General features: G+C 54.4%; 104 protein-coding genes, 7 tRNA genes and 1 other RNA gene (2 of these 112 only partly in view). 36 read left to right on the top strand and 76 right to left on the bottom strand.

Going from position 1 to position 115,343, the window contains the following annotated elements; translation table 11 throughout:
- Window positions 1-870 carry the 5' end (the start) of an LTA synthase family protein gene (locus tag EJ361_RS17415; protein WP_126246915.1) on the bottom strand. 1,152 nt of this gene lie to the left of the window's left edge, so 870 of the gene's 2,022 nt are visible here — the first part of the coding sequence; it begins with the start codon at window positions 868-870; its stop codon lies beyond the left edge, outside the window.
- Between the two features lie 170 nt (window positions 871-1,040).
- Here EJ361_RS17415 and glmM point away from each other — a divergent pair, with 170 nt between their 5' ends.
- Both glmM and EJ361_RS17405 read left to right on the top strand, forming a co-directional pair.
- On the top strand, window positions 1,041-2,423 hold the full coding sequence (gene glmM / locus EJ361_RS17410) for a phosphoglucosamine mutase (protein ID WP_126246914.1): 1,383 nt from the start codon (window positions 1,041-1,043) through the stop codon (window positions 2,421-2,423).
- Between the two features lie 122 nt (window positions 2,424-2,545).
- A complete protein-coding gene (locus EJ361_RS17405) occupies window positions 2,546-3,673 on the top strand; it encodes a cysteine desulfurase family protein (protein ID WP_126246913.1) in 1,128 nt (375 codons plus the stop codon).
- 489 nt (window positions 3,674-4,162) lie between these two features.
- Here the strand turns inward: EJ361_RS17405 and EJ361_RS17400 are convergent, their stop codons facing one another.
- The 5 genes from EJ361_RS17400 to EJ361_RS17380 form a co-directional block, all read right to left on the bottom strand.
- Window positions 4,163-4,855, bottom strand: coding sequence for a DUF3800 domain-containing protein (locus EJ361_RS17400; protein ID WP_126246912.1), 693 nt, complete (start codon window positions 4,853-4,855; stop codon window positions 4,163-4,165).
- 99 nt (window positions 4,856-4,954) lie between these two features.
- Window positions 4,955-5,647 carry a LytR/AlgR family response regulator transcription factor gene (locus tag EJ361_RS17395; protein ID WP_126246911.1) on the bottom strand — a complete coding sequence of 231 codons (693 nt, stop codon included), beginning with the start codon at window positions 5,645-5,647 and terminating at the stop codon, window positions 4,955-4,957.
- A complete protein-coding gene (locus EJ361_RS17390) occupies window positions 5,622-6,893 on the bottom strand; it encodes a sensor histidine kinase (protein WP_126246910.1) in 1,272 nt (423 codons plus the stop codon). Before EJ361_RS17390 ends, EJ361_RS17395 begins: the two co-directional genes overlap by 26 nt.
- A gap of 85 nt (window positions 6,894-6,978) precedes the next feature.
- Window positions 6,979-7,281 (bottom strand): DUF4907 domain-containing protein, encoded by a 303-nt coding sequence (locus EJ361_RS17385; protein WP_126246909.1) that lies wholly within the window; start codon window positions 7,279-7,281, stop codon window positions 6,979-6,981.
- Complete coding sequence (locus EJ361_RS17380) at window positions 7,274-8,296, bottom strand: Kelch repeat-containing protein (protein WP_126246908.1); 1,023 nt, start codon at window positions 8,294-8,296, stop codon at window positions 7,274-7,276. The genes EJ361_RS17385 and EJ361_RS17380 overlap by 8 nt, the downstream gene beginning before the upstream one ends.
- Window positions 8,297-8,555: 259 nt before the next feature.
- Here EJ361_RS17380 and EJ361_RS17375 point away from each other — a divergent pair, with 259 nt between their 5' ends.
- On the top strand, window positions 8,556-9,854 hold the full coding sequence (locus tag EJ361_RS17375; RefSeq protein ID WP_126246907.1) for a DUF4270 family protein: 1,299 nt from the start codon (window positions 8,556-8,558) through the stop codon (window positions 9,852-9,854).
- Window positions 9,851-11,077 (top strand): hypothetical protein, encoded by a 1,227-nt coding sequence (locus EJ361_RS17370; RefSeq protein ID WP_126246906.1) that lies wholly within the window; start codon window positions 9,851-9,853, stop codon window positions 11,075-11,077. The genes EJ361_RS17375 and EJ361_RS17370 overlap by 4 nt, the downstream gene beginning before the upstream one ends.
- A gap of 70 nt (window positions 11,078-11,147) precedes the next feature.
- Here EJ361_RS17370 and EJ361_RS17365 read toward each other — a convergent pair whose 3' ends face one another.
- Window positions 11,148-12,512 (bottom strand): GH1 family beta-glucosidase, encoded by a 1,365-nt coding sequence (locus EJ361_RS17365; protein WP_126246905.1) that lies wholly within the window; start codon window positions 12,510-12,512, stop codon window positions 11,148-11,150.
- A 92-nt stretch (window positions 12,513-12,604) separates the two neighbouring features.
- Between EJ361_RS17365 and EJ361_RS17360 the strand changes: the two genes are divergently transcribed.
- Complete coding sequence (locus tag EJ361_RS17360; RefSeq protein WP_126246904.1) at window positions 12,605-13,651, top strand: formylglycine-generating enzyme family protein; 1,047 nt, start codon at window positions 12,605-12,607, stop codon at window positions 13,649-13,651.
- 85 nt (window positions 13,652-13,736) lie between these two features.
- Here EJ361_RS17360 and EJ361_RS17355 read toward each other — a convergent pair whose 3' ends face one another.
- The 21 genes from EJ361_RS17355 to EJ361_RS17255 form a co-directional block, all read right to left on the bottom strand.
- The gene (locus tag EJ361_RS17355) at window positions 13,737-15,815 is read right to left on the bottom strand and encodes a T9SS type A sorting domain-containing protein (RefSeq protein WP_126246903.1); all 2,079 of its coding nucleotides are present in this window, start codon (window positions 15,813-15,815) and stop codon (window positions 13,737-13,739) included.
- A 24-nt stretch (window positions 15,816-15,839) separates the two neighbouring features.
- Window positions 15,840-16,196 carry a BlaI/MecI/CopY family transcriptional regulator gene (locus EJ361_RS17350; protein WP_126246902.1) on the bottom strand — a complete coding sequence of 119 codons (357 nt, stop codon included), beginning with the start codon at window positions 16,194-16,196 and terminating at the stop codon, window positions 15,840-15,842.
- A gap of 61 nt (window positions 16,197-16,257) precedes the next feature.
- Window positions 16,258-17,397 carry a carboxypeptidase-like regulatory domain-containing protein gene (locus EJ361_RS17345; protein ID WP_126246901.1) on the bottom strand — a complete coding sequence of 380 codons (1,140 nt, stop codon included), beginning with the start codon at window positions 17,395-17,397 and terminating at the stop codon, window positions 16,258-16,260.
- A gap of 120 nt (window positions 17,398-17,517) precedes the next feature.
- Window positions 17,518-18,669, bottom strand: a complete 1,152-nt coding sequence (locus tag EJ361_RS17340) for a TlpA disulfide reductase family protein (protein ID WP_126246900.1) — start codon at window positions 18,667-18,669, stop codon at window positions 17,518-17,520.
- Between the two features lie 73 nt (window positions 18,670-18,742).
- On the bottom strand, window positions 18,743-19,828 hold the full coding sequence (locus EJ361_RS17335) for a TlpA disulfide reductase family protein (protein WP_126246899.1): 1,086 nt from the start codon (window positions 19,826-19,828) through the stop codon (window positions 18,743-18,745).
- Window positions 19,825-20,424, bottom strand: a complete 600-nt coding sequence (gene hisIE, locus EJ361_RS17330; RefSeq protein WP_126246898.1) for a bifunctional phosphoribosyl-AMP cyclohydrolase/phosphoribosyl-ATP diphosphatase HisIE — start codon at window positions 20,422-20,424, stop codon at window positions 19,825-19,827. Before hisIE ends, EJ361_RS17335 begins: the two co-directional genes overlap by 4 nt.
- A 38-nt stretch (window positions 20,425-20,462) precedes the next feature.
- Window positions 20,463-21,218, bottom strand: a complete 756-nt coding sequence (gene hisF, locus EJ361_RS17325; RefSeq protein WP_126246897.1) for an imidazole glycerol phosphate synthase subunit HisF — start codon at window positions 21,216-21,218, stop codon at window positions 20,463-20,465.
- A gap of 2 nt (window positions 21,219-21,220) precedes the next feature.
- Entirely contained in the window at window positions 21,221-22,366 is a 1,146-nt protein-coding gene (gene hisA, locus EJ361_RS17320; protein ID WP_240646657.1) for a 1-(5-phosphoribosyl)-5-[(5-phosphoribosylamino)methylideneamino]imidazole-4-carboxamide isomerase, read from the bottom strand.
- Window positions 22,363-22,956, bottom strand: coding sequence for an imidazole glycerol phosphate synthase subunit HisH (gene hisH / locus EJ361_RS17315; RefSeq protein ID WP_126246896.1), 594 nt, complete (start codon window positions 22,954-22,956; stop codon window positions 22,363-22,365). Before hisH ends, hisA begins: the two co-directional genes overlap by 4 nt.
- 2 nt (window positions 22,957-22,958) lie before the next feature.
- Window positions 22,959-23,729: a tryptophan synthase subunit alpha gene (gene trpA, locus EJ361_RS17310; RefSeq protein ID WP_126246895.1), complete on the bottom strand. Its 771-nt coding sequence runs from the start codon at window positions 23,727-23,729 to the stop codon at window positions 22,959-22,961.
- A 7-nt stretch (window positions 23,730-23,736) separates the two neighbouring features.
- Complete coding sequence (gene trpB / locus EJ361_RS17305) at window positions 23,737-24,942, bottom strand: tryptophan synthase subunit beta (protein ID WP_126246894.1); 1,206 nt, start codon at window positions 24,940-24,942, stop codon at window positions 23,737-23,739.
- Window positions 24,943-24,950: 8 nt separating this feature from the next.
- On the bottom strand, window positions 24,951-25,571 hold the full coding sequence (locus tag EJ361_RS17300) for a phosphoribosylanthranilate isomerase (RefSeq protein WP_126246893.1): 621 nt from the start codon (window positions 25,569-25,571) through the stop codon (window positions 24,951-24,953).
- Entirely contained in the window at window positions 25,568-26,359 is a 792-nt protein-coding gene (gene trpC, locus EJ361_RS17295) for an indole-3-glycerol phosphate synthase TrpC (RefSeq protein ID WP_126246892.1), read from the bottom strand. The genes EJ361_RS17300 and trpC overlap by 4 nt, the downstream gene beginning before the upstream one ends.
- Window positions 26,356-27,345, bottom strand: coding sequence for an anthranilate phosphoribosyltransferase (gene trpD / locus EJ361_RS17290; protein ID WP_126246891.1), 990 nt, complete (start codon window positions 27,343-27,345; stop codon window positions 26,356-26,358). The genes trpC and trpD overlap by 4 nt, the downstream gene beginning before the upstream one ends.
- A 42-nt stretch (window positions 27,346-27,387) precedes the next feature.
- Entirely contained in the window at window positions 27,388-27,957 is a 570-nt protein-coding gene (locus EJ361_RS17285; protein ID WP_126246890.1) for an anthranilate synthase component II, read from the bottom strand.
- A 1-nt stretch (window position 27,958) separates the two neighbouring features.
- The gene (locus EJ361_RS17280) at window positions 27,959-29,371 is read right to left on the bottom strand and encodes an anthranilate synthase component I family protein (protein WP_126246889.1); all 1,413 of its coding nucleotides are present in this window, start codon (window positions 29,369-29,371) and stop codon (window positions 27,959-27,961) included.
- Window positions 29,372-29,583: 212 nt separating this feature from the next.
- Window positions 29,584-30,714: a bifunctional histidinol-phosphatase/imidazoleglycerol-phosphate dehydratase HisB gene (gene hisB / locus EJ361_RS17275; protein WP_126246888.1), complete on the bottom strand. Its 1,131-nt coding sequence runs from the start codon at window positions 30,712-30,714 to the stop codon at window positions 29,584-29,586.
- The gene (gene hisC / locus EJ361_RS17270) at window positions 30,715-31,764 is read right to left on the bottom strand and encodes a histidinol-phosphate transaminase (protein ID WP_126246887.1); all 1,050 of its coding nucleotides are present in this window, start codon (window positions 31,762-31,764) and stop codon (window positions 30,715-30,717) included.
- A 7-nt stretch (window positions 31,765-31,771) separates the two neighbouring features.
- Window positions 31,772-33,073: a histidinol dehydrogenase gene (gene hisD / locus EJ361_RS17265; RefSeq protein ID WP_126246886.1), complete on the bottom strand. Its 1,302-nt coding sequence runs from the start codon at window positions 33,071-33,073 to the stop codon at window positions 31,772-31,774.
- An 11-nt stretch (window positions 33,074-33,084) separates the two neighbouring features.
- Complete coding sequence (hisG, locus tag EJ361_RS17260) at window positions 33,085-33,939, bottom strand: ATP phosphoribosyltransferase (RefSeq protein WP_205687034.1); 855 nt, start codon at window positions 33,937-33,939, stop codon at window positions 33,085-33,087.
- Between the two features lie 267 nt (window positions 33,940-34,206).
- Window positions 34,207-35,436: an FAD-dependent monooxygenase gene (locus EJ361_RS17255; protein WP_126246885.1), complete on the bottom strand. Its 1,230-nt coding sequence runs from the start codon at window positions 35,434-35,436 to the stop codon at window positions 34,207-34,209.
- 368 nt (window positions 35,437-35,804) lie between these two features.
- On the opposite strand from EJ361_RS17255, the gene EJ361_RS17250 reads away from it, so the two are divergent.
- Entirely contained in the window at window positions 35,805-36,836 is a 1,032-nt protein-coding gene (locus tag EJ361_RS17250) for a sensor histidine kinase (RefSeq protein WP_126246884.1), read from the top strand.
- Window positions 36,805-37,494: a LytR/AlgR family response regulator transcription factor gene (locus tag EJ361_RS17245; protein WP_126246883.1), complete on the top strand. Its 690-nt coding sequence runs from the start codon at window positions 36,805-36,807 to the stop codon at window positions 37,492-37,494. The genes EJ361_RS17250 and EJ361_RS17245 overlap by 32 nt, the downstream gene beginning before the upstream one ends.
- Here EJ361_RS17245 and EJ361_RS17240 read toward each other — a convergent pair whose 3' ends face one another.
- The 5 genes from EJ361_RS17240 to EJ361_RS17220 all read right to left on the bottom strand — a co-directional run bounded on the left by EJ361_RS17240 (window position 37,495) and on the right by EJ361_RS17220 (window position 42,731).
- Window positions 37,495-37,971, bottom strand: a complete 477-nt coding sequence (locus EJ361_RS17240; RefSeq protein ID WP_126246882.1) for a lipocalin-like domain-containing protein — start codon at window positions 37,969-37,971, stop codon at window positions 37,495-37,497.
- A 202-nt stretch (window positions 37,972-38,173) separates the two neighbouring features.
- Window positions 38,174-39,037: an alpha/beta hydrolase family protein gene (locus tag EJ361_RS17235; protein WP_126246881.1), complete on the bottom strand. Its 864-nt coding sequence runs from the start codon at window positions 39,035-39,037 to the stop codon at window positions 38,174-38,176.
- A 41-nt stretch (window positions 39,038-39,078) separates the two neighbouring features.
- Window positions 39,079-39,597: a hypothetical protein gene (locus EJ361_RS17230; RefSeq protein ID WP_164714302.1), complete on the bottom strand. Its 519-nt coding sequence runs from the start codon at window positions 39,595-39,597 to the stop codon at window positions 39,079-39,081.
- A gap of 596 nt (window positions 39,598-40,193) precedes the next feature.
- Window positions 40,194-40,859 carry a GDSL-type esterase/lipase family protein gene (locus EJ361_RS17225; RefSeq protein WP_126246879.1) on the bottom strand — a complete coding sequence of 222 codons (666 nt, stop codon included), beginning with the start codon at window positions 40,857-40,859 and terminating at the stop codon, window positions 40,194-40,196.
- A 9-nt stretch (window positions 40,860-40,868) separates the two neighbouring features.
- Window positions 40,869-42,731 (bottom strand): FAD-dependent oxidoreductase, encoded by a 1,863-nt coding sequence (locus EJ361_RS17220; protein ID WP_240646656.1) that lies wholly within the window; start codon window positions 42,729-42,731, stop codon window positions 40,869-40,871.
- A gap of 176 nt (window positions 42,732-42,907) precedes the next feature.
- Here EJ361_RS17220 and EJ361_RS17215 point away from each other — a divergent pair, with 176 nt between their 5' ends.
- From EJ361_RS17215 to EJ361_RS17180, 8 genes are all read left to right on the top strand, one after another.
- Window positions 42,908-44,137, top strand: coding sequence for an ROK family transcriptional regulator (locus EJ361_RS17215; RefSeq protein WP_126246878.1), 1,230 nt, complete (start codon window positions 42,908-42,910; stop codon window positions 44,135-44,137).
- Window positions 44,138-44,217: 80 nt separating this feature from the next.
- Entirely contained in the window at window positions 44,218-45,111 is an 894-nt protein-coding gene (locus tag EJ361_RS17210; RefSeq protein ID WP_126246877.1) for a PhzF family phenazine biosynthesis protein, read from the top strand.
- A 27-nt stretch (window positions 45,112-45,138) separates the two neighbouring features.
- Window positions 45,139-45,816, top strand: a complete 678-nt coding sequence (locus tag EJ361_RS17205; protein WP_126246876.1) for a response regulator transcription factor — start codon at window positions 45,139-45,141, stop codon at window positions 45,814-45,816.
- A 36-nt stretch (window positions 45,817-45,852) separates the two neighbouring features.
- The gene (locus EJ361_RS17200; RefSeq protein ID WP_126246875.1) at window positions 45,853-47,166 is read left to right on the top strand and encodes a GntP family permease; all 1,314 of its coding nucleotides are present in this window, start codon (window positions 45,853-45,855) and stop codon (window positions 47,164-47,166) included.
- Window positions 47,167-47,212: 46 nt separating this feature from the next.
- Complete coding sequence (locus tag EJ361_RS17195) at window positions 47,213-47,908, top strand: HAD family hydrolase (RefSeq protein ID WP_126246874.1); 696 nt, start codon at window positions 47,213-47,215, stop codon at window positions 47,906-47,908.
- Window positions 47,905-48,528 carry a CatA-like O-acetyltransferase gene (locus EJ361_RS17190; RefSeq protein WP_126246873.1) on the top strand — a complete coding sequence of 208 codons (624 nt, stop codon included), beginning with the start codon at window positions 47,905-47,907 and terminating at the stop codon, window positions 48,526-48,528. The genes EJ361_RS17195 and EJ361_RS17190 overlap by 4 nt, the downstream gene beginning before the upstream one ends.
- A 258-nt stretch (window positions 48,529-48,786) precedes the next feature.
- Entirely contained in the window at window positions 48,787-49,644 is an 858-nt protein-coding gene (locus EJ361_RS17185) for a helix-turn-helix domain-containing protein (RefSeq protein ID WP_126246872.1), read from the top strand.
- Between the two features lie 64 nt (window positions 49,645-49,708).
- Window positions 49,709-50,284, top strand: a complete 576-nt coding sequence (locus EJ361_RS17180; protein ID WP_126246871.1) for a DUF417 family protein — start codon at window positions 49,709-49,711, stop codon at window positions 50,282-50,284.
- A 222-nt stretch (window positions 50,285-50,506) separates the two neighbouring features.
- On the opposite strand, the gene EJ361_RS17175 is transcribed toward EJ361_RS17180, so the two are convergent.
- Window positions 50,507-50,577 (bottom strand) — tRNA-Gln (locus EJ361_RS17175).
- A 124-nt stretch (window positions 50,578-50,701) separates the two neighbouring features.
- On the opposite strand from EJ361_RS17175, the gene EJ361_RS17170 reads away from it, so the two are divergent.
- The 3 genes from EJ361_RS17170 to EJ361_RS17160 all read left to right on the top strand — a co-directional run bounded on the left by EJ361_RS17170 (window position 50,702) and on the right by EJ361_RS17160 (window position 54,408).
- Entirely contained in the window at window positions 50,702-51,805 is a 1,104-nt protein-coding gene (locus EJ361_RS17170; RefSeq protein ID WP_164714301.1) for an AI-2E family transporter, read from the top strand.
- Between the two features lie 58 nt (window positions 51,806-51,863).
- Complete coding sequence (locus tag EJ361_RS17165) at window positions 51,864-53,243, top strand: phosphatase PAP2 family protein (RefSeq protein ID WP_126246869.1); 1,380 nt, start codon at window positions 51,864-51,866, stop codon at window positions 53,241-53,243.
- A 166-nt stretch (window positions 53,244-53,409) separates the two neighbouring features.
- The gene (locus EJ361_RS17160; protein ID WP_126246868.1) at window positions 53,410-54,408 is read left to right on the top strand and encodes a carboxypeptidase-like regulatory domain-containing protein; all 999 of its coding nucleotides are present in this window, start codon (window positions 53,410-53,412) and stop codon (window positions 54,406-54,408) included.
- A gap of 91 nt (window positions 54,409-54,499) precedes the next feature.
- On the opposite strand, the gene EJ361_RS17155 is transcribed toward EJ361_RS17160, so the two are convergent.
- On the bottom strand, window positions 54,500-55,768 hold the full coding sequence (locus EJ361_RS17155) for a DEAD/DEAH box helicase (RefSeq protein WP_126246867.1): 1,269 nt from the start codon (window positions 55,766-55,768) through the stop codon (window positions 54,500-54,502).
- A gap of 246 nt (window positions 55,769-56,014) precedes the next feature.
- On the opposite strand from EJ361_RS17155, the gene EJ361_RS17150 reads away from it, so the two are divergent.
- Both EJ361_RS17150 and EJ361_RS17145 read left to right on the top strand, forming a co-directional pair.
- Window positions 56,015-56,875, top strand: coding sequence for a hypothetical protein (locus EJ361_RS17150; protein ID WP_126246866.1), 861 nt, complete (start codon window positions 56,015-56,017; stop codon window positions 56,873-56,875).
- Window positions 56,876-57,396: 521 nt separating this feature from the next.
- Complete coding sequence (locus EJ361_RS17145) at window positions 57,397-57,942, top strand: CAP domain-containing protein (RefSeq protein ID WP_164714300.1); 546 nt, start codon at window positions 57,397-57,399, stop codon at window positions 57,940-57,942.
- A gap of 62 nt (window positions 57,943-58,004) precedes the next feature.
- Here EJ361_RS17145 and EJ361_RS17140 read toward each other — a convergent pair whose 3' ends face one another.
- The gene (locus EJ361_RS17140) at window positions 58,005-58,523 is read right to left on the bottom strand and encodes a hypothetical protein (protein WP_126246864.1); all 519 of its coding nucleotides are present in this window, start codon (window positions 58,521-58,523) and stop codon (window positions 58,005-58,007) included.
- A gap of 363 nt (window positions 58,524-58,886) precedes the next feature.
- Here EJ361_RS17140 and EJ361_RS17135 point away from each other — a divergent pair, with 363 nt between their 5' ends.
- Window positions 58,887-59,585, top strand: coding sequence for an endonuclease/exonuclease/phosphatase family protein (locus EJ361_RS17135; RefSeq protein WP_164714299.1), 699 nt, complete (start codon window positions 58,887-58,889; stop codon window positions 59,583-59,585).
- 12 nt (window positions 59,586-59,597) lie between these two features.
- On the opposite strand, the gene EJ361_RS17130 is transcribed toward EJ361_RS17135, so the two are convergent.
- From EJ361_RS17130 to rplK, 14 genes are all read right to left on the bottom strand, one after another.
- Window positions 59,598-60,773, bottom strand: a complete 1,176-nt coding sequence (locus EJ361_RS17130; protein WP_126246862.1) for a hypothetical protein — start codon at window positions 60,771-60,773, stop codon at window positions 59,598-59,600.
- A 16-nt stretch (window positions 60,774-60,789) separates the two neighbouring features.
- Window positions 60,790-61,218 (bottom strand): hypothetical protein, encoded by a 429-nt coding sequence (locus tag EJ361_RS17125; RefSeq protein WP_126246861.1) that lies wholly within the window; start codon window positions 61,216-61,218, stop codon window positions 60,790-60,792.
- A gap of 357 nt (window positions 61,219-61,575) precedes the next feature.
- Window positions 61,576-61,646 (bottom strand) — tRNA-Gln (locus tag EJ361_RS17120).
- A 106-nt stretch (window positions 61,647-61,752) separates the two neighbouring features.
- Window positions 61,753-62,769: a glycosyltransferase family 9 protein gene (locus tag EJ361_RS17115; RefSeq protein ID WP_126246860.1), complete on the bottom strand. Its 1,017-nt coding sequence runs from the start codon at window positions 62,767-62,769 to the stop codon at window positions 61,753-61,755.
- On the bottom strand, window positions 62,747-63,358 hold the full coding sequence (locus EJ361_RS17110) for a DUF4254 domain-containing protein (protein ID WP_126246859.1): 612 nt from the start codon (window positions 63,356-63,358) through the stop codon (window positions 62,747-62,749). The genes EJ361_RS17115 and EJ361_RS17110 overlap by 23 nt, the downstream gene beginning before the upstream one ends.
- A 491-nt stretch (window positions 63,359-63,849) precedes the next feature.
- Window positions 63,850-65,280 (bottom strand): APC family permease, encoded by a 1,431-nt coding sequence (locus EJ361_RS17105; RefSeq protein WP_126246858.1) that lies wholly within the window; start codon window positions 65,278-65,280, stop codon window positions 63,850-63,852.
- Between the two features lie 72 nt (window positions 65,281-65,352).
- Window positions 65,353-65,949 (bottom strand): OmpH family outer membrane protein, encoded by a 597-nt coding sequence (locus EJ361_RS17100; RefSeq protein ID WP_126246857.1) that lies wholly within the window; start codon window positions 65,947-65,949, stop codon window positions 65,353-65,355.
- Window positions 65,950-66,130: 181 nt separating this feature from the next.
- The gene (locus tag EJ361_RS17095; protein ID WP_126246856.1) at window positions 66,131-67,153 is read right to left on the bottom strand and encodes a glycerophosphodiester phosphodiesterase; all 1,023 of its coding nucleotides are present in this window, start codon (window positions 67,151-67,153) and stop codon (window positions 66,131-66,133) included.
- A gap of 213 nt (window positions 67,154-67,366) precedes the next feature.
- Window positions 67,367-71,665: a DNA-directed RNA polymerase subunit beta' gene (gene rpoC, locus EJ361_RS17090; protein ID WP_126246855.1), complete on the bottom strand. Its 4,299-nt coding sequence runs from the start codon at window positions 71,663-71,665 to the stop codon at window positions 67,367-67,369.
- A gap of 169 nt (window positions 71,666-71,834) precedes the next feature.
- Complete coding sequence (gene rpoB, locus EJ361_RS17085) at window positions 71,835-75,644, bottom strand: DNA-directed RNA polymerase subunit beta (protein ID WP_126246854.1); 3,810 nt, start codon at window positions 75,642-75,644, stop codon at window positions 71,835-71,837.
- 211 nt (window positions 75,645-75,855) lie between these two features.
- On the bottom strand, window positions 75,856-76,230 hold the full coding sequence (gene rplL / locus EJ361_RS17080) for a 50S ribosomal protein L7/L12 (protein WP_126246853.1): 375 nt from the start codon (window positions 76,228-76,230) through the stop codon (window positions 75,856-75,858).
- 76 nt (window positions 76,231-76,306) lie between these two features.
- Window positions 76,307-76,849: a 50S ribosomal protein L10 gene (rplJ, locus tag EJ361_RS17075; protein WP_126246852.1), complete on the bottom strand. Its 543-nt coding sequence runs from the start codon at window positions 76,847-76,849 to the stop codon at window positions 76,307-76,309.
- A 69-nt stretch (window positions 76,850-76,918) separates the two neighbouring features.
- Window positions 76,919-77,608 (bottom strand): 50S ribosomal protein L1, encoded by a 690-nt coding sequence (gene rplA / locus EJ361_RS17070; protein WP_205687033.1) that lies wholly within the window; start codon window positions 77,606-77,608, stop codon window positions 76,919-76,921.
- A 45-nt stretch (window positions 77,609-77,653) separates the two neighbouring features.
- Window positions 77,654-78,097, bottom strand: coding sequence for a 50S ribosomal protein L11 (rplK, locus tag EJ361_RS17065; protein ID WP_126246850.1), 444 nt, complete (start codon window positions 78,095-78,097; stop codon window positions 77,654-77,656).
- A gap of 410 nt (window positions 78,098-78,507) precedes the next feature.
- Here rplK and EJ361_RS17060 point away from each other — a divergent pair, with 410 nt between their 5' ends.
- Window positions 78,508-79,575 carry a lactonase family protein gene (locus EJ361_RS17060; RefSeq protein WP_164714298.1) on the top strand — a complete coding sequence of 356 codons (1,068 nt, stop codon included), beginning with the start codon at window positions 78,508-78,510 and terminating at the stop codon, window positions 79,573-79,575.
- Between the two features lie 75 nt (window positions 79,576-79,650).
- Window positions 79,651-80,211, top strand: coding sequence for a DUF1579 domain-containing protein (locus EJ361_RS17055; protein WP_126246848.1), 561 nt, complete (start codon window positions 79,651-79,653; stop codon window positions 80,209-80,211).
- 267 nt (window positions 80,212-80,478) lie between these two features.
- Here the strand turns inward: EJ361_RS17055 and nusG are convergent, their stop codons facing one another.
- The 11 genes from nusG to rpsU form a co-directional block, all read right to left on the bottom strand.
- Window positions 80,479-81,054 carry a transcription termination/antitermination protein NusG gene (gene nusG / locus EJ361_RS17050; protein ID WP_126246847.1) on the bottom strand — a complete coding sequence of 192 codons (576 nt, stop codon included), beginning with the start codon at window positions 81,052-81,054 and terminating at the stop codon, window positions 80,479-80,481.
- Window positions 81,054-81,248, bottom strand: coding sequence for a preprotein translocase subunit SecE (gene secE / locus EJ361_RS17045; RefSeq protein ID WP_126246846.1), 195 nt, complete (start codon window positions 81,246-81,248; stop codon window positions 81,054-81,056). Before secE ends, nusG begins: the two co-directional genes overlap by 1 nt.
- A 130-nt stretch (window positions 81,249-81,378) precedes the next feature.
- Window positions 81,379-81,449: transfer RNA gene (locus tag EJ361_RS17040), tRNA-Trp, on the bottom strand.
- Window positions 81,450-81,560: 111 nt separating this feature from the next.
- Window positions 81,561-82,748: an elongation factor Tu gene (tuf, locus tag EJ361_RS17035; RefSeq protein WP_126246845.1), complete on the bottom strand. Its 1,188-nt coding sequence runs from the start codon at window positions 82,746-82,748 to the stop codon at window positions 81,561-81,563.
- Window positions 82,749-82,974: 226 nt separating this feature from the next.
- Window positions 82,975-83,046 (bottom strand) — tRNA-Thr (locus EJ361_RS17030).
- Between the two features lie 16 nt (window positions 83,047-83,062).
- A tRNA-Gly gene (locus EJ361_RS17025) sits at window positions 83,063-83,135 on the bottom strand.
- A 58-nt stretch (window positions 83,136-83,193) separates the two neighbouring features.
- A tRNA-Tyr gene (locus tag EJ361_RS17020) sits at window positions 83,194-83,279 on the bottom strand.
- A 21-nt stretch (window positions 83,280-83,300) separates the two neighbouring features.
- A tRNA-Thr gene (locus EJ361_RS17015) sits at window positions 83,301-83,374 on the bottom strand.
- A 232-nt stretch (window positions 83,375-83,606) separates the two neighbouring features.
- Window positions 83,607-83,906: an HPF/RaiA family ribosome-associated protein gene (locus tag EJ361_RS17010; RefSeq protein WP_126246844.1), complete on the bottom strand. Its 300-nt coding sequence runs from the start codon at window positions 83,904-83,906 to the stop codon at window positions 83,607-83,609.
- A gap of 252 nt (window positions 83,907-84,158) precedes the next feature.
- Window positions 84,159-85,124, bottom strand: a complete 966-nt coding sequence (locus tag EJ361_RS17005; protein WP_240646654.1) for a tyrosine-type recombinase/integrase — start codon at window positions 85,122-85,124, stop codon at window positions 84,159-84,161.
- Between the two features lie 78 nt (window positions 85,125-85,202).
- Window positions 85,203-85,400, bottom strand: coding sequence for a 30S ribosomal protein S21 (rpsU, locus tag EJ361_RS17000; protein WP_126246843.1), 198 nt, complete (start codon window positions 85,398-85,400; stop codon window positions 85,203-85,205).
- Between the two features lie 123 nt (window positions 85,401-85,523).
- Here rpsU and EJ361_RS16995 point away from each other — a divergent pair, with 123 nt between their 5' ends.
- Genes EJ361_RS16995 through truB form a run of 4 tightly spaced genes read left to right on the top strand, consistent with a single transcriptional unit; the run spans window position 85,524 to window position 88,978 of the window.
- The gene (locus EJ361_RS16995; RefSeq protein ID WP_126246842.1) at window positions 85,524-86,132 is read left to right on the top strand and encodes a riboflavin synthase; all 609 of its coding nucleotides are present in this window, start codon (window positions 85,524-85,526) and stop codon (window positions 86,130-86,132) included.
- Entirely contained in the window at window positions 86,129-87,118 is a 990-nt protein-coding gene (locus tag EJ361_RS16990) for an NAD(P)H-dependent flavin oxidoreductase (protein ID WP_126246841.1), read from the top strand. Before EJ361_RS16995 ends, EJ361_RS16990 begins: the two co-directional genes overlap by 4 nt.
- Window positions 87,115-88,266 (top strand): MFS transporter, encoded by a 1,152-nt coding sequence (locus tag EJ361_RS16985; RefSeq protein WP_126246840.1) that lies wholly within the window; start codon window positions 87,115-87,117, stop codon window positions 88,264-88,266. The genes EJ361_RS16990 and EJ361_RS16985 overlap by 4 nt, the downstream gene beginning before the upstream one ends.
- 19 nt (window positions 88,267-88,285) lie before the next feature.
- Window positions 88,286-88,978, top strand: a complete 693-nt coding sequence (gene truB / locus EJ361_RS16980) for a tRNA pseudouridine(55) synthase TruB (protein WP_126246839.1) — start codon at window positions 88,286-88,288, stop codon at window positions 88,976-88,978.
- Here truB and tamL read toward each other — a convergent pair.
- Window positions 88,966-91,398 carry a translocation and assembly module lipoprotein TamL gene (gene tamL / locus EJ361_RS16975; protein ID WP_126246838.1) on the bottom strand — a complete coding sequence of 811 codons (2,433 nt, stop codon included), beginning with the start codon at window positions 91,396-91,398 and terminating at the stop codon, window positions 88,966-88,968. The genes truB and tamL overlap by 13 nt on opposite strands.
- Window positions 91,399-91,484: 86 nt before the next feature.
- Here tamL and EJ361_RS16970 point away from each other — a divergent pair, with 86 nt between their 5' ends.
- Window positions 91,485-92,222, top strand: coding sequence for a TrmH family RNA methyltransferase (locus tag EJ361_RS16970; RefSeq protein ID WP_126246837.1), 738 nt, complete (start codon window positions 91,485-91,487; stop codon window positions 92,220-92,222).
- Here the strand turns inward: EJ361_RS16970 and EJ361_RS16965 are convergent.
- A complete protein-coding gene (locus EJ361_RS16965) occupies window positions 92,215-93,438 on the bottom strand; it encodes an ABC transporter permease (protein WP_126246836.1) in 1,224 nt (407 codons plus the stop codon). The two genes, EJ361_RS16970 and EJ361_RS16965, sit on opposite strands and share 8 nt — an antisense overlap.
- A gap of 45 nt (window positions 93,439-93,483) precedes the next feature.
- Here EJ361_RS16965 and EJ361_RS16960 point away from each other — a divergent pair, with 45 nt between their 5' ends.
- Entirely contained in the window at window positions 93,484-94,776 is a 1,293-nt protein-coding gene (locus tag EJ361_RS16960) for a type IX secretion system plug protein (RefSeq protein ID WP_126246835.1), read from the top strand.
- Here the strand turns inward: EJ361_RS16960 and EJ361_RS16955 are convergent.
- The 6 genes from EJ361_RS16955 to EJ361_RS16930 all read right to left on the bottom strand — a co-directional run bounded on the left by EJ361_RS16955 (window position 94,773) and on the right by EJ361_RS16930 (window position 100,617).
- Window positions 94,773-96,122, bottom strand: coding sequence for an NAD(P)/FAD-dependent oxidoreductase (locus tag EJ361_RS16955; protein ID WP_126246834.1), 1,350 nt, complete (start codon window positions 96,120-96,122; stop codon window positions 94,773-94,775). The two genes, EJ361_RS16960 and EJ361_RS16955, sit on opposite strands and share 4 nt — an antisense overlap.
- Before the next feature lie 393 nt (window positions 96,123-96,515).
- Window positions 96,516-97,223, bottom strand: a complete 708-nt coding sequence (locus EJ361_RS16950; RefSeq protein ID WP_126246833.1) for an MIP/aquaporin family protein — start codon at window positions 97,221-97,223, stop codon at window positions 96,516-96,518.
- Window positions 97,224-97,261: 38 nt separating this feature from the next.
- Entirely contained in the window at window positions 97,262-98,758 is a 1,497-nt protein-coding gene (gene glpK / locus EJ361_RS16945; RefSeq protein ID WP_126246832.1) for a glycerol kinase GlpK, read from the bottom strand.
- A gap of 177 nt (window positions 98,759-98,935) precedes the next feature.
- Window positions 98,936-99,586 (bottom strand): fructose-6-phosphate aldolase, encoded by a 651-nt coding sequence (gene fsa, locus EJ361_RS16940; protein WP_126246831.1) that lies wholly within the window; start codon window positions 99,584-99,586, stop codon window positions 98,936-98,938.
- A 105-nt stretch (window positions 99,587-99,691) separates the two neighbouring features.
- Window positions 99,692-99,791: signal recognition particle sRNA small type (ffs, locus tag EJ361_RS16935), an RNA gene on the bottom strand.
- A gap of 121 nt (window positions 99,792-99,912) precedes the next feature.
- Entirely contained in the window at window positions 99,913-100,617 is a 705-nt protein-coding gene (locus EJ361_RS16930) for a hypothetical protein (protein ID WP_126246830.1), read from the bottom strand.
- Window positions 100,618-100,724: 107 nt separating this feature from the next.
- Here EJ361_RS16930 and EJ361_RS16925 point away from each other — a divergent pair, with 107 nt between their 5' ends.
- Window positions 100,725-101,525, top strand: coding sequence for a class I SAM-dependent methyltransferase (locus EJ361_RS16925; RefSeq protein WP_126246829.1), 801 nt, complete (start codon window positions 100,725-100,727; stop codon window positions 101,523-101,525).
- On the opposite strand, the gene EJ361_RS16920 is transcribed toward EJ361_RS16925, so the two are convergent.
- Window positions 101,526-102,476: a nitrilase family protein gene (locus tag EJ361_RS16920; protein ID WP_126246828.1), complete on the bottom strand. Its 951-nt coding sequence runs from the start codon at window positions 102,474-102,476 to the stop codon at window positions 101,526-101,528. It abuts the gene before it with no gap.
- Window positions 102,477-102,630: 154 nt separating this feature from the next.
- Between EJ361_RS16920 and EJ361_RS16915 the strand changes: the two genes are divergently transcribed.
- Both EJ361_RS16915 and EJ361_RS16910 read left to right on the top strand, forming a co-directional pair.
- Window positions 102,631-103,002, top strand: a complete 372-nt coding sequence (locus EJ361_RS16915; RefSeq protein WP_205687032.1) for a DUF4406 domain-containing protein — start codon at window positions 102,631-102,633, stop codon at window positions 103,000-103,002.
- A gap of 74 nt (window positions 103,003-103,076) precedes the next feature.
- Window positions 103,077-103,610 (top strand): TlpA family protein disulfide reductase, encoded by a 534-nt coding sequence (locus EJ361_RS16910; RefSeq protein WP_240646653.1) that lies wholly within the window; start codon window positions 103,077-103,079, stop codon window positions 103,608-103,610.
- Here EJ361_RS16910 and EJ361_RS16905 read toward each other — a convergent pair.
- The 3 genes from EJ361_RS16905 to EJ361_RS16895 all read right to left on the bottom strand — a co-directional run bounded on the left by EJ361_RS16905 (window position 103,607) and on the right by EJ361_RS16895 (window position 106,730).
- Window positions 103,607-104,329, bottom strand: coding sequence for a shikimate dehydrogenase family protein (locus EJ361_RS16905; RefSeq protein ID WP_126246826.1), 723 nt, complete (start codon window positions 104,327-104,329; stop codon window positions 103,607-103,609). The two genes, EJ361_RS16910 and EJ361_RS16905, sit on opposite strands and share 4 nt — an antisense overlap.
- Before the next feature lie 68 nt (window positions 104,330-104,397).
- Window positions 104,398-105,162, bottom strand: coding sequence for a phosphosulfolactate synthase (locus tag EJ361_RS16900; protein WP_126246825.1), 765 nt, complete (start codon window positions 105,160-105,162; stop codon window positions 104,398-104,400).
- Between the two features lie 197 nt (window positions 105,163-105,359).
- The gene (locus EJ361_RS16895; protein WP_240646652.1) at window positions 105,360-106,730 is read right to left on the bottom strand and encodes a tetratricopeptide repeat protein; all 1,371 of its coding nucleotides are present in this window, start codon (window positions 106,728-106,730) and stop codon (window positions 105,360-105,362) included.
- A gap of 228 nt (window positions 106,731-106,958) precedes the next feature.
- Here EJ361_RS16895 and EJ361_RS16890 point away from each other — a divergent pair, with 228 nt between their 5' ends.
- Window positions 106,959-107,351, top strand: coding sequence for a hypothetical protein (locus tag EJ361_RS16890; protein WP_126246823.1), 393 nt, complete (start codon window positions 106,959-106,961; stop codon window positions 107,349-107,351).
- 158 nt (window positions 107,352-107,509) lie between these two features.
- On the opposite strand, the gene EJ361_RS16885 is transcribed toward EJ361_RS16890, so the two are convergent.
- From EJ361_RS16885 to pafA, 3 genes are all read right to left on the bottom strand, one after another.
- A complete protein-coding gene (locus tag EJ361_RS16885; protein WP_126246822.1) occupies window positions 107,510-108,172 on the bottom strand; it encodes a hypothetical protein in 663 nt (220 codons plus the stop codon).
- 57 nt (window positions 108,173-108,229) lie between these two features.
- Window positions 108,230-109,003, bottom strand: a complete 774-nt coding sequence (locus tag EJ361_RS16880; RefSeq protein WP_126246821.1) for an enoyl-CoA hydratase/isomerase family protein — start codon at window positions 109,001-109,003, stop codon at window positions 108,230-108,232.
- A 115-nt stretch (window positions 109,004-109,118) separates the two neighbouring features.
- The gene (gene pafA, locus EJ361_RS16875; protein ID WP_126247051.1) at window positions 109,119-110,780 is read right to left on the bottom strand and encodes an alkaline phosphatase PafA; all 1,662 of its coding nucleotides are present in this window, start codon (window positions 110,778-110,780) and stop codon (window positions 109,119-109,121) included.
- Window positions 110,781-110,935: 155 nt separating this feature from the next.
- Here pafA and EJ361_RS16870 point away from each other — a divergent pair, with 155 nt between their 5' ends.
- From EJ361_RS16870 to EJ361_RS16860, 3 genes are all read left to right on the top strand, one after another.
- Entirely contained in the window at window positions 110,936-112,177 is a 1,242-nt protein-coding gene (locus tag EJ361_RS16870) for an aminotransferase class I/II-fold pyridoxal phosphate-dependent enzyme (RefSeq protein ID WP_126246820.1), read from the top strand.
- Window positions 112,178-112,815: 638 nt separating this feature from the next.
- A complete protein-coding gene (locus EJ361_RS16865) occupies window positions 112,816-115,158 on the top strand; it encodes a TonB-dependent receptor (RefSeq protein WP_164714296.1) in 2,343 nt (780 codons plus the stop codon).
- Window positions 115,158-115,343, top strand: partial view of a PepSY-associated TM helix domain-containing protein gene (locus tag EJ361_RS16860; RefSeq protein WP_126246818.1) — the 5' portion only. It continues 906 nt past the right edge of the window; 186 of the gene's 1,092 nt are visible here — the first part of the coding sequence; the start codon lies at window positions 115,158-115,160; the stop codon falls past the right edge of the window. The genes EJ361_RS16865 and EJ361_RS16860 overlap by 1 nt, the downstream gene beginning before the upstream one ends.

Genomic DNA, 115,343 nt, shown 5'->3' with positions numbered 1-115,343 from the left:
CATCACGATGACGACGTTGGGCCGGCCGGCCAGGGAATCGCCTTTCACGAAGCGGGCGTAGTTCAGCGCCGACGCGTCGGGCTTGTCGACCCCGAGATATTCCGCCACGGGCGTGTAATATTTGCGGGTGAGCCCGATATCGTAGGTATCGTCTTTCACCGAAAAGTTCGACACGAAATAGAGGACGGGGTTGAGCCCGAGGGACGTGATCCCGTTGTCGCGCGTGAACATGGCCTGGCTCCACCTGAGCGGGAAATAGGCGACGTTGCCGTAAATCCCCGCGCCGAACAGCAGTACGAGAGCAACCACCCAGGCTGCGAAGCCTTTGGGGCGTACGGGAACGCCTTCCTGGTTGGCGAAGTGGCGGAAGATGGAGCGGTACGACCAGATCACGAAGGCCATCAACAGCAGCAGGCCGGTAGCTCCTTTGATGACGGGGTAGCTTTCCCAGAGCATCCGGGCGTTGGTGCCGCGTTCGCCGGTGGCGAGGAATCGGGTGACGGAGGGTTCTATGCGGATACCGAGGTAGCTGTAATGCCCCAGGTCGGTCACGTAAAATAAAGTAAGGAATGCGTACAGGATGAAAAGCCAGGCGAAATGCAGCCTGCGGAGCCACCCGGGGCCGAAGAGCCGGTCGCGCGTGAGCAACGCCAGCAGGGCGACGGGGGCCATGCAGATGAGGGCCAGGCGCATGTCGAACTTCAGGCCGAGATGCCAGGCTTTGGCGATGGTACCGCTATCCTGAATGGTGGTGGTGAAGAAGAAGAAATAGAAGATCAGGCGCCACGCTACCAGGAAACCGAACAGGTACAAGGTTTGGGTGAAAATATACCGGATGTATCTGGGTATCCGCGACCAAAGCTGAATCATCTTAATAATTGGTTATTCGCTAAACTTATATTCCCGTAAAATTTTATACGTAGCGGCAAATATACACTAATTGCGCCAACATACCGGTCCGCGATCGGTGACATGACAAAATAGCGGGGCCGATAAATACGGAATCGATTATCTTTGCCATCCTAAAAAAATCCAATAAAGTGGCACTGATTAAATCAATTTCGGGAATTCGCGGCACCATCGGCGGCAAGCCCGGCGAAGGACTTTCCCCCCTCGATGTGGTGAAGTTCACCGCGGCTTACGGCACCTGGCTGCTGAAGCAGAACGCGGAGAACAGGAAAGTGGTGATCGGAAGAGATGGCCGGATTTCCGGGGAAATGGTCAAGCAACTGGTCGTTTCCACCCTCAACGGCCTGGGCATTGACGTAGTGGACCTGGACCTCAGCACCACGCCTACCGTGGAAATCGCCGTTCCCCTCGAACAGGCAGCGGGCGGCATCATCCTGACCGCCAGCCACAACCCCCGCGAATGGAACGCCCTGAAGCTCCTGAATTCGAAAGGAGAGTTCATCTCCGGCGCAGACGGCGCCGAAGTGCTCGATATCGCCGAGCGGGAAGACTTCAACTTCGCAGACGTGAACAAACTCGGATCGTACCGGAAAGACGATTCCTACCTCCAGAAGCACATCGACCTGGTGTTGAATTACCCCCTTGTAGATAAGGCAGCCATCGAAGCCGCCGGATTTAAAGTGGTGGTAGACGCCGTAAACTCCACCGGCGCCATCTTCGTACCCGCCCTGCTGAGGGCGCTGGGCGTAAAGGAAGTGACCACCCTGTTCGACGATGTTTCCGGTAAATTCGCCCACAATCCCGAGCCCCTGCCCGAAAACCTCACCGCGCTCAGCAACGAGGTAGATAAGAGCCAGGCCGATTTCGGTATCGCCGTAGACCCGGACGTAGACCGCCTTTGCTTCGTTTGTGAAGACGGCAGCATGTTCGGCGAGGAATATACCCTGGTAGCGGTGTCCGACTACGTGCTGAAGCACAGGAAAGGCAATTCCGTGTCCAACATGAGCTCCACCCAGGCGCTGAAAGATATCACCATCAAAAATGGCGGGGAATACCATCCTTCCGCCGTAGGCGAAGTGAACGTCGTGAACAAGATGAAAGCCGTTAACGCCGTGATCGGCGGCGAAGGGAACGGCGGTATCATCGTTCCGGACTTCCATTACGGCCGCGACGCCCTCATCGGCATCGGCCTCTTCCTGAGCCACCTGGCGCAGAGCAAAAAGACGATGAAAGCCCTCCGGAACTCGTACCCGGACTATTTCATCAGCAAAAACAAGATCGAGCTGGATAAAGGCATCGACGTGAAGGAAATCTTCGAAAAAATCAAAGGGAAGTACAAAAACCAGCCCTTGAACACCGACGACGGGCTGAAAATCGAGTTCGACAAGGACTGGGTACACCTGCGGACGTCCAACACGGAGCCCATTATCCGGATCTATGCGGAGAGCCAGAATGAGACCACGGCAGACAATATCGCCCGTAAAATCATGCAGGATATCAAGGAATTCATATAATTCCTATAGACTTATAGATGGATGAACGGATGGCGGAATTAACTGCCATCCGTTTTTCTTTGTCGGCAATTCCTTAATTTTGTGGCACTTTTTTAATCAAAAACCACCAAACCCGCACGACCTTGGAAAGAATTTATTTCGACAATGCCGCAACCACGGCACTCGACCCGGCAGTTCTTGACACCATGCTGCCGTATATGACAGAAAAGTTCGGCAATCCGTCCTCCATTTATTCATACGGCCGCGAATCGCGGCTAGGCATCGAAAATGCGCGGAAATCCGTCGCAAAGATCCTCAACGCCCACCCCGGCGAGATCTTCTTTACCTCGGGCGGTACCGAAAGCACCAACACGGCCGTGAATGCGGCCATCCGCGACCTGGGGTGCCGTCATATCATCAGCTCTCCCATCGAGCACCACGCCACCCTCCACACCGTTGAGCATGTCTATTGCCGCGACGAGGTGCGGCTTTCCTGGGTGAAACTGCTGCCGAACGGGCATGTGGACCTCGAAGACCTGCGCCGCCTCCTGGCCGAAAGCAAGGAACGGACGCTGGTAAGCCTCATGCATGCCAACAACGAGATCGGCAACCTGCTCGATATCCATGCCGTGGGCAACCTCTGCAAGGAGTTCGACGCCATTTTCCATTCCGATACGGTGCAGACCGTGGGCCATTATCCCTTCGACCTGCGCAATACGCCGGTACATTTCATCAATGGCGCCGGCCATAAGTTCCATGGCCCCAAAGGCGTGGGCATCCTCTACATCAACGAGAACGTGAAGATCCAGCCCTACCTCATGGGCGGATCGCAGGAGCGCAACATGCGCGCCGGCACCGAGAACCTGTACGGCATCGTAGGCTTCGCCAAAGCACTGGAATTGGCGACCGCCAACCACGAAGCACACAGCGCCTACATCAACGACCTCCGCATGTACATGGCCCAACAGCTGGAACAGCACATCCCGGCCGTGAGCTTCAACGGCGATTTGCATGGCCGCAGCCTCTACACCGTACTGAACGTTTCCTTCCCGAAAACGGAAAAAAGCGAGATGCTCCTCTTCAACCTGGACATCAACGGCATCTGCGCCTCCGGCGGCAGCGCCTGCACTTCCGGTGCCGACGCGGGCTCGCACGTGATCCGCTCGCTCAGCAGCGATCCCAACCGCATCGCCGTACGCTTCTCCTTCGCGCACACCAACACGAAAGCAGAAGTAGACGCTGTGGTGGCGAAACTGAAAGAACTCATTTAAGACTTCGTCATTTGGATATCGTGAAAAAATCCGGCGGAAATTCCCGCCGGATTTTTTTTGCGCATCTCCGTGAGAATTTTCGTTTCAATATTTTCGGCGATGTAATGTTGATGTAGAATATTGATTTACTTTTGAATAAACCGGGGGAAGTGGCTCATCTTGCATAACTCGCATCTTGTGGGGGTTGCTGGAAACGGCACGGGGGGTGAGAAACTTCCCAGGTTTTCGATTTGAGAAATGAACGTGCCAATGCTGTTCATTATTGGTTAAAAGCTTCGTCAGCTTGCATACCTCTTCCCATGAAGGGGGGTTACTTGAAAAATAGTACGGGAGCTGAATTGATCTTTTAATGTCGCTTTCCAAAAAAGCAAGGTACTTAGATGACCTTACCTTTTAAGGCTAAAAATTTTTCAACTTGCATATCTCCGCTCAAGTGGGGTGCTGCCTGAAAGGCACGGGGGTTGAAGAAATTTTTAGCCTTTTTTCATTTCATAATTCCACGATAACTCCAAACTTTCCCCTAAGGGCTTCGAAAAATCTTGATTCGCCCTTTAATAGTTTCCGCTGGAACATCCAAAGCATGTAATCAACAATACTCAGCTCCGACATTTTATTACTTGCGGCAATATTCAATCTAAAATGCACACCGCACTCTTCAAAAGGCCGAACTACCTCTTTCAATATGGCCAATTGATTTTTGCCATATTGAGAAAGGTGTATACTATGATAATTCCTCTTGTCAAAATTCTTTTGATGCAGCAATCGTCGAAGCACATCCAAATAAAATGCTGAAGCCTTACCATTGTATTTCTCCTTAAATACTTTTAAACCCTTTTTAACAATAATGACATGAATTTTAAATCCACGGATTTTACGCAATAGTTCTATAAAGTTTATTCTCACCTCAGGATGATCCTTCCTCGCATGAACAAACCAATCTTCGTTCTCAGCTATCGAAGGAATTCCACTATACAAAATATCCCTTCTTATCCAATCCTTAAAATTCAATACCGCATCCCGCAGATACTTTCTATTGTTGGTTTCCAGTATCCCCATTATAAAATATGGCTGATATCCATTGGTACCTTCTAACGGATGGCCAAGTTTATCAAAAAAACTGGTATCCCCTGTTTCATCAATGAAATAATATTTCTTTCGCAGTTTTACTCCTTCTATTTCCATGGTTGGTTTTCCAATTAGGAAAAAAATGTAGGAATTAAACTGACACAAAAATTTTACTCCGCCGGTTATTTTTGAAAATGGTATTAATACCTTTTGACGTCAGGAATGCCGTGTAATGACGTCATAAAATTTGTCGCGGTAGCCTTCGCTGATGGGGATGGACTGATTGGCGATCATCACCGTGTTGCGCTCCACGGAATTGATTTTGTTCATCGCCACGAGGTAGGAACGGTGTACGCGCATGAATTTGTCTTTCGGCAAACGCGACTCGAAAGATTTCAGGCTTTTCAATGTGAGGATGGGCTGGCTGCCCGTGTATATTTTGATGTAGTCTTTCAGGGCTTCGATGTAGAGGATGTCTTCGAGGTTCACCTTGATGATGCGGTACTCTGTTTTCACGAATATATAATCCGTTTCGGGCGGGCGGGGAGATGCGATGGAACGGTATTCCTGCGCCTTGGTGACCGCTTTGATAAATCGCTCGAAGGCAATGGGCTTGAGGAGGTAATCCACCACATCCAGGTTGTACCCGTCCAGCGCATATTCCTCGTATGCGGTGGTAAAAATAACCATAGGCGGCCGTTTCAGCGATTTAATGAACTGGATCCCCGTGATGTCGGGCATCTTGATGTCCAGGAAAATCAGGTCTACCGGCTCCTGCTGCAGGAACCCCAGCGCCCGGGAGGCATTCGTAAACGCCGTCAACTCCATCTGGAAAGGCGCCTTGGCCGCGAAATCCGCGATGATCTCCAAAGCCAGCGGCTCGTCATCCAACGCAATGCACTTCATCATGTTTCAAAGCGATTTTTAAGTCTGCAATAAATTCGTCTCCCTGCTCTCTGATTGTGATCTCGTGTGCATCTTTGTACATCAGTTCGAGTCGCTTGAGGGTATTCCCCAATCCCACGCCCCCTTTCTCCGCTATCCGCCGCTCCAGCAACCGGTTCCGCACCGTCAGCCGCAACTGCCCCCCTTCCGAAATTTCCAGCCCCACACTGATCCATGCGGGTTCTTCATAACTCACGCCGTGCTTGAATGCATTCTCCACGAACGGGATCAGCAACATCGGCGCAATGCGCAGCCCTGCCGGATCGCCGGAAACATGGACTTCGACCGGAATACTTTTCGCCAGGCGAAGGCGTTGCATGTCGATAAAATCTTCCAGGTAGCGGATTTCGTTGGCCAGGAGCACCTGGTCTTCGTTACTCTGGTAAATCATGTAACGCAATATGTTCGACAGCTTCACCAGCGCATGCTCCGTTTCCGGGCTTTGCCGGTGAGCGAGGGAATATACCGTATTCAGACTATTGAACAGAAAATGCGGATTGATCTGCGATCGCAGGAAACGCAATTCTGCATTGAGGTTCGCCACTTTCAGGGCTTCCTTCTGCTGCTCGCTTTTGAACCATTGCATCGCCACTTTGATGAACCCGCCGATGAACAGCACCAGCAAAGTAAACGTGGCCGATTTGCGGAATATATCGGAAAAAAGGAACATTCCGAAAATCCCCCGCTCGCGCATCCCCGGACGGAAAACAGGCGGCAGCACCGTATTATCGCCCACGATCTCGGTTTTCGTAAACGCAATGGCCGAATCATGCGCGAAATGCATGGTCTGCCCCGGCCCGACGGCATCCGCCCAGGCCATTGCAGTCCGCGCCCGCACGGCAAACACGCCTCCGCCGCCAATCCTTCCGGATATGACGAACGGCCGCCCATCCCGCACACCCAGCTGCCGGAGGAACGTGTATTCCACCAACACCTGCTGCAACCCGATCCCCGCCAGCGCCAGCAACACCAGTCCGATGTAAATGCCGATACGCCTGCGCGTGAAGAAACGGGGGATCAATACGTAATAATTCAGATAAAACAGTCCAACGATGAACAGCGTGTTCACCCCTTCCTTCCAATAAAACAAATGATCATCTACACGAATCCGGTATACAAAAAACGGGAAGAGGAACAGCAACACCCAAACCGCGATATGCAAACTAATTACGACGAGCCGGTTACCGAATATTTTCCTCCAGAATATCATAGGTGTGATGCGGCATAAACTTACGCCACAATAGTCTTAACCAAGTGTTAAAACAGGTTCCCGGGTTCTTAACCAAGTGTTAAAATTACCTAGTGATCTGTAAACTATCGATCTCCTCCAGGCTGAGCGCAGGCATGCTTCCGCTTTCAAGTTTCCGCAGCACGAGGGTGCCTGTCCGGCTCGCGTCTGACTGCGAGCGGAACGGGTGAAAACCCGGCACCGCGGGGATATGCGCCTGGTAGATCATGGGGCGGCCGCGATAGGTAATGCGGTACGCCCACCCTTCTTTCCATGGCTCCGTCACCAACCGGTACGGCCGCTCCCTGCACGAAATCAGGGAGCCGGCCGCGGCCAGTGTGAGCAGTATTGCGATGGACTGCCTAGTCATTTTCGTTGTAGGTCGTATTCGGTTCAAAAAGATAGATATCGTCGAGCTGGAGGCTGCCCGTTCTTCCGGAAGCCACGTGGCCCTTGCCTCCCAGCACGAAAGACACGGCACCGTACCTTGCGGCGCCTTCGAAATCGCGCACCTGCGTCCACCGGTCGGCAACACCGTCGTATTCCCAGGTAGCTTTGCTGATACCGTTGCCTGTCCCGGTCACCACATAAGCTTTGTTGTTGACCGTGAAGGCCACCGCCTGGGTGGTCACGATGTTGTAATCATCGTCGAACGAGTCGTCAGACACGTTGGCGATTTTATGCTTCTGTGTCCAGTTGTCGGCATCGGCGTCGTATATCCACATGTCGTTTTTAAGTTCGCTGTTGTTGGTGCCGGTTACGATGTAGGCGTTTTTGCCGAGCACGAAAGCCACGGCTTCGGTGCGTTTGCTGCCGCCGAAACTTTGCCGCGCGATCCATTTATCGGCCAGCGGATCGTACATCCAGACGTCTTTGGTACCGCTGCCGTCGCTCCCTGTGGCCACGTACCCTTTTCCGTTGACGGTGAAACTAACGGCATCGCGGCGGGCGAGGCTGATGGAGGGGTCTGGCCCTACGAGCGGCGCCTTCTTTTCCCAGTAGCCCTTGCCGGGATTGTAGCTCCAGAAATCGTTGAGGCGCACTTTACCGTCGAACCCCGTTCCCACATACGCGTTCTTATCTATGACGAAAGCGGTGGCGCTGCTGCGTGCGGCCGCGCCTGCCGGGAGGCTCGCCGACTGGCTCCAGCCGTTGGCGGGATTGTATTTCCAGAAATCACGCAATTGCTTTTCGCCGTCGAACCCCGTGCCCACGTACGCCGTATCGCCGATAACGAATGCTACGGCTTCGGAACGGGGCGAGGCCGACATCTCCGGCAGCTCCTTCCAGTTACCGTTGTTCTCGTCTTCCGTATCGTCGCTTTTTTTACATGCCGACAAAAGTACCGCCGCCAGCATCCATCCTAATAATTTTCCTTTCTGCATAGAAATAGTGTTTTAACCCGGTCAAAATTATCCGGCGAACTGTTACAGGTACTTTAAAATAGACGGAACAGCCGTGTGGCATGACCAATCCCGTGTTTTCATCTGCCAGTCAGCCGCTTTTGTCGTTCAGCCCCAAAAAGCCCTTTCCCGGCTGGTTTCAGGCGTTGGACGGATAATTCCGGGGAATGATCGACAAAAAACCCCGGGCCGCATATTCCCGTCTTCCGCGTGCGCCTCCGTCTTTTATCATTGCGGCGATATGAAATGGAAACTTCTGGCGATGGCCGCGATCACCGGTCTCGCGGCTTGTGACAAAAGCGGGTTCGAATACGAAGACGTAGCCCCCGGAGGCAATGTCCACTACTCACTCATAGATACGATCGGCATCGGGATGCGCACCATCCAGCTCGATTCCGTTCCCTCTTCCGGCACGGGCTACCTCGTGACAGGTGGATATTCCGATCCCGAAACGGGCCGTATCGATGTGGCAGCCAACTTCCGCGTGGCCCGGCCCCATTCATTTCCGGACCTCGACGATCGTATGGTATATGATTCCATCGAAATCATTTTCCGGCCCGACACCTATTCCTATGGCGATACCCTACGCGACCAGGAATGGAGCGTTTATCAATTGGCGCGGCCGCTGGAGCTGGACGATGATCAGACAAGATTCTACACGCATCAGGTATTCCCTCATGCAGCCACGCCGCTCGCACGGGAAAGTTTCCCCATCCTTCCCCGCCGTGGCGATTCCATCCGGTTGCGCCTGCGCGATGCATTCGGGCGGGAGTTGATGGAAAAGATCCGCACCAAATCGGAAGACGTGTCTACCGACGTGCTTTTCCTCGATTACATGAAAGGCCTGCAATTGCGCGCTACGCGCGGCTCCGCGGTGTTCCGCGTTCCCGCTGCAGACAGTGCGGTGGTGATGCGGCTGCATTATCACATCTCCACGACAGAAATTGAAAAGTATACGATCGAATTTCCGATCGGCAATCCGGAACTGCAATACAACGAAGTGCATGTTGACAGGAGCAATACCCCGCTGGCCAGTTTGATTCCCGGGCCGGCGGGCATCCTGAGCAGCGACGCCGGTAACCGCACCTGGGTGCAATCGCTGTCGGGCATGGTGACGCGCCTCGATTTTCCTTCGCTCACAGGGCTGCCGTTGCTAGGCAAATATGGAAAGGTGATGCAGGCCACGCTGGAGCTGCGGCCCGTCAGCGGCACTTATCCGCAGTACGCCCTTCCCCCGCGGATCACGTTGTGCACCGCCACCAAAGACCAGGTGGTGACCGATACCCTGTCGACCGTTTCCGGCTATCAATACGGCAACCTGGTGACCGACCTGCTGTATCCCGAAAACACGAAATACACCTACGATGTTACCACGTATTGCACGGCCATTGCAACGGGCGGCGACGCCAATTACCAGGGGCTCCTGGCGATCCCCGCTTCCGGGGATTACTACTCGCAGCTGAACCGCCTGGTGCTGGGAGACGCCAAACATGAAGGATACCGGGCATATTTGAAGATCTATTACCTCTTGTACAAATGATGCGTTTTTATATTACCGCCGGTTTTGTGTTGTTTTTCACGGGAAGCGCCGTTGCACAGAAAGGCGTCAACTCGCTGTATTCCGCGTTCGGGATCGGCGACCTGGACGAGCGCGATTACAGCCGTAACTTCGGCGTGGGAAGCGCCGGCACCGCGCGGCCGTCGGGGCAGTTCCTCAATGAACAGAATCCCGCTTCGTACAGCGCTTTGCCCATGCAGATGTTTTATTTCGAAGCGAGCATGGCCGGTAAATCCGTCAGCTATCAAACCGCCAGCAACACGCAATCAGCCGGCGACATCGCATTCAGGCGTTTCGCGATCGGATTCAAGGCGCACGAACGCTGGGGGATCAGCGTCGGACTGATGCCTTACAGCCGGATCGATTACAAACTGCTCAATACCACGCCCGTCGAGGGCACTTCCGAAAACGTGCGCAACGCGATCGACGGCAGCGGGGGTTTGAACCGGTTTTATATCAGTAACTCCGTTCGGCTCACCAAAAACTTCAGCGCGGGGGTTTCTTCCGCCGTCATATTCGGGCCCGTCAAGACCATAGACAGTCTGGCCAATGACGAAGTGCATACTTCGCAGGACGTTTACTATCGCAACCTCAATTTCACCGCTGGATTGCAATACCAGGGCCGCATCGGAGAATGGACGATCGGTGCGGGCGCCACCTATCGATTCGGGACCACGCTCAACGGCAGCGGCACGCTTTCTATCCGCGCGGCAGATGAAACCATCCTGTATCAGGACAAAAGCGTGGCAGCCTCCTACAAACTGCCCGAACAGATTGGGCTCGGGCTCACGGCCACCAGCGGGAACATCACGTGGCTGGCGGATTACAAGCGGCAAAACTGGGAAGGGTTGAATAAAAGCAACACCAATTTTCAATACAAAAATTCGGAGCGATACGCCGGCGGAATGGAGTATACCTTCAAACGGCTGGATTTTTACGGGCGGGAAGCGGAAGGCGCCGTGATCCAGCTCGGAGCGGCATTCCATAAAAACTATATTTCCGTGAAGAATCAGCCGCTGGAGGATTTCAGCGTTTCCGCAGGGCTTTCGCTGCCCAGCAGAACAGGGCACCTGCGATATTACCTGGGCCTGGAAGGCGGACAACGCGGCGTTTCGACCAAAGGGCTGGTACAGGAAAATTATCTGAACGTTGTGCTGCATCTTTCCCTGCGCGACAACTGGTTCTATAAACGAAAAGAAATGTAATCGGCTCCGGCGGGCAATCAGTCAAACCACGCTTTAAACCTTTATACGGCGACCCCAAAAAACCGGTTTGCTATTGCCCGCCGGGGAACCGTTCCCCACTACCCAACAGCTCCGCGAACCACCGGCCGGAAGATTTGATCGTCCGCCGCTGGGTTTCGAAATCCACATGAACGAGCCCGAACCGGGCGTTGTATCCTTCCGCCCACTCGAAATTATCGGTCAGCGTCCACGCGAAATACCCTGTGAGCGGTACGCCCGACTGTTTGGCCAGCAGCGCCGCGCGAAGATATTCATCGTAATAAGCGATGCGTTCCGGATCGTGTACTTTTCCATTTTCAGCGACGTCGGCGAATGCCGCGCCCCCTTCCGTGATCATGATCTCTTTTACACCCGGATAGGCAGCGAACTGTTGCAGGATGCTGTACAGTCCGTTTCCGCTGATTTCCCATCCCAGCGCCGTGGTCGGCACCTTCCGGTAGCGGGCTTTTACTTCCGATGCGTTGAGGTAGGGCATGAAGGGGTTGTAGCGAACTACGAGCGGGAAATAGTTTTGTATGCCGATGAAATCGAAATCGAAGGGCAGCTGGTCCCAATCGCGCCAGAGCGCGTAGCGCCTTGCGATGCGGGCCAACAGCGGAAAATCGCCGTCCGGATACCCCATTCCCAGCGCGGGTTCTATAAAAAGCCGGTTGAAGAGCGCGTTGATGCGGGAGGCGGCGGCGCGATCGTTTTCATTATCGGTGAAGGGGATGATCTGCGAGCAGGAATAGGCGACGCCGATGCGCGCTCCGGGCACCTCCGCGCGGAGGGCCCTTCCACCTACCGCCTGGGCCATCGCGACATGGTGAACGGCCGGCAGGAAATACGACAGCCCGAACTTCCCCGGCGCATGCACGCCCAGCATATACCCCAGCGAGGTGAAGCCGAAGGGCTCGTTCAGCACGATCCAGTTGCGCACCTTGCTCCCGAACTCCCTGCCGCAGGCGGAGGCGTATGATTCGAACGCGTGGACCGTTCCCCGGTGGCACCATCCGCCTTTTTTCTCGAGGGCGAGGGGCAAATCCCAATGGTAGAGCGTTACGTAGGGTTCCATGCCGGCAGCCAGCACGGCGTCGATGACACGATGGTAAAACGCGATGCCCGCGGGATTGAGAGCGCCGGTGCCTTCGGGCATGATGCGGGGCCAGGAAAGGGAAAAGCGGAAAACCCCGAAGCCAATGCTCCGGGCCAGCAGGATATCGTCGAGATAGCGGTTGTAAAAGTCGGTCGTAGTGCGGGCGTGGCTGCGGTCTTTGATCTTGCCGCGCCTTTCCGTAAAAGCGTCCCAGATGCTGGGGCCTTTGCCGTCGGCATCATGTGCACCCTCGTTCTGGAAGGCCGAGATCACGACGCCCCACCGGAAGTCCGGTCCGAAATCAGCGCGCGTAATAGCCATATCGGTTACAAGTTACGGATAAACACCCTACGGATCGGCCGACAAAGGAAATTAACAATTTAACAATGCAGATGCCTAATTTTGTGTCCATTATGATCCGGAATCAAACATCAGCCATCGTTGTTCTCTGCGCCATGCTGGCCGCCTGCCAGCAGCCCGCGGCCAAACAGCCGGGCCGGCCCGCAGTACCGCCCTCCGTAGACAAACTCAATCCCATGGTACTGATCCCCGGTGGAACGTTCCGGATGGGAGCCGACGACGATAGCGGAATGCCCGACGAATATCCTGCGCACACCGTAAAACTCGATTCCTTTTACCTGGACGCCCACGAGGTCACCAATGCGGAATTCGCGGAATTCGTGGCAGCTACCGGGTATGTGACCATTGCCGAACGCCCCATCTCCAAAGAGGAGCTCATGGCTTCGCTGCCTCCCGGCGCCGAAGAGCCGGACAGCACCATGCTGCTCCCCGGCTCGCTAGTTTTCGTGCCCACGAAAGGGCCTGTAGACCTCCGCGACGTGACGCAGTGGTGGAGTTTCGAGCATTATGCCGATTGGAAGCATCCCAAAGGCCCGGGCAGTGATATCAAGGGATTGGAGAACCATCCGGTGGTGCATGTGTCGTGGGAAGACGCGCAGGCTTACGCCAAGTGGGCGGGGAAGCGCCTCCCGACCGAAGCGGAATGGGAATACGCGGCACGCGGCGGCAAGAGCGGGGTCCCTTATCCCTGGGGTACGGAAGCTCCCCAGACCGGCAAACCCAAAGCCAACATCTGGAACGGTCATTTTCCATATGAGAACACCAAAACCGACGGGTTCTACGGTACTTCCCCCGTGAAGTCCTTTCCGGCCAATGGTTTTCAGTTGTTTGACATGTCCGGCAACGTGTGGGAATGGACGGCCGACTGGTACGATGCGCGCCATTACGCAGCCGAGCCTGCCGAAACGCACAATCCTACGGGCGCCAATGCTCCCAATGACCCGGACGATCCTGCCAACCCGAAGCGTGTGATCCGCGGGGGGTCTTTCATGTGCAGCGATGAGTATTGCCGCGGCTACCGGGTTACCGCCCGTATGAAAACCACGCCGTCGTCGGGACTTGAGAATTTGGGTTTCCGTTGTGCGCGGAGTATCCGGTGAGGTAGCATTCAAAAAAAGCAGCCCGCAGGCTGCCTTCTGTCAGATATGCAAAAGCAGGCTTCCGCTAACCGGAAGCTTGCTTTTTTTATTGTTTCACGATACGGGATGTCATGGTAGCGTGATCGTGTGTCAGCGTTACGATATAGCTGCCGGCGGGCTTACCTGAAAGGTTGATCTGTTCTTTCTGGCTACCGGTCAAGCCATCGATGGATTTGCGGAAGATTTCGCGGCCGTTGATATCGGTAACCCGAATGTTTCCTTTGCCGGGCTTGCTCAGGCTGTAGGCGAACGTTACCACGCCGTTTGTCGGGTTCGGGTAATGTTCGGTCTGGATGGAAGCAGCGGGAGGTACAGTGCTGGCCATCTTTCTTGAATAAGCGTCTACGACCACTCTATAAACAGTGTCTTTGGAGTTACCTGTACGGAGCCGATACTGCGGTTCCTGTTTTAGTTCCATCGACCGGACGCCGGATATGGTCCTCGCGCGACGGGCGCTGCTGTCGGGAGAGGCGACGGGCGAAAACCTGGAAACATCTACGCGCGGCGCTTCTCTCACCGTTTGCGCCGCTCCTGAGCGGGCTTGCGGGCGGGGGGTACCGGTTACAGTGATGACGGTGTTCCGTTTTCCGGTTACGGAATCAACCCACACTCTTTCTTCGCGCACTTCATCATATTCATTTTTTACGACGGTGGTAGCCAATGGTCTGCCTTTATAGCTTCCGGGCTTCTTGGTGGTGATGAGAATCACGCCGTCTTTGCCGGAGGGGCCATATATAGACGTTGCGGCGTCATCCTTGAGCACTGAAACGGATTCGATGTTATTGGGATCCATGTTTTTCAAAGGGGTCCCGGTACCATCGGATTTTTGAGGGATGCCGTCCACCACGATGAGCGGCTCTGCTTTTCTGCCCGAAGGTCCTATCATGAGTATTTCACTCACGTTCTTTTTAGGTACAGGCTTCCCTTCCACTACGGTGGGCTTCATTTGTTCGCCAGATACCTTGCCGGCAAGTTTCGGCTGCTCTACCACCTGTCCGGAACGGGGCGTAACCGTATCTGGGGTTGGTTCTCCTTGATAGGTAACGGCATTGCCGAAGGCCGTCACCGGTTTGCCTTCACCAGTCATGAGATTATCCGTAGCCCCAAACTTTCCCTCAATCGTAATGAAACTATCTGCCGACGGAATCGTGCCCTTAACTGTTACAAAGGTATCACCACCATTTGCGGACGATGACACGGAATCTTTCTCCGCCGCGCCTGGAACGAGTGCCGTTTTTACTTCCTGGAGGGCATCATGCACTACGGCGCCGGCTTTGGTATAATTAAGCGTCAGCAGCACTCCGCACACGATGCAGCCCAACACGCCGTAGCGGTAAAGCTGAATGCGGGAGGTCCGGGATTTATTCATCATAAAAATGCGGTTTTTAATGTGGGATAAATTGAAGCTGTTGGTGATACCGGCCGCGTACTGCGACGCGTTCACCTGTATAAGACTGTACTGGTACTCTTTCCGGTTGATGCCGCTGCGGAGAATGGCCCTGTCTGCCAGGAACTCCAGGTTCTCGCGGATGGCGCTCTTCATCAGCCAGGCGCCCGGATTGAACCAGTAAAAAACATTATTAATCTCTCCCATCATGATATCGGCTGTATGCCACTCCTTCACATGCACCTGCTCATGCTTCACGATCGAGAACAGTTCTGTTTCCGTATGCAATTCAGGATTCACGTAGATCTTGCGGAAGAAGGAAAACGGTGTCACCGAACCCTTCATCCTGCGGACCTCCTGGCCGAACAGCCGGTCCGGCTCCGTGCGAAGGTGCAGCACCAGTAACGACACCATCTGCACCAGGAACCTGGAAGCCATCACGGCCACACCCGCCCAGAAAGTATATTCCAGCAAAGTCCACACCGTGAAGGATTCCACCTTTTGCAAGGTAGTCCAGTCGGGAACATAATAGGTCACCTGCGCCGCAAGTGTCACATTCCGCGAAAAGAAATCGTTGACGTCTACCAGCGGGAACATCGACGAAAAGGCGATACCCCCCAGGAGGAAAAAGCGGTTCAGCGTGTAAAACGTCATCCTCCGCAACCCCAGCCGGTACGCCAGGTAGAACAAACAAAGCGCGATATTGGCTTTGAGCAGATAAATAAATAGAGCCGACATGCTAGCGGTTTATAGGTACTGCAATTATTTCGATTCGATCATGCGGATGATCTCCTTCAGATCGTCCGGACTGATCTTTTTATCTTTCGCGAAAAACGTCACGAGGTCTTTGTAAGAATTCTCGAAATAGTCTTTCACGAAGCTGTTCATAAACTTCTTCGCGTATTCGTCTTCCGCGATGGCGGGAGCATACTCATACACGTTACCGATCTTCTTTGCCTCCACGAACCCTTTTTTTTCCAGGTTCTTGATCGTGGAAGCCAGGGTGGTATAGGGCGGAATGGGATCCGCATGCGATTCCAGGAAATCCTTCACGAAACCCTTCCCTGCTTTCCAGATCGCCTGCATCGCGGCTTCTTCCTGTTTAGTCAGTTTATCCATACATTTTCCATTTGGCGCGACGCTAATTTTTCTTTGACTTCGGCGTCGCTATGATGAGATATCAGAGCCGGTAATCCAGTGGCAGCATCACCGCCAGTTTTTCCCAGGCCCAGTAATTTTCGAATATTACGTCCATGGGCGCTTCCAGGTTGCCGTTGCCGTCCATCCGCACTTCCGGCGACAACAATTTCATAATGGACACCTGCGGCCCGGGCTTATCGTTACTGCGGAGGTACTTTTCGATATACAGCCTTTCTTCCTTTTCCTTCCCGTAAACAACATACAAATGATCGCTGAAACGCAGCACATAATCCCGTCCGCTTTTCCGCAACACACTGTCTACCGGCAACTCCTTCCGCCCCAGGTAACTCACAGACCGCGAGAACACCGGGCTTCGCATGATCCCCATCGCCGAATCCGGTGGCGCATGGATCACCTGCCCCTGCTCCTTCTGCCTGCGCACCAGCTTCCGCATCGTAAAACCCTCGCCCCGGTAACTCCCCGCAATCAGGCTACGGCAAAAATGCAGCGCCGACCCCCGGTATGCCTTCTCCCGGTTCTTCTCCCACCGCCGCTGCTGCGCCTTGCTGCGCGGCTTCATCGGCTCGAACAACGGATTACCGTAATACATCGAATAACCCGTACGCGGACTGTGCTCAAAATGGATTAACAAAAAACGGATGTTATATCCTAACGACGGGTTCGATACTTCCAGGAAATCATCGGCCTTCGCCTTCAGTTCCATCGTACCCCGGTCATATTCAAACTCCACCCTGTCCGGGTTGAGCAGTTTACATTGTTGCGCTACCGCCCCTTCACCGATGAATACTTTTTTGAATAGCTGCATGTAGTACTCCCGGTCCCTGTCCGGCCGCACCACCAACTCCTTCAACACTCCCGGCTTCTCTTTCAGCACGATGTCCAGCGTTTTATTCTCCACCAGCTCCAGGGGTAAGATCTGCGGCTCATATCCCAAATACGATGCGATCACTTCATATCGCCCCGATGGAACACTACCGATCTCGTAACGCCCGGACTCCGTCGTTCTCGCTCCCATCGTTGTCTGGTTCAGGAACACACTGGCGAATGGAAGTGGTTTCCCCCCGGCATCTTTCACCGTTCCCCGCAACGTCACCACCGTTTGCGCATACACATTGGCGATCAGCAAGGAAAAGGCCATCAGCAGGAAATAAAACTTCATAACTACGACACTATCGTAAATCTACGAATTATTCGTAGAACGCCAAATTTATTTTGAGGAAAGGCATAAAAAAAGGTGACCGGCCTACCGGTCACCTTTCCATATCTTTTAACATCTGTTTTATTCCTTAGGCAGCAACTCTTCCAGCTTTCTGCCCAGTTCTTCCGCCCGGAGGTTCCGCGCAATGATCTTGCCCTGCGGGTCGATCAGCAGGTTCTGCGGAATCGCGCGGATGCCATACAGCTTACCCACTTCGTTCTTCCAGCCCTTAAGGTCGGAAACATGCGTCCAGGTCAGGTTATCGGTACGGATGGCCTGCTTCCAGCGGTCCTGCTTTTCGTCGAACGAAACACCGAGGATCGTAAAACCCTTATCCTTATACTGCTGAAAAGCCTTCACCACATTGGGATTCTCCGCCCGGCAAGGCCCGCACCAGCTGGCCCAGAAGTCCACCAGCACGTATTTCCCCCGGAAAGACGCCAGGGATACCGGCGCACCGGTAGTATCATTCTGCGTAAATTCAATCGCCGGCTGACCGATCGCGATTTTCTTCGCCAATTCTATCCGGTAGGCAAATTCCTTTGCGGACGGGTAACGGCGAACGGTTTTGGAGAGCGATTTGAACAACGGCTCCGCCACGTCCACATCCAGCTCATACCCCACCACCTGGTTGAGGACGAACATCCCGATCGGACTGGAAGGATTGTCTTTCAAATATTTCTGCATGATAGCCGTTTTCGATGCGTCGATCTGCTCCATGCGCGTTTCGGCCTTTTGCTTCCGGGCGTCGTTTTTCGATTCCCAGGCTTTGCGGTATTCTTTCTCAGCCGCTTCCATGTCTTTATCCATGGCGCGGGTAAGGTCGTTGAGCTGGTTGAACGCATCCTGGACGGCCGTCCCATCTGCCGACGCCTTCTGGTCCGGAGCAGGTACATGCACGCGGGTGGTGCCTTTCCCGATGAATAGCAATGCAACTTCCTTCCGGCCGCCCGGCGCTTCCTTCGAAACGGGGATCACGGAAAAAAGCTGTGCCTGCTGTGGCTCGGGAACCTTTCCCCTGAAGGAAAATTTGCCACCATTGGCCACGGCGCTGTCGATCACGAACTGACCGCCAATGCGCATCCGGAGGTAGAATTTGGTGGGGGAAGACTGCTCTCCCACTGTGCCTGAAACGGTAAACGGAATGTGTTTGATCTTTTCGTCTGGCTTATCCTGTGCAAACAACATTGCAGCCGGGCTGAAAAGCATGGCTGCAAGTATCCAATTCTTCATGTTGTGACTGTTTAGATTCTACCGCAAATTTCTCCAATCCGGGCCCGAAAAGCAAGCCCAATTTGATAAGCGGTCACTTGAGGACTTCCGCCAGCTTTTGTTCCAAAGCCGGTCCGCGCAGGTTGGCGGCGATGATGTTGCCCTGCGGGTCGAGGAGGAAGTTCTGGGGGATGCCGCGAACACCGTACATGGCGGCCGCTTCGTTACCCCAGCCTTTCAGGTCGGAAACCTGCGTCCAGCTGAGGTTATCCTGCTTGATCGCACGCAGCCAGTCGGATTTATCCTTGTCGAGGCTCACACCGAAAACGGTGAAATTCCTGTTCCTGAATTTGTTATATGCCGCTACCACGTTCGGGTTCTCCTGGCGGCAGGGCCCGCACCAGCTGGCCCAGAAATCGATCAGCACATATTTCCCGCGGAAGGAAGAAAGGCTGACCATTTTCCCATCCGGATCGGCCTGCGAAAAATCGGGCGCCGCCACCGGACTGGACGTTTTCCCTTCGGAAGCGAGGCTCATGGCCACGGTTTTGCCCAGTTTGGACATTTTCACTTTCGGATCGAGCGATTCGAAAATGCCGGCGAAATCCGATTGCGGGATGCGGCTGCGCAGATCGCCGTACAGCAGGAACAGGCTGGCCATCGCCTGGGGGCGTTCCCGGATGAACTGCCGGGCCGTATTTTGCAGTTTCTTATCGAAAGCATCTGCCTTCGTACGGAAAGCAGCCTGTTTTTCGGATTCATCCTGCCCGATGGAACGGGCTTCGTTGTTCAGGGCGATCGCCTCGTTCTGAAGAGGCCGCATGATTTTATGGTATTCCTGCATCCAGCGGGTTTGCTGGCCGGCTTTGACGGACTGTGCAACGGGGAATTCCTTCGCGTCCAGATCGATCGTAATTTCCGGCTGATCGCTCACGAGGAGCGACGGAAAGTCGACCCCGGCGAGGAACAGCGCGTACATGGCGTCTGCAGCGGGTTTTACGTTCGTCACGAAAGCGAATTTGCCGTCTGCTTTCAGTACGGTAGAATCGGCCCAGTTACCATCTTCGCTGACGAAGTAGAGCTTCTGTCCCGGCGCGCCCTTCAGCGTCCCGTTCACTTTCATTTGCGCCTGTGCTGCCGTTGCCGCCGTTATCGCCAGCAGGAATACGATCTTTTTCATTTTTTATGTCTTTCTTTCAGAATCGAAGTTACGTCTTCGAGGGTAAAACCCTTGGCCTGCAGCAGGATCATGTAGTGGAAAAGCAGGTCGGCCGCTTCGCCGAGGAACAGGTCGCGGTTATCGTCTTTCGCCTCGATCACCAGTTCCACCGCTTCTTCCCCTACTTTCTGCGCTACTTTGTTGATGCCTTTGGCGAACAGCGAAGCCGTATAGGATTTCTCCGTGGGATTTTCCTTCCGGTCGCGGATCACCTGTTCCAGCCGGTTGAGGAAATGGCCGTCGTCTTCATTCGCTTCGTTCCAGCAGGTATCGGCGCCGGTGTGGCAAACGGGCCCAACGGGATTGGCTTTGACAAGGATCGTGTCCCGGTCGCAATCCACCGCCGCGCTCACAAGATGCAGGAAATTCCCGCTTTCCTCGCCTTTCGTCCACAGCCTGTTTTTGGAACGGCTGAAAAAGGTCACTTTCTTGCCGGCCAGCGTTTTATCCAGCGCTTCGCGGTTCATGTACCCGAGCATCAACACCTTCCGGGTGATGGCATCCTGCACGATGGCGGGTATCAGTCCGTCGGGAGATTTCGAAAAATTCACCTCCATGGGTAAATCGTGTTTAAAAATAATAAAAATTTATAATACTAAAACCGGATCTGCACGCCTCTTTGGTAGAGGTAGTTTTTCAGATCGGGGATTTCCATTTCCTTGTAATGGAAGATGCTGGCGGCGAGCGCAGCGTCGGCCCCGGCTTTTTCGAACACATCGGCGAAATGCTCCATGGTCCCCGCGCCGCCGGAAGCGATCACGGGCACGTTGAGGCTCCGGGAGAGGCGGCCGGTAATGTCCAGCGCAAATCCCTGTTTGGTGCCGTCGTTGTTCATGGACGTGAGCAGGATCTCCCCTGCTCCGCGCTCCACGGCTTCGCGCGCCCAATCTTCGGTGCGCGTGTTGGTCTTTACGCGGCCGCCGTTGAGGTACACGAACCAGTCGCCGTCTTCGAAACGGGTGTCGATGGCCAATACCACGCATTGGGAACCGAATTCCTTCGACAGGTCGTTGAGCAGTTGCGGATTGCGGAAAGCCGCAGTGTTGACGGACACTTTGTCTGCCCCGGCGCCCAGCAGCACGCTCACATCGTCTACGGCAGCGATGCCGCCGCCCACGGTGAACGGGATGTTGATGTGCCGCGCGATGTCGGTCACGAGGGCGTGGAGGGTTTTGCGGCGCTCGTTGGTGGCGGTGATGTCGAGGAACACGAGCTCATCGGCGCCCTGGGCGGCGTAGAGGGCCCCCAGTTCAACGGGGTCGCCCGCGTCGCGGATGTTTTCGAAGTTAACGCCCTTCACGGTGCGCCCGTCCTTGATGTCGAGACAGGGTATGATTCTTTTCGTGAGCATAGCTACAGCAGTTTCTTCAGTTCAGACATTTGAATGCGGCCTTCGTAAATGGCCTTGCCGATGATGACGCCGGCGAGCCCCGCGGCGCGGAGCGCTTCCACGTCGCCCATATGGCTCACACCGCCGCTGGCCGTGAGGCGGATGCCCGGCAGCCCGGCGATGATCTTTTTGTACAGTTCGGTACTGGGGCCTTGCAGCAGCCCGTCTTTCGCGATATCGGTACAGAAAATTTCCTTCACGCCTTTTTCCATGTTGCCGCGGAGGAAGTCGAATACGCTGACGCCGGTGGTTTCCAGCCATCCGCCCACAGCGATCTTCTCATCCTTCACATCGGCCCCGAGAAAAATTTGCTCCGCACCGTATTGTTCCACCCAACCGAAAAACAGTTCAGGCTGCTTCACGGCCACGCTGCCGATGGTCGCCAGTTTCGCGCCGGCTTCGAACACCACGCGGATATCTTCGTCACGCTTGATGCCACCTCCGAAATCCACGACCAGCCCCGTTTTCCCGGCAACGGCTTCCAATACTTTCCAATTCACGACCTGGCCTTTTTTGGCCCCATCGAGATCCACCAGGTGCAGGCGCTTCACGCCCGCGTCCTCGAATTCCTTCGCTACTTCGAGCGGATTTTCGTTGTAGATTTTCTTTTGATCGTAATCGCCCTGTGTCAGCCTTACGCATTTCCCGTCGATGATATCGATAGCGGGAATGATGGTAAAAGTGTCTACGGATGCGGTTTTCAGTTCTATTTCCATTTTATAGAATGCGATATTGTCTTTGTAAAACAGTCCACTGGTGATTTGGTACCCCAATGCTTCGTAAAACCCGGTGGCGGATGCGCGGGCGTTGCACCAGAGGCGGGAAACGCCATGATCGCGGCACACTTTTTCGAGATGCGCCATCATGATCTTTCCGAATCCTTTCCCTTGCTGGTCACTGGCGGTGGCGAGCTTGCGGAACTGCGCGCTGCGGCCGTCGATGAAAAGGGAAACGACGGTTACCTGCCGGGCGCCATCGTACAAGCCGAAATGCAGGCCGTCCGCGTCGTGCGGAAGCGTCACCCGGTCCAGCGGCCAATCCGGGTACATCACATCGCGCCGCAACTGCAGCGTGTCTTGCGTGGTGATATTCCTTATCGTTACGCTCACAGTTTCAGGAAGCTTTCGATGAGGCTTTGGCCTGCGTCGGCAGACTTTTCCGGGTGAAACTGCACGGCGTAGAAATTATCTTTCTGCAACGCGGCGCTGTAATTGATCACGTAATTGGCGATGGCGGTCGTATCCGGCCCCAGTTCCACGAAGTAACTGTGCACGAAATACATATAAGCATTCTGCGGCACATGTTCGAAAATCACGGAGTGCAGGCCGGTGATATTGTTCCAGCCGATCTGGGGGATTTTCAGGAGGTTGCCCGCCGGCGATTCGAATTTCTTCACATTAAGGTCGAACACCCCGATGCAATCCGTATCGTTTTCTTCTGAATGGCGGCACAGCAGCTGCATGCCCAGGCAAATGCCCAGCACGGGCTGCTGCAGGTCTTTGAGCACCTGGTCCAGCTTCCGGTCGCGCAGGTATTTCATGGCGGTGCTGGCTTCGCCCACGCCGGGGAAGATCACTTTATCGGCCGAACGGAGCGTTTCCGGATCGTCTGTCACCACGGCTTCCGCGCCCAGCCTTTCGAGGGCGAAGAGGACGGACTGCGTATTGCCGGCGTTATATTTCAGGATGGCAGTTTTCATGGCTATTGTTTGATGTTGCGGACGAACGTCTGAACGGTTTCCTGCAAGTTAGCACTGTTTTCGATGGCTTTTACGAATGCGCTGCCGATAATGGCGCCGTTGCTGAATTGGCAAGCCGTTTGGAAAGTGGCTTTGTCGCGGATGCCGAAGCCCACCAGCACGGGGTTTTGCAGTTTCATCGCCTGTAATTTCCGGAAGTACGATTCCTGCAGTCGCATGTCTTTGTCTTTCCCGGTGGTGGAGGAAGACGACACGGCGTACACGAACCCCCGGCTCAGGGAGTCGATCTTGCGGATGCGGGATTCACTGGTTTCGGGGGTGACGAGGAAAATGAGGTGTTGACCGTATTTTTCGAAGAGCGGTTTGTATTCGGTTTCGTATTCGTCCATGGGCAGATCGGGAAGGATAAGCCCGTCCACGCCCACTTCCTGGCAACTGCGCAGGAAATTTTCCACGCCGTACTGCAACACGGGATTGATGTATCCCATGAGCACCACGGGTATCCGGATTTTGTCGCGGAAACCGTTGAGCTGATCGAACAGCACGGCGATTTTCATCCCGTTCGCGATGGCGCGGGTGCTGCTATCCTGGATAACGGGCCCGTCTGCCAGGGGGTCGGAGAAGGGCATGCCGATCTCCGCCATGTCTGCCCCGCCATCCTGCAGCGCCTGCAGCACGGTGAGCGTATCGCCGATCTGCGGGAAACCGGCGGTGAAATATATGTTGAGCACTTCTTTGGGCTTTTGCTGGAAGAGCTGGTCGATGCGGTTCATGTTGCCGTTATTTCAGGTGTTTGATATAGGTTTCGAGGTCTTTGTCGCCGCGGCCGCTGAGGCATACCACGGTTACATCGTCCGGCTGAAGGTCCAGATCTTTCAGCTTGGCGAGGGCGTGGGCTGATTCGAGGGCGGGGATGATGCCTTCGAGGAGACTCAGCTCATAGGCGGCTGCCAGGGCTTCGTCGTCGGTGGCGTTGAGGAATTTCCCCCGGCCGGAGGTGTACAGGTGCGCATGCAGGGGGCCAACGCCCGGGTAGTCGAGCCCGGCGGAGATGGAATGCGGTTCCACGATCTGGCCATCGTCTGTCTGCATGAGCAATGTTTTGCTGGCGTGGATAACACCGGGCTTGCCCAGTTGGGAAGTAGCGGCGGAAAATCCGCTGTTCACGCCTTTCCCGGCCGCTTCCACGGCTACCAGTTGCACGCTTTCATCGTCGGTGAAGTGGAAGAAAGCCCCTGCCGCGTTGGAACCTCCGCCCACGCAGGCGATCACGTAATCGGGGAGCGCTTTGCCGGTTTTTTCGAGGAGCTGCTTTTTGATCTCTTCGCTGATGACCGACTGGAAGCGCGCTACCATATCCGGGTACGGGTGCGGCCCTACTACCGAACCGATGATATAATGGGTGTCTACCGGATTGTTGATCCAGTCGCGGATGGCTTCGTTCGTAGCGTCTTTGAGGGTTTTGGAGCCGCTGGTGGCGGGCACTACCGTGGCGCCGAGCATTTTCATGCGGGCCACGTTGGGGGCCTGGCGCTGGATGTCCACACTGCCCATGTACACGATGCACTCCAGGCCCATGAGGGCGCACACGGTGGCGGTGGCCACGCCGTGCTGACCGGCGCCTGTTTCGGCGATGATGCGCTTTTTGCCGAGGCGCCTGGCCAGTAATATCTGGCCGATGGTATTGTTGACCTTATGGGCGCCCGTGTGGTTGAGGTCTTCCCGTTTCAGGTAAATCTTCGTATTGTATTTTTCGGAAAGCCGGCTGGCGAAATATAGCGGCGAAGGCCGGCCTACATAATCTCTCAGCAGTTGTTCGAATTCCTGCTGAAAGGCTGGCTCGCGCATGATCTTCAGATAGTTTTCCCGCAGCTCCTCCACGTTGGGATAGAGCATTTCAGGAATATATGCGCCCCCGAATTCGCCATAGTAGCCTTTTTCGTTGACGTGATACCTGGATTGCGACGTATTGATGGCGATATCCATGATGCTGATTATTTTTTGATCTGTTTGATGAATGCCTCCACGAGGCGCATATCTTTCACTCCGGGAGCGGTTTCAAATTTACTGTTCACATCCGCAGCAAACAAGTGCGGCTCCCGCCATCGGAGCAGTGTTTCCGCATCGCCCGGCCCGATCCCTCCGGCCAGGAAGTACGGCTGCTCTGATGCGTACCCTTCGAAAAGGCTCCAGTCGAATTGTTTTCCCGTGCCGCCATGCCCTTTCCCCGCGGTGTCGAACAACAGGAAATCGAACGCTTCGGTTCCGGCAACCGGCAATTCCATCGCGTTTTCAGGAATGGGAACGGCTTTCATCACTTTGACGGACTTTTTCACTTCCCCGATGAATTCAACCGGAAAATCCCCGTACAACTGTACCATATCCAGCCCATAATCCGCGATCGTCCGTTGCAGCGTGGGCAGATCGGGTTGAACGAACACGCCCACTTTCTCCAGCTTCCCGTTCCCCGTTTCCCGCACCGTTTTGCCGGAAAGTTTGTCGCCGGCGAAGCGGGGTGATTTGGGATAGAAGATCAAACCCGCGTAATCCGCTCCGATTTCGGCCAGCGCCGCGAGGTCTTCCGCCCGGGTGATGCCGCATACTTTTACTTTCATAGCGCCGCGAGTTGACGGGTGAAGTTTTCGAACGCCTGCGCGGGGTTTTCCGCTTTCATGAAATGCTCCCCGATGAGGAACCCGCTGAAGCCCGCGTTGCGCAGTTCTACAATGGTTTTCGGATCGTCCATCCCGCTTTCGGCCACTTTCGGATAGCTCCCGGGTATCTGTTTGAGGAGCTCCATCGAGCGGTAAATATCCACCTGGAAGGTTTTCAGGTCGCGGTTGTTGATGCCCACGAGGTGGGTATGCGGTGTGATCTTTTCCAGTTGGTCTGCGGTATGTACTTCCAGCAATACTTCCAGGCCCAGGTTGTGGGCGAATGCCGCGAGGTGCTTCACTTCATCTTTCGTGAGGCATTCGGCGATGAGCAGGATCACATCCGCCCCAATTGCCTTTGCTTCCACGATCTGGTATTCACCGATCACGAAATCTTTCCGCAGGATGGGGATATTGTTGGCGGCGCGCGCCTGCTGCAGATCGTCCATCGAACCGCCGAAAAACTCGGTATCGGTAAGCACGCTCAGTCCGGACGCGCCGTTTCTTGCATACGCCGTGGTCACGTCCGCCACGGTAGCGCCGGCATTGATCACGCCCTTCGAAGGCGATTTCCGCTTGAACTCGGCGATGATCCCGTTGCGGCCGGGCTGCGTGAGGAAACTTTTCAGGGAAAGCGCCTCCCGCCCGAACATCGGCGATCGTTCCAGTTCCTGCACGCTCCTGCCCTTCTCGCGTTCCGCTACTTCTCCGTGCTTGTGCGCAATGATCTTGTCGAGGATATTTTTCATTGGAGGGAAACGAGTTTTTGGAATGATTTGTAAGCTGCACCCGATTCCAGCGACTCCACCGCCGCCAGGAAACATTCGTCGTACGTCGGGTACTTTTCGAGGCAGAACAGGCCCATGGCGGCGTTGGCCATCACCACGGAATGTTGCGCCCAGCTGCCTTCGCCTTTCAGTATCTTCACGAACAGCTTCGCCGCTTCTTCGGTGGAATTGCCGCCGTAAATATCGGCCGCGCTCACTTTCCGCTTGCCCAGCGCCTCCGGCGTCCAGTCCTGTTCGCCGTTGTTGGTGATGATCCGGGTATCGCCCGTCAACGATATTTCGTCGTAACCGTCCATACTGTGGAGGATGGCGAATTTCTTGTCGGTTTGCTGGAACAGGTAGTTGTATACCCGCGCCATTTCCAGGCTATACACGCCGATCAGCTGGTGCTGCGCGAACGCGGGGTTCACCAGCGGCCCGAGCATGTTGAAGAAGGTCCGCACGCCAAGCTGCCTTCTCACGCCTGCCACGTTTTTCAGGGCCGGGTGGAACAGCGGCGCATGCAGGAAGCAAATCCCCGCTTCGTCTACCTCCTGTTTCAGCTTCGAAGCGTCGCTCTTGAATTTGTACCCGAGATTCTCCATTACGTTGGAGGCCCCGCTGATGGAAGACACGCCATAGTTGCCGTGCTTGGCCACTTTCCCGCCCGCGCCGGCTACGATGAAGCAGCTGAGGGTGGAAATGTTGAAGGTATTTTTACCATCGCCGCCGGTGCCCACGATGTCGAGCACGTCGTGCTCCAGCTGAACGGGCACGCACATCTCGAGCAATGCGTCGCGGAAACCGAGCAGCTCATCGATGGTGATGCTGCGCATGAGGAACACGGTCATGAAGGCCGCCAGTTCGCTTTCGTTGTACACGCCCTTGCCGATGCTGGTGAGAATCTCGCGGGCGCCTTCGCGGGTGAAGGTTTTATGTTCGAATAAGTAGTTGAGTATTTTTTTCATCGGGATGATTTTTAATCGTTGAGCAATGCGGCCGGGTGTGGATCAAAGCCCCAGCCAGTTCCGCAAAATCTGCTCCCCTTGCGGCGTGAGCACGCTTTCGGGGTGGAATTGCACACCGCTGACGTCGAACTTTTTATGTTGCAATGCCATGATGTACCCATGTTCGTCGCGGGCGGTGACCTCCAGTTCGGCCGGCAACGTTTTTTCATCCACCACCCAGGAATGATAACGGCCTACTTCCAGCTCGTCGGGCAGGTTTTGAAAGAGGCGCCCGCTGCGCGAAGTCACCGTCACCGGCGTAGCCACGCCATGATAAACTTCCGTCAGATTGGTGAGCTTTGCGCCGAAAGCCTCGCCGATGGCCTGCTGGCCAAGACAAACACCGAAGATGGATTTGGTGGGCGCGTACTGGCGGATGAGCGGCAGCAGCAATCCCGCTTCTTCGGGGATTCCCGGGCCGGGCGACAAAATAATACGGTCGAAGTCGTTCACCTTTTCCAGCGCGATCTCGTCGTTGCGGACAACGGTCACTTTGCCGCCGATGATCTTTTCGACGAGGTGGACGAGGTTGTAGGTGAAAGAATCGTAATTATCGAAAACCAGGATGTTCATGTCAAATATTTTGCGCCTTGATGATGGCCTGTTTTAATGCGTTGAGTTTGTTGTTCACTTCCTGCAGTTCGGAGCTGGCGACGGATTTCGCCACTACGCCGGCGCCTGCCTGGTAGTAGAGGGTGTTATTCCGGCTGAGCATGGAGCGGATCATGATGGCGTGGTTGAAATCGCCGTTGAAACCTACGAACCCTACGCAGCCGCCGTAGAAGCCCCGCGCCGTGGGCTCGTAACTGTCGATCAGTTCCATGGCCTTGTATTTGGGCGCGCCAGACAATGTGCCTGCCGGGAACGTGGCGGCCAGGATATCGAAGGGCACGGCATCTTCGGGCAACTGGCCCGTCACTTCGCTCACGAGGTGGATGACGTGGGAGTAATATTTGATCTGCCGGTAGGTTTCCACTTCCACATCTGTGGCGTGGCGGCTCAGGTCGTTGCGGGCCAGGTCTACCAGCATCACGTGCTCGGCGTTTTCCTTGGGGTCTTCGAGCAGCTCGGCAGCCAGCTTGGCGTCTTGCTCGTCGTTGCCCGTGCGGCGGAAAGTGCCGGCGATGGGGTGGATCACCGCTTTGCGGTCTTTGATGATGAGCTGCGCCTCGGGAGAGGAGCCCATCAGTTTATAATCGCCGTAATCGAAGTAAAAGAGGTAGGGGGAAGGATTGATGGAACGGAGCGCACGGTACACGTTGAACTCGTCTCCGGTAAAGCTCCGCTGGAACCCGCGCGACAGCACGATCTGGAAAACGTCTCCGCGGAAGCAGTGCTGGCGGCCTTTTTCGACCATTTCCATATACTGCTCGTCTGTCTGGTTCGACGTTTCCTCGCCCTTGGGCGCAAAAGAATAGGCGGGCACATCTTTATTGCGGATGATGGATTCCACGAAATCGATCTCGGAATCCTGACCGTCTACCAGGTTTTCGATCAGCGTCATTTCGTCTTTGAAATGGTTGATGGCGATCACATACTGGTAGAAGCGGTACCGCATGAGGGGAATGGTGTTGCCGGCGGCGGGGCGTTTTTTGAAGGCGATCTTCTCGAAAAACTGGACGGAATCGTATGTACTGTAGCCGTACAGCCCTTTTCCGAAGGCTACCCCGTTGGCATCTTCCGGGAACTCGAAGCTTTTCAGGAACGCATCCATTTCGCGCAGCACTTCGCTGCGGCCGCTGAGCTTCTTCCGCTCTACGGGCTGGCCGGGGTATTTGAACTCGAACACGTCGGTAGACGTTACTTCAATACCCGCAATGGGCTTGATGCCGATAAAGGAATAGCTGTTGTCTCCGGCGTTGGAATCGGTGCTCTCAAGGAGGATGGAGCCGGGGAACTTGTCGCGGATGCGGAGGTAAATGCCGACGGGGGTGAATACGTCTGCCAGCATTTGCCTGGATTGTGTTTTTACCTGGATTTTTTTCATTCGAGTTTATTTATTCGGATGCGGCCAAAAACGAAGAAGGCCCGCTGTGTACAGCGAGCCTTCTTTAAAGTATTTGAAATACAAACATGGCACTGCTACACAGCGGAGATATCCATTGCGTGCCACCAAAGTTTGTATGCGTTGTTCATTTTCATGATGAAAGCAAAGATGGAACGTTTTCCCGAAAAATGCAAATTTTATTTTGGCCATTTTTAAAGGACGCCTTTTGTGCTGGGCAACTGCATATTATCCGGGTTCCGCTTTACCGCCATCTTGATGGCCTTGGCGAACGCCTTGAAGATCGCCTCGATCTTGTGGTGCTCGTTTTCCCCTTCCGCCTTGATGTTCAGGTTGGCGCGCGCTCCGTCTGTAAAGGATTTGAAGAAGTGGAAGAACATCTCCGTGGGCATCTCCCCTATCTTCTCCCGCTTGAATTCAGCATCCCACACGAGCCAGTTGCGGCCCCCGAAGTCGATGGCGGCCTGGGCCAGGCAATCGTCCATCGGCAGGCAGAAACCATATCTTTCCATGCCTTTCTTGTCGGCCAACGCCATGGCGAAAGCCTCTCCCAGCGCGATGCCGGTATCTTCGATGGTATGGTGCTCGTCGATATGCAGATCCCCTTTCGCGTGCACCTTCATGTCGATACTGCCGTGCCGCGCGATCTGGTCGAGCATATGGTCGAAAAAGCCAAGCCCCGTCAGGATATCGGCCTTCCCGGTGCCGTCGAGGTTCAGCTCGATGCGGATGTCGGTTTCCTTGGTGGCGCGCACATGGCTCACCGTCCGCAGCCCGATCTTCAGGAATTCGTAAATCTTCGCCCAGTCGGTGGTTTCGAGGGCTATCACGTCTTTCAGGTCGGCCCCGTCCACTTCCGCGGCGCCGAGGCTGGCGTCCTGCTTCAGCCAGATAGCCTTCGCACCGAGGTTCTGCGCCAGTTTCACGTCGGTAATGCGGTCGCCGATCACAAACGAGTTGGTGAGGTCGTATTCCCCGTTGAAATACTGCTGCAGCATCCCGATGCCCGGCTTGCGGGTGGGGAGGTTATCGGCCGGAAAGCTCCTATCGATATGTTCCCGCACAAACACGATGCCTTCGCCGGCGAAGGTTTGCATGATATGGTTGTGCGCGGGATGGAAGGTTTCCTCCGGGAAACTCACCGTCCCCATCCCGTCCTGGTTAGACACGAGCACCAGCTCATAATCCAGCTCGGCGGCGATCTTGCCCAAATATTTGAACACTTTCGGGTAGAACACCACTTTCTCCAGGCTGTCGATCTGGTAGGTGGGCGGCTGCTCCAGGATCATGGTGCCGTCGCGGTCGATAAAAAGTACGCGTTTCATTTAACTGGCGATATTTTGAAGGGCCTGCAATAAGGTTACGTTTTCTTCGGGCGTGCCGATGGTGATGCGGAGGCATCCGGCGCACAGTTCTACTTTGGAACGGTCGCGGACGATGATGCCCTGGTTGGTGAGGATGCTGTAAATCCCCTTGGCGTCGATCGTTTTCACGAGCAGGAAATTCGCATCGCTGGGGTAAACTTTCTCAACGATAGATAATTTCGCCAGTTCGCCCGTCAGCTTTTCCCTTTCTTCCACCGTTTCCTTAATCCATGCATTTACCTGCTCCACGTTGCCGAGCGCCTCCAGCGCCAGCTCCTGCGATGCCTGGTTAATGTTATACGGCGGTTTGATTTTGTTGAAGATACTGATGATATCCTCGCTGGCAAACGCCATCCCCATGCGCAGCGCAGCCAGGCCCCAGGCCTTCGACAGCGTTTGCAGCACCACCAGGTTCGGATATTCGGTCAGTTCCTGGATGAAGGATTTGTGCCGGCTGAAGTTGATGTACGCCTCATCCACCACCACGATCCCTTCGAAATTATTCAGGATCATTTCGATCGCTTCCTTATCGATCGCATTGGCCGTGGGGTTGTTGGGCGAACAGATGAAAATGAGCCTGGTATTTTCGTCGATAGCCGATTCGATCGCCTGCAGGTCCAGCTGAAAATCTTCCGTGAGCGAGGCTTTGCGGATTTCGATATCGTTGATGTTGGCAGACACTTCGTACATGCCGTACGTGGGCGGGCACAGCACCACGTTGTCTACACCCGGCCGGCAGAACGCGCGGTACAGGATATCGATCGCTTCGTCGGAGCCGTTGCCGAGGAAAATATTCTGCGGCGGCACGCCTTTGATATCGGCGAGGCGGTATTTCACTTTCCATTGCAGCGGATCGGGATAGCGGTGGTAATTGGTGGCAAGCGGGGACCCGAAACTGTTCTCGTTGGCGTCGAGATACACGGAAGCTTCGCCTTTGAACTCGTCGCGGGCGGAGGAGTACGGTGTGAGCCGTTTGATATTGTCTCTTAAAAGTGAATTCAGGTCGAACATGGTCGTATTACTTGAGAGATGAATCGTTTTGAATATACCGCACCCGGATGGAAACGGCCTGTTTGTGCGCATCGAGCCCTTCCGCTTCGGCCATGGCTTCGATGGCCGGGGCGATGGTTTGTAAACCTGCTGCGGTTAGCCGCTGGAAGGTGATCTTTTTCACGAAGCTGTCTACGCTTACGCCGCTGTACGCCGTGGCATAGCCGTTGGTGGGCAGGGTGTGATTGGTGCCCGAGGCATAATCGCCCGCGGATTCGGGGGAATAGTTGCCCAGGAACACGGAGCCGGCGTTCACGACCCTCGTGGCGAAGGCTTCGTCGTTTTCACAGGCCATGATCAGGTGCTCGGGCGCATAATCGTTCAGCATGTCCATGGCTTCGTCGCGGTCTCTCACCAGCACCAGCTTGCTGTTTTCCAGCGCTTTCGCGGCGAGATCGCGGCGCGGGAGCTTTTCCAGCTGCGATTTCACTTCCGCTTCCACGGCGGTGATCACCGCTTCGGATGTGGTCACCAACAGCACCTGGCTGTCTGCCCCGTGTTCTGCCTGCGACAGCAGATCCGCCGCCACAAAGGCCGGCACGCAGGTATCGTCGGCAAAAACCGCCACTTCCGACGGACCGGCCGGCATATCGATGGCCGTGCCTGCGGCGTTGACGAGCTGTTTGGCGCAGGTCACGTACTGGTTGCCCGGCCCGAAGATTTTGTAGACTTTCGGAACGGTTTCCGTGCCGTACGCCATGGCGCCGATGGCTTGTACGCCGCCTACGGAAAATACCTGTTTGATGCCCGTAAACCTTGCGGCCCAGAGCACTGCGGGGTGAATAACGCCGTCTTTTCCAGGAGGCGTGCAAAGCACGATTTCGCTGCAACCCGCCAGCCGCGCCGGAATGGCGAGCATGAGGATGGTGGAAAACAACGGTGCGGTGCCGCCGGGAATATACAGCCCTACCTTCTCGATGCCGACCGGTTTGCGCCAGCATTGTACGCCGGGCATGGTTTCGATGACGGTTACGTCTTCGATCTGCGCGCGGTGGAATGCTTCGATGTTGGCGGCGGCGGTGCGGATGGCGTTTTTCAGGTCGTCGCCAAGAAGTTTGTCGGCGGTCTCGAACGCTTCTGCCGGCACGGCGATGCCGGTGAGGGGCACTTTATCGAATTGAAGGGTGTACCGGCGAAGGGCTTCGTCGCCATACTTCTTTACGTCTGCCAGCACGGCGGAAACGGTGGCTTCCAGCCGGGAGTTGTCGAACACGGGCCTTTGCAGGAGCGTGTTCCAGGTATTTTTTTCCGGGTAGCGGATGATTTGCATGACAGGCGTTTTTAGATGACCATTTTCTCGATGGGAACAACGAGGATGCCCTGTGCGCCGGCGGCTTTGAGGCTTTCGATGATATCCCAGAAATCGTTTTCGTTCAGTACGGAGTGAACGCTGCTCCATCCGGCTTCGGCGAGCGGCAGCACGGTGGGGCTCTTCATGCCCGGGAGCAGGCCGATGATCTCGGGCAGCTTGTCGTTAGGCGCGTTCAACAGTACATATTTGGTATTCTTGGCCTTCTTTACCGCCTGGATGCGGAATACCAGCTTGGCGAGCAGCATTTTCTGCTCGGCGGTGAGCTTGCTGTTGGCAACCAGCACAGCTTCCGAGCGGAGCACGGTTTCCACTTCCTTGAGGCCGTTCATGAACAGGGTGGAGCCGCTGCTCACGAGGTCGCAGATGGCTTCGGCCAGCCCGATGCCCGGGGCGATTTCCACGGAGCCGCTGATCTCGTGGATCTCGGCCTGGATGCCCGCTTTTTTCAGAAAATCATTCACGATCACGGGGTAGCTGGTGGCGATGCGCTTGCCATGCAGATCCTGCACGGTCGCATATTCCATCGATTTGGGCACGGCCATCGCCAGCCGGCACTTCCCGAAACCGAGTTTCTCTACGGTTTCGAGGGGATAACCCTTTTCCAGCACCACATTCTCTCCCACGATCCCCAGGTCGGCCACGCCGTCTTCCACGTACTGCGGAATATCGTCGTCGCGCAGGAAGAACACTTCCAGCGGGAAATTCGTAGCCTCTGTCTTGAGTTTGTTCACGCCGTTATTGATGTCTATCCCGCATTCTTTCAGCAGTTTGATAGAGTCTTCGTGGAGGCGTCCTGATTTCTGAATGGCAATTCGCAGTTTCATGATGATTCCTGTTTGAAACAAAAAAGGCTTACCGGGAACCGGTAAGCCTTTCATGGTGAATATCTGTTTGCGTACAATTACAGCATCCCCTGCTTACCGGTATGGCAAGTATGATGATGATGCGTATGTACGTTAATGTTCATGAGTGTTTCTAAGTCGAGTGCAAAGGTAGGAAGTAATTCCAGATTTCAAACCATTCCGCCATTTTTTTGATAAAATCCCGTTCACATACTTGTTTGATGGAAATTTTCTAACAACCGGGCTGTATTACGACAGATCTACGGAATAGAGGATTTTGAGCTGCCGGCGGAAAACGGCTGTCGGCGTGCACCTGAAAACGGCGTTCCGCAGCCCGATCAGCACCGGGTTTTGCAGCTGGGCCATATTGCCGAGGGCCCGTGAGCGGCGGATGATCATGCGCGTCCGTTCCTGGCGCCTGTTATCAAACGCCCTGAACGCGTCTTGCGGATCGGTGTTCCGGGAAAGTTCCGCCGCCAGGATCACCGCGTCTTCGATCGCCTGGCAGGCGCCCTGCCCCATATTGGGCGTGGTGGCGTGGGCGGCGTCTCCGATGAGGACGATAGGGCCGTGGTGGAAACGGTGCGTGGTAGGCAGATCGGCGATATCGCCCCAAATGAGCGGCAGGCCTTCACTGGCTTTCAGGAGCGCTTGCACCCGTTCCGGGTATCCGGCGAAAATTTTGCTCAACTCCGCCGTGGTCATGACTTTCATGCGGGCATCCTGTGCGGGGGCGTTGATGCAGGCGAACCAGTATACCCGTTTGCCGGGCAATGGAATGATGCCGAAACGGCCCGCCCGGCCCAGGATCTCCTCCACTTCCCGGGCGATGGCCGTTCCCTCCGGCACCACGCAACGCCAGCAGGTATAACCGGCGTAACGGGGCTGAACATCCGGCAGGATGGCGCGGCGCACGGCCGAGTGGATACCGTCGGCCGCAATGAGGTAATCGGTTTCGTGCTGGCTGCCGTCGTGAAATGTAAGGTGGATGGGGGATTGGAAGGCATGGGATGATTCGCCGGGCCCGGGAATATTGCCGGTAACGCCCGGCGACGAAATCGGTCGGCGCGGATTGGTGGCATCGGCTATTGTGAGGGAATGCAGCATCTTGCCGGTGAAAATCCGGGATGGATCGAGATGGGACAGCAGTTGTTCGTGTAGGTCGGCCCGGTGGATAACGAAATTGTCTTGGCCGAAAGCCCTGCTGACGCGGGCGGTATCTGCATGCGTAAGCAGGGAATCCTTTTCGGTACGGAACGACAGTCCATCGAGAAACTGCCCTTTCGCCACAATCCCCTTTTCGATCCCCAATAGGGCTAAAGCACGGATGGCGTTGGCGCCCAGCCCGATCCCCGCGCCCACGGGCTTCAGTTCCGGCGCGGCTTCGAAGATGAGGGGGTCTATCCCCCGCTGCCGCAGGGCGATGGCGGCCGTAAGCCCGGCGATGCCGCCGCCTATGATCGTGAATCGTTTTTTCATGTTGTGCAGGACAGGATTTCATGAAGGCCGTCTGGTGCCGATCCCATCTTTCCCGTTGCCCGGGAAGCACCGGCCTCCGGCCCGTGAAGATCATTCATTTCCGATTTCCGCGACATGATCGATATCAGCCCCACGAAAAAACAGGGCCGGCGTGGCCGCTTCTTCAGCTGCCGGGCCGGCCCGTTTATGTTACGATCAACAAACAAATAGTCAGGTTTACATGGCGGAAACAATGACGATGCAAAGGTGCGGCAAGGCCAGGACACGGGCAAGCGCCGATTGATCAACCCTGCTGGGGAAATGACGAACGCCGGATATCAGAAAACCGGTGCGGAATACCGCAGGTTCGTCTTAAATTGCCCCCTGTTATGGCATTCAGAAATTTTTTCCAGAACGGGCTTGTGGTGAACCTGTTGTTCCTCATCGTGTTAATGGTGGTGAATACGCTGGTGAACTTGCAGAACCCTGGGAATAACATGCAACTGTTCATCTACCAGAACGTTTCGCTGGCGTTCATTTACATCATGTGCGTGGTGCACAACAAGTTCATTCTGCGGTTGCTGATCCTGAAAAACCAGTATTGGCAGTATATCTGGACGGTGGTGGGATGGCTGGCGCTGGTGACGGCGGTGACCTACACCCTGCGCGTGTATGTTTTCAGGACGGATATAGAAGTGATGTGGCTGGGCGACCTGGGTTTCGCCGCTTCCTGCCTGCTCATCGGGGTGGGGATGTGGTTTTTGTACCGGGGGGCCACCCTACAAACGATGGAGCTTCGCAACTCCCTGTTGCTCAAAGAGAAAGAATTGCAATACTTGCAAAGCCAGCTCAATCCGCATTTCTTCTTCAATACCCTCAACAACCTCTACGGCGTGAGCCTCCGTTATCCGAATAAAACGCCGGAGCTGATCCTGAGCATCAGCGAACTGATGCGCTACCAACTGGAAAGCTCCCGCAAACAGCTGGTGCCGCTGGAAGACGAGCTCCAGTTCATCCGCAACTACGTTCATCTCGAACGGGCCCGCGTGCGGCAGCGATGCCAGGTTACGTTCAAGAAAAAAGGGCATGAAAAGGACCTCCTCATCACGCCGCTCATCCTGATCGCTTTCGTGGAAAACGCCTTTAAGTATGCACCTTCCAGCATGTCGGCCTCATACATAAAAGTGGAACTGGAAATAAAGGGAGAAACCCTCCTGCTCAAAATCCGCAATACCGTTCCGTCCAACAAACAATCCGTATCTTCGACCGGGGTTGGCCTTAACAACGTGCGGCAGCGGCTGGCACTGGCCTACGCCAAGCGCCACACGCTGATCTCGTACGAGGAAAACAACATTTATTATACAGAACTTCAATTAACGCTCGACCGCCATGCAAACACTCCGTTGCCTGATCGTAGATGACGAACCCGGAGCGCACTACGTGCTGGAAGCCCACATCGAAAAAGTACAGGCCCTGCAGGTGGTAGGCCACTGCTACAATGCCATGGAAACCGCCAACTTCCTCCACCGGGAGAAAGTGGACGTCGTTTTCCTGGACATCAACATGCCCGAACTGAGCGGGCTCGATCTGCTCAAAACCCTCGGCCCCACGCGCCCTAAGATCATCCTCACCACCGCCTACAGCGAATTTGCGCTGGAAAGCTACGAATACGACGTCGTCGATTACATCCTCAAACCCATCTCCTTCCCGCGCTTTCTCAAAGCCGTGAACAAAATCCTCCAGCAGGAAGCTCCCGCCGAGAAACCTGCCGTGGAACCCCTCGTCCTTAAAACAGGCTCCACCCAAACCACGGTTGACCCGGCAGACATTTACTACGTCCAATCCATGGGCAACTACGTAAAAGTGTACCTGGAAAACAAATGCCTAATCGTGAACGCAACCACCGCTGAAATGGAGAAACTCCTTCCCGCCAGCTGTTTCGTGCGTATCCACAAATCCTATATCATCGCTACCGATAAGGTCGAGGAATGGGGCCCGCGGCATGTGGTGATCCTCGACGAAAGCCTCCCCGTCGGACAAACCTTCAAAATCAACCTGAACAAACTGAAGGAAAAATAATCAGTTTTTCACGCGGGTTTCCGTTACCTGGATGTTTTTCCCGTCCATCACTTCATTGTAACGGAATTTCAGTTCCGATGCGGTAATGCTGACGATCTCCGCCTCGAAGGAGCCATCCTGATCCGTAACGCGGAGCGACTTGTCGCTATTGTAAAGCACCCAGTTGCCCGGCGGTTCCTGCGTTTCGGTACATTTCTTCTGCCCTTCGAACAGTTGATACACGCCACCGGTGCTGAAAACCACGTAATCATCTTTCGCACACTCGGGCATAAACGCGAACATATCGGAATCGGGCACCTCGTCGCCGGTGACGTCGACAGCAGGATTGATGGTTTGCGCGGTCAGGCGCCATTTCGTGCCGACCAGCATGCTGGCTACATTTCCGGAAGGACCGGCTTCGTCTTTTTTCTTTTTGCTGCAAGACACGGCGCCTGTCATCACAATAGCGCAACTGAAGAGAATGGTGATCTTTTTCATCGTAATTTTTCTTTTCCTGAGGTTAAATAATGTTTGAATTACGACCGCAAAATTAGCTTGCGCCACGGGGCGGATGCAGCGGGGGAAAACGTAATTTGGCAACTACGTGAAACACGTAGGCCGCAAGATGAACCGTTGTCCGGATAAAAAAAGTCCGGGCGATGGTTTCGCCCGGACTTTTTGAATGTATGTTCACCTCAGATCACTTCCCTTTCGGTACTATTATCTGTGTGGCGCCTATTTTCTTTCCGGCGTTTATTTTCTGCAGGAAATCGTTGATCTTGCCGGCTTCCCGGTTCATGTAATTGCTCACTTCGTGGCCGCGGCCAACATACGTGTATAAAATGGCGTCTTTCTGCATTTTTCTGCCGGTGTCATAAATCGTTTTATCGCCGAACATGATCATCCATCCCGGCTGATCGGCGCGGCAGAAGCGATGCGCCGCCGTTCCGAAAGGCACCAGTTCGTCCGCCGTTCCGTGCATGAACAACGTCGGCACCCAGTTCGACGCCTGCACGGGATTGATATCGACGAGCCCGCCGGCAAATACCAGCGCGCCTTTGAACCGCTGCCGCTTCGTGAAGTAATCATACCGCGCGGGGTCGGACGCTGCGAAGGGGTTGTACAGCAAGTGCAGGATCGCTTCGGCGCCCGCGCTGCTGCCGGAAAGGTACAGCTTCGACGTGTCGACTTTCAGTGCGGGCCCTTTATCCAGCAAAAACTTCGCGGCGTCTGCCACGTCTTCCACTGCGGTGGAGATGGCTTTCAGCTTTACCGGCGTCGTCGTTCCGCAGCCGAAATCGCTGCCTTTGAGGAAGAGCCGGTAGGAAATGGAAAACACGTTGTAGCCCCGTTCCTGCATGCTGGTGGCGAATGCCTTGTCGCCGCCGGGCGAACCGCCGGAAAATCCGCCGCCATGCACGTGCATGATGGTCATGCCGTTCGGCGTTCCCTGGGGCTCATAATGCAGCATGAACAGTGTGTCCTGGTCTTTCACCGCGTAATCGATCCGGTCTTGTGCGGAAACGGCGGTAGCGCAAAGGATCAGTAGCGTCAGTAATCTCATGTTTCAAATGTAAGGATTAGCGCAATTTTTCACAAACGGCGTTACTTGCGTTCCTTTTCCAGCTCAGCTATCCGTTGCTCCAGCGCTTCCTGTCGCTTGTGCTGATCGAGAATGTACAGGGTCAGTTCTTCGATTTTTTTCAGCAATATGGCCTGATTTTCTCCCAGTTCAACGCCTTCTTTCTTTACGGTTTCGGCGGAAGGAACATCCGGCAAATGTTGATGCCTCGCAATGTAGGCGCCCAGTTCCGGAAGGGGCATCAACGGGTATTTTTCTTCGAAAACATAGTCAGGCCATTCTGTTATCGAGACTTTCACTTTCCTGGTTTTGATATTGCCGTTTACGTTGAGGTCTTTTTGAGCGGCAGTGGTGCCGATGGTAAGGTTACCGGACATTTGTCCGCCGGCGAGGGCGAGGTAATCGGCCGGTTTGAAGTTTTCGGAGTCCCAGATCTTTTTCCAGGAAGTTTCCCAGGTACCGGCAACTTTCCGGATCGAATAAAGGCTGCCATTATTGGTCCCCATAGCTATCATACCTTTGTAATCATTACCGGGAGCCATATCACCGAGATAAACATAAACACCGTAATTGTTTTCAGGTATACCATTGACGGGTAACATTTTGGCATGCCAATATGTTCCGGGAGCCGGATACGGATGGTTCAGCACATCAATGTTAACGCCAGAAACAATTCCGTATCTCGATAGCGAAGTTGAGTTCAACCCATCCAGCAAATCCGCGTCCAATCCGGAATTTGCACCCATTCTGCCGCCATGCCAGATATGATAAAATGACCCATTGTTAAAGTACTGCAATAAATTCGGACCGATATTCAACGCCGTACTCACCGATATGTCAGTAATATCGGGCCGCCAGATGAATTGTCCGAATGTTTTGTTATTGGCAACTGCTATTTCTGACTTCAAAGTAGCGTCCCCTCTTCTTACCTTGAAGGTGCGAAATGCATCAGCACCGGGATCAATGATCAGTTCCCTGGTGGTAGTATTTCCCGAATTCGTAACGGTTTGCAGGTCTTGGGAAAATGCAGGGATAGCGGCCCCGCATGCCATGGTTAACAACCAGATTTTATGTTTCATAAGACAAGGGATTTTTCTTAATTCACAATATTAAGAAAATCCCTTGTCAATGCAATCGCCTACAGTGCCTTTTGTTCCTTCAACCAGGCTACCCACGCAGCATAAGCCGGCGGTGTGAGGTGGATACCGTCTCCGGTGTATTCCGACTTCAGCGCTCCCTGCGCATCGGCCGCCCATTCGTGGAGGTTGAGGAACGGCAGGCTGAATTCCTTTGCCAGCGCGGCGATCCCTATGTTCAGGGATTTCACTTTTTCCGCTTTGTTCTTCAAATACCCGGGTAATTTGCTTTCATGCATGGGAAGTACGCTCTGGACGTAGAGCTTCGTTTTCGGTGCGCCACTGCGCAACCGTTCCAGGATGCGGCGGTAATTGGAAAGGATCACGGTTTCGGGGAGGCCGCGCCCCAGGTCGTTGATGCCGATCAACAGGAATAATTTCGCGGGTTTGGATGCGATGACATCGTTCAGCCGTGCCAGTACGCCGAAGGTGTTGTCTCCCCCGATGCCGCGGTTCACGATTTTTTTGCCCGGCAACAATTCGTGCCAGACGCCGCGCTCCGTGATACTGTTGCCCAGGAACACGATAGCGCCGCGCTGCTGGGGGAATGTAGCGAAAAGGGCCATCCGGCCTTTGTAGTAGTCGTTGGCATAGGAACTGTCGATCTGCTGCGCGCTCGCGCCCAGTGCCAGCAACAGGCCGGTGGCCATCAAGGTGCTATATTTCATGTGGAATTATTATCGGACCTGACCGCTGAAATCAACGGGAATATTAAATGGTTGCAGGAAATGGTCTACCAGTACCGCCGCGCTCCCGCGGTCCAGGACGGTTTCCGGCGAAGGCGAGCCGGAAAGCGCCAGCTGCCGCCAGTTATCCGCCAGGATTTGCTGCGTCACGGAAATGCCGGCTTTGCTGAAAATCTCCAGCAGCGCGGCTACGGTGAGCGGATCTCCCGAAGCGCCCCAGTACGTGCGCAACTCCGGGAACAGGGGGCGCAAACCTTCCACCAGCTCGAACGCCGACACTTCGCGCGCGGGATAGAACCAGGTTTGGTTGGCCCAGTTGAACGCTACCCCGCTGCCCCGGAGCACGCCCGCCGCGCCGACGCGCTGGATGGCGGCGAAATGCGGGCTTTCCGCGGGAACGTCGAGGAAAGGCATGATGTAGGCTTTGCTATCGAGCAGCGACTGCTGAACAGAGCGTATATCCGTTACCGATGGGTCTGTACCGTTGCGGAGCGCCACGGCGGCGAGGGCCCCTGCGGCCTGCCCGATGCCCATGACAACGGGCTGCAGTCGGGTGGCGCCGTTCACGATATTGGTAACGCCGATGCTTTTTTCGGCCACGATGAGCCCTTCCACGCCATCGGGCACCAGTGCGCCCATGGGTACATTATAGGAGGGCACGCGCATCTTCACGAAATCGATCTGCGGCGCATCGGTATTTTTATCGTGATGATGATCGATGGTGTAATCACCGACGGCGATGCCCGTCCGGTAGAGCGGGAGCGCCTGGTCGTAGGGTTTGGAAACGTGGTCCGCGGTAAGGAGGGCTTTGCCTTTCACCCGGCGGGATTCGCGGTGGTAGGGGATCATGGGCAGTTTATCGGCCGTCGGGAATTCATCGCCGGCGATGCCGAGGTGCTTCATGCCCAGTTCCGTTTGCAGGTAATAAACGAACCGGAGGGTATGGAGTTTCGCAGCCTTGAGGGCTTCCGTTCTTTCCGCCGGCGTTTTTTCGATGATATTGAGGTAATAATCGTTCCCGTGTTTGGGCCAGTTGATCATATATTTCCCGTTGGGCAGGCGGCCGTATAACATCATCATCTCGCAATTGTTCTTCGGCGCGTCGTACGAAGCGGGGTCCGCGATGCCGCAGCAAAGGCGGAAGGGCGCGGGGTCGTAGCCGGCGGGTTTGGGGATGGTTTTGTCGGCGCCTTTGCCGTAATCTTTCAGCACCACCACATAAGTAAGGTCCTGTATGATATTGTTGGCGACCGGCGGCGCGAGGGCTTCTCCCGTAACATCGCGGCTATCCATCCCGATGCTGTACTTCGCTCCTGCTGCGGCCATGACATCGCCGAGCTCGGTGGCGTCTATGACGATACGGGCCGAAATCTCCCGGGATTTTTTCCCCTGCCGAACGGTGACGGCCCACCGGCCGTTGGCGCGCCGGATGGCCGTGAAGCTCGTCTGGAATTCGATCCGGAGGTTCTTCTCCGCTGCGGCCAGCTGGCGGAGCAGGGTGTTTCCGACGTGTGGCTCGAAAAGGGTGTTGCTCACCCATCCCGTGGCCACTTTGTCTGGCCCGCCGTAATAATCGTAGAGTTTTTTGCGGAATTCGCCCCAAAGCCCCGAAGGCATGCGGTGGTTGCCGTCTATCGCCGCTACGCCTGCGCTGGTGAGCATGCCGCCCAGCCAGGTGGTTTCTTCAACGATGAGGGTCTGCACGCCCATGCGCGCGGCCTGGATGCCGGCCATGGTACCGCTGGCGCCGCCGCCTACGATGAGGAGGTCGGTCTGCTGCTGCGCATGGAGGAATAAGGGTAAAAGAAGGGCCCAGCCGGATAGGCGGACTATTTTGCGGAATCTGTTCATCATGTCGTGGATCTGGCGCCTAAATAACAATATTTTTTACCTTCGTGCAACATCTTATTAATTTTTTTTCAAAACATTTTTAGATTCCCCTTCTCATTTTTATTTTTTTTTAAAAACAATAGCTTTGTATCTTGACAGGATATTGAGGTTAAACTGAGGACCACTCCCAAATCGCATATATGGGTCAACCGACATTTTTTGAAGAACTGAACGATGAGAACATCGGCGGGGTAGCGTACAAGAATCTAAATCTGAAGAAGAAAATCCTGGCATATTTCACCCAGCACAACGATGCCACGATCGCCGACCTGGCGCGGGAACTGAATGCTTCCACGCCAAAAGTGACCCATTTGCTGAACGATCTGCTGCAGGAAGGGCTGGTGAACGATTACGGGAAGATCGACAGCACCGGCGGCCGCAAGCCCAACATTTACGGCATGGCGCCCGACGCGGGATTTTTTGTAGGAGTGGAAGTGAAGAAATTCCATATCAACATCGGCCTGCTCGATTTCAAGCGCAACCTCGTCAGAAGCGTGGAAAAGATACCATACGAACTGCAGAACACGGCCGCATCGCTCGACGAGCTTTGCAGCATCATTTCCCGGTTCATCGACGAACTGTCTGTCCCCCGCGAAAAGATCATGGGCATGGGCGTGAACCTCACCGGCCGGATCAATTACGCTACCGGCTACAGTTACAGCTTCTTCCATTTCAACGAAGAGCCCCTCAGCAAGGTGATCGAATCGAAAGTCGGCATCCGCACGTTCCTGGAAAACGACTCCCGCGCCATGGCCTACGGCGAATTCAGCAGCGGCACCGTGAACCAGGAAAAGAACGTCCTTTTCATCAACCTCGACCACGGTATCGGGCTCGGCATTCTCATCAACGGACAGCTTTACTACGGCAAATCCGGCTTTGCGGGAGAATTCGGGCACATTCCTTTTTTCAATAACGAACTGATCTGCCATTGCGGGAAAAAAGGTTGCCTGGAGACGGAAGCCTCCGGGCAGGCGCTCGTCCGGAATTTCCAGGCCAAACTGCGCGAAGGCTTCTCCACCGTTGTGATGCGCAAACACAAACAACCCGACCAGGTGACGCTGGACGACATTATCCAGGCCGCCAACAGCGACGACACCCTCGCCATCGAGCTCGTAGCCGAGATCGGGGAAAAACTGGGCAAAGGCATCGCCGTTCTCATCAACCTATTCAATCCCGAGCTCGTGATCCTCGGCGGGAGCCTGAGCACCACGGGCGATATCATCCGGCTCCCCATCAAATCGGCCATCAACAAATATTCCCTCAGCCTCGTCAACAACGATACGCAGCTCATGCTGTCGCGCCTCGGCGAAAAAGCAGGTGTCATCGGCGCTTGCCTGCTGGTGCGCAACAAGTTATTATCCCTCGCCTGATCCGATTTTTCATCGCGCAATTCATAAAACGTTGTACATTTAACGGCCAACTTTTTGATTGAATATCTAGTGAGAATGCTATGAAATCCGAACAGAACACCATGCCCTATTATGTTCTCGATGTTTTTACCAACGAGCGTTTTAAAGGCAATCCCTTACCCGTGGTGGTAACCGGCAAACCGCTGGAAACCTCGCTTTACCAACAGATCTCCCGCGAATTCGGGTACCTCGAAACTTCTTTCATGCACTATTCGAAAGAAGACAAGGCCCTCCGCGTCCGCTCCTTTACCCGCAATGGCCGTGAAATCTCCGGCGCGGGACATAACCTGCTGGGCGCAGTTTGCCTCGCCGTGCTCAAGGACATGAACATTTTCCGCGTACAGGAAGGCGTTCCGTCGGTGATCATGAAAGACCGGCGCATCCAGCTCAACATCGAAAACAACAGTAACGACCTCCCGTTCATCGGCATGCTGCAACAGGCCCCCCGCTACGGCAACACCGTTCCCGCGGAAGACATCGCCGCCGCGCTGCACCTGGAGCAGGAAGACGTGAAGCTGTTCGACTGGCACCCTACCGTTGTGACCACCGAAATATCGCACCTTATGGTGCCCCTCCGCAATATCGACGCACTCAACCGCGCCACGCCGAACGCCGGCGCCCTCCACAATATCGCCACCGGATACGGGTTCCAGGGCTGTTACTGCTTCGTGATCACGGATAAGGACACCCCGCAGGTCGCTCAGGCGCGCTTTTTCCACCCGGCCGGCGGGGAAGACGCGGCCACGGGTTCGGCCGCCGGGCCGCTGGGCGGCTTTCTTTTCCAGAAAGGGTACATTCACAAAGACAAGGAATACGCCATTCTACAGGGCGTGAAGCTACAGCAACCCTCCATACTGCGATTCCGCTTCACCGGCGCGGGGATCTGGGTGAGCGGCGCGTCGACCATTGTAATGGAAGGTATTTTGCACGTGTAGCTTTCTGCGTATCTTGCGCAGACATACATGAGCATCCCTACCATGGAAATGGAACTGTCAACCAAGATCGCACAACTGGAGCTGGTCAGCGAAGATCTCCCGGCCGTCATTATCATACATAATATTCTCACGCAAACGGTGGAGTACATGTCTCCCTGGGGCCAGCGGCTCCTCCGCACCAACCTGCAGGAACTGAAAGACATGGGCATCGCCTATTTCCACCGGTTCTTCAACCCCGCGGAGATGGACGATTACGTGCCCCGCATCATGCAGATGATACAAGGGAACAAGGAGCGTGAATTCGTCTCTTTCTTCCACCAGGTGCGGCCTTCCGCTAACGACGAATGGCAATGGTACCTCGGCGCCACGCGCATTTTCTACCGCAATGCCGACGGATTGCCTACGCATTGCATCACCTTTGCCCTTCCCGTAGAGCAGGCGCATTACATCAACGCGAAAGTGAACCGGCTGCTGGAAGAAAATACTTTCCTGCGCGCCAACAAGCATATCTTCGGCGGGCTCACGCACCGCGAAAAGGAAGTGCTGACGCTCATGGGCCTGGGTCGCAATACCGCCGAAATGGCCACCCAGCTGAACATTTCCGAGAAAACAGTGTCTACCCATCGCCGCAATATCAAAAACAAGCTGCATGCACAATCCAGCTACGACGTCACCCGGTTCGCGCAGGCGTTCGACCTGATTTAGGGTTTCCCCGGGCGCGGAGAATGTTTATATTGTGGAATGACTGCTTCCTTCATCCAGGTACTGCTGTCTTTGGCGGCAGGTGTCGGCCTGATCGTATTGCTGACGGTAAAATTCCGCGTTCATGCGTTCTTCGCGCTTTTCCTCGCCTGTTTTGCCGTAGGGCTCGGCGTGCAATTGCCGTTCCCGAAAATCATCTCCGTCATGAAAGAGGGGTTTGGGCACATCATGCAAAGCCTGGGCTTCATCATCGTGCTGGGCACCATGCTCGGCGTGATCCTTGAGCACACGGGCGCTACCCGCGTGATGGCCGCTGCCATCCTGAAGCTCGTCGGGGAGAAAAGGGCCGCCACGGCTATGGGGATCACGGGCTTCATCGTAGGGCTGCCCATTTTCTGCGATAGCGGGTACATCGTGCTGAGCGGCCTGAACCGTTCGGTAGCCGGGCGAAGCGGCATACCGTTGCTGGTGATGTCCGTTTCTCTCGCGTCGGGCCTCTATGCCGTGCATTGCCTCATTCCCCCGCACCCGGGCGCTACCGCCGCCGCGGGAACGATCGGGGCAGACATTGGCCGGCTGATGCTGATCGGGGCCGCCGTAGCCATTCCGGCTGCCATTGCCGGCTGCTGGTGGGCGTCGTGGATGGGGAAACGCGTGGCGGGCAACGTTCCGCACGATGCGCATGAAGACGAGCCGCTGCCCGCAACGCCCGCCTGGAAAGCATTTTTGCCTATCGTAGTACCCATTTTGCTCATTGCGTTGGGCGCGTTCATGAAAATGGAACATGGGTCGGATGTGCTGCAGATTTTGGGGGATCCGGTAGTGGCCCTGTCGGTAGGGGTTTTGCTGGCTTTGTACACGGGAACGGGATGGAAGAAGGCGGAAGTGAGCCGCCTCATGCTGGAAGCTTCCGAAAAAGCGGGCGGCATCCTCGTCATCATCGGCGCCGGCGGCGCTTTCGGGGCCATTCTCGCCACCACCGACCTCGGCACGCACCTTTCCGACGCGCTGCCGCTCGGCCAACTCGGGCTTTTCTTCCCGTTTTTGCTGGCCGTGCTCCTGAAAACAGCCCAGGGATCGTCTACCGTAGCCATCATCACCGCCGCAGCCATCGTAGGGCAACTGTTGCCGAAACTGGGGCTCGACAGCGATACCGGCCGCCTGCTTTGCATGCTGGCCCTCGGCGCGGGGAGCATGGCGATTTCGCATGCGAACGACGCCTATTTCTGGGTGATCAGCAAATTCTCCGGCCTCGACATGCAACCCATGCTCAAAGTCTACTCGGTGGCGACCCTGCTGATGGGGATCACCGCTTTCCTCGCCGTACTGGCGCTTTCCGCGGTGATGATGTAACCGGAAAAACCCTACCTTTGCCTTCCCCATTCCTAAAACGGAAATCATGATAACGAACATCACAACGATCGCATTCGACGCCGACGATACACTCTGGGTCAACGAACCCTACTTCCAGGAAACCGAACAGAAATGCTGCGCCCTCCTTGAAGATTACCTTCCCCATCACACCGTTTCCCAGGAACTGTTCCGCACCGAAATGCAGAACCTTCCCCTATATGGTTACGGCGTGAAAGCGTTCATGCTCTGCATGGTCGAAACCATCCTCCGCGTCAGCAATAACACCGCCAACCCGGAAGTACTGATCAAAGCCATCGAATTCGGGAAAGAGCTCCTCGCCAAACCCGTGGAACTGCTGGAAGGCGTGGAAGACGTCCTCAAAGCCCTCAAAGGCAAATACCGCCTCGTGGTAGCCACGAAAGGCGACCTGCTCGACCAGGAGCGCAAACTCCTCAAATCCGGACTGGAACATTATTTCCATCATATCGAAATCATGAGCGAAAAAGGCGAGAAAGATTATAAAAAACTCCTCCGCCATCTCGACTGCCAGCCAGAAAATTTCCTCATGATCGGGAATTCCCTCAAGTCGGACGTACTGCCCGTGCTGGCGCTCGGCGGCCACGCCATCCACATCCCCTACCATACCACCTGGGCGTATGAAAAGATCGATCACCATGTGGAACATGAGAATTTACGGCAGGTGATCGCCATTCCTGAAATCTTACCGCTTTTACTTTCATGAAGAAACAGTTAGACATCGCGGCCTGGGCGCGCAAAGACCAGTTTGCGTTCTTCCGCCGGTTTGAGGAACCATTCTTCGGCGTTACCGTGGAAGTGGATTGTACGGCTGCATATAACAAAGCCCAAGCGGGCGGGCATTCCTTCTTCCTGGAATACCTGCATTGCTCGCTGGTGGCGGCGAATGAAACGGAACCTTTCCGGTACCGCATTGCCGGAGACGACGTCTGGATATTCGACCAGGTGAACGCCTCCCCTACCATCAACCGCCCCGACGGCACTTTCGGCTTCGCTTATATGGATTTCCATCCCGCCATGGCCGATTTTCTGCCCGCCGCCACCGCGGAAATAGCGCGGGTACAGGCTTCTACCGGACTGGTACCGGCCGTTTCCGGCGAAAACGTTATCCACTATTCTTCCATCCCCTGGATCAACTTTACCGGCATTTCCCACGCGCGCAGCTTTTCTTTCCCCGATTCCTGCCCGAAGATTTCTTTCGGAAAGATGACGGAAAAAGCCGGCCGGCGGGTGATGCCGACGTCCGTTCATGTACATCACGCACTGATGGACGGTTTCCACGTAGCCCAATACCTGGACCGTTTCCAGGAGCTGCTGAGCGCATAACGAATCTATTCCTGTGATAGACATTTTCCATTCCGTGTACGCGCTTCACGGGAACGTTCATATCGGGATCGCCGCTGCCGATAAAAACCGGCGTTTGTGCAAAATCATCCGAATAGTTGGAGCGGTGTACCTGATCGCCGATGAGCCCGCCGTATTTCAGTGGCGTGCCGCATGTATCAACCCGTTCCAACGCCCGGGGTTTGCTTTTACGGTTTTCCATACCGGAGGATTTGTTAACCAGTTACATATCTTTAGGGAATGGAAACGGCCCACAACATCCGGCGCAGCGCCGACGGCGCCCTGCTCGCCAGCCTCCGTGAAATCGACGGCACCGCCGACTGGCACCGTGCACCGCTCTACGCGGTGGTCCACCTGCGGACCGGTTCAGCCGTTTGCGAAACCGGAAATGCCCGGTTCACGCTGCATGCCCCCGTGCTCCTGTTCTTCACACCCTACCAGGAATACACTTTCCATGGAGAATTTACCGGCAGCCATCTCAGTTTTCATGGCGATTTCTACTGCATCGAAAAACACCGGCACGAAGTAGCCTGCAACGGCGTCCTTTTCAACAATATTTATACACCGCCGTTCGTGCCGTTAGACGATGAACAGGCGGCTTCGGCCGGCAATTACCTCCGCCTGCTCCGCGATGCCATGTCCGGCAGCGACGATCTCGCTCGGGAAGATCTCGTCATCGCCCATCTGAAAATCTTGCTCATCATCGCCACCCGCGTCAAAAGCCGCCAGATCGAGGAAACCCTTACGCAACTCCCGCCAGACGCCGGCCCCCGGTTGCAGCAGTTCCACCAGCTGCTCGAAGCGCACTTCACCGAATGGAAAAAACCGGCGGAGTACGCTGCGGCGATGCACATCACCGGCAAAGCCCTTTCCCGCCTCACCGCGAAATACCTTTCCAAAACCCCGTCTGACCTCATCGCCGAGCACGTGATACAGGAAGCCAAGCGGGCGCTGCATTTCTCGCACCAGCGCGTAAAAGAGATCGCCACGGCGCTGGGGTACAACGATCCCCTGTACCTGAGCCGCCTCTTCCGCAAACAGACGGGCGTTTCGCCGAGGGAATTCCGGCAGCAGGTCGGAGTTTCGATCCTTGTCTGATTCGTCCATGTTTTGGCGACTTCCCGCTATTTTTGCCGGAAGGCAACAACCGTACCTTCGGTACATGAAATTCATTACTTCTTTTCTCGCTTTCGCCGCCCGGCTCGACAAAAGCGGCATCCGCATGTTGCGTATAGCTGTTTCCGTTATATTGATCTGGATCGGCGCGTTGAAATTCGTGCCGTATGAAGCGGAGGGTATCACGCCTTTTGTGGCCAACAGTCCGTTTATGCGTTTTTTCTATCAACATCCCGATGAATACGGCCAGCACCGCAATAAGGAAGGAGAAGTCCATCCGGCGAACATCGCCTGGCACGAGGCGAACAATACGTATGGTTATGCTTATGGACTAGGAATACTGCTGGTGGGCATGGGTGTGCTGCTGCTCCTGAATCGGGCGCACCCGCTGTTCGGTACGGCCGGCGCACTGCTCACGATCATCATGGGCGTGGGTACGTTGTCGTTTCTCGTGACGACGCCCGAAACCTGGGTCCCCGGCCTCGGCGGCGCCCATCACGGGTTTCCGTACCTTTCTGCGGCCGGGAGGCTGGTGCTGAAGGATCTTATTATGCTCGCGGGGGCCGTGGTTTTGCTGTCAGATTCCGCAAAGGCAGCGCTTTCGCGCCTCCGCAACCGGTAGCCGGTTCAATTACAATAGGATAATGGGATAAAGCCTGTCAAAGTCGCGCGAAGTCGAAAGTTGCATAGGTTTTATAAGTCCGCTACAATGGAGAATTATTACAGACTTTCAAATACGCGTTGGCTCCCGGATTTAATCAGGAATGAATGATTAAAATATGAAACGAATTGATAAGCAAATGGGAAGACATAAAAAAAGCCGCTGAAACAGCGGCTTTTTTTGTTGCCCAACATGGATTCGAACCACGACACTCAGAACCAGAACCTGATGTACTACCCTTATACTATTGGGCAAGAATTCTCTGAAAGAGGGTGCAATATTACAAAACATTTCGGTAATCTCCAAAATTTTAGTCGCAAGTTTCTTTTCGGGCGAACCCTCCGCCCAGGGAATTGTTGTAATTCGCAAAGTCTCCGCATGCTGCCTATCCGCCGCTCCACTTCCAGGAATACCGTGGAATCCGTTATCGTGCTACTGTTGCTGCTCGCCTTGTTCGTAGCCGTTTACGACGTGCTCCGCGTGTTTTTCGGCGTGTTCACCTTCGCCATCATCTTCGCCGTTTCCCTCGCGCAACCCTTCGAACGGCTTTGCAGGCGCACCCGGCAGCGGCGCACCCTCGCCGCCATCATCTACACCGTACTGCTGCTGGCCATTGTGGCGCTGCCTTTCATACTCATCATCAGCGCCCTCGGCAAACACGCCTCACAATTGCTGTCGTTCGCCGGCGAAATACGCGAGCACGGTCTCCCGCCCCTCCCCGACAATATTTCCGACCTGCCGGTCGTGGGCAACAGCATCGCGGAGTTCTGGCAACATCTGCGCGACAATCCCCGCGAAGCGCTGGTGGGGCACGACCGCCAGATCAACCTCCTCCTCCACCGGCTGCTCACCGGAGGCGCGGGCATCGCGGGGGCCACGCTCCAGTGCGTGCTGGGCATCTTCGTGTCTGCCATGCTCCTGGCAGCAGGGCCAAAAACACTGCTGCCGCTTAAAAACATCCTGCGCCACCTGCTGGGCCGCAGCGATGCGCAAACCCTCATCCAGGCAAGTCTGAGCGCCATCCGCGGCGTTTCCATCGGCGTCATGGGCACGGCGTTCATCGCCAGTGCATTGTCGTATATCGGGTTCGCCATCGCCGGACTGCATTTCAAAATACTCTTTACCGCCGTCGTCTTTTTCCTCGTGCTGATTCAGGTAGGCCCGCTGCTCGTTTGGCTGCCGCTGGTGATCTGGGCCGCCGTGCAGGGGCATACCGGGCTTGCCGTGTTCCTCGCCATTTACGGTGGCTTCGTACTGGCGGCGGATGCCATATTGAAACCGGTGCTCATCGCCAAAAGCGGTGGACGGCTGCCGTTTCTCGTGCTGTTCATCGGCGTAGTAGGCGGCCTTGCGGCCTGGGGATTCACCGGGATGTTCAAAGGCGCCATCATCCTATCGGTGGCGTATACACTCTATGATTCGTGGCTGGAACGGAAGCGGCGGCACAATCGGCCAGGGAGGCTTCCATCAACCGGAACATGAACAATCCGCACCATTCCCTGTTATTTTCTGCAATATCCTTACAACCTAAAGCCCGACTATGCACATGATCCGCTCCGCCATCCCTGTTTTTTCCGCCATCTGCATCTTGCTGAACACCGCCGCCAGCGCGCAATACGTGAAAGTGCCCGACAGCGCGGCCTACACCCACCGATTCCGGGATGCCAGGGCGGTCCGCATCAGCACCGTGCCGCTGGTGCTCTTCGCCGGTAGCGCCGCTTTGTGGGGAGAACGCCAAAACGTGCGCGAACTGCGGAACCGGTACATCCCCACATTCCGCCATCATTTCGACGATTACATGCAATATGTGCCTGCGCTCGCCGTGATCGGACTGAATGCGGCCGGCGTGAAAGGGAAGAACAAGCCCGGAAGGGCATTCGTTTCATACGCTTTTTCGGCCGTGATCATGGGCGCCATCGTCAACGGTATCAAATACACGGCGAAAGTGGAACGACCCGACGGATCGGAGCGGAACTCCTTCCCTTCCGGCCACACCGCCAATTCTTTCATGAATGCGACTTTCCTGCACAAGGAATACGGTCAGTACCGCCACCCGCTCTATAGTGTGGCGGGATACTCCCTGGCCACGGGAACAGCTATCGGCCGGCAGCTCAACAACCGCCACTGGGTGTCTGACGTAGTGGCCGGCGCCGGCATCGGCATCCTCTCCACCGAATTGGCATACATGATCGCCGACAGGATTTACCGGGAAAAGGGCGAAAGGCCGGTTATTCATAAAGACCCGATCCCGGTAGACGGGAAGCCCAGCTTCCTGGAAATCCGCATGGGTTATGCGGTAGCCACCACGAAAGACCTAACAGGGAACGTCAACGGCATATCCGCCAAACGCGGCTTTAACATGGGGGCCGAAGGCGCGTGGTTCTTCCACCGCAACATGGGCGCCGGTGCGGAATTCGCATTCACTTCATTTCCCATCAACGATGATGGCCTGCTCATTACCGACCCCGACGTAACCGTAATCAGCGACGGGCACTATACACAACCCATGGGCATCCGGTACCTCCATGCCGGCCCCTTTTTCAGCGTTCCCCTTCCCCGCAACTGGTTCATAACGGCGAAAGTACTGGGCGGTACCTCACTGGGATCTGACGGGAACGTCATGATGCGGCTGAACAGCGACTGGAAAGACCTCCTCCAGCGAAACGATTTCCCTTACCTCCGCTACAAACCCGAAGGAACTTTCAGCTGGTCGACGGGATTGGGCATCCAGAAAAGGATTTCCCGGAACATCGGCATCAAGGCGTATGGCGCTTATTTTGACTCGGACCATGATTTCGAGATCGACGTCATGGACGATGTGGCCGACGACGGAAAATTCCTCTTCAAACATCTCGGCACGGAAAAAGTGCGCTTCAATCATTTTACTTTCGGATTGGGCCTGACGGCTTTTTTGTGGTGATCCCGCAGGATAGGCACCCTGTATCTCAGGTTTCCGCCCACACTTCACGTACCCGGCTATCACTTTAAACCCATCATCCATCCTTTCAAACCACCTAACCAACATATCGCATTCCGCAACCCCGGACGATCCGTAAACGAAGATAATTTCGCGGCAAATCATCATCATGAAACGGATCACTTCACTCGCGTTCGCCGCGCTGACATGCTGCATGGCCTGTTCGAAAAGCGGCGACAAAAACCCCGGCAACCCCAATCCCGACAATCCCGGAAACGAAGGCGTACCCACGATCGTATCGGTGCCCGTGCTCCGTGGAGACACTACCATCACCATGGGCCCCACCACGAATTACGCCATCGTCATGAAAGGGCTTCCCACCATCCGCCCCGTATTTCCCAAACTGGCGCTCAAACCGAAAAAAGTACGCGGCTACGTGACAGACGCGTCAGGCAACCCCATCGAAGGCGCAGAACTGGGGCTCCTGAAAAAAGTATCGGGATTCCAGCAACTGGTAACCACAACTACCAACGACAAAGGATACTATGAAATCGAGTTCGAAGGCGTCGCGGAATTCAAACACGCGTTCGCCGTCATTAACTATGTCGGTAAACCCGTGCCCATCAGTCTTTTCACGGCAGACAGCGTGGCCAGCGTCTACACCTACGACAAAGGCGGTGTAGAACACTGGATGGCCCTCAGCCACGGTACCGCCAATGCCGCAGATGCCGCCCATCGCCCATGGTATTCCAACAATTACTTCGGCGGATCGATCTACCTGAACTGGGATGTTTATGATGGTCCGTTCAGTACCGACGGCGCGCTGCCGAAGAATGCCGAAATCATCCTGAAACTGACGCCTGCCGGCGGTATGCTCTATGATGCCAGCCGGACGTTCACCATCCGCCAGAAATTGGGCAACAACTTCCTGAGCTGCAACATCAACAATATTCCCATCGGTATTTACAAAATCGAAGCGAAACTGGCCGATGGCCGCCCGCTGAAAATGGAGGTACATGGCCCGAACAGATCGGATACCTATGGCCTGCAATACGATACTGACACCAAAGCCTGGTACGTTTCCTTTGTGCCGGGTTTCAACGCCACCTCCAAGCCGATGCCCAACCGCAGCGAGTGGGACCAGGCCAATGTGTATGTGAGATTATAACAAGGTATTACTATAAACGCCGACCGGCATCCTGCTTCAGTTGAATACTGTTGCGGGATGCCGGTCGGGTATTTTTAACGCAGCGGTTGCGTTAGATTTTCTGTTTGTTCTGCTGCGGACGGCCGTGCCATTTCCGCTTTTGCTGTTGCTTGCGGTTGTTCGCCTGCTGGGAAGACGATTGGCGCAGCTGTACGGCGGGAGCCGGAGCCGCGGGCGCTTCCAGGGCAGGGAAAGGATGATCGGTAACAACGGGGATCTGCTGCTTGATGAGCTTCACGATATCTTTCACATATGCCCTTTCTTCATCGTCGCAGAAAGAAAGCGCGATACCGCTTGCGCCGCCACGACCGGTACGGCCGATACGGTGCACATAGGTTTCAGGCACGTTGGGAATCTCGAAGTTGATCACATGAGACAGGTTGTCTACGTCGATGCCGCGCGCGGCGATGTCTGTAGCTACCAGGCAACGGATGCGGCCCGCCTTGAAATCGGTGAGGGCGCGCTGGCGCGAGTTCTGGGACTTGTCGCCGTGAATGGCGCTGGCAGTGATGCCGGACTTGCTCAGTTCTTTGGCCACGCGGTCTGCGCCGTGCTTGGTGCGGGTGAAGACGAGTGCGCTCACGATGGAGGCGTCTTTCAGCACATGCACGAGCAATTTGCGCTTGCTCGCTTTATCCGTATAATACAGCTGCTGCTCCACTTTTTCCGCCGTGCTGGATACTGGCGTTACGGCCACTTTTTCAGGGTTGGAGAGGATGGAGTTCGCCAGGCCGGCGATTTCGTCGGGCATGGTGGCGGAAAAGAACAGCGTTTGTCTTTTCTGCGGCAGCTTGGTGATCACGCGTTTCACGTCGTGGATGAAGCCCATGTCGAGCATGCGGTCGGCCTCGTCGAGCACGAACTGGCGGATGTAATGCAGGTTGATGTGCCCCTGCTGCCAGAGGTCGAGCAGGCGGCCGGGCGTGGCGATCAGGATATCTGGGCCGCGTTTCAGCCCTTCAATCTGCCCTTGCGCGGAAACGCCCCCGAAAATAACGAGGTGACGGATGCCGGTGTGCGCGCCATAATCCCGGATATTCTCCGCGATCTGGATCGCCAGTTCACGCGTGGGCGTAAGGATGAGCGTTTTGATATGACGGTCGGGCGCCTGGGCGGCCTCTTTTTCCTTATAAAGCAACTGCAGGATCGGGATAGCGAACGCTGCGGTTTTGCCGGTACCGGTCTGGGCGCACGCCAGCAGGTCCCGTTTCTCCAGCACAACAGGGATCGCCTGTTCCTGGATGGGTGTTGGTGTTGTATAGCCTTGTGTTTCCAGTGCGCGAAGTATGGGTGTAATGAGGCCTAATTTCTCGAATGACAATTGATATGATTTTATGTAACGTTGATAACTGCCTGGATGTCAAATTAAAGGGAAGGAAAAACTCGAATTGTATCTCCAGGAGCATAAAAAAACTTTACAAAGATACGGAAAATCCCCCAATGCGCCGGTTTCGCATTAGGATTGTTTATTATACCACTCAGGCGACCAATCTTTCGTTCCATCGGAAAAGCCTTTCCGGCGCGGGTTTTAATCGGTAGTTTGCCTGCATTCAAACCATGCTTTTTTATGAAAACCAGGCTTATCCACATCATGCTGGCCGCCATTGCCCTGGCAGGCTGCTCGAAGAAAAAGGACCCTCCCCCCCAGGAGCCCGATTCCACCAAGCCCGTTCCCGTGCTGACCAAAGTCGTGAAAGGGCATCTCCTCAAATCGTGCGACATCGCCCTCGTTCCCGGCGCCAACTTCCGGATCGAATACACCTGGAACGCCGATAGTTCCCTGAAAAAATACAAATCCATCCATCCCGCCACCCAGCAATCCGCAGATGTGGATTTCCACTACGAAAACGGCATGCTGGCCCGCATCACTACCCAAAACTCCCTGTCCGAAGGCGTTTATGTTTTCAAAAACGGCAAGATAGACCGGATCACCAGCCGCCATCTCATCAACCCCACCGGCAGAAATTACCACTTCACCTACAACGCCGCCGACAACATGCCCGCCCGCATCCGGTACTATAACTTCAACGAAGCCGGCGAACAACTCGTTACCGAGGTCAACTACACTTACGATGCGCAAAAGCGCCCGGTAGAAATCACCAGCACGCAACCCAACGGCAACAAACGCATCATCCGGTTCCAGGAATGGAGCGCACCGTTCCTTTTCAGCCCATGGATATTTTCAGAATCGGAAATGGACCTCGAAAATTATGAGCTGTACAATGTTCCGCTGATGTTCGTCCTCGACCGGATGCCCACCAAATTCTCCGAGCACCAGCAAGCCGCGGGCGCTGCGGAAACCATGACCCGCCGGTGGGAAATCAGTTATACGATCCATCAGGAAAAACTGAATTTCCGCCGCGCGCAGGTTATATATCCCGCCAATCCGCAACTGGACCGTACCGTGGAGCATACTTTCCATTACTGATATATTGCGCCGTATAACACGAAAGCCCGCCGGAACCGGCGGGCTTTCGTGTTATACGATGTGTTTTAACCGTTTTTCAGCAGGAGCCCCCGCTCTTTCCGCATGCGCTGCAACAGGCTTTCCACGGTGTTGCGGATGGATGCGGGCAGTGTATCGAACCCCGGCGCAGCGCAGCGACCGGCCATTACCGAACTCGCTTTCCGCGGCGCATCCGGCGAAAATAGGCAATCACCCTCATTCCTCCCCACGATCATCCATTTCGATGACTATGGTCATTGAAGCGGGAAAACCCACCATTTACCTTTGTATCGAAATGTGAGAATAGCCTTTTTTACGAGATGATCCGCCCGCCCGGGCAACCGAATCTTCACCGACAGTCTTTCCCCTCCAGCCTTTTCCAATACTACATTCCTCATTCACTGCTTTTGGCAGCCATGCCGGCGTCTGCGCTATCGACACCACGGCCGTTTTACATTGGCCAGGCGCCATTGGTATGCCTATCGCACAAAAAAAAAGCCGCTATGAAAAATTCAATACTTGCCTGCGCCGCAGGCCTGCTACTGCTTTGTGCCTGTACCAAAGAACCCCTGGAAGAATGGATCCTGCCCGAAAACGGGAAAGCATCGCTGCCATTTGAATATAAAGACACGAGCTTCGTGATGGCCCCACGGGTAGACAGCGCCAACATGCTGCGCCTCGTCAATGCCTATCGCGCCAAAGGCTGCAACTGCGGCGAGGTATATATGCCGCCGGCTCCTCCCCTCACCTGGAACATCCGGCTGGAGAAGGCTTCCTGGCTTCACAGCAAAGAGATGAACGACAGCGTCTACATGAGCCATACCGGCCGGAACGGCAGTAACGGCGGCGACAGAATACGTAAGATGGGATTCAACTGGCATCGGTATGCAGAAAATATTGCGCTGGGCATTTTGACGGAAAAGACGGTAGTGGATGGATGGATGGGCAGTAAAACGCACTGTCTGGCGATGATGGACCCCTTGCTGAAGGAAACCGGCATCGCGCGATTCGGCAACTACTGGACGCAGGAGCTCGCGCTGAGCTATTAGCGATAGCGCACTGCCCCTGATCCTGCCTAAAAAAGTCCGGCACCGCAGCTGCCGGACTTCCGCTATATCAACTGAAAGTTATTTCGCTTCCGCGACATCGACGCCAACATCATTTTGGCCATCTTCGGTTGCAGGGCGCCGAAATCACTGAAATTATACCGGTTCGCCACCTTGAACTCGATGGAAAAATCCCCCACGCGGATGGCCTCGCAACCACCGGCATCGCGCCACACCGATCCCGTTGCCGTTCCCTTCACATATTTCCGGCCAAACACCGTCGTCACTTCCGTGATATTGACCGATCCCGGGGAAGGGATCCGTTTCAGTCCGTCCGGCGGGCATTCCACGTGATAGGTTGCCGCGTTTTGGGGCAGTGTTATCCCCAGTTCCTTCCCCGCATTTTCAACGTCATGGTACATGCTGTAGTAAGGATGGGAGCCGGTCGAATATCCTTTCCCGAAGACCTGGAGCGAATAGCCGGCTACCGGCTCCATGTCGTCGAGAATTCCATTGATGATCAAATCGTCTTCATGGACCATTACGTTATTGCGCGGGGAATTGTATGCGATTCGATCCAACATCCGATTACGACACCACTGTATGAAACCACGCCCAATGCCAGCATCAATTGATACCATCCATTAAAGCAATTATGGTGCTTAAAGCGTAAGCGCCGTATGCATGTTGATGCTTCGTAAGACAGGAAGCAGTTCCTCCGTGCGATAACTTTCCTGCAAACAAAAACTGGACAAGGCTCGCTACATCTGTTTAATATAAATAAACTTTATTTTATTATTTGTATCTTTTGCGCCTATTCACAACTACTAAAACCACGCGCAATGAAATGCTACCCGAAATCCGGATGCCGAAAAGCTATCACGTCAACAATCCTTCTATGGATATTATGCCTGGCTTCCCCATCACTTTTCGGCCAGATCAAGGTCATGAGCTATAATATCCATTATGGCATAGGCATGAACAAGGAGAACAGTTTGAAAGACATTGCCGGACTGATAAAAGAAACAGCGCCCGATATCGTGGGGTTGCAGGAAATAGGGGACTCGGCCATGGCTGCCGAACTTGGACAGCTAACGGGTATGTACTTCGTCTTCGGCCCTTCACTCGGAAAAATGGATGGATATGGAGACGCTGTACTCAGCAAATATCCGATCGTGTACGATGGCAACCATTCTATCCCGAGCGCAAGCTCAAGCCGCTACCAGGTGATGGCTTTAACCGTGGATCTTTCAACGAAATCTCCTGGCCTGGGAAAAGTAAGGTTAATCAACACGCATTTCGACTGGCTAAAAACGATCGGTTCTAAACATGCCCGCTTATCGACAGTGGATGTAATAGAAGAAGCCTTTTTCAACACGGCAGCGGTTCCTACGATTCTTACCGGAGATTTTAACGCGGAGCCAGGCAGTGAAGAAATCGCCAAACTTAAAAAATACGGCTGGACCGATAGCGGCGAGCCCGGCCATCATAAAACCATTCCTTCCACCCATCCCACTCATCAGATTGATTATATTTTCTTTCGCGGGAAGAAAGATTTTGCCGTGAAAAAATTTTCGGTCCTGTATGGCGTATTAAGCTCGGACCATTTACCGGTTGTTGCTGAGTTGGAATTGATTCGCCGGTAAACACGGAATTTGTTACAGCTGCTTGGCGATGCTCCCCAGCGCCGTGAAGTTTGCGCGGATGTTGATGAACCCCAGGAAATTCCCGTTTTCCGGATCATACCTGAACTCCAGCGGTACCCATACTTCCGGGAACACCCGGAGGCGGACCGTGGCGTTGAGAGATAGGCGGTCGCGCTCCTCTTCCGCGTACAACTGCGCGAAATTGCGGTAATATGACCCCGAGAACTTGATCTCCAGGTAACTCCGCTTGGTGGTTTTCGCTTTAAAAACCACGTTCATACCCGTTTCCAGGTTGAACAGCATGCGCTTGAGGTCTCTGCCCGATTTGAGCGTATCGTCTACGAACTGAAGGCCGGATTGGATATCGAGCTCCCAGTCGTGCGTGGTTTCCGGCGATCGCGTGAGCCCTTTGAGGAATTGGGTATGCAGCACCAGGTTGGAAAACACGAACTGATCTTTGTAGGTGGTGTCCGTTACGCCAACGGTCCATAGCACTTTCTTCTGGAGGTCTTCTTTCAATTGGCTGTAAATCGCTTTGGCGGTATCGGTAAAATTGTAATCGCCTTTTTCGTTGAGCTCCTGGCGGAGCGGCTCGTCTGCCGCTTTCAAAATAATTTCCTTCAGTTCGGGGCTCAGCGACTTGAAAGACGTTCCCTGGTTGACGAATGCATCCAGTTCCAGCAGCAACGCACCTTTCACATTCATGTCCTGAATTTTGCTGATCTCCTTTCCCGCGGCCGTGTTGGCGGCATACAACTGCTGTACGCGCCCGTTGTTTTCCACAGTTTTCAGGAATGCTTTGCTGACGGTTTCGTCGCGCTTGTTGATAATCGCGAAAGTGATACCGGATGTAAACCCATTGAACCGGAATGAACTGTCTAGCCGCAGTCCCACGGCGTAGTTGAGGTTCCTGAGTGGGGTGTAGTTCCGGTAGTTTTTATCGATCAGCAGTGTCGTGTCCAGTTTGGCCATAACGGCGAAGGGCGTGCCCTTGAAACGGATTTCCTTGTCGGGGCTGGTCAATCTTTCCAATCCCAGCTGGAAGAAACTGTTCAACACATCCTTATAATTCCCGGAAGCCAGCGAATCGGCCGTGAATATGGGGTTGGGCGATTTTTGCTGGGCCATGAGCTGTACGGAAATGCATAGCATCAGCAAAAGGACGAGCCCGGCGCGTTGCGTTTTCATATGAAAATTTCAGCGGTTATTTGATTAGGAAGTTGGCCATCATCAGGCCATTCGGGAAGTTTTTCGGATTAGCGGGGATGGTGGGCGTGCTGAGTTTGACGGTAGCGGTGCCCGTGCAAACGCCATTGATGGTGACCACATCGCCGCTCTGTACATCAGAAAAAACGATGCTGCCGGTTTCGCTGATGCTTTGCATGTTGATGAGCACGCCATTGCGGAACAGGATGGCCGTAGCCTGGCCGATGCCGCCGGTAAAAGTAAAATCGATGGACACGTTCTGCGAAACGGCTGTCTTCACGGCAACCAATGCTTCTGTGCTTAAATTCCCCGCCGGCGCTGCCGGGGATGCCGATCTGGAGACTGGCGTTTTGCCGGGGCTGGATTTGGCCTTTGCTCCTTTTTTGGGGCTGGCTTTGGCGGATGCTGCTTTTTTGCTTTTTGCCATGGCTTACAGGATTGAAAACGTATAATTAACCGGAATTCAGGCTGGGAAAATGGTTATGCTGTTGTATTGATTGGGGCAGACGATTCATTTGATACCGTTTCAGCGACAGGTTCAGGCTTTCGACACATTACAATGTTATGCAATGATAGCACAACTTTATGCAATCCCGCCGCTACCGGAGAAAAAAATCCGGAACGCGTATGTTTTTGGCAAGGATGGATGGGATGAACCGATAATGGGGTTTTCCACGATTAGAACCCGGACTTTGGAAAATCCGGCCAGGAAGCAGGATGGTGGCGGTTCGGAGGACGGGTGTAAAAATGAAAAAACCGCTTTGTAAAGCGGCTTTATTCTTTGTTGCCCGACCAGGATTCGAACCTAGACAAACAGAACCAAAATCTGTCGTACTACCATTATACTATCGGGCACCGTTCGTTGGGATTGCAAAAGTATCAATTTTTTTATTTCTGCAAAAAAAATGTTCGTAATTTTCTCATCTTTTTACTGAAACCCCCTCCTGCCAAGGCTTTCACGCTACAACAACCGCGTCACCGCCGCCACGATCCTTTCCGGCGCCAGCTCTTCCATACAGGCATGATCTCCCCGGAAACACGGCTTGCTGCCAAACACCGAGCACGGCCGGCAATACAGGTCCAGCTGCACCGCGTTCTCTTCCTGCTGCCCGAAGCCCATGAACCCTGCAAACGGATGCGTAGCGCCCCATACAGACACCACCGGCACGCCGTACAGCGAAGCCAGGTGCATGTTGGCGGAATCCATGCTCACCATTACGGTAAGCCCGCTGATAATGCGCAATTCCTCCTCGAGGGAATGTTTCCCTGCTACCACTTCCACCCCCGGGACCCGCGTGGCCAGGGCTTCCAGTTTCGCGGTTTCTTCCTTACCGCCCCCGAACAGCAGGATATCTGCGTCCGTTTTCCCGCGCAGCGCGCGGATGGCCGTTTCCATCTTTTCGATGGGATACGTTTTTTCGCGATAAGTGGCGAACGGCGCGATGCCGATCCGCTGTTTGGCGGAAGGGTTGCGCGGCAATGTGCCGGGCGCGTTCGCATCAACCGGGTATCCCAGTTCCGCGAATACGGCGCGGTAGCGGTCGAGGGTGGATGTCAGCGGCTGGAGGATTTTATCGTCTTTCCGCGTCAGCGCCTTCTTCCCCGCCCTTCCCTTGTCGATCACCGCAATTTTGACGGCCGACAACCGGAAAAAGGAACGGAGTATCTGGCTGCGCAATACCTGGTGAAGGTCCGCCATGGCGCGGATGCCGGGGAATTGCGCGCGGATGGAGCGGAACAGGCGGAAAAGGCCGTTTACGCCTTTATGCTCGCCTTTTACATCGGCCGGCACGAATATGAGCCGCGGGATGCCCTGGCACAGGGCTCCCCAGTTCTTATTGGTGACGAAAACGATGGTAAGGTCCGGATAAGTATCCAGCACCTGTTTCATAACGGGAATGGTCATGGCCACGTCGCCCATGGCGCTCAGGCGCACGGCCAGCAGCGCCGTAGGCTTATCGCCCGGATTTTTGCCCATACAGAACGGGGTTGAGCGAAGGATCGTTGTACATTTTCATCTGCTTGTACACTTTCATGTACTTGCGGCCTTTGGAAATATCTTCCAGCAGGGCTTCGATGGCGGCAGACAGGTCGCGCTGCTGTTCCAGCAACACATCCAGTTTGCGCGCGCAGGCCTGGCGGTGTTCTTCGGTCGCATCGGGCCGGGTAGCCTCTTCCCGCATGTGATAGATTTTCAGCGCCAGGATAGACAGCCGGTCGATCGCCCAGGCGGGGCTTTCGGTGTTGATCGTCGCATCCGGCACGGGTATTACGTCTTTATATTTTTCGAGGAAAAAGCTGTCGATATATTCTACCATGTCTGTCCGTTCCTGGTTCGACTTATCGATCCAGCGTTTCATGCCGAGAGCGTTCACGGGGTCGATGGCCGGGTCGCGGATCACGTCTTCCAGGTGCCATTGCACGGTGTCGATCCAGTTCTTGGCGTACAGCAGGTGTTCTACGGAGGTGTTTTCATAAGGGTTCCGGATCGCCTGGTGGATATCGTTGGCCACATGGTAATCGCGGATACTCTGGTCAAAAATTTCGATGCAAAGTGCAGTAAACATGCAGCAAATGTAAATAAAAAAGCACGCTGTGGAAACAGTGTGCCGGGCATAAAATCATGTGAATGTTCGAGAATGCAATTGTGTAGGCTTTCAATGGTTCTCTAAAGAGGGCTTCGAGTTATTTTCAGACAACGAAACCATCTGCTGACCATATGGTGCCGGCATGTTGGAGACGCCCGCAACACGGCCGGCAACAATAGTCAGATATTATTGATAGGAAAACCCGGTGATTGGAGATTTTCCGTGCCTTTCTGGTTAATACATATGTTTTCAGGAGAATGCGGTCAGGGGGTACTGGACGTTATGCAGTCTTAGCTAAATTGGCATTTCCTGGACATCTGGTACTAAATTACGACGAACGCCTGTATTATACTTGCAGTGATGAAAAATCTGTGTTACCACATTTAAATGATTGTGAACTAACGCCTTCCTACACGAAAAAAGCCGCGCAGAACGGGAGTCTGCACGGCTTTCCGGATATTTCGAAAAACTTATTTCATTTCTTTCCTGGCGGCGTAATACAGCGGAATGCCGAGCAGGATGATGCCCAGCCCGGGCACGGCGTACTCCGGTTCGTAAATGAGCAGCAGTACGGCCAGCGAAAGGGCCACCAGCACGTAAAGCGCCGGTAATACCGGATACCCGAAGGCTTTGTGGCTCCGGGGGATCTCCGGACGGGTCCTGCGCAGCACGAAAATCCCGATGATCGTGATCACATAAAACAGCAGCACGCCGAAAATCACCATGGTGAGCAGATCGCCGTACTTGCCGCTGAGGCAGAGCAGCGAAGCCCACAGGCACTGGATCCAAAGGCCCGTACCGGGAACGTCGTACCGGTTGAGCTCGCCCGCCTTGCGGAAGAAAAGCCCGTCTTTGGCCATGGTATAGTAAATCCGGGCGCCGGAAAGGATCAATCCGTTGTTGCAACCGAACGTGGAGATGATGATCATCACCGCAATGGCCATAGCGCCTACTCCGGGGCCGAAAATCCGCTCCGCGGCGGCCACCCCTACCCTTTCCTGCGGCGCAAATGCGATCTCGTTAAAGGGCAGCACGGCGAGGTACATGAGGTTGGCGGATACGTAGATGATGGTCACGATGAAAGTCCCCAGAAACAGGGCGCGGCCGATATTCTTCTCCGGGCTCTTGATCTCCCCGGCTATGAACGTCACATTGTTCCACGCGTCGCTGGAAAACAGCGTCCCTTTCATGGAAACGGCGATAGCGCCCAGGAAGGCCATGCCACCGAGGGCCGTGGTCACCAGTTGGCCGTCCACCATCTGCAGATTGGCCGTTTGCCAGGCGTTTTCCCAGTTGGCGTTCCAGATTTCCGCCTTGGCGCCGATCATCAGGCCGAAAACGATCAATCCGAAAAGGGAGAAAAGCTTGGTGAAAGTGAATACGGTCTGGATGATCTTCCCGTTCTTCACGCCTTTCGTATTGATCCAGGTGAGCAAAACGATAGAAAGAATGGCGATGATCTGGGCCATGTTGACGGAAAACGCCCAACTGCCAAGGGGTATTTTGAGCAAAACGTTGGTTTCCCCCAGCCCGGGCGCCAGATAGCCGAGGTATTTGGCAAAAGCCATGGCCACGGCCGCGATAGTACCCGTCTGGATGACGCCGAACTGCGTCCACCCGAAAAGGAAAGCGATGAATGGATTGTATGCTTCGCGGAGGTAAACGTATTGGCCGCCGGCTTTGGGGAACATCCCCGACAGTTCGCCGTAACTGAGGGCGGCGATGAGGGTTACGACCCCGGCCAGCACCCACATGGCCATCATCCAGCCCGAAGAGCCCATGGAACGGGCCACTTCGGCCGATACGATAAAGATGCCGGAACCGATCATGGACCCCGCCACGATCATCGTAGCGTCCACTAGGCTTAGCGTGGGTTTGAAGGAGTGTGTCTGGTTGGACATAGCGGTTGATAAAATGGTTGATAAAAGAAAATCCCGGTTGTTACACCGGGATCAAACGTAGCAATCGTTTAATTATTTGCTGGGAGTCGCATCATTGAGCGCCTTGATCACTTCTGCTGTAATGTCGTACGCTTCGTCTTTGTACAGGATGTTGGAAGCACCTGCGCGGTAAGAGAAGATGAATGCGTAACGGTTGCCGTTCACGGCCTTGATCGTTTCTTCCAGCCGCTTTTGCAGATCTTCGGAGAACTGCGCTTCCTGGGTTTGCAACTGCGCGATGAGGCTCTGGCGGTTCTGCTCGTGCTGCTGCGCCTTGCGCTGGAGGCTGGCTTCCGCCGCCTGGCCTTCTGCCTGCGTCATGGAAGGAGCCCGTTGCTGGAGCACCTGCAATTCATTCTGCAATGCACGCTCGCGACCGGCAATGTCGTTCTGCGCAGCTTCTTTCTTACGGTCCAGCTCAGCTTTTTTGTCCTTGAAATAAACGTAGTGAGCTTCCAGCGAATCAATATCTACATAGGCAAGCCTTTGCGCGCCGCCAGCCGCCAGAACGGAAGAATCAGCACCGGCTTTGGGGGCAGATTTACCGTTGTTTTGCTGACAGGCTGCAAATACGCCGGCGATCGCCATCAGGAATAAACCATTTTTCACAATAAGTTGACGGGTGTGCATGTTGATCGATAGATTTTAATACGCTTGGATATAATTAGATTGTTGCGGCGGCTAAAATAAGATTTTTGGGATATAAAAAAACGTTAAAAACAAAATAGTGGAAAGATAGGTTCGGTAAGGGTTTGAGGTCGATTCTCCCCTGAAAAACGAAAAAGGGGGACGATATCCCCCTTTTTTATCATTATTTTTTAGTCTTTTCCAGTGCTATTTCCGGCTCGTCCGTCGTCAGGAAGTCGGCCCCGGCCTTGAGATACGTCTCCATTTGCGCCGGGTCGTTGACGGTCCAGATGTTAACGGTCACGTTGTGCTGTCTGGCCTGCTGGAAGATGGTCATGTCCCTGTCGATGGTCTTCCAGTTGTAATCGAAGCCCCAGATCCCGTCGGCCTTCAGTTCCGCGGGCGATTTGTCGCCGTTGAGATAGGCGACCTTGGCATGGGGGTCCAGCGCCACGATCTTCTTGCAGATATTGTAATCGAAGCTGATATACAGCATCCAGGCCTGGGATTTGTGCTGGCGGATGAGGTCGTAGCATTTTTGGGCCAGTTCTTCACCGCGACCGGTTTTCGAGGGTTTCAGCTCGAGCACCAGGCGGGTTATGTTTTGCTTTTTGCCTTCTTCGAGGTATTGCTCGAACGTGGGCACCTTGTCGCCGTTTTTAAGGTCGATGGTAATGAGGTCCGCAATGTTCGTCTCTTCCACTGCTTTACCGCCGATATGGGGGTCGTGAGACAGTACCGGAATGCCGTCTTTCGACAACCAAACATCGAACTCGGAACCTTCACAGCCCAGGCGCGACGCTTCGCGCAGCGACGTAATGGAATTCTGGCTGCCTTCCGTATGTTTCCAGGCGCCGCGGTGCGCAACGATCTTGTTCCGCGCGAAATCATCCTTCACGAATATGAACGATTCCCGCTGGCCGCCCAGCTCCAGGGTTACCGCATATTGAACGGCAGCCGATTCGCCGATGCTTTTCCTCTTCTTCAACCGTACCTCGCCTTTCTTCCCGATCATGAAAAGACCGGAAGTATCTTCCGCAACTTTCACGCCCGATGCAGGCCCCTGCGGCGTGAACACCTGCCCGATCACCGCGCCGGACTTGCCTTTCGGAATGGTATAATTGTCCAGATGGAATGCGGGCGCTTGCCCGTTCACCGCTGCTGCGGCCAGTAATGCCGGAATCATGAATCGATAACGTAGACGCATGGTAATGTGTTTTCTATGCTTGTTTAATATTTCGTCAACTTACGGATTATTATGTTCTGCTTTCAATTCAGTTACATAAGCTTACAAAATACGGTGGCGAATGGATAAATCAAAGTCCCCGCGGGAGATTTTAATGAGAACTTAATATGGTCCCGGAAATCAAAAAAGGCCGCCCCAACCGGGGCGGCCTTGGAATATGATCGGTTATCAGACCTATTCTTCTTCGTCGAACTGGAACACTTCTTTCGAAGATGCGAGGATGTCGTATTCTTCTTTCGAACCTACGATCATGTTCTCGAATTCTCTCAGACCCGTACCAGCCGGGATCAGGTGACCTGTGATTACGTTTTCCTTCAGACCGAGCATGTCGTCGGTTTTGCCGTTGATGGCTGCGGAAGACAGTACCTTGGTCGTTTCCTGGAAGGACGCTGCGGAGATCCAACTGTGCGTACCCAGAGAAGCCTTGGTGATACCGAGGAGGAGCGGGCTGGAAGTAGCCGTTTCCGCGTCGCGGTATTCCACCAGTTTCTTGTCGGAGCGGCGCAGTACGGAGTTTTCTTCACGTACCTGGCGGAGCGTAACGATCTGGCCAGCTTTCATGTTAGCGGATTCACCGGCTTCGGTTACCACTTTCTTGTCGAAGATCTGATCGTTTTCTTCAAAGAATTCGAACTTGTCGGTAGTATCGCCTTCGAGGAAGCGGGTATCTCCCGGATCTTCGATGGTTACCTTGCGCATCATCTGGCGAACGATCACCTCGATGTGTTTGTCGTTGATCTTCACACCCTGCAGGCGGTAAACCTCCTGGATCTCGTTCACCAGGTATTCCTGTACGGCGAACGGACCTTTGATGGAAAGGATATCGGCAGGAGTGATGGAACCGTCGGACAGTGCGGTACCTGCTTTCACGAAGTCGCCGTCCTGGACCAGGATGTGGCGGGTCAGCGGAACGAGGTACTTTTTCACGTGGTTTTCGCGGCTTTCGATGATGATCTCGCGGTTACCGCGTTTGATATTACCGAAGGCTACTACACCGTCGATCTCGGATACGATGGCCGGATTGCTCGGGTTACGCGCTTCGAAAAGCTCGGTAACACGGGGCAGACCACCGGTGATGTCGCGGAGCTTGCCGATCACGCGCGGGATCTTCACGATCACCTGGCCGGATTTAACGGCTACGCCCTCTTCCACGATGATGTGGGAGCCAACCGGCAAGTTGTAGGATTTCACTTCCTTATTACCGTCTACAAGGAGAGACGGGATCTTGTTCTTGTCTTTCGTTTCGATAACCACTTTCTCGCGGTGACCGGTCTGCTCGTCAGCTTCTTCACGGTAGGTGATACCCTCGATGATGCTGTCGAAACGAACCTTACCGGCGATTTCGGATACGATAACGGCGTTGAAGGGGTCCCATGTGCAGATCACGTCGCCTTTCACCACTTTCTGGCCATCTTTCACGTTCAGGGTAGAACCGTAAGGGATGTTATTGGTGATGAGCAGGCGGTCGTTCTTCACGTCCATGATCCTCAATTCACCCGTACGACCGATAACCACCTGCAGTTTCTCGCCTTCGTTGTTTTCGAAGGTAGTGGTGCGGAGGCCGTCGAACTGTACGGTACCGTCGAATTTCGCAGCCAGCGTGGATTCTACCGATGCGGAACCGGCCACACCACCTACGTGGAACGTACGCAGTGTCAGCTGTGTACCAGGCTCACCGATAGACTGTGCGGCGATGATCCCCACGGCGTCGCCACGCTGCGCCGTGTAACCGGTCGCCAGGTTCTTGCCATAGCATCTTACGCACACGCCGCGTTTGCTTTCGCAGGTCAGCACGGAACGGATTTCCACCGTTTCGATCGTGCTTTCCTCGATCTTGCGGGCGATCTCTTCCGTGATCTGCTCACCTGCAGCAACGAAGAGCTCTTCGTCGTTGGAGGGGTTGAATACGTCGTGGAGCGACGTACGGCCGAGGATACGGTCGTACAGCGGTTCTACTACTTCTTCGTTGTCTTTCAGCGCAGAAGTCGCGATACCACGGAGGGTCCCGCAATCTTCTTCGGTGATTACCACGTCCTGCGCAACGTCTACGAGACGGCGGGTCAGGTAACCCGCATCCGCCGTTTTGAGTGCCGTATCCGCAAGACCCTTACGGGCACCGTGCGTGGAGATGAAGTATTCCAATACGTTCAGACCGTCCTTGAAGTTGGAGAGGATCGGGTTCTCGATGATCTCGGAACCGGTGGAACCGGATTTACGCGGTTTCGCCATCAGACCTCTAAGGCCGGCCAGCTGTTTGATCTGCTGTTTGGAACCACGGGCGCCGGAATCAAGCATCATGTATACAGAGTTGAAGCCCTGTTTGTCGGATGCCAGTTCACGGATCAGCGTTTCGGTCACTTTCGTGTCCACACGGCTCCAGATGTCGATGATCTGGTTGTAACGCTCGTTGTTCGTGATAAGACCCATGTTGTAGTTATCCCAAACCTCGTCCACCTCGCCGGCTGCACCGTCGATCATGATCTGTTTAACGTCGGGGATAATCAGGTCGTTGATATTGAAGGACAGACCACCACGGAATGCCGTACGGAAACCCAATTGCTTGATGTCGTCCAGGAATTTCGCGGTTTTCGGAATGTCGGTCGCTTTAATGATGTCACCGATGATCTCACGCAGCGATTTCTTCGTCAGCAGGGCGTTTACGAAACCTGCTTCCTTCGGAACGTATACGTTGAAGATCACGCGGCCCACCGTGGTTTCGATCAGCTTGCGCTCCAGGGTACCGTCTTCCTTACGCACATCTGCTTTTACGCGGATGTGAGCGTGCAGGTCAACGCGGCCTTCGTTATGCGCGATGATCACTTCTTCCGCGGAGTAGAAGGCCATGCCCTCTCCTTTCACGATTTCAGTGGCGGTGGTTTTCTTACCCTTGGAAATGTAGTACAGACCGAGAACCATGTCTTGCGAAGGCAGGGTGATCGGCGTACCGTTCTGCGGGTTGAGGATGTTGTGCGAAGACAGCATCAACAGCTGTGCTTCCAGGATCGCGGCGTTGCTCAAAGGTACGTGAACCGCCATCTGGTCACCGTCAAAGTCGGCGTTGAACGCAGAACACACGAGCGGGTGCAGCTGGATCGCCTTACCTTCCACCAGTTTCGGCTGGAATGCCTGGATAGACAGGCGGTGAAGGGTCGGAGCACGGTTGAGCATCACGGGGTGACCTTTCAGTACGTTTTCCAGGATGTCCCAAACCACCGCTTCCTTCCGGTCAACGAGCTTTTTCGCTGATTTCACGGTTTTAACGATGCCTCTTTCGATGAGCTTGCGGATAATGAACGGTTTGAACAGTTCCGCAGCCATATCTTTCGGAAGGCCGCACTCATGCAGTTTCAGTTCAGGGCCTACCACGATAACGGAACGACCGGAGTAGTCCACACGTTTACCGAGGAGGTTCTGACGGAAACGGCCTTGCTTGCCTTTCAGTACGTCGGAGAGCGATTTCAGCGCACGTCCGCCTTCCGCTTTCACGGCGTTGGATTTACGGCTGTTGTCGAACAGGGAGTCAACCGCTTCCTGGAGCATACGCTTTTCGTTACGCAGGATCACCTCGGGCGCCTTGATCTCGATGAGACGCTTCAGACGGTTGTTACGGATGATCACGCGGCGATAAAGGTCGTTCAGGTCGGAAGACGCGAAACGGCCACCGTCCAGGGGAACGAGCGGGCGCAGTTCCGGCGGAACAACGGGGATGTATTGCATCACCATCCATTCCGGGCGGTTGTCTACACGGCCATTGGCATCGCGGAAGGCTTCCACCACGCTGAGGCGTTTGAGGGCCTCGGCTTTACGCTGCTGGGAAGTTTCCGTAGCAGCCTGGTTGCGGAGCTGGTAGGAAAGGCTGTCCAGATCGATCCGGGCCAGCATCATTTCCACCGCTTCGGCACCCATCTTCGCGATGAATTTATTCGGGTCCTCATCAGGCAGCAACTGGTTGTCTTTCGGAAGGGTATCCAGGATATCCAGGTACTCTTCTTCCGTCAGCAGATCTGCATAGTTGAGGCCTTTCTCCTGCTTCACGCCAGACTGGATCACCACATAACGTTCGTAATAAACGATGGTTTCCAGTTTCTTGGAGCTCATGCCGAGCAGGTAACCGATTTTATTGGGTAAAGATTTGAAATACCAGATATGAACAACGGGCACTACCAGGCGGATGTGGCCCATTCTTTCACGACGCACTTTCTTCTCGGTCACTTCCACACCACAGCGGTCGCACACAATGCCTTTATAACGGATACGCTTATACTTTCCGCAATAGCACTCGTAATCCTTTACAGGACCGAAGATCCTTTCGCAGAACAAACCATCGCGCTCCGGCTTGTAAGTCCGGTAGTTGATGGTTTCGGGTTTCAGCACCTCTCCATAAGAACGCTCCAGGATCGTATCCGGCGAAGCGAGGCTGATGGTAATGCTGTTAAAATTTGATTTGGGACGATTTTCTTTCTTGATGGCCATTGTATGTTGTTTAAAGAAAACTCATTGTCATGCGTGAAGCCGGTTGGTCAGGTTTCCTTTCCTTTTCTCTTGAACATTCACGCTATTACTCCTGCATTCTGCTACGACGGTATCGGTAGGAGGCCCGGGCGGTTTGTCAACCGTCCAGGCCTCTCCATTAATACAGTTATCAGTCGAATTTCAGGTCCAGACCCAGGCCTCTCAGCTCATGGATCAATACGTTGAAGGACTCGGGCACACCGGCTTTCGGTATGTTGTCGCCCTTAACGATCGATTCGTAAGCTTTCGCGCGGCCCACGATGTCGTCAGACTTGATGGTGAGCAGTTCCTGCAGGATGTTGGCGGCACCGTACGCTTCCAGGGCCCACACCTCCATCTCACCGAAACGCTGGCCACCGAACTGGGCTTTACCACCCAACGGCTGCTGCGTAATGAGGGAGTAGGGTCCGATCGAACGGGCGTGCATCTTGTCGTCCACCATGTGGCTCAGCTTCAGCATGTAGATGATACCTACCGTCGCTTTCTGGTGGAAGCGCTCCCCGGTTTCGCCATCGTACAGGTACGTGTGGCCGAAGCTCGGCAGTTTCGCTTCGGAAATGTAATCCGCGATTTCTTCGGTGCTCGCACCGTCGAAGATCGGCGTCGCGAAACGCAGGCCCAGTTTCTGACCAGCCCAACCGAGTACGGTTTCGTAAATCTGGCCAAGGTTCATACGGGAAGGTACACCCAGCGGGTTCAGTACGATATCTACCGGGGTTCCGTCTTCCAGGAACGGCATGTCTTCGTCACGCACGATCTTGGCTACGATACCCTTGTTACCGTGGCGGCCCGCCATCTTATCACCCACTTTCAGCTTACGTTTGCTGGCCAGGTAAACCTTCGCCAGTTTCAGTACGCCTGCGGGCAGTTCGTCACCGATGGAGATGTTGAATTTCTCGCGTTTATAACGGCCCAGCTCCTCGTTGTACTTGATGTTGTAGTTGTGGAGCAGGGTATTGATCTGGTCGTTGGTATCCTGATCGGTCGTCCAGCCCAGGGGGTTCACGTTCTGGAAATCCACGTTCGCCAGGTTCTTCGCGGAGAACTTGGACCCTTTGGAAATCAGCACTTCGCCGTAGGTGTTGGTGATGCCCGCGGAAGTTTTTTCCTTCAGCAGGGTCAGCAGTTTGCCCATCAGTACTTCCAGCAGATCTTCCTCGTTCTTCTGGTGGATTTTCTCCAGTTTCTCGAGGGCTGCTTTCTCGCGGGTTTTGGAGTTTTTATCCTTCTTCGCACGGGAGAACAGTTTTTTGTCGATCACCACGCCTTCGGTAGACGGGGGCGCTTTCAGGGATGCGTCTTTCGCGTCCGAAGCCTTATCGCCGAAGATCGCGCGGAGCAGTTTTTCTTCCGGAGAAGGATCGCTTTCGCCACGGGGTGTGATCTTGCCGATGAGGATGTCGCCTTCCTTGATGTGAGCGCCTACGCGGATGATACCGTTCTGGTCCAGGTCCTTCGTAGCTTCTTCGCTCACGTTCGGGATATCCGGCGTCAGTTCTTCTTCACCCAGCTTGGTGTCGCGTACTTCCAGCTCATACTCGTCGATATGGATGGAAGTAAACCAGTCTTCCTTGGCTACGCGCTCGGAGATTACGATAGCATCCTCGAAGTTGTAACCTTTCCAGGGCATGAACGCCACTTTCAGGTTGCGGCCCAGTGCCAGCTCGCCGGCGCGGGTTGCGTAACCTTCCGTGAGGAAGTCCCCTTCTTCCACCTTCTGGCCTTTCTTAACGGCAGGACGAAGGTTGATACAGGTGCTCTGGTTGGTTTTTACGAATTTGGTCAGTTGATAAACGATCAGGTCGTCTTCGAAGCTCACCAGTTTCTGCATTTCGTCGCGCTCGTAACGTACATGGATTTCGTTGGCGTCAACGAATTCCACAACGCCTTTGCCTTTCGAAGTGATCTGCAGACGGGAGTCGCGCGCTGCCTTGCCCTCGAGGCCGGTACCCACGATGGGGACCTGCGGAGCGATCAGCGGCACAGCCTGGCGTTGCATGTTCGAGCCCATGAGCGCACGGTTGGCGTCATCATGCTCGAGGAACGGGATCAGGGAGGCGCTCAGACCAACGATCTGGTTCGGCGCAACGTCCATGAACTCCACTTCCTGAGGGTCCAGGATGGGGAAATCGCCCGTCTCGCGGGATTTAACTTTATCACCGGTAAACGCGCCTTTCTCGTCGAGCGGGGCGTTCGCCTGTGCGATTTTAACGGAGTCTTCTTCTTCTGCGCTCAGGTACTCGATATTGTTCATATCTACTTTACCGTCTTTCACCTTGCGGTACGGCGTTTCGATGAAGCCCATCTCGTTCACCATGGCGTGTACGCACAGGGTGGAGATCAGACCGATGTTCGGACCTTCAGGGGTCTCGATGGTGCAAAGACGGCCGTAGTGGCTATAGTGTACGTCACGCACCTCGAAGCCTGCACGCTCGCGCGACAGGCCGCCGGGCCCGAGCGCGGAGATACGGCGCTTGTGCGTGATCTCCGACAGCGGGTTGGTCTGGTCCAGGAACTGCGAGAGCTGGCTGGTACCGAAGAAGGAGTTGATCACGGAAGACAGTGTCCTCGCGTTGATCAGGTCTACCGGTGTAAACACCTCGTTGTCACGAACGTTCATACGCTCGCGGATGGTACGGGCCATACGCGCCAGGCCTACGCCGAACTGCGCGTACAATTGCTCGCCCACGGTGCGTACGCGACGGTTGGACAGGTGATCGATATCGTCGATCTCCGCCTTGCCGTTGGTCAGTTGCACGAGGTATTTAATGATCGAAATGATGTCTGCCTTGGTCAGCACCTTCATATCGAGCGGTGTGGCCAGGCCGAGTTTGCGGTTGATCTTGTAGCGGCCTACGTCGCCCAGATCATAACGCTTGTCGGAGAAGAATAATTTATCGATAATGCCCCTTGCTGTTTCGTCGTCCGGCGCATCGGCACCGCGCAGTTGGCGGTAGATGTGCTGAACGGCTTCCAGCTCGGAGTTGGAGGTGTCTTTGTTGAGGGTATTGTAGATGATGGCAAAGTCGCCGCTCACTTCTTCCTTCTGCACGAATACGGATTTAACGCCCATATCGGTGATCAGTTCGATGTTCGCTTCGTCGAGGATGGAATCACGCTCGAGCACGATCTCATTCCTTTCGATGCTCACCACCTCGCCCGTGTCTTCATCCACGAAATCTTCCACCCAGCTGCGTAAAACGCGGGCAGCCAGCTTTTTGCCGGCATATTTCTCGAGGCTCTTGCGGTCTGCTTTTACTTCGTCAGCCATGCCGAACAGCTCCAGGATATCCTTGTCTGTTTCATAGCCGATCGCCCTTAACAGGGTAGTAACCGGGAACTTCTTCTTACGGTCGATGTAAGCATACATCACATTGTTGATGTCTGTCGCAAACTCCATCCAGGCACCTTTGAAGGGGATCACCCTTGCAGAGTAGATCTTGGTGCCGTTCGGATGCACGGACTGTCCAAAGAACACACCGGGCGAACGGTGAAGCTGGGATACAACTACACGCTCAGCGCCGTTGATAACGAAAGTACCTCTGGGGGTCATGTAGGGAATGTTCCCAAGGAACACATCCTGCACAATGGTCTGGAAATCAACGTGTTCCTCGTCGTTACAGCTGAGGCGGAGCTTCGCTTTCAGCGGAACGGAATACGTCAAACCCCGCTCAATACATTCTTCGATGGTATAACGCGGAGGGTCTACGAAATAGTCCAGGAACTCCAGATTGAAGATATTTCTGGTATCTGTGATCGGGAAGTTTTCCTTGAATACTTTAAAAAGGCCTTCGTTGTTACGCTTGTCTGGTGTGGTTTCTAATTGGAAGAAATCCTTGAAAGATTGGATTTGGATAGCCAACAGATCCGGTGTCTCAGCAACTTGTTTGATCTTTCCAAAATTTACTCTTTCGTTAGTTTGGGCTTTTTTTAGAGACATATTCGAAGTTAGCAGTTAATATGACTTGTATTGAATAAGGGAAATTAACGATTCTTTGCCAAAAACATCCAAATTATTGTAACTCAACCATCAAAGCCGGGAATTTCCCGTTTGCCGGACCATCAGGAAAAGATACGTTCCCAAAGGGAATAAGGCCAAAAAGTACCGGAGCACTTTTTGACCTTAAAAAGAATGTATATTATGCAAAGAATTACTGAATTTCTACGTCAGCGCCTGCTTCAGTCAGCTTCGCTTTCAGATCTTCTGCTTCAGCCTTGCTAACGCCTTCTTTCACTGATTTCGGAGCACCGTCAACCAGTTCTTTGGCTTCTTTCAGACCGAGGCCGGTCAGGTCTTTTACAACCTTAACCACGTTCAGTTTGCTAGCACCTGCAGATTTCAGAACTACGTTGAAAGCAGTTTTTTCTTCAGCAGCAGCAGCTCCACCGCCGTCGCCAGCAGCTACAACAACTGCAGCAGCAGCAGGTTCGATACCGTATTCGTTCTTCAGAACGTCTGCCAGTTCCTGTACTTCCTTAACAGTAAGACCTACTAATTGTTCAGCTAATGCTTTTACGTCTGCCATTTTATAATGTTTTTTGTGTTGTTTTAAAATGTTGAATTAGAATATATTGTGACTTGGAAGCCAAAGTTGTTACCGATTACTCGGCGGCGGGTGCGGCTACTGCTGCAGCGGCTTCTCCACCTTCTTCTTTCTTGCCTTTCTCGAGCAGGGCAGCGATTACGCGCTTTGCAGGAGATTGCAGCAGACCGATAACTTCGCCGATAAGCTCGTTTTTGGTCTTGATCTTCGTCAGGTTCGCCAGCTGGTTGTCGCCCAGGTAGATTTCGTCAGCCACGAAAGCAGCTTTCAGAACGGGTTTTTCCAGTTTCGCGTTCGCCTTGCGGAAGGTGCTGATGATCACAGCGGGCTCTTTCGGGCTGTCGGAGAACATCAGGGCCGTAACACCGTTCAGTGCTTCGTAGATACCTGCATATTTCTCGTTGTCCAGGCTTTCCAGTGCCTTTTTGATCAGGGTGTTCTTCGCCACTTTCATTTCCACATTCTTGTCGAAACAAACCCTTCTCAGGTGGTTCACCTGCGCTACCGTCAGAGACTCGGTATTGGTAATATAGAAGTTGCTGTACTGAGAGAACTTGCTTTTCAGCACCTCAATCACTTCATTCTTTTGGTCTTTGTTCATTGCTTAATGTTTAACATTGACTGCTTACTGCCTTCACTGCCTCGCGGCTCCGGCACCAACGGCCGTCAATTAGTTTTGAACAGATTTAGTGTCGATTACGATGCCCGGGCTCATGGTCGCTGCCATGCTCAGACCTTTCAGGTAAGTACCTTTGGCGGTAGAAGGCTTCAGCTTGATGATCGCGTTGATCAGCTCCTGGCTGTTCTGCTCGATCTTCTCGGGAGCGAAGGATACACGGCCGATAGACGCGTGGATGATACCAGCTTTGTCTACCTTGAAGGTAATTTTACCACCTTTCACCTCGGTAACGGCAGCTGCCACGTCGTTGGTAACAGTACCGGTCTTCGGGTTAGGCATCAGGTTACGGGGGCCCAGGATCTTACCCAGCTTACCGATCTTCGGCATCGTTGCGGGCGTCGCAATGATAACGTCTACATCGGTCCAGCCAGCTTCGATCTGCGCGATGAAATCATCCAGACCTACGAAGTCAGCACCGGCTTCTTTCGCAGCAGCCTCTTTGTCAGGCGTGCAAAGTACCAGCACTTTCTTGGTTTTACCAGTACCGTGAGGAAGCGTAACGGAACCACGGATCGCCTGGTCGGCTTTCTTCGGGTCTACGCCCAGACGGATATGCAGATCGACAGAAGAGTCGAATTTCGTGCAGTTGATATCTTTTACAAGTGTAGACGCTTCTTTCAGGCTGTAAGACTTGTTCTTGTCCACCTTCGCGTCAGCTACTTTTCTTTTTTTCGTTGCCATTTTCAGAATGTTTTACTTAATTCCTGCTTTCACAGGGTGAACAATTTAGTTTTCCCAGGGCGCTTTACCGTCTACGGTGATACCCATGCTGCGCGCAGTACCAGCCACCATTCTCATGGCGCTTTCCAGCGTGAAGCAGTTCAGGTCAGGCATCTTGTCTTTGGCGATAGCCTCAACCTGATCCCAGGATACTTTACCCACCTTGTTACGGTTAGGCTCTTTGGAACCACTCTGAACTTTCGCAGCTTCCAGCAGTTGAACCGGAGCCGGAGGAGTCTTGATAACGAAATCAAAGGATTTGTCAGTGTAAACAGTCAGTAACACCGGTAATACCTTACCCATCTTGTCCTGGGTACGGGCATTGAACTGTTTGCAGAACTCCATGATGTTCACACCTTTCGAACCCAGTGCAGGGCCAATCGGAGGAGCAGGGTTGGCTTGGCCACCTTTCACCTGGAGTTTCACGTACGTTGCGATCTCTTTTGCCATTGTGTTGTTTTTAATTTGGTTAAACGTTTCCCCTCCCGTCACCGGAAGCAGAAACTCCCAAAACTCAAAAGTCGTTCGTTGAAAGACATTTTAAGGGGGATGCAAAGGTAGGTAATATTTAATTGATTCGCAAAAAATATTTGGACTTCGGCATTTTTTTTGCTACTATCCGGGAATGGAAATTTTGCTGCATGACTAACTGCCTGTAAACGAATGTGATACATTCGCGTCGCCGAGCCGTGCAAAGATACGGATTTCCCCCCTCTTCCCCTCCACATCTACCCTTCCTTCCATTATTTTCTCCCCATCCCTTCCCGCTTTTTTATAAATTTATCCCCCATAAGCTTTTCCACATGCTATTTCTCCTGTTATCACTTTTGCTCAAATCACCAGAAAACCTACCGAACGGCATGAAAAACACCGTACTCTTTATCGGCTCCTACTCCGAAGCATCCCAAAATGGCATCCACACACTGATCCTCACCGGCAAAGCTCCCTGGTTCGGGGATATCCGGAAAGGCTTCGGCGGCATCGCCAACCCCTCTTTCCTGAAACTGTCCACAAACCGCAAAATGCTCTACGCCGTCTCCGAAACCGGCGAAGGCACCGTTCAGGCATACGCCCTTCAACCCGCCGGCGGCCAGGCCCCTCCCGCGCTTACGCCCGCAGGTAGCCCACAACCCGCCGGAAACGGCCCCTGCCACATCTCCGTTGACCCGCAAAACCTGCATATCATCGTTTCCAATTATAATGGCGGCAGTCTTACCGTTTTCCCGCTCGACGAAAACGGCATCCCCCGCACCGCCGTCCAACGCCTCCATTTCAGCGGCAAAGGCCCGGACCCCTCGCGCCAGGAAGCCCCGCACGCCCATTCGACCCTCTTCTCGCCCGACGGGAAACAAGTCTTCGCGGCCGATCTGGGCACCGACCGCATCCATATATATGATTACGACCCCAAGCACGATAAACGCCCGCTGACGCCTGCCAAACAGCCTTTCGCCACTACCACGCCCGGCGGAGGCCCGCGCCACATGGCCTTCTCCGCTAACGGGAAACTCCTGTTCGCCGTGCTGGAGCTTAACGGCCAGGTCCAGACCTTCCGCTATCAAAACGGCGGCCTCACACCCCTGCAAACCGTTTCCGCCGCGCCCGCCGATTACAAGGGCGACCATTTCAGCGGGGCAGACATCCATCTTTCACCCGACGGAAAATTCCTCTATACTTCCCTCCGCGGCGATATCCACCAGATCGCCATTTTCAAAGTGCAACCAGATGGATTACAACTCGTTAAAAATCAACCGCTTCCCGGTAAAGAGCCCCGCAACTTCTGCCTGTCGCCCGATGGCAATCTCCTGTACTGCGCCCTTCAGAAAAGCGGATCGATCGTCGTTTTCAGGCGCGATCCCGATACGGGGCTGTTAACCGACACGGGCGATTCTATGAAAACGCCCTCCCCCGTCTGCCTGGAAACCATGTGATTATTACATGTGGCAACAGGCAAAAAGTTGCTGATACATGTATTTCGTAACTTCATGGCCTTAAACCCCTTCGTTATGAAACGCATCTGTTTGTTCATCGCAATCGTCTGCAGTACTGTTATTTCCGCCCGCGCGCAGGATGAAGCCGCCCAGAAAGCCTGGATGGATTACATGACGCCCGGCCCCATGCACAAAATGATGGCTATGGCCAACGGCACCTGGAATACGGACCTCACGTTCTGGATGTCGCCCGGAGGGCCTTCTTCCAAATCTACCGGCAGCTGTACCAATCGCATGATCCTTGGCGACCGTTACCAGGAAACCGTTCACACGGGAGACATGGGCGGCATGCAATTCGAAGGTCATGGGATTCTGGCGTACGATAACGCCAAGAAAGTGTTCCAGTCTGTTTGGTACGACAATATGGGTACCGGCGTCATGGTGCTTGAGGGCAAGTACGATGATGCTACCCGCAGCATGACGCTGACGGGCTCTTCTGTCGACCCCATGGGCAAGCCCATGGGCATCCGCGAGGTGTTCAAGTGGATAGACGACAACACCCAGTTCATGGAAATGTACATGATGCAGGACGGCACGGAATTCAAGAGTATGGAAATGAAGCTGACCCGTAAATAAACGGTTGGCGATCTTTCAAGATTTTCGGCGGCTGCGCGATGGCGTGGCCGCTTCTTTTTTGGGGTTATTCAATTAAAGTTGGAGGGAGGGTCCCGTGAATTGTAAAGCATCCGATAGCGTGTATGCGTTGCAGATGGAGGCGGAAAGGCTTGGCTGCCGGATGATCTGGCGAATGGCGTAAAAAATACGTTCCATGCGGGATGAGGAGGGGGAAAAAAGAAGAGGCTGCCGGATGGCAACCTCTTCGAGTATGGTGGAAAACCAGGATTAGCTGATTTTTTCTACCTGCATAAAGTTGAGCTCTACCGGTGTGGCACGGCCGAAGATCTTTACGGTTACTTTCAGTTTCTTCTTTTCTTCGAGTACTTCTTCGATGACGCCGTTGAAGTCGTTGAAAGGACCGTCGATGATCTTGATGGTTTCGCCGACGATGAACGGTTCGCTCATGGTGAGGCCCTGATCGGAGATCTCGTCTACTTTTCCGAGCATTTTATTGACTTCGGATTTGCGGAGAGCGATGGGTTTTTCCTTACCGAGGAAGTGGATAACGCCAGACACGTTGCGGATGGCCTGGATCACTTCGTCGTTCATTTTCCCTTCGATGGCTTCGATCATCACATAACCGGGGTAGAAGTTTTTTTCGCGCATTACTTTTTTACCGGCCTGCACTTTATAAACTTTTTCCACGGGGAGGAAAACCTGGGTGATTACGTTGGCCCAATCACTGCGGCGGATCTCGATATCCAGGTATTCTTTGACTTTCTTCTCTTTGCCACTTACCACGCGCAGCACGTACCATTTGGTTTCCTGAGCGGGCTGAGTGGGGATTTGGGCTTCATCCATTATTGAAACAGTTTATAGTATTGCGATAAAACCAGGTGGGAAGCGGTGTCCATCCCCCAAACCATCAAGGTGATAATGACGGTTGCGATCAGTACGATCATGGTAGATGACTGCAGTTCTTTCCAGGTAGGCCAGGATACTTTATGTACCAGTTCGTGGTAGGATTCTCTGAAGTAGTTCGTGACTTTGTTCATGTGTTAATTTCTTGGGACTGAAGTTAAAAAACAATCCTGTTATGAACGATAAAAATTGCCTTCAAGGGAAATTGCGGATTTGTCGAGGAAATCTGCAATTTAACTTTCCGGCAATTTACATTTTAATCAGCACGGGCACTAGGATTCGAACCCAGATCAAAGGTTTTGGAGACCCGTATGCTACCGTTGCACCATGCCCGTGTGTAAGCCATCAGCACCTTTCGTTTTCACCGTCTGCAAAGATAATCTTTGGGAGATTACTTACGCAAGAACTGATGGCTTTTTTTTATTTTCTCAGTAGTTGCCTACTGATTATTTCAGGATTTCAGTCACCTGACCAGCACCTACGGTACGGCCACCTTCGCGGATAGCGAATTTCAGACCTTTCTCCATAGCGATCGGTTGGATCAGTTTAACAGTCAGGCTGATGTTATCACCAGGCATAACCATTTCAACACCTGCCGGCAGTTCAACCTCACCAGTTACGTCCGTAGTACGGAAGTAGAACTGAGGACGGTATTTCTGGAAGAACGGCGTGTGACGGCCACCTTCTTCTTTGCTCAGTACGTAAACTTCGCATTTGAAGTCGGTGTGCGGAGTGATGGAACCGGGCTGGCAGATAACCATACCGCGACGGATCTGGGTTTTCTCAATACCGCGGAGGAGCAGACCGGCGTTGTCACCAGCTTCACCTTCGTCCAGCAGTTTTTTGAACATTTCAACGCCGGTGCAGGTAGATTTCATAGATTCTGCCTGCAGACCTACGATCTCAACGTTTTCACCAACTTTGATACGACCGCGCTCGATACGACCGGTGGCTACAGTACCACGACCGGTGATGGAGAACACGTCTTCTACCGACATCAGGAAGGGTTGGTCAACCGGGCGGGGAGGCAGGGGAATGTAAGTATCAACTGCTTCCATCAGTTCCTCGATCTTGGCGATCCACTGGGGGTCACCTGCGAGCGCGCCGGTAGCGGAGCCTTGGATGATGGGTACATTATCACCGTCGAAACCATAGGAAGACAGCAGTTCGCGCAGCTCGATCTCAACGAGTTCCAGCAGCTCGGCGTCATCAACCAGGTCTACTTTGTTCATGAATACAACCATACGGGGAACACCTACCTGGCGAGCCAGCAGAACGTGCTCTTTGGTTTGGGGCATCGGACCGTCGGTAGCAGCTACTACCAGGATAGCACCGTCCATCTGGGCGGCACCGGTGATCATGTTTTTCACATAGTCAGCGTGGCCAGGGCAGTCAACGTGAGCATAGTGACGGTTTGTAGTCTGATACTCTACGTGTGCTGTATTGATGGTGATACCTCTTTCTTTTTCTTCAGGAGCCGCGTCGATCTCGTCATAACCTTTCTTCTCAGCCAAGCCCTTGTTTGCCAGAATTGTAGTAATGGCAGCAGTCAAGGTAGTTTTACCGTGGTCAACGTGACCAATGGTACCAATGTTAACGTGGGGTTTATCCCGCTTAAAGGTTTCTTTTGCCATTGTATTTTTTTTTAAGATGGTTTGTAAAGTTTATTGCTTTATAGTTGTTTTAAAACGTACTTAACAAACTGGAGCCCGCCGCAGGAATTGAACCCGCTCCTTCTCGCTTACTGGCGAAACGCTCATCCATTGAGCTTACCGGCTTCGTTAAACTTCGAATTTCGGATACCGGCCACAGAAATTTCCCAGAAGGACTTTCCGGTTACCCAGCATCCGAATTCTTTTGAGCTGTTGATGAGAATTGAACTCACGACCTCTTCCTTACCAAGGAAGTGCTCTACCCCTGAGCTACAACAGCGTTGAAGGTGCTTTAGAGCGGGAGACGAGGTTCGAACCCGCGACCTACAGCTTGGAAGGCTGTCGCTCTACCAACTGAGCTACTCCCGCACATCGCTTTGCCTCATCTACATTTCTACCAAAACACACTACGCAAAGCTTGCATTTTTGGTGGGCAGGACAGGATTCGAACCTGTGAAGTCGAAAGACAGCGGATTTACAGTCCGCCCCATTTGGCCGCTCTGGAACCTGCCCGACTTACTTAATAACCTTTTGAGCCAGCAGAGGGATTCGAACCCCCGACCCACTGATTACAAATCAGTAGCTCTGGCCAACTGAGCTATGCTGGCATTCTTTTGTCAAGAAAAAGATTAACATTCTTGCTTAAAGGGAGTGCAAAATAAGGGTGAAAATTTTATTAAAACAAATATTTTTTTTCACTTTCCCAAGATTTTTCAAAACTCACTTGTTTCGGCTAAAATGCCCTACAGCAAAGAACTTTACTACCTTCGCCGATCCCTTTTTGAATCGGGATGGCAAAGGTAGTAAAGAGAATAATAATTCCAAAATATTTTTGAGATTTTAATGTAAATTCTTCTCTTTCTTACGCTTGATCTGGTTAACAAGGCTGTCAAACGCAAGATCGAAGGACTCTTCGAAGGATTTGCTCTCATGCTTTACAAAGAAGCTGTGACGGGGTACATTTACGCGGATCTCCGCTATTTTGTCTTTTACATGGTGGGCTAACTGATCTAACTTAAGGAAAATCTCTACTTGTACAATCTTGTCGTAAAAGGTGGAAAGTTTCTGGACTCTCTTATTCACATGATCAATTAATTTGGCGTCAGCATCAAAACGCACTGTTTGAATTTGAACATTCATAGCACTAAAATTTTACATTTAACAATCTGATTTCAAATTAGTAGTCATACATCATAGGCGCTTTTTTTATCTAAAGAACTGTATTACTAATATACTAATTCTTCCCACTCAAATCAATGTGTCTGCCCCTAAAAATTTTGTTAAAATGACCATACCCAATATTAGCGCTCCCTTCCACCGCAAAGGATGACGCGCATCATTCACCAAACTGTTTTTGATTAGTGCATTTTTCTGTCAACGAAAACTTTGACACTACCCCCGCGGATGCGCCTGCTTATGCACCCGGCGCAGCTTCTCGATCGTATTATGGGTATACACCTGGGTAGATGCCAGGCTCGCATGGCCCAGCAACTCCTTCACCGCATTGATGTCTGCCCCGTTGTTCACCAGGTGCGTCGCGAAGGTATGCCGCAACACGTGCGGACTCCGCTTTTTCAACGTAGTCACCCGCTCCAGCACACGGCGCACCGTACGGTACACGTCCCAGGCCTGAACAGGCTTGCCATTGGGCAGGCAGAGCATCGCCTTGCCGGAATACCCCGGAATGGCTTCTTCGCGCTTATCAAAGTAATTCCGGATGTCTTTCAATAACCCGATCCCGACCGGGATGATCCGCTCCTTATTCCCCTTTCCGAGCACTTTTATCTGCCCGTTGGAAATATCGACACTCGTGTCTTCCAGACCGATCAGCTCCGCGCGCCGGATGCCGGCATGATACAGCAACCGCATGATAAGACATTGGGTAACCCCGGTGAAGTCGTCGCCGAAAAGCGGGCTCTCCTCCCCTGTAGACGGCTGCGCAAGCTTTTCCATGGCCATTTCGTCTACGAACACGGGCAGCCTTTCCGGCAGTTTGGGACCTGTTACACGGGCCATGGGGCTTTGCTGGAGCACGCCTTTTCGCAGGGCGAACTTGAAGAAGGACCTGAGGGCCGACATCTTCCGGCGGATGGTGACGGCGGAAGCGGGCGCTGGCGTTCCCTTGCGGGCGTCTTCCGCCTTTCTACGGCCTTCCAGGCCGAGGGCGAGCCACGACTTGACATGAGAAGCCTTCACGCTTTCGAGCGGGATGCCGTCGTACTGGCTTTGCAGGTATTGAAAAAACTGTTGAAGATCAAGGGAATAGGATTGCACCGTATGCGGCGAATACCGCTTTTCGAGGGAGAGCCAGGCCAGGAAATCCTGCGCCAGCGGAGGAAGGTGCACTTGATCCAACACAAAAAAATTGATGATTGTAAAGATACATTATTCCTTTACAATCATCAATTTCGTGTATAAAAAGATGTAATAATCTAATTACTGATCGAACTTGCCGGTTGCTACCTGCTGCTTGTATACAGCCTTCAGCACCTGGGTGCGACGGCGGATAGAAGGCTTGGTAAACGACTGACGCTCTCTCAGTTGCAGCAGAATTTTCGCTTTCTCAAATTTCTTTTTATACTTTTTGAGCGCTTTGTCGATGTTTTCGCAATCTTTGGAATCGATGATTAACATATTTCTCCTTTATTCTGTTTTACAGTATATTTTTACGGACAGCAAAGGTAATCATAACTTTTTTATTCGCAAAAAATATTCGTCATTTCTTCCGCCGGCAATTCTCCATTAAATTTGTGTATTATGTTTACCGGCATTATTGAAACGACAGGCATCGTGGCAGCCGCCACTACCGCGGGCGGCAACCTGGAACTCACTATCAGCACGCCCCTGGCGCAGGAACTGAAAATCGACCAGAGCGTATCCCATAACGGCGTTTGCCTGACCGTCACGGCAGTGGAGGCAGACCGCTACACCACCATCGCGGTAGCGGAAACGCTGCAAAAGACCAATATCGGCGACCTCCGGCCCGGCCATGCCGTGAACCTGGAAAGGGCCATGGTATTTAACAGCCGCATCGACGGGCACATCGTGCAGGGGCATGTAGACGGCACGGGGACCTGCCTCTCCGCGGAACCGCAAGACGGCAGCTGGCTTTTCCGGTTCGGTTTCGACCCTTCCTTTGCGCCGCTGATCGTCGAAAAGGGGTCTATCTGCCTGAACGGCGTGAGCCTCACGGTGTTCGACATTTCCGGCGATGCGTTTTCCGTGGCCATCATACCATATACATATGATCACACCAATATCCGGCACCTGAAACCCGGCAGCACCGTGAACCTGGAATTCGACATTTTGGGCAAATACGTGGCGCGCCAATTACAAACCCGAGCGAAATCATCCCTCACAACATGAACCATCCCATCACCGACCTGTTGGGCGTCCGGCATCCTGTGATCATGGCCCCCATGTTCCTCGTCAGCAACGAGGCCATGGTAAGCGCCGCGATCCGGTGCGGCATCGCGGGCACATTCCCTTCCCTGAACTACCGGAAGGAAGGCGAGCTGCACGCCGTGCTGGAAAGGCTCAACGCAGTCCGTTCCGCCCATCCCGGCGGCAACTACGGCGTCAACCTCATCGTACAGAAAACGAACCCGCTATATAAAAAGCACCTGGAAGCCTGCGTGGCAGCCAAAGTTCCGTTTTACATCACCTCCCTCGGCAATCCCCGCGAAGTGATCGACGCCGCCCATTCCTACGGCGCGAAAGTCTTTTGCGACGTCACCAACCTCGAACACGCCCATAAAGCGGCACAGGTAGGCGCAGACGGGTTCATCGCCGTATGTTCGGGCGCAGGCGGCCACGCCGGCCCCTACCCCATGCACATCCTCGTTCCCGCACTGCGAAAAGCCTTCCCCGACATGCCCGTGGTAGCCGCCGGCGGCATCGCTTCCGGACAGCAAATGGCCAGCGCCATGGTGCTCGGGGCAGACGGCGTTTCCATCGGCACGCGCTTCATCGCCAGCCCGGAAGCCAATGTGAGCGACGAATACAAACAAGCCATCGTGGACCATGGCATGGAAGACATCGTGCTGACCGAACGTCTTTCCGGCACGCCCTGCAACATTATCAATACGCCCGCCGCCCAGAAGCTCGGGTACAAGCAAAGCAGCTGGGAGAAATGGTTGTCGCGCAACCCGCGCACCAGGAAGTATTTCAAGATGATGGTGCAGCTCAAAGGCATGAAAATGCTGGAAAAAGCGACCAAACCCAATTATTATAACCAGCTGTGGAGCGCAGGTCAGAGCGTGGAAATGGTAGACGGCATCGAGCCCGTGGCAACCATCGTATCCAACCTGACGGAGGAGTACCGGCAAAGTTTTCAGCCTTTCTGCAAATGACTGTAATCGATAAACAAAAGGCCCGGCTATCTGTCGCGGCCTTTTTCTTTCTCAATGGACTTTGTTTCGCCTCCTGGGCCTCCCGCATTCCGGCCATTCAGGAGCATTTGAACCTGAGCGAAGCGGCGCTGGGAAGTTTGCTGCTTTGCATTCCCGTGGGCGCGCTCATTTCGCTGCCGATCGCCGGGTGGCTCGTAACGAGGTCTGGCAGCCGGCCGGTAATGATCCTGGCGGCGGTTTTGTATGCCGTTTTCCTTTTCTGCATCGGGCAGGCGGGCAATCCCTGGATATTGGGGTTCGTCCTTTTCCTCTTCGGATTTGCCGGCAACCTCGGCAATATTTCGGTGAATACGCAGGCCGTGAGCGTGGAAGCATTGTACGGGAAATCGATCATGTCGTCGTTCCACGCCGTGTGGAGCCTGGCGGGGCTCGCGGGCGCAGGGATTGGCACGCTGATGGTGAACCTCAAAACGCCGCCTTCCCGGCATTTCATGATGATTGCCGGGCTGGCGTTACTGCTGATCATCCTGTCTTTCCGCAATTCCCTTCCCCACACCAAAACAGCCGGCGGGCGCCAGCCGATTTTCGTAAAACCCGATAAAGCCCTCATCAGCCTGGGCATCATCGCTTTCTGCTGCATGATCTGCGAAGGCACGATGTACGACTGGAGCGGGGTTTACTTCGCGAAAGTGGTAGCAGCCGATCCCGGGAAAGTGACCATCGGGTATACTGCTTTCACTGCAGCAACGACGTCGGGCAGATTCGTGGGCGACTGGCTGACCAAACGGTTCGGTATTTCGGGCATGCTGAAAGGCAGCGGCGTGCTGGCGGCATCAGGATTGTTGCTGGCCGTGGCTTTCCCGACGGTGTGGATGTCTGCATTGGGATTTTTCCTTGTAGGACTGGGCGTTTCCACCGTTATTCCGCTGGTATACAGCCAGGCGGGGCGCACCAAAACCATGAGCCAGAGCATGGCGCTCGCGGCCGTGAGCACGTTCGGGTTTTTCGGTTTCCTTCTGGGGCCGCCGCTGATCGGGTTCATCGCTCAGGCGTCAGGGCTGCGGATATCGTTTATCTTCATCGCGCTCATGGCTTCCATGATAACCGTGATGGCGATGAGAAGGCCGGCAGGCGGAGAAGGCAAGTAAAACTTATTATCTTTGCGCCATGTCAGAAACACCGAATTTTCAGGAAGGCGCCGTGCTGTTGATCAATAAACCCTTGACCTGGACGTCGTTCGACGTTGTCCGCAAGATCCGCAATACCACCAAAGCCAAGATAGGCCATGCCGGCACGCTGGACCCCCTGGCCACGGGGCTCCTCATCTGCTGCACGGGCAAAATGACGAAGAAAATCAACGAATACCAGGCCAAAGAAAAGGAATACACCGGCACCTTCACCCTCGGCGCCGTAACCCCTACGTTCGACCTGGAATCCGAGCCCCAGGACCATCAACCCGTCCCGGAACTGGACCTCGCCGCGTTGCAGGCCATCGCCGATACCTTTACCGGCCCCCTGCAACAATTGCCACCCATCCACTCCGCCATCAAACAGAACGGAAAACCCATTTACCACCTTGCCCGCAAAGGCGTGGAAGTGAAAGTGGAGCCCCGCGCCATCACGATCCACGCATTCGAGATCACGAAAGTGGAACTGCCCGTCGTGCATTTCCGCGTGGAATGCAGCACCGGCACCTACATCCGCTCCCTCGCCAACGATTTCGGCGCAGCCGCAGGATGTGGCGGCTATCTCAGCAGCCTATGCCGCACCCGTATCGGCGACTTCAAGCTGGAAGACGCGATGGACGTGATGGCATTCATCGATGATTACAGGAAAAAACAGGAAACTCAGAACGGATAGCCGATCGCTACGTTCCAGATGACGTTGTCGCGGCGCCAGCGGCCGTCGCCCAACGCCCATTCGCTGACGAACCATTTCTTGCCGCCTTCGGCAGGGTATGGTTTTTTGAGCGGGATGCCCCAATCGATACGGATGACGAAATAACTGAAATCCAGCCGTGCGCCGGCACCGGTACCGATCGCCAGGTCGTTGTACAGGTTCTTGATCTTGAACGCCGCACCGGGCCTGCCGGTATCGTCCTTCAACATCCAGATATTACCAAAATCCAGGAAGGTAGCGCCTTTCAGCATCATCGTGCCACCAAAAAGCCGGAGGATGTTGAACCGGTATTCCACATTCCCTTCGAAACGCATATCACCCGTTTGATCGGGGAAGATAGCGGATTGCGCCAGCGTATCGCTGCGGAACGAGCCAGGGCCCAGCGTGCGCAGCCGCCATGCGCGGATGCTGTTGGGACCGCCGGAAGTGAACTGCCTCACGTACGGCAGCACGTCGCTCTGCCCGTAAGGCAGGCCCAGGCCGAGATAGGCGCGGGTGGCCACGCTGCTGCGGTTGTAATTCCAGTAATGGCGATAATCGAGATCCAGCCGCACGAACCGCGAAATATTCACGTTGGCGGCCGATTCCAGGTCGTCGCGCTTATTGGTCAGCACGTTCAGTAAACTGTTCACCCCTTCCAGCCAGGCGCCCGATTCCTCGATGGCGGCACGGAAATAGGTGTTCTGTCTTTTATGGAAAATATCGTCGTTGCTGAAGATGAACGCCGCCGCTTCGCCACCGATGAATGCCGGTTCGAAGCTGCGCTGCAAATAAGGGTTCTTGCTCACTACCGTATCCTTGAAACCCTGCACCAGCGTAACTCCCACGTAATTCAGGTTAAACGGTTTCACGCTCCAGCGTTTGTAGATCGATTCGTTCCACTCATATCCCAAAGCGCCCGTCACGGTGCGGATATTGAAACGGTCGATACGGCGGAGATTGTTATACCCCGCGGAAATGCGCGTCTTTGCCGTAGACCGGTAATTCTGCCGCACGCGGAAAGGCAGCATGAACCGCGGGAGCACATAATCGGCGTTGATGCCATATTCCTGCGACTGCAGCGAAAGCCCGGCGCGCGCCTGGTTCCGCAGTTCCAGCCCGCCCTTCACGGTAATATGCAATTCGTTGGCGGCGCGGTTGAGGTTGAAGTGGCGGTACCCTACGGAAACGGCGCTACCCACGGCATAGTCGTTGGAAGTGGTGACGTCGAAGTTGGTGCTCATTTCCTGCTTCTTGCGCGGCGACAGCTGTATATAGGCGTCCAGTTTCTGGACGGTATCTTTCACGTCTTTATACTGCAAACTCACGAACTGCCAGAGGTTGAGATCGTACAACCGGCTGATGGTATTGCTGTAGTTGGACGTGGAATATCTTTCTCCCGGCCGCAGCTGGATGGCGCGGGTGAGCACCCGCGGGCGAACGATGTTCTGGTGGTATTTGATGATCAGGTTGCGCGTGGTAGTGGTATGGAATGAACTGTCTTCGTTGCTTTCCTGCAACGTCATGTCGGGATAAACGAAAATTTTGTTGAGGTAGAAAAGTTTCGTCTGGTCGCTGGCGGAGTCTTCCGGCGGGAGGATCGCTACTTCCACGTCGAGCGTCGGTTTCTGGTCGGCGCGCAGCACCCCGGACATCACCTCGAAAGGGTTGAGCGGATCAACGAAGAGGGATTTATTGAGGGTGTCTACAGTGAAAACGACCAGGTCGCGGTTGAACTTGTAATACCCGGCGTCGCGGATGAGGCGGGTGAGCCGTTCGCGCTCGCTGCTCAGGTTAGCCGCTTTGTAGGGGACGTCGGTTTTCAGGAGCGACAGCTTCTCCCCTTCCTTCACGACCTGCGCGATGGCGGTGTCGGGGATATCGTAGATGATCTTCCGGACGATGAAGTTCTTCCCGGTGTTGACCTCGTAGGTGACATCCGCTTTCTGCCCATGATCGCTCTGGCGGGATTGTACGGTGGCGTAGAAATAGCCCTGGTTGTTGAGATAGGCCACCATCCGGTCCATCGACTCCCTGGTTTTAACCGAGTCGTAGATGACGGGGGCTTCGAGGTTCCGTTCGCTCAGCATGAGGTTCCAGAGCCAGTTGCTTTTCTTTTCGTAATTTTTTTGATTGTAGAGCCAGACTTTGATGCGGGAACCGAGGAATTTGCGGTTGGGCTGTTGCAGCATGAGCGAGCGGCTGGACAGGTCGTTTTTCAGATCTGTTTTTTCGTTGGACGACAGCGCGCCGTTGATCTCGACTTTCGCGCCAACCAGGAGGCTTTGATTTTCCTGGAGGTAACGGGTATTGGAGCAGGCAGCCAGGAACAGGCATACCATCAGCCAGAGCGCATGCTGCAGGGGCTGTCCGAAAGGGGATGGGTATGTCGGTTTCTTCACTGTCAGACTCAATTAACGGGTAAGTGCCGGGCCCGCCGTGGCGGGACATCTTGGCTGAATGCCGGAATTCACGTAGGTTTGACCCTATGTTATCAAAGGCGCAAATTAAATATATTACCGGATTACAGCACAAAAAATACCGTCAAAAATTCGGCCAGTTTGTGGCCGAGGGCGATAAGATCGTCCAGGAATTACTGGGATCGGGAGTTGGCGTCAAAGCAGTGTATGCCACGCAGGAGTGGCTGCTCGATAACCGGGAACTGGCTGAAAAGGCCACAGGTGTGGAAGTGCTGGAAGTGAGCCCCGAGATCCTGAAGCAGCTGTCTTCCCTTTCCACCCCCAATCGCGCCGTGGCTTTGGCAGACATGCCGCCCGCGCGCGACTTCGTTCCCGAAGGTGTTTCCCTCGCGCTGGAAACCATCCAGGACCCCGGGAACCTGGGCACCATCATTCGTATAGCCGACTGGTTTGGCATCCGGCAGGTGGTATGTTCTCCCGATTGTGTAGACGCTTTCAACGCCAAAACCATCCAGGCCACGATGGGCAGCTTCCTGCGCGTACCCGTCATCATCCGCGACATCCCGCAGTTCCTGGAAAAGCATGCGTCTCTCCCTTCCTACGCCGCTACCCTTCACGGCAACGATATTACCCTCACGCAAAAAATCGATACGGGGATCATTCTCATCGGCAACGAATCCCGCGGGTTGAGCGAGGAAACCCTCCGCCGCAGCAGCCATCACATCACCATCCCGCGCATCGGCCAGGCCGAATCGCTGAATGCCGCCGTGGCCGCAGGGATCATTTGCGGAAGGCTCCTTATTTGAACTGAATGGCCCGCACCGGCAGGATCCGCCGGATGAGCAAAGACGGGATAATGAGCACCAGCACGCATATCACCAATGTTCCCACATTGATCAGCGCTACTTTCCACCACTGAATGGCGATGGGCGCCACAGACATGTAGTACGCTTCTTCCGGCAGCCGGATGAAGCCCGTGTATTGCTGCAGGAACGCCAGGCCCAGCCCCAGCACGTTCCCGATCACGATACCCGCGATCACGATGTATCCGGCCTGGTACAGGAATATCCGCTGGATGGAGGCGTTGCGCATGCCCAGGGCTTTGAGAATACCGACCATGTTCGTTCTTTCCAGAATGAGGATCAGCATCGCCGTGATCATGTTAAACACGGCCACGATGGTCATGATGATAAGAATGATCTGTTCGGATTTATTCTGCAAACCAAGCCAGTCGAAGATATTGGGGTAAATCTCCTGCATGCTGCGCATCCCCAGCTCGGCGGTGGTCAGTTCGTCGCTGATGCGCTCGCCTGCCATAGCCATGTCGCCGAACTGGTTCAGGTGCACTTCGTAACCGCCGATTTCGTCGGGTGCCCAGTCGTTGAGGCGGCGGATCAGGTTGATATCGCCCACCACGTACGTTTTATCGTATTCTTCGATGCCGGTTTTGTAGATGCCGCAAACGGTGAGCTTCCGGGCCCGCGGCGAGAGGCCGTCGCCCCGCATGAAGTACATCACCAGCGCGTCTCCCAGTTTCAGGTGGAGGGATTTGGCGGTGCTGGCGGAGATGATGACTTCGGACGCGTACCCGCTGTCCTGCCCTTTTGTGGTGCGGCCTTCGATGATGAATGGGAGGGCTTGTCCGGCCGGGGAGCCTTTAAAGATCATCCCCTCGGTTTCGCGGCCTTTTTTGACGATGACGGATTTGGTGGCGAAGGGACTGATGAATTTGACCTGCGGAAGGGCGGCGATGCGCTTTTCCAGGCCGGAATCCTCGGAAAAGGGGGCCTGCTCGGTGAGCGGCCCGCCGGGGGCGCGGTAGTCGGTGATGTGATAATGGCCCCAGAAGCTGAAGATCTTCTCGGATATCACGTGCTGAAACCCGTTGATCATTGCCGTGGCGATGATCATCACCGCTACGCTGAAGCCAGTGGCCGCCATGGCGATGTTGATGATGAACCGCGAAAAGGAGGAAGACCGGTTGAAAGCGATCCTTCCGGCAATAAACATGGAGATGCGCATGGCGCGAATTTATATCATTTTAGAAATTCATTGTAAATTACGGCTATGAGGATAGTTGCTTTCGTTTGCTGCTCCCTGGCGGCACTATTGTTTTTCCCCGGCGCCCAAGGTCAGGTCAGCACCATCACGCCCGACCATATCTACCATCAGAACATCGCCACAGTTAAACTGACGCCCCCAGGCGAAATGCTCGGCCTGCCCGTTATCGCGCTCAATTCCGGCGACCAGCTGGAACTTCAGTTCGACGACCTGCAAAACGTCATCAAATCCTACTACTACACCCTCCAGCTCTGCAATTCAGACTGGACGCCCGCCCAAGTCAACACCATCGATTACCTGCGCGGCTTCTCGGAAGTACAGATCCGCGATTACCGGTTCTCCAGCGTTGCCCTGCAGAAATACGTGCATTACAAAGCCCGCATCCCCGGCAACAACTCCACGCCTACACGGGCCGGTAATTATCTGCTGAAAGTGTACCTGGATGGAGACACCAACCGCCTGGCCTTCACCCGCAGGCTCATGGTCATCAACAACAAAGCCGGTGTGGCGGGATGGATTTCCCAGCCCACCAATCCCAAATTCTTCCGCAACTCCCAGAAAATCAACGTTTCCGTCCATACGAAAGGCCTCAACCTCCAGAACCCGTTCGATCAGCTGAAGATCGTCATCCAGCAGAATTTCCGCTGGGACAACGCCATCACCGGCATCAAACCGATGTTCATCAAGGGAGATGTGATCGAGTACAATGCGGAGCAGGACTGCATCTTCCCCGCCATGAAAGAATGGAGATGGGTGGATTTAAGAAGCTTCCGCCTGCAAACCGAGCGCGTCCGCAATACGGAATACCTCCGCAATGGTACCGTCGTGAACGTGATGCCCGATGTGCCGCGGGATAACACGGTTTATCAATACCTCCGTGATATCAACGGCATGTACGACCCCTCCACCATCGAGGATTACAACATCCAGTTCGAAGGGGATTACGCCCGCGTCAACTTCAATTTCCCCATGAAAGAGCCCTTCGCCGGGTACGATATGTATATTTTCGGGGAACTGACGCAGTATGAGCTCAACGATCGCAACAAAATGACCTGGAACGGTGAAAAAGGCGCATACGAAGGCGCGCTCTTCCTCAAACAGGGCTACTATAACTACGTGTATGGCCTGGTAGACCGCACCCAGCGCAACGCCGCCATGAGCACCGAACTAACGGAGGGGAACTGGTGGGAAACGGAAAATACCTACACCGTCCTCGTATACTACCGCACGCTCGGCGGCCGTCACGATGAACTGGTAGGCATGCTCCGGATGAATTCCCTCACCAACAGGCAACGCTAGGGCGTTTGCGTGATCTGCGGCACCTGCGGGTCTGTCTGGTAAATCGACTGTCTTAATTTGACGATGTTGGCTGCGCCGCGTTTGATGATGATGCGCGTACCGCGGTCGTACGTGAAATAGCGGTACACCCAGTTGATCATCACCACCAACTTATTCCTGAAACCCAGCAGGTTGAGCAGATGCACGACCATCCACGCGATCCAGGCGATGTACCCGCTCAGCCGGATGCCGGCGAATTCCGTTACGGCGCGGTTGCGGCCGATGGTGGCCATGGAACCGAGATCCTTGTACTTAAAGGGTTTCAGCGTATCTCCCTTCAACATTTTCGAGATATTCTTGCCCAGTTGCTTGCCCTGCTGCATCGCCACCTGCGCTACCATGGGGTAACCTTTGGGGAAACGCTCGTCGTTCACCATCATGGCGATGTCGCCGATGGCATAAATATTTTTCGTGTCTTTGATGAGGTTCAGGTCGTTGACATGGACGCGGCCGTTCGGCAGCATGGCGGTTTCCGGCAAACCGGGTACCGACATGCCTTTGACGCCTGCCGCCCAGATGAGCGATTGTGTTTCCAGCGTGTCTCCGTTGCCCAGTGTGAGGAGCAGGCCGTCGTAGTCTTTCACGGCTACGTTGGTGAGCACTTTCACGCCGATGTGTTCCAGGGCGGCCTTGGTTTTACGGCTGGTTTCTTCGGACATGCCCGCCAATACGCGGGGCCCCGCTTCTATGAGGTACACATCCATGAGGTGGATGGGCAGTTCGGGATAATCTTTCGGAAGGATGTATTTCCGCAGCTCGGCAAAAGCACCTGCCAGCTCCACGCCCGTAGGCCCGGCGCCTACCATCACGAAATTCAGTTTGGGACGGATAGCCGCGTCGTCGGAGATCAGCAACGATTCCTCGAACTGTTTAAGCACGTAATTCCGGATTTGCACCGCCTCGATGAGGGATTTCATCCCGATGGCGTGCTCTTCGATCATTTTATTGCCGAAAAAGTTGGTATTGGAACCGGTGGCGAGCACGAGATAATCGTAACGGATTTCGCCGATATTGGTTTCCAGGACGTTATTGGCCGCGTCCACTCCTTTTACTTCCGCCATGCGGAAATGGAAATTCTCCTGCTTTTTGAAGATGCCGCGGAGCGGGAAAGCGATACTGTCCGGCTCCAGGCCCGCCGTGGCTACCTGGTAGAGCAACGGTTGAAAAAGATGATAGTTGTTCCTGTCCAGCAGTACCACCTGAACGGCAGTCCTTTTCAGCGTTTTGGCCAGATTGATCCCGGCAAATCCGCCGCCAACGATCACCACCCTGGGAAGCTTTGAGTCCGGTATGTTCGGTTGTATCATGGTATTTGCGTTTGAGATGGTACAACATCGTGGCCACAAATGCCATACCACCGAAAGTTTCTCAAAATTACAAAACTTTCAGGATAAAATGAAAGATTTGAAAATAATGAATGGATATTCCTGTAGACGGGAGACCGGTTTGGGATGTGCGATTTAGATGAAAACAGCCACAGGGGCGGAATTGTTGGCAAAATAAGGCTCTCCACGGATGAACTTCTGCGGTCACGGACCGTTATAATCAACTGCAGCGAAACCGGTGGGAAAAAGACCGTCATCGTTGAAACATAAACCGTTGTAAACTGCCGAAGCGAAACCGGTGGCGATAAAAAAGAAAGGCGCATCCCAAAAGGAATGCGCCATTTTTAGTTGTGTGTATGTTTATGAAAGATCGAACTATTTCAGTGCCAGGTGCAGGGCCGTGGCGAGCAATGCGCCGATGATGGGCCCCGCAACGGGGATCCAGGCGTACCCCCAGTCGCTGTCGCGCTTGCCTTTGATGGGCAAAATGGCGTGCGCGATACGCGGACCGAGGTCGCGCGCGGGGTTGATGGCGTAACCTGTCGGCCCGCCCAGCGAAAGACCGATGGCCAATACCAGCAGCGCCACGGGCAGCGCGTTTACCGCACCGAGCCCCACATCTCCCTTCGAAATGTAAAACACTCCGAAAATGAGCACGAACGTACCGATGATCTCGGTCACGAGATTGGGAATGGTGCTGCGGATGGCGGGAGCGGTGCAGAAAATACCCAGTTTGGCGTCCGGATCGTCCGTAATGTCGAAATGCTGATTATAAGCGGCGTACACGCCACAGGCGCCGAGGAACGCGCCCAGCATTTGTGCGCCGATGTACATGGGCACCTGTTCCCATGTAATGTTGCCGGCAACGGCCATGGCGATGGTTACCGCCGAATTGAGATGCGCGCCGCTGTAGCTGCCTACGGCGAATACGCCCACGAAAACGGCCATGGCCCAGCCCAAGGTGATCACGATCCAGCCGCCGTTCTGGCCTTTACTTTTATTGAGGAGGCAATTGGCCACCACCCCGTCGCCGAGGATAATGAGTAGCGCCGTGCCGATCAGCTCTGCGAGGAAAATTGACATAGAAGGGTTTGTTTTTTGATCAGTTCTGGATTATGGAATTATTGTTCAGCCCATACTTTGGCAGCTTTCACGGCGCGCGCCCATCCTTTTGTAAGCTCCGCCCGCTCGGTTTCCGGCATATCGGGCTTGAAGCAGGCGTCTACCTGCCATTGCTGGCGGATGGTATCGATGCTGTCCCAGAACCCGGTGGCGAGGCCCGCCATGTACGCAGCCCCCAGCGCCGTGGTTTCCGTCACTTTCGGGCGCACCACATCCGTTCCAAGGATATCGGCCTGGAACTGCATGAGCAGGTTGTTGGCGGTAGCGCCGCCGTCTACCCGCAATTCGCGGATCGGCATGCCGGCGTCGGCCTCCATGGCCTTGAGCACGTCCATCGTCTGGTATGCGATACTGTCGAGCGCAGCGCGGGCGATGTGCGCGTCTTTTGTGCCGCGGGTCATCCCCACGATCGTACCGCGTGCATACTGGTTCCAGTGCGGAGCGCCCAGCCCGGCGAATGCGGGCACGAGGTACACCCCGTCTGTATGTTCCACTTTGGCGGCCAGGGCTTCCACATCAGCGCTATGGCGGATAATACCCAGCCCGTCGCGGAGCCATTGCACCACGGCGCCGCCGATGAAAATGCTGCCCTCGAGGGCGTAGGTGGTCTTCTCCCCTATTTTCCAGCCGATGGTGGTGAGGAGGTTATTGCCGGACGAGATGGCCTTTTCCCCCGTATTCAGCATCATGAAGCAACCCGTACCGTATGTATTTTTTACCATGCCCGGCTCGATGCACATCTGCCCGAAAAGCGCGGCCTGCTGGTCTCCCGCGATGCCGGCAATAGGGATGTTGAACGGGGTGAGCGTGGCTTCCGTTTGCCCGTACACTTCGCTGGACGCGCGCACTTCCGGCAGCATAGATGCGGGAATGCCCATCAGTTCCAGGAGCGACGTGTCCCATTTCAGGTCGTGGATATTGAAAAGCATCGTGCGCGAGGCATTGCTCACGTCGGTAATATGCAGTTTTCCTTTGGTGAAGTTCCATACAAGCCAGGAGTCCACCGTCCCGAAGGCCAGTTCACCTGCCTCTGCTTTCGCACGGGCGCCTTCCACGTTGTCGAGGACCCATTTCACCTTGGTGCCGGAGAAATAGGCGTCCACGATGAGGCCGGTGCGGGAACGGATGTCTTCCGCCAGGCCTCTGGCGCGCAGCTCGTCGCAATACGCCGCGGTGCGGCGGTCTTGCCACACGATGGCGTTATACAGGGGTTTGCCGGTTTTCCGGTCCCACACGATGGTGGTTTCCCGCTGGTTGGTGATGCCCATGGCGCCGATCTGGTCGCCACTGGCGCCGGCTTTCACGATCACTTCGGCGGCAACGCCAGCCTGGGTAGACCAAATCTCGTTCGGGTCATGTTCCACCCATCCCGGCTGGGGGTAAATCTGTTTGAATTCCTTCTGTGCAACGGCTACGATATTCCCTCCGCGGTCGAAGAGGATGGCGCGGGAACTGGTGGTTCCCTGGTCCAGGGCCATGATGAATTTTGCTTCCATGCGAAAGTGTTCTGGCTATTATTTAATATGATGAAATGTATTGCCTAACGTGGTACCTAGTTTTACGAGGTAGTAAGATACTAGGAATATTCTAAAAGTAAAAAAAATTTCAGGGGCACGAAAAAAGGCCGCTCCGGATGGGTATCCGAAACGGCCTTTATAACAATAAATTAAAGATTACATTTTCTTGGCGTCTTCCAGGAACTTGGCCAGACCGATATCGGTGAGGGGGTGTTTGAGGAGACCGAGGATGGAATCGAGCGGGCAGGTGCATACGTCGGCGCCGTTTTCTGCACATTTCACGATGTGCAGGGCGTTGCGGATGGATGCGGCCAGCACTTCGGTCTTAAAGCCCTGGATGCTGTAAATCTGCGCGATCTGGGCGATCAGTTCGATACCGTCCCAGCTGCTGTCGTCGATACGGCCGATGAAGGGAGACACGTAAGCCGCGCCTGCTTTCGCGGCGAGGATGGCCTGGCCGGCGGAGAAAACGAGCGTACAGTTGGTACGGATACCGTTTTCGGTGAACCAGCGTATGGCTTTCACACCGTCTTTGATCATCGGTACTTTCACCACGATATTGGGATGGATGGCGGCGAGTTTCTTGCCTTCCTCAACGATGCCGGCAAAGTCGGTCGACAGTACTTCGGCGCTCACATCTCCATCTACCATTTCACAGATGGTTTCGTAATGTTTCAGGATGGCTGCTTCGCCTTTGATACCTTCCTTGGCCATGAGGGAGGGGTTCGTAGTTACACCGTCCAGAATGCCGAGGTCGTGCGCCTCCTGGATCTGCGCCAGGTTAGCTGTATCAATAAAGAATTTCATAAAGAAAGATTTAGTATTTCAGTTTTTGCGATTTGCAAAACAACGAACTAATTTCGGAAAATAAAAGGAGAATAAAAGGTGCGGATGCTTGCCTGAGGGGAAAAAAAGTGGCAAGTTACTTATATCGCACCGCTTCAACCGCCTACCCTTGCTACATTCCTGTCCTGGGGGAGTTCAGCAGGAGCTGGTCGTATAAGACTTGCCGTTGCAAAGGTAACAGAAAGCCGCATTACTTGCAAATATTTTCCGCGACAATTTGCGCCCCGTCCCGCCAAAACCGCTCCCCTACGTCGTTTCGGGTTGCTATTTTTTATGCGGCATGGCTGTTATTGCCGCTTTTTCTTCCGCTTTGCAGGCTTGAAAACGTCGTTAGGGTTTTGGATAATGAGCGATTCATCGTCCGGCAAAATCTTCACAGGAATGTTTGACTCCGCGCGGATGGCGGCATCGCCGCGGTAAACTGCGGTTACATGTATGTTTTGTGTGGTGGAATCGGCCAGGGGAATGAGGAGGTCTTGCCCCAGGATCTTTCCCTGGTCTGCGTTAAAGCGGATCCGCGCCGTATCCAGCGGATAGATTTTCCCACTATTGTAAATCCCTTCCACGTTCAGGTAAAAATGAATGCCGCGCTTCAGGCTGTCGGCATAATGCCGGAAGCGGATGCCTGTCAGATACGGCAACTGGAGATCGGTTTCGAAATGCTTTCCCGGCCGGTCGGAAAACGTGACCTGCAGCCGAAGCCGGTAATTATCCGGCCGGGCCGCATTGCGGGAGAATTGCAGCATGCCGTTTCGGACATCGCCATGAGGGGTTTGCACCTGCACCCGGTCCCAGCGGATATCTCCGCCGAGAAGCCCGGCCGTCCGGCGTTCCGAGCTGTCGGCATACTTCACCATCAACCCGATACGGGTGCTGCTGTACAGTTCCGCCACGGAGGAAGAATCGTACGACGCCCAAATCCGGGCGATTCCCTTTTGCTGCGCCAGGGAAGGTGCTGCCCAAATAAGGGCGATCATCATCATTCTGAACATGCTGTAATCAGACTAAAATCATTCCAAATGTAATGAAACCGGATCAAGCACATCTTCACTTGAAAAAAAATTATATTTTCACGGCATTTTTCAGCTATCACACCTTCATGGCACTAAAACAGCACAGCGACGCAACGCTCAGATACCAACAGCAAGTGGATAATTCCAGGAATTATGTACTGCCGTTCATAGCCCAGGAATTCCCCGATATGAAAGGTCTCCGGGTCATGGAAATCGGCTGCGGCGAAGGCGGCGTGCTCACCCCTTTCCTCGAACGGGGAAGCTTTTGCGTGGGTGTCGACCTCTGGCCCCAGCGCATCGAGCTGGCGAAGGAGTTCCTCGGCGATTACGTGGCCGGCGGCCAGTTGCAACTGATCGCCAAAAATATCTACGATGTGGATTTCGCCGGCGAGTTCCGGCATTCGTTCGATCTCATCATCCTCAAGGATGCCATCGAGCATATTCCCGACCAGGACAAGCTCATCGCCTATCTGAAAGAACTGCTCACGCCCAATGGCCAGGTGTATTTCGGATTTCCGCCATGGTACATGCCGCACGGCGGGCATCAGCAAATCTGCGCCAGCAAGGTCCTGAGCTTCCTCCCCTACATTCACCTTCTGCCGCGCCCGCTATACCGCGGTCTGCTGAAAGCCGCCGGCGAAAGCGAAGGCACGATCACCGAACTGATGGAGCTCGTGGATACGGGCATTTCCATCGAACGGTTCGAGAAAATAGTGGGGCGTACGGGTTATGACATCACCCGCCGGAAATATTACCTCATCAATCCCATCTACAAATACAAATTCAACCTGCAACCGCGCGAGCAGTTCGGCTGGATGAAAAAACTGCCGTTCGTCCGCAACTTCTTCACTACCTGTATGTATTATCTTATCAAGCCGAAGGCATAGTTATTTTTCATCCATCCACACCACTTTCTGCTCCGGCTTATGCGGCTGCGCGATGATGTTGCCGTACAAATCCGGTCGGCGCGCGCGGATGTAGCGGCACCCGCCGGCCTGGGTGAGCTTTTCCCGCGTCAGCGTCGCTATCACGAAGTCGTTGTCGAGCTTGCGGCATTCTGCGAGCACATCGCCGAAGGGGTCTACGATCATGGAACAGCCATTCTTCAACTGGTCGTCGTCCATTCCGACCGGGTTGGAAAAAACACAATACATCCCGTTGTCGTAAGCGCGCGCGGGCAACCATTTCATCAGCCACGCACGGCCCTTCATTCCATCGAATTCCAGCCGCAAAGCCGTAGGATCGTTTTCGCGGTTGTGCCATAATGCAGGGTCCACGAAACCCGCGCCAGGCCTGGTAGACGGCGTGCACATGGTAACGTGCGGCATAAACAGCACCTCCGCGCCCAGGAGCCTCGTGGCGCGGACGTTCTCCACCACATTGTTATCGTAACAGATCAGGATCCCGCATTTCCAGCCATACAGATCGAACACGCAATATTCACTGCCCGGCGTCAGGTACGGATTGATGAAAGGATGCAGCTTCCGGAACTTCGCCAGGAGCCCCGTGCTGTCTACACACACATACGCCTTGAAAAGATTCCCTTCCGCATCTTTTTCGAAAAGCCCCGCCAGAACGGCCACGCCATGCTTCGCGGCGATTTCCTGCAGTCTTTTGATGCTCGGCCCGTCGGGAATGAATTCCGCCATATCCGTCAACTGCTCACGGTCGAGATGCCGGGCGAAGGTATACCCGGTGATGGAGCATTCGTGGAACGCAACCGCCTGCGCTCCTTCACTGGCGGCCTTTCCAGCGATTTCGTCGATTACGTTGAGATTATATTGCTTGTCGCCGCTGCGGTTCTCGAATTGTACGGTGGCGATCCTGAGCTTTTCCATGGTTTTCGTTTGAGGGGTGAACTTCGAAATTAGTGGTTTTCTGTTAGCAGCATCCATCCCCTACCCAATATTTTAACTTTTCATCAACACGCCGCATCGGCCGTCATCGCGTACCTTTATCGCTCCTTTCATCAAACCCGAAAATTGCTCCAGCATGCAACAACAAATGATATTGGTAGCCGGCCCTTACCGCAGCGGCACCAACGACGATCCGGTGCTCATCGAAGCCAATGTGAAACAAATGACGAAAGCTTCGCTTTCCGTATATCGCCGCGGCCACATCCCGATGATGGGCGAATGGGTGGCGTTGCCGCTGATCGAAGAAGCGGGCTCACGCGAAATGGGAGATGATATTTTCAACGAGATCTTCCACCCCATCGCCGCGAATCTCATCAATTTTTGCGACGCGGTGGTACGGATCGGAGGACCATCTTCCGGGGCAGATTACATGCTGCAGGTAGCGCGGGAAAAAGGAAAATCCGTATATATGAGCCTGGAAGAAATCCCCGAGTTCAAAAGCCTCTGAACATCAACATGCAACAGCGACCGACATTAAAAAATTCATTACAACTCCTTCGGAAACACGGATTTACCCTATTGATGGGCATTGCCATAGTGGTGTTGTTCGTAAGCCCGGGCGCCAAATCCTGGACGCTGCGGCAACTCATGCGCACCGGCCTCTTCAATGCCAGCATGGAAAAGGAAGCGCCGGCCGCTCCGGCCGTTGATTTCGCGTTTGAAGACGGTAAGGGGAATTTGCAACATACGTCGTCCCTGCGGGGAAAAGTGGTTTTCATCAACTTCTGGGCATCGTGGTGCCCGCCTTGCCGGGCGGAATTCCCGTCGATCGAATCGCTGTACGGGCAATTCAAAAACAATCCCGGGATTTTCTTTTTGACGATCAACGAAGACGACAACGTTTCCGCCGCGTTCAATTACCTGCAAAAAGAGCAATACACAATACCTTTCTATAAAGCCGGCGGCCGCGTGCCCGCCGAAGTCTACAGCGGAACGCTGCCCACCACGGTGGTGCTGGACAAACAGGGGCGCATCCGCTTTCACCATACGGGTTTTGCGAATTATGGTTCGGAAAAGTTCGTGCAACAGGTGGAGGCGCTTATCAGGGAAGACTAATCATTCCAGATCTCCCAGGAGGCTTCTGCCTGGAGGATCAGCATTTCATGCCCGTTCTTGGCGGCGGCGCCGCGTTCCAGGCCTTTTTTCATGAAAAGCGTTTCGGCAGGGTTGTAGACCAGGTCGTAGAACAGATGCTCCGGTCCCGCGAACTCGTACGGGAGCGGCGGAGCCGCGTCCACATTGGGATACATGCCCAGCGGCGTGGTGTTTACGATCAGTTTGTGCGACTGCATCATGGCAGCCGTCACCGCTTCGTACGTGATGGGCCCGCTGCGGCTCACTTCGGTGAATGGGATGTTCAGCGAAGTCAAGGCATATTTTACCGCCTGTGCCGCACCGCCGGTACCGAGCACCAACGCTTGCGTATGATGCGCCGTCAGCAGGGGTTGCAGCGATCTGCCAAACCCCAGCACGTCGGTGTTATGGCCGATGAGGCGTATCCCGTTGCGACGGATGCAGTTGACGGCGCCGATGGCTTTGGCCGCATCGGTCAGTTCGTCGAGATAGGGTAAGACGGCCTGTTTGTACGGGATGGTGACGTTGAGGCCTTCCAGTGCGGGGTTATTTTCCCAAAGGGATGGAAATGCGGAAATATCGGGGATGGGAAAGTTTTCGTAGGCGCAGCCGGGGATGTTTTCGCGGGAGAATTTCTCCGTGAAGAATCCTTTGGAGAAGGAATGGCTGAGCGGGAAGCCGATGAGGCCGAATAATCGCACGTTGAAGGGTTTACGGTCATTGAAAAAGGCCAGGGCGCCGGGCCCTGGCCTTCCGTTCGGTATGAAAACTATTCTTTGTCGAGGAAAAGGTGGAAAGTATCTCCACGAAGCCCGACGCGCATGGCTTCCAGGGGAATTACCTCGTTGGGCGCCAGGTTGCCGAGGTTGGCGTTGCAGCCCACGAGCTCCAGGAAGTACAGCTGCTGGTCTTTTTGCGGCGCTTCCCAGATGATCTTTTCAGCGGGGATCTGCGTGAGGATTTCCTGCACCAGGCCTTCGCGCACTTCGCCGCTGCCGCGGTAAATGCCGACGTTGCCGCCTTCGCGCGCTTCCGCGATCACGTAGCTGGAACCGGCTTCCAGTTCGGCGCGCATCAGTTCGATCCACTTATAGGGAGGAATGATATGCTCGGCGTCTTTACTGCCCACTTCGCTCAAAACGAGACCATGCTTGGTCAGTTTTTCGATATACCCGCATTTTTCTGCGTGGGGGATGGTGATCGAACCGTCAGACACTTCCATGTAGCTGATCCCGTAATCCTTGATCACGCGAACGTATTCGTCGAACTGGTTACGGATCAGGAAAGCCTCGAACAGGGTGCCGCCGAAATAAACGGGTATGTTGGCGGCCTGGTACATTTCAATCTTGGTGCGCAGGTTGGGCGTGACGAAAGAAGTGCCGAAACCGAGTTTCACGATATCCACGTGCGGGCCCGCGGCGGACAGGAAATTCTTTGCCTCTTCTACGCTCAGGCCTTTGTCCATCACCATGGTAAGGCCATGGCTGCGCGGCTTGCTGGTTCTCTCCGGAATTTGCGTCAGATTAAAATTCATTTTTCACGGTTTATATTCTTCTGAAAGGTCATCACCACTCTTCTATGTATCGGACAATGTGTTGTTTACCATCTTCCGTACAGAGTGATGCCTGCTCTAAAATGGATTGGTCAGTTGGCTTTTAAAGTCGTAACAAAATAAAAAACCGCGGCAAAAATAAGAAGTAATACCGATAGGTGGGGAAAAAATGACGACGATCAGCGTTTCCGCCTGTACCTGGCAATCAATTCCACGATAACGGGATGTTGCAGGATGGATGGGTCCAGCTCCAGGAACCGTTTCACCTGCCGCGGGAAGAGCTGCAGGGCGGTTTCCAGGTGGAGGAGCCCGTCTTTGGTACGCCCCATGGCAATGAGGATGGCGGCCTTGTAGTAGGCGAATACGGGCTTTCGGCCCACTTTCGATTCGGCATCGTCCAACTGGCGCATGGCTTCGTCCAGGTGGCCACCGAGGAACAGGCCGCGGATCAGCTCCTTCCAGGCGGAAGTGCTGGAGGGCCTCAGGCGCACCGCGTTCAGGAAATGGACGAGGGCTTCCTTGTCCATCCCGATCTCGAGGTAACACTGGCCCAGGGTAATATTGTATTCGGCGCTTTGCTTGTTGATCCGGAGGGCCGACTGGATGGCGCGCACGGCGTGTTCCCAGTTTTCTTCCGTCATGTAGCATTTGGCGATCTTGAAATACAGCTTGTCGTCGCTCGGGCTCAAATGCACGGCCTTGCGATAATAGTAGCGCGCCTGGGTGTATTTGCGCATTTTCTCGTAGCAATGGCCGATGGCTTCGTAGATGACGTCTTCCGGTTTGGCGATCTCCAGGTGTTTCTGGAGTACCTCGATGGCGTCGTTGTACTTACGGAGACGGATATATGCATCGCCCATGTTCCGGTAGGCGTAATCGAACTTTTCGTCGATCACGACGGCGTACTGGTAGGCGTCGATGGATTTTTCGTACAGTTTGAGCCCCTGGTAGGCGGTGCCGAGGTTGAACCAGGCGAGCTGGTTGTAGGGGTGCTCGTTGATGATGTTCGTATGGAGGCGGATGCTTTCCTCGTTACGGCCCGTAAACTCGGTCCAGAAGCAGATTTTGTGGAGCGCTTCCTCATTGTTGGGATCGTATTCCAGGAGCATTTTCAGGCAGTCGAACACCTTTTCGAATTCCTCCCAATCGTCGTACACGTCTGCCAGTTCGAGGAGCAGATCGGTGCGGTCTTCGCCTTCGAAGTGCTGTATCTGTTCTTCCAGCAGGGCAGCGGCTTTCTCGTGCTGGTTCATGGCGAGATAGACGTCTGTCTTGAGGATGTACAGGTTGATATCGTTGGAATCGAGGAGTGCGGCTTTTTCGAGGAGATCGAGGGCTTCCCGGTATTTCTTGGTCTCGATCAGCAGTGCGGATTTTTTCAGGAGCAGTGCGGAAGAAAAGGGGAACTGCTCGATGGCGAACTCTACGGCCTGGAGGGCGTTGTTCAGTTCGTCGTGCTCATCATAGTAGTCAATGATCTGTTCAAAGGAATCTTCGTCCAGAAAGGCGTGGGAGCGCCCTTCCTTAAGATTTTCAAATTGCTGAAGCAAGTCCCTCAAATCTTCAAAATCCTCGTTAAACTCGTTAAATGATGGGAAATCGTGATTCATTAATGTAAATATATGGGATTTTAACACCGCCACCAAACCAGTTGGTGTGTACCGTTCGTGTATTTTTTAACATTTTTTTAAGATAAGTGCTTATCTTGCGTTAGGATTATCTTATGATAGATAAATAATTCGTATATTTGCAGTACCATGACAACGATCAAAATCATAATGCGCACAGTTTCAATGTCTTGCCTTTTGGTGAGCGCGTTGTTCCTTGTTGGCATCCGGGTGCACGCCCATGATCTTGGCGTAGCAGAACCGGAATACTTCGACAACAACGACAAGACGAAGAAAACCGAAGGCGAAGGCAAGTATCGCTTTACGGCGATGCCTAAAACCAGCCTTAGCCTGGACGCCAGCTCCCGCGCGAGCGGCTTTTTGAAACAAACTTTCAACCTGAGCTCTGACAATGCCGTGAATGTGAAGTCTACCATGACGATCAGGAAAGGCAACGTTACCTATATCCTCCCTTACGCTGGCAAGGTAGCGCCGCAGGTTACCCCGGTACCGGATATGCAGTACCATCATCTGCAGATAAAGCTTCCGTTCAGAAAAGGGTAAGGTTCCTTTTGAAAAGAGATTTTATGGAAAGGCTGCCGCAAGGCGGCCTTTTTCATGTCCGGGCGTTTCCCGGCAGCCGGCTCAATGACAGGCCATAGGTGTTGCGGCATAAAAAAAACCGCGGAACGTTCCGCGGTTTCGATAATGTGATGCTTTCGTTATCCCCTGATGCGTTTCAGCTCGTCGGCCGTGATCTCGCGGTAGCCGCGGGGCACGTCAAATACGGAGGCCGGAACGGGACTGAGGTCTACCCGCGTGGCGATCGCACGCATTTTAGCGCCCGTTTTCGTCACGATCTCGTATTCCAGCGGTATGCCCTTCAGGTTCTGGAAACGGCGGTTGTAAAAGGGGTTTTCGGGGATGATGTCTGTTGTATAGAACACTTCGAAAGTGGCCCCGTCGGGCATCGTCCCGATCGCCTTCCGGCATTTGTACCCAGCAATTTCGCGGGTTTCCGCCTGATCAGCGAAAGTAATGGCGGAAAATTTCTTCACATCCGCTTCGTAAGTCTTTTTATCGGTACGGATGAGGTACTTGTCGCCGTGATTGTCCATCAGTGTAATGACGTCTTCCTTTTCGGAATTGATGAGGTAGATGTAGTTCACCACGTTGAAGTTCATGTCTACCCGGCTGAGATTGCCGCGGATGTACTGTATCATGGAACTTCCGGCGAACATGGCCTCCATCTGCAATTGTTCGGGCGGCATTTCCACCTTGTAGGCGATCCTGGCGTCCGAAATGGTCCGCTGCGCCGAAGCCGGCAACGATGCGGCCAGGGTAATGGCCAACACCAGCAGGCGGAGAGGTGACATTTTTCGCATATGAGTTGATTGTTAAGGATGGTAAATGAAAAATCTATGCCAAACGGCTGTTTTCCCTTACCATTCGGGTTTCTTTTTGTCCAGGAAAGCGGCGATCCCCTTCTGGCAGTCGGGATGGCGCCGGGTTTCGGCATTGGTACGGGCGGCTGCTTCGAGCCCTTCTTCGAGCGATGTATCGAATACGTTGGCAATCAATTGCTTGGTAACCGTAAGGGAATTTGAAGAAGCCTCCGTGCAGAGGCGCGCCGCCATTTCCCGCACATGCCCGGCGATCCGGTCTGCCGGCACCACGGCCGTGATAAGCCCATATTTTTCCGCCGTTTCCGCCGGCACCAGGGCACCGGTCAGCATCAGCTCCCGGGCTCTGCCCTCCCCGATTTTCCGAACGAGGAAAACGCTTACCAGCGCCGGCACGAACCCGATCTTCACCTCCGTATACCCAAACCGGGCCTCCGGAACGGCATAGCTGAGATCGGCCACCGTAGCGAGCCCGCAACCTCCGGCCAGGGCATCCCCTTCTATCTGCGCGATCACGGGTTTCTTAAGTTCGTAAATTTCACGGAATAACTGCATCAGTTCCCGGGAATCGGCATAGTTTTCCTCGAAATCGAACTGCTGGAGCTGCCGGAGATAATCCAGATCGGCCCCTGCACAGAACGCCTTTCCGCTGGCGGCCAGCACTACTACTTTCACCTGTCCGTCTGCCTCCGCCTGCGCAAAAGCCTTGCGCAGCGCATGCACCACCTCCCCGTTCAGCGCGTTGCGCTTTTCCGGCCGGTTGAGCGTGATGGTGGCGACCCGGTCCGCCACCGCATAGGTAATACCTGACATGCGCCAAATGTACAGGAATTATTTTTAACGTTTTATACCCATGTGTAACTAGATGAAAAACAAAGCGCCCCAACTGTTTTACAGCCGGGGCGCCCAGATTTTGCAATATTTTCCCTTAATGGGCGACCTCAGTGATCGGGTGCCCAACGTTACCGCTCGGCATCTGGATCCGGAGCATGGCAGCCAAGGTAGGCGCGATGTCGGTCATATGCGTGGTGCGGTTGGTTTTGCCCGGTTTCACGCCCCAGCCCATCCAAACGAGGGGAATATGCGCGTCGTACGGGTTCCACTGGCCGTGGGTGGTACCGGTCTTGCCACCGTCGAACCAGCCCGGTTGCAGCAACACCATGATATCGCCGGAGCGCAGAACATTGTAACCGTTGTTCAGCATCCCGTGTTGCGGATCGGGCAGCGCGGTGGAGCCCAGTGCATGATGGTCCACCATGTTGGACACGCCGGGGTATTTCAGTCCTTCGCGGAGGATGAACGCCTTCACATCGGCCAGTTTCCCGGCTTTGAGCAGGCCTTCGTTATCCAGCCAGAACTGGTAGTTATATGAGGAAATGATGGCTTTTTTGAACCCGAATTCCTTTTCGATCGCGGCATTCAAGGATTTTACCATGGCACCATCGTCCCACAGGCCGGCGGGCATCCTGTTTTCCTGCATGAAGCCGGGAACGTGCGCCACGCCGTGGTCTGCCGTGATGAAGAACAGCCATTGGCCTTTGCCGACTTTCTGGTCGAGGTACTTGAAGAACGCGCCGAGGTCTTTATCGAGGCGGAGGTAGGCATCTTCCGTTTCCACCGAGTTGGGGCCGTGCTGGTGGCCGATGTAGTCGGTTGACGAGAGGCTTACGGCGAGGAAGTCGGTGATGGGGCCTTTCCCGAGCTCATGGCCTTCGAGCGCGGCTTTGGCGAACTCGAGGGTGTAGGTGTTCCCGAAGGGCGAAGAGGCGAGGATGCCGAAAGCGTTGCCTGCGGAGCCGGCCAGTTCGTGCGGGAAGCTGGTATTGTCCTGGCCTTTGAACCTGCCTTCGTAGGGCTTTTCATCGGCGGTAGACTGTACGTAGGTATCTACAGGATACAGTGTGGTCCAGGGTTTGGAGATATATTCGCGGGGGAGCTGGCGGCGGTTGAAGGCGTTGGCCCAGGCCGGCAGTTCGTTCATGTAGAAATTGGAAGTGATCATGTTGCCGGTAACACCATCATACCAGTATGCCGCGTTGGCGGTATGGCCTGCGGGGAGAATGGCGCCGCGGTCTTTGATGGCAACGCCCACCGTTTTGCTGCGGAAGTTGGTAGCGATGCGCAGTTCGTCGGTGATGGTGGTGGTGAGCATGTTTTTGGGGCTCATGCGGCCGGCGGCGGCGCTGCCGCCAACGCAAGTGGCGGCGGTGTCTTCGGTGCAATACATGGAGCGGCCGGTGTTGCGATCGTACCAGTTATTGCCGATGATGCCGTGAATGGCGGGAACGGAGCCGGAGTAGGCGCAGGTGTGGCCGCAGGCGGTGATGGTGGGCGTATAGGGGATCAGCGTGTTTTCACAGGAGAAACCTTCGCTGATGAGGCGTTTAAAACCGTCATTGGTATAGCGGTCATAATAACGGTAGAGGAAATCCCATCTCATTTGATCCACTACCATGCCCACCACTAATTTGGGTCGGGCCACATGATTTTCTGCTTTTTTCCCGTAATTGGGCGGAAAGCCCTTGGTCGGCGAGGTGGCTTTTTGTCCAAAAGCTACCGGGGCCGCCATTAACAGGAATACGGCTAACATTTTAATACGGCTCATATTACGCTTTGAATTAGTTCCTTTTTACGAATGGGTCCGTTCTGACGTGGAAAAAATAGGGTGTAAAAGTAACCTAAGTTTACAAAAAAATATATTTTAATACCTTTGTGGTCAAATTTTAATTTCATTTTAATCATCACATGGACATATTCGAGAAACTGCTGAAGCATATGGGTCCGATCGGGGAGCACTCCGAGCGCGCCCACGGATACTTTGCTTTCCCCAAGCTGGAAGGCGAGATCGGCCCCCGCATGCAATTCCGGGGCAATGAAAAGATCGTATGGAGCCTCAACAACTACCTGGGCCTGGCTAACCACCCCGAGGTAAGGGCTACGGATGCCAAAGCGGCGGCGGAGTATGGCCTCGCCGCGCCTATGGGCGCCCGTATGATGAGCGGTAACACCAATTACCACGAGCAGCTCGAAAAAGAACTGAGCGATTACATGGGCAAGGAAGACACCACCCTCCTCAACTACGGCTACCAGGGCATCATGAGCGCCATCGACGCCATCTGCAACCGGAGAGACGTGATCGTGTACGACGCGGAATGCCATGCTTCCATCATCGACGGCCTGCGCCTCCACCAGGGCCACCGCTATGTGTTCAAGCATAACGATATCGAAGACCTGGAGAAACAACTCCGCCGTGCCACCGAATATATCAAGACCAGCGGCGGCGGCATCCTCGTAGTGACCGAAGGCGTATTCGGCATGGCGGGCGACCAGGGTAAACTGAAAGAAATCGCAGCACTGAAAGATAATTTCGAATTCCGCCTGCTGGTAGACGATGCCCACGGCTTCGGCACCATGGGCAAAACCGGTGCGGGCACCGGCGAAGAGCAGGGCGTTCAGGACAAGATCGACCTGCTGTTCAACACTTTCGCGAAAAGCGGCGCATCCATCGGGGCGTTCATGAGCGGCGACAAAGCCATCATCAACTACCTGCGCTACAACATGCGTTCGCAGATCTTCGCCAAATCCATCCCCCTGCCGCTGGTGATCGGGCACCTGAAACGCGTGCAGCTCATGCGTGCGCACCCAGAAATGAAAGCCAAGCTGTGGAGCAACGTGAACAAGCTGCAGAAAGGCCTGCGCGACAGAGGTTTCAACATCGGCAGCACCAATTCCCCCGTTACACCGATCTACCTGCAGGGCGATATCCCCGAAGCAACGGCCATGTGCCTGGACCTTCGCGAGAATTATAACATCTTCTGCTCCATCGTGGTATATCCCGTTATCCCGAAAGGGCAGATCATCTACCGCCTCATCCCCACCGCGGCGCATAACGATGAAGACATCGAGCTGACGCTCAAAGCCTTCACCGAAACCAAAGCCAAGCTGGACGCGAAAGCTTACGCCGTAGCGGAAATCCCGGTAGTATAATAAAATATTCGAGAAACATCGAAGGCTGAGAGGCGTTCCCGCAGGGGAGCGCCTTTCTTTTTTCCGCAAGGCTTTACACAAAGGTGGAAGGGAGTGACACAACGGCGGCCGGGCCTTGCACAGCTGCCGGCTCAACAATAATTGATTAACATTTCGGGAAAAGTCCAGGCAAAAAAAGGGGGCTGATGGTTAGTCAGCCCCAAGCAAACAAATCGTTCTTTCACTAGGTGTAATACATGATCTTAAGAATCGATCGTTCAGTAGGACATGGTAATAAAAAATTCAAATAAGTTTACGGGCTGTCATAGAACAGGGACGGCACGCGCCCTATCTAAAATGAATATGATAAGTCTGTTTGTTCAAAGAGTTGAAAACCTTGTGTTTGCATGCACTTTTGCATGTGTATTCCGAACATTCACAAGCTTACCAAAAATAGCATTCCTGCCGGTATGCAGCCATAACACGAACGTTGTATTTCGTTAAGGAGCTGTTAAAACGGCAATTGCTACTTGATTGTTGCTCAAAGCCTTGCTGCTGCTATATTTCCGCATATGATCGATATTTTTCCCGATTGCGTAAACAGCGGGGGAACGGCGGAAGCTACCTTTGCGCAGCTTTTTTCCTTAACCAACATCTGCATGAGATCTGTAATCATTTCTGTTTTGCTGACGGCCGGCGCTTCGGGCGCTTTTGCGCGGCAGGGCGTCATCAAAGGCACGGTCCGCAACGACCAGGGCCAGCCCGTTCCATTCGTAAACGTCAGCATCCCGCAACTCAAAAAAGGCACTGTAGCCAATGCCAGCGGGGTTTTCATACTTTCGGCGCCACAGGGCGAACATACCATCCGGATTTCCGGCGTAGGCCAGAAAAGCCTGGAACAGGCAGCTCAATTTTCGAAAGATACGACCATCACCGACCTTACGCTTCAATCCAGCGGCGACCTGAATGAGGTGGTAGTGTCTGCCAGCCGCAGGAAAGAAACGCTCGACGAAGTGCCTTCCTCGATCACCATCGTGGGCCCCAGGGAACTGGAGACCCAGAAAGGCATCAGTAACAATATCATGGACATCCTTGCCGCCACCGTTCCCGGCCTCGGGTTCAGCGGCAACCAGACCGGCAATACCGGGCAAACGCTGCGCGGCCGTAACCTCCTCGTAATGGTGGACGGCATCCCGCAATCCACGCCCCTGCGCGCCGGCGGGCGCGACATGCGTACCATCGACCCCTCCGCCATCGAGCGCGTGGAAGTCATCAAAGGCGCCACCTCGATTTACGGCAACGGGTCAGACGGCGGGCTGATCAACTACATCACCAAAAAAGGCGAACCCGGCAAGCCCCTCAGCGGCAAAACCACCGTGGGCGTTACGACCCAGCTGAAAAACGCGCAACATACCGGCGGGCTCCAGCTCGGCCAGCTACTTTCCGGCGCCGCGGGCAAATTCGACTTCGTCGTTTCCGGGCATTACGAACAGACCGGCGTTTACAAAGACGCGAAAGGCGGCATCATCTCGCCGGAATATGGTTTGGGTGAAACCCAGCTCTGGAACGGCTTTGCGAAGATCGGGTACACCATCAACCCCAAAAACCGTGTGGAAGTGATGTACAACTTTTTCGGCAGCCAGCAGAAAAGTGATTACGTCCTCAAAACCGGCCGTTACCTCGATACCCCGTCCATCGGCGTACCCGGCGTACGGAAAGGATCGCCCGAAGGCACGCCCTTCAACCACAACGCCAGCGTACACTGGAGCAGCCAGGGCATCGTAGGCGGAACGGACCTCGACGTGAACGGGTACATTCAGCGCTTCCGGACGATCTACAGCTTCGTGGATTCCTGGAAAGGCGGCGGGCAATCGCAGATCAACAGCAAGAAAAGCGGCCTGCGCATCAACCTCAGCAGCCCCGTCCGTGCAGGAAAGAACATAGACATCCAGGCGGTGTACGGACTGGATTTCATGAACGATATCACGAACCAGGACCTGGTAGACGGCCGCGTTTGGGTACCTGAAATGGACATGCGCAACTACGCGCCCTACGCACAATTGAAAACCACGTTCCTCCGCCACTGGGTGCTGAAAGCCGGCGCGCGTTTCGAGAACATCAACATCGACGTTCCCGATTTCACCACCATCGTCAGCAAAAACAATTCCACCGGCGAATACAATGTGGGCGGCGTGCCCGTAAAAGGCGGCTCCCTCAGCTACAACGCCCTCGTTTACAATGCAGGCCTGCGTTACAACGAGTGGACGTTCTTCAAGCCTTTCGTGAGCTATTCGCAAAGCTTTTCCATCGCCGACCTGGGCCGCACCCTGCGCTCCGCGAAGGAAAACACGCTTTCACTGCTGAAAACCAAAGCCGTGATCGCGCATAACTACGAAGTAGGCGCCAGCAGCACCCTCGGCCCCGTGAACCTCGAAGCCAGCTATTACATCAGCAGGTCCGCTCTCGGTTCCGCCTACACGGAGGTCGACGGCAGGTTCGAGATCGAGCGCAATCCCGAGAAAGTGTACGGCTTCGAATTCGCGGCAGACGCCCGCATCCTGAAGAACCTTTCTGCCGGCGGGTCTTACTCCTTCGTGGAAGGCAAGATCGACAAAGACGGCAACGGCAAATACAAAGATGAAAAAGACGCCTGGATCGGCGGCGACCGCATCTCTCCCCAAAAAGTGACCGCTTACGTGAAGTACAGTCCGCTGGAAAGCTGGAGCCTCCGCCTCCAGATGCTCCAGGCCCTCGAACGCGACCGTTTCAAGCCCGGCGCCAACGGCAAATACGCCTATGCACAGGGGCCGGTGAACGGCTTCGCGATCTTCAGCCTGTATTCCAACCTGCAACTCGACAGCCACAGCGGGCTTTCCCTCGGTGTAGACAACCTGTTCAACAAAGATTACTATACCGTAACTTCGCAGTGGAACGCCCGCAACGAGAATTATATCAAAGGCAACGGTGTGCGGCTTAACTTACAGTACACGTACGACTTTTAATGAAATTATCGCAACAGTTATTCCGGTGGCACCGGATCACAGGTTTAATAGCAGGGGGCTTCCTCCTGCTATTAAGCTTTACGGGCAGTTTGCTCGTGTTCAGCGACGAGATCGATCATGCGCTGAACCAGCGGTATTTTAACGTGGAGCCGAAGGGCCGGCGGCAATCGCTCAACACGTTGTAT

Source organism: Chitinophaga rhizosphaerae (genome assembly GCF_003958645.1).
GTDB lineage: Bacteria > Bacteroidota > Bacteroidia > Chitinophagales > Chitinophagaceae > Chitinophaga > Chitinophaga rhizosphaerae.
Note: the sequence above shows the minus strand (reverse complement) of the source record. Positions and strands in the feature narration are given on the sequence as shown.

Coding starts and splice junctions, on each gene's coding strand:
- EJ361_RS17140 (WP_126246864.1), bottom strand. CDS start 58,523: ATGTTGGATCGAATCGCATACAATTCCCCGCGCAATAACGTAATGGTC.
- EJ361_RS17195 (WP_126246874.1), top strand. CDS start 47,213: ATGATAACGAACATCACAACGATCGCATTCGACGCCGACGATACACTC.
- EJ361_RS17230 (WP_164714302.1), bottom strand. CDS start 39,597: ATGGCTCCCGGTAATGATTACAAAGGTATGATAGCTATGGGGACCAAT.
- EJ361_RS16915 (WP_205687032.1), top strand. CDS start 102,631: ATGCAACAACAAATGATATTGGTAGCCGGCCCTTACCGCAGCGGCACC.
- EJ361_RS16990 (WP_126246841.1), top strand. CDS start 86,129: ATGAACCATCCCATCACCGACCTGTTGGGCGTCCGGCATCCTGTGATC.
- EJ361_RS17160 (WP_126246868.1), top strand. CDS start 53,410: ATGAAACGGATCACTTCACTCGCGTTCGCCGCGCTGACATGCTGCATG.
- EJ361_RS16900 (WP_126246825.1), bottom strand. CDS start 105,162: ATGAATTTTAATCTGACGCAAATTCCGGAGAGAACCAGCAAGCCGCGC.
- fsa (WP_126246831.1), bottom strand. CDS start 99,586: ATGAAATTCTTTATTGATACAGCTAACCTGGCGCAGATCCAGGAGGCG.
- EJ361_RS17105 (WP_126246858.1), bottom strand. CDS start 65,280: ATGTCCAACCAGACACACTCCTTCAAACCCACGCTAAGCCTAGTGGAC.
- EJ361_RS17060 (WP_164714298.1), top strand. CDS start 78,508: ATGAAAAACACCGTACTCTTTATCGGCTCCTACTCCGAAGCATCCCAA.
- hisH (WP_126246896.1), bottom strand. CDS start 22,956: ATGAAAACTGCCATCCTGAAATATAACGCCGGCAATACGCAGTCCGTC.
- EJ361_RS17010 (WP_126246844.1), bottom strand. CDS start 83,906: ATGAATGTTCAAATTCAAACAGTGCGTTTTGATGCTGACGCCAAATTA.
- glpK (WP_126246832.1), bottom strand. CDS start 98,758: ATGGAAGCAAAATTCATCATGGCCCTGGACCAGGGAACCACCAGTTCC.
- EJ361_RS17225 (WP_126246879.1), bottom strand. CDS start 40,859: ATGAAATATAGCACCTTGATGGCCACCGGCCTGTTGCTGGCACTGGGC.
- hisB (WP_126246888.1), bottom strand. CDS start 30,714: ATGAAACGCGTACTTTTTATCGACCGCGACGGCACCATGATCCTGGAG.
- EJ361_RS17280 (WP_126246889.1), bottom strand. CDS start 29,371: ATGAAAAAAATCCAGGTAAAAACACAATCCAGGCAAATGCTGGCAGAC.
- EJ361_RS17110 (WP_126246859.1), bottom strand. CDS start 63,358: ATGTTTACTGCACTTTGCATCGAAATTTTTGACCAGAGTATCCGCGAT.
- truB (WP_126246839.1), top strand. CDS start 88,286: ATGTCAGAAACACCGAATTTTCAGGAAGGCGCCGTGCTGTTGATCAAT.
- rplL (WP_126246853.1), bottom strand. CDS start 76,230: ATGGCAGACGTAAAAGCATTAGCTGAACAATTAGTAGGTCTTACTGTT.
- secE (WP_126246846.1), bottom strand. CDS start 81,248: ATGAACAAAGTCACGAACTACTTCAGAGAATCCTACCACGAACTGGTA.
- hisF (WP_126246897.1), bottom strand. CDS start 21,218: ATGCTCACGAAAAGAATCATACCCTGTCTCGACATCAAGGACGGGCGC.
- EJ361_RS17370 (WP_126246906.1), top strand. CDS start 9,851: ATGATGCGTTTTTATATTACCGCCGGTTTTGTGTTGTTTTTCACGGGA.
- pafA (WP_126247051.1), bottom strand. CDS start 110,780: ATGTTAGCCGTATTCCTGTTAATGGCGGCCCCGGTAGCTTTTGGACAA.
- EJ361_RS16970 (WP_126246837.1), top strand. CDS start 91,485: ATGTTATCAAAGGCGCAAATTAAATATATTACCGGATTACAGCACAAA.
- nusG (WP_126246847.1), bottom strand. CDS start 81,054: ATGGATGAAGCCCAAATCCCCACTCAGCCCGCTCAGGAAACCAAATGG.
- EJ361_RS17345 (WP_126246901.1), bottom strand. CDS start 17,397: ATGAAGTTTTATTTCCTGCTGATGGCCTTTTCCTTGCTGATCGCCAAT.
- EJ361_RS17355 (WP_126246903.1), bottom strand. CDS start 15,815: ATGTCGGCTCTATTTATTTATCTGCTCAAAGCCAATATCGCGCTTTGT.
- EJ361_RS17300 (WP_126246893.1), bottom strand. CDS start 25,571: ATGAAAGTAAAAGTATGCGGCATCACCCGGGCGGAAGACCTCGCGGCG.
- rpoB (WP_126246854.1), bottom strand. CDS start 75,644: ATGTCTCTAAAAAAAGCCCAAACTAACGAAAGAGTAAATTTTGGAAAG.
- EJ361_RS17385 (WP_126246909.1), bottom strand. CDS start 7,281: ATGACTAGGCAGTCCATCGCAATACTGCTCACACTGGCCGCGGCCGGC.
- rpoC (WP_126246855.1), bottom strand. CDS start 71,665: ATGGCCATCAAGAAAGAAAATCGTCCCAAATCAAATTTTAACAGCATT.
- EJ361_RS17240 (WP_126246882.1), bottom strand. CDS start 37,971: ATGAAAAAGATCACCATTCTCTTCAGTTGCGCTATTGTGATGACAGGC.
- tuf (WP_126246845.1), bottom strand. CDS start 82,748: ATGGCAAAAGAAACCTTTAAGCGGGATAAACCCCACGTTAACATTGGT.
- EJ361_RS17130 (WP_126246862.1), bottom strand. CDS start 60,773: ATGAAAACGCAACGCGCCGGGCTCGTCCTTTTGCTGATGCTATGCATT.
- EJ361_RS17395 (WP_126246911.1), bottom strand. CDS start 5,647: ATGATGAAGTGCATTGCGTTGGATGACGAGCCGCTGGCTTTGGAGATC.
- EJ361_RS16965 (WP_126246836.1), bottom strand. CDS start 93,438: ATGCGCATCTCCATGTTTATTGCCGGAAGGATCGCTTTCAACCGGTCT.
- EJ361_RS17350 (WP_126246902.1), bottom strand. CDS start 16,196: ATGGATAAACTGACTAAACAGGAAGAAGCCGCGATGCAGGCGATCTGG.
- rplA (WP_205687033.1), bottom strand. CDS start 77,608: ATGGCAACGAAAAAAAGAAAAGTAGCTGACGCGAAGGTGGACAAGAAC.
- EJ361_RS17055 (WP_126246848.1), top strand. CDS start 79,651: ATGAAACGCATCTGTTTGTTCATCGCAATCGTCTGCAGTACTGTTATT.
- EJ361_RS17380 (WP_126246908.1), bottom strand. CDS start 8,296: ATGCAGAAAGGAAAATTATTAGGATGGATGCTGGCGGCGGTACTTTTG.
- EJ361_RS17095 (WP_126246856.1), bottom strand. CDS start 67,153: ATGCGTCTACGTTATCGATTCATGATTCCGGCATTACTGGCCGCAGCA.
- rpsU (WP_126246843.1), bottom strand. CDS start 85,400: ATGTTAATCATCGATTCCAAAGATTGCGAAAACATCGACAAAGCGCTC.
- hisC (WP_126246887.1), bottom strand. CDS start 31,764: ATGTTCGACCTGAATTCACTTTTAAGAGACAATATCAAACGGCTCACA.
- rplJ (WP_126246852.1), bottom strand. CDS start 76,849: ATGAACAAAGACCAAAAGAATGAAGTGATTGAGGTGCTGAAAAGCAAG.
- EJ361_RS16960 (WP_126246835.1), top strand. CDS start 93,484: ATGAGGATAGTTGCTTTCGTTTGCTGCTCCCTGGCGGCACTATTGTTT.
- EJ361_RS17250 (WP_126246884.1), top strand. CDS start 35,805: ATGGCATTCAGAAATTTTTTCCAGAACGGGCTTGTGGTGAACCTGTTG.
- EJ361_RS17185 (WP_126246872.1), top strand. CDS start 48,787: ATGGAAACGGCCCACAACATCCGGCGCAGCGCCGACGGCGCCCTGCTC.
- EJ361_RS16885 (WP_126246822.1), bottom strand. CDS start 108,172: ATGCGAAAAATGTCACCTCTCCGCCTGCTGGTGTTGGCCATTACCCTG.
- EJ361_RS17205 (WP_126246876.1), top strand. CDS start 45,139: ATGAGCATCCCTACCATGGAAATGGAACTGTCAACCAAGATCGCACAA.
- EJ361_RS16925 (WP_126246829.1), top strand. CDS start 100,725: ATGGCACTAAAACAGCACAGCGACGCAACGCTCAGATACCAACAGCAA.
- EJ361_RS17190 (WP_126246873.1), top strand. CDS start 47,905: ATGAAGAAACAGTTAGACATCGCGGCCTGGGCGCGCAAAGACCAGTTT.
- EJ361_RS17165 (WP_126246869.1), top strand. CDS start 51,864: ATGCACATGATCCGCTCCGCCATCCCTGTTTTTTCCGCCATCTGCATC.
- EJ361_RS16910 (WP_240646653.1), top strand. CDS start 103,077: ATGGGCATTGCCATAGTGGTGTTGTTCGTAAGCCCGGGCGCCAAATCC.
- EJ361_RS17335 (WP_126246899.1), bottom strand. CDS start 19,828: ATGAAAAAGATCGTATTCCTGCTGGCGATAACGGCGGCAACGGCAGCA.
- EJ361_RS17180 (WP_126246871.1), top strand. CDS start 49,709: ATGAAATTCATTACTTCTTTTCTCGCTTTCGCCGCCCGGCTCGACAAA.
- EJ361_RS17365 (WP_126246905.1), bottom strand. CDS start 12,512: ATGGCTATTACGCGCGCTGATTTCGGACCGGACTTCCGGTGGGGCGTC.
- EJ361_RS16880 (WP_126246821.1), bottom strand. CDS start 109,003: ATGTCAGGTATTACCTATGCGGTGGCGGACCGGGTCGCCACCATCACG.
- trpA (WP_126246895.1), bottom strand. CDS start 23,729: ATGAACCGCATCGACCAGCTCTTCCAGCAAAAGCCCAAAGAAGTGCTC.
- EJ361_RS17235 (WP_126246881.1), bottom strand. CDS start 39,037: ATGAGATTACTGACGCTACTGATCCTTTGCGCTACCGCCGTTTCCGCA.
- EJ361_RS16950 (WP_126246833.1), bottom strand. CDS start 97,223: ATGTCAATTTTCCTCGCAGAGCTGATCGGCACGGCGCTACTCATTATC.
- trpD (WP_126246891.1), bottom strand. CDS start 27,345: ATGAAAAAAATACTCAACTACTTATTCGAACATAAAACCTTCACCCGC.
- rplK (WP_126246850.1), bottom strand. CDS start 78,097: ATGGCAAAAGAGATCGCAACGTACGTGAAACTCCAGGTGAAAGGTGGC.
- hisIE (WP_126246898.1), bottom strand. CDS start 20,424: ATGGAGGTGAATTTTTCGAAATCTCCCGACGGACTGATACCCGCCATC.
- hisG (WP_205687034.1), bottom strand. CDS start 33,939: ATGAAACTGCGAATTGCCATTCAGAAATCAGGACGCCTCCACGAAGAC.
- EJ361_RS17210 (WP_126246877.1), top strand. CDS start 44,218: ATGAAATCCGAACAGAACACCATGCCCTATTATGTTCTCGATGTTTTT.
- EJ361_RS17215 (WP_126246878.1), top strand. CDS start 42,908: ATGGGTCAACCGACATTTTTTGAAGAACTGAACGATGAGAACATCGGC.
- EJ361_RS17390 (WP_126246910.1), bottom strand. CDS start 6,893: ATGATATTCTGGAGGAAAATATTCGGTAACCGGCTCGTCGTAATTAGT.
- EJ361_RS17125 (WP_126246861.1), bottom strand. CDS start 61,218: ATGGCAAAAAGCAAAAAAGCAGCATCCGCCAAAGCCAGCCCCAAAAAA.
- EJ361_RS17135 (WP_164714299.1), top strand. CDS start 58,887: ATGAGCTATAATATCCATTATGGCATAGGCATGAACAAGGAGAACAGT.
- EJ361_RS17150 (WP_126246866.1), top strand. CDS start 56,015: ATGAAAACCAGGCTTATCCACATCATGCTGGCCGCCATTGCCCTGGCA.
- EJ361_RS16955 (WP_126246834.1), bottom strand. CDS start 96,122: ATGATACAACCGAACATACCGGACTCAAAGCTTCCCAGGGTGGTGATC.
- EJ361_RS17100 (WP_126246857.1), bottom strand. CDS start 65,949: ATGCACACCCGTCAACTTATTGTGAAAAATGGTTTATTCCTGATGGCG.
- EJ361_RS17285 (WP_126246890.1), bottom strand. CDS start 27,957: ATGAACATCCTGGTTTTCGATAATTACGATTCTTTCACCTACAACCTC.
- EJ361_RS17170 (WP_164714301.1), top strand. CDS start 50,702: ATGCTGCCTATCCGCCGCTCCACTTCCAGGAATACCGTGGAATCCGTT.
- EJ361_RS17115 (WP_126246860.1), bottom strand. CDS start 62,769: ATGGGCAAAAATCCGGGCGATAAGCCTACGGCGCTGCTGGCCGTGCGC.
- EJ361_RS17220 (WP_240646656.1), bottom strand. CDS start 42,731: ATGATGAACAGATTCCGCAAAATAGTCCGCCTATCCGGCTGGGCCCTT.
- EJ361_RS16865 (WP_164714296.1), top strand. CDS start 112,816: ATGAGATCTGTAATCATTTCTGTTTTGCTGACGGCCGGCGCTTCGGGC.
- EJ361_RS16920 (WP_126246828.1), bottom strand. CDS start 102,476: ATGGAAAAGCTCAGGATCGCCACCGTACAATTCGAGAACCGCAGCGGC.
- EJ361_RS16930 (WP_126246830.1), bottom strand. CDS start 100,617: ATGTTCAGAATGATGATGATCGCCCTTATTTGGGCAGCACCTTCCCTG.
- EJ361_RS16870 (WP_126246820.1), top strand. CDS start 110,936: ATGGACATATTCGAGAAACTGCTGAAGCATATGGGTCCGATCGGGGAG.
- EJ361_RS17375 (WP_126246907.1), top strand. CDS start 8,556: ATGAAATGGAAACTTCTGGCGATGGCCGCGATCACCGGTCTCGCGGCT.
- EJ361_RS17340 (WP_126246900.1), bottom strand. CDS start 18,669: ATGAAGAATTGGATACTTGCAGCCATGCTTTTCAGCCCGGCTGCAATG.
- EJ361_RS16985 (WP_126246840.1), top strand. CDS start 87,115: ATGACTGTAATCGATAAACAAAAGGCCCGGCTATCTGTCGCGGCCTTT.
- EJ361_RS16995 (WP_126246842.1), top strand. CDS start 85,524: ATGTTTACCGGCATTATTGAAACGACAGGCATCGTGGCAGCCGCCACT.
- trpC (WP_126246892.1), bottom strand. CDS start 26,359: ATGAAAAATATCCTCGACAAGATCATTGCGCACAAGCACGGAGAAGTA.
- EJ361_RS17255 (WP_126246885.1), bottom strand. CDS start 35,436: ATGAAAAAACGATTCACGATCATAGGCGGCGGCATCGCCGGGCTTACG.
- EJ361_RS17145 (WP_164714300.1), top strand. CDS start 57,397: ATGAAAAATTCAATACTTGCCTGCGCCGCAGGCCTGCTACTGCTTTGT.
- EJ361_RS17360 (WP_126246904.1), top strand. CDS start 12,605: ATGATCCGGAATCAAACATCAGCCATCGTTGTTCTCTGCGCCATGCTG.
- EJ361_RS17200 (WP_126246875.1), top strand. CDS start 45,853: ATGACTGCTTCCTTCATCCAGGTACTGCTGTCTTTGGCGGCAGGTGTC.
- EJ361_RS17245 (WP_126246883.1), top strand. CDS start 36,805: ATGCAAACACTCCGTTGCCTGATCGTAGATGACGAACCCGGAGCGCAC.
- EJ361_RS17400 (WP_126246912.1), bottom strand. CDS start 4,855: ATGGAAATAGAAGGAGTAAAACTGCGAAAGAAATATTATTTCATTGAT.
- EJ361_RS16890 (WP_126246823.1), top strand. CDS start 106,959: ATGCGCACAGTTTCAATGTCTTGCCTTTTGGTGAGCGCGTTGTTCCTT.
- trpB (WP_126246894.1), bottom strand. CDS start 24,942: ATGGATATCGCCATCAATACGTCGCAATCCAGGTATCACGTCAACGAA.
- hisD (WP_126246886.1), bottom strand. CDS start 33,073: ATGCAAATCATCCGCTACCCGGAAAAAAATACCTGGAACACGCTCCTG.